General features: G+C 55.1%; 120 protein-coding genes and 2 pseudogenes (1 of these 122 running past the window's edge). 43 read left to right on the top strand and 79 right to left on the bottom strand.

The genetic code is table 11. From position 1 onward, the window contains the following. Positions 1-827, bottom strand: the 5' portion of a protein-coding gene (gene ydcS / locus RTM13_RS02625) for a putative ABC transporter substrate-binding protein YdcS (RefSeq protein ID WP_312209863.1). The gene continues 316 nt to the left of window position 1, outside the view; only the first 827 of its 1,143 coding nucleotides appear in the window; it begins with the start codon at positions 825-827; its stop codon lies beyond the left edge, outside the window. Positions 828-1,007: 180 nt separating this feature from the next. Further along, a complete protein-coding gene (locus RTM13_RS02620) occupies positions 1,008-2,417 on the bottom strand; it encodes a PLP-dependent aminotransferase family protein (RefSeq protein WP_312209861.1) in 1,410 nt (469 codons plus the stop codon). A gap of 177 nt (positions 2,418-2,594) precedes the next feature. Here RTM13_RS02620 and RTM13_RS02615 point away from each other — a divergent pair, with 177 nt between their 5' ends. The 3 genes from RTM13_RS02615 to RTM13_RS02605 are packed head-to-tail and all read left to right on the top strand — an operon-like array spanning position 2,595 to position 5,136. Continuing rightward, on the top strand, positions 2,595-3,995 hold the full coding sequence (locus RTM13_RS02615; protein WP_312209860.1) for a cytochrome ubiquinol oxidase subunit I: 1,401 nt from the start codon (positions 2,595-2,597) through the stop codon (positions 3,993-3,995). Beyond that, positions 3,995-5,005, top strand: coding sequence for a cytochrome d ubiquinol oxidase subunit II (gene cydB, locus RTM13_RS02610; protein WP_312209858.1), 1,011 nt, complete (start codon positions 3,995-3,997; stop codon positions 5,003-5,005). The genes RTM13_RS02615 and cydB overlap by 1 nt, the downstream gene beginning before the upstream one ends. Next, complete coding sequence (locus RTM13_RS02605; protein WP_103820197.1) at positions 5,005-5,136, top strand: DUF2474 domain-containing protein; 132 nt, start codon at positions 5,005-5,007, stop codon at positions 5,134-5,136. Before cydB ends, RTM13_RS02605 begins: the two co-directional genes overlap by 1 nt. A 91-nt stretch (positions 5,137-5,227) precedes the next feature. On the opposite strand, the gene RTM13_RS02600 is transcribed toward RTM13_RS02605, so the two are convergent. Then, positions 5,228-7,192: a U32 family peptidase gene (locus RTM13_RS02600; RefSeq protein WP_312209856.1), complete on the bottom strand. Its 1,965-nt coding sequence runs from the start codon at positions 7,190-7,192 to the stop codon at positions 5,228-5,230. 203 nt (positions 7,193-7,395) lie between these two features. Beyond that, positions 7,396-7,968 carry an XRE family transcriptional regulator gene (locus RTM13_RS02595; RefSeq protein ID WP_312209855.1) on the bottom strand — a complete coding sequence of 191 codons (573 nt, stop codon included), beginning with the start codon at positions 7,966-7,968 and terminating at the stop codon, positions 7,396-7,398. A 92-nt stretch (positions 7,969-8,060) separates the two neighbouring features. Between RTM13_RS02595 and RTM13_RS02590 the strand changes: the two genes are divergently transcribed. Continuing rightward, the gene (locus RTM13_RS02590; RefSeq protein ID WP_312209854.1) at positions 8,061-9,233 is read left to right on the top strand and encodes a benzoate/H(+) symporter BenE family transporter; all 1,173 of its coding nucleotides are present in this window, start codon (positions 8,061-8,063) and stop codon (positions 9,231-9,233) included. On the opposite strand, the gene RTM13_RS02585 is transcribed toward RTM13_RS02590, so the two are convergent. Then, complete coding sequence (locus tag RTM13_RS02585; RefSeq protein ID WP_312209852.1) at positions 9,207-10,079, bottom strand: AraC family transcriptional regulator; 873 nt, start codon at positions 10,077-10,079, stop codon at positions 9,207-9,209. The two genes, RTM13_RS02590 and RTM13_RS02585, sit on opposite strands and share 27 nt — an antisense overlap. A gap of 178 nt (positions 10,080-10,257) precedes the next feature. On the opposite strand from RTM13_RS02585, the gene RTM13_RS02580 reads away from it, so the two are divergent. Continuing rightward, the gene (locus tag RTM13_RS02580; RefSeq protein ID WP_312209850.1) at positions 10,258-11,166 is read left to right on the top strand and encodes a DMT family transporter; all 909 of its coding nucleotides are present in this window, start codon (positions 10,258-10,260) and stop codon (positions 11,164-11,166) included. 41 nt (positions 11,167-11,207) lie between these two features. On the opposite strand, the gene RTM13_RS02575 is transcribed toward RTM13_RS02580, so the two are convergent. Both RTM13_RS02575 and RTM13_RS02570 read right to left on the bottom strand, forming a co-directional pair. Beyond that, positions 11,208-11,876, bottom strand: a complete 669-nt coding sequence (locus RTM13_RS02575; RefSeq protein ID WP_312209848.1) for a DUF3313 domain-containing protein — start codon at positions 11,874-11,876, stop codon at positions 11,208-11,210. A gap of 135 nt (positions 11,877-12,011) precedes the next feature. Next, a complete protein-coding gene (locus tag RTM13_RS02570; protein WP_312209846.1) occupies positions 12,012-13,607 on the bottom strand; it encodes an ABC transporter substrate-binding protein in 1,596 nt (531 codons plus the stop codon). A gap of 126 nt (positions 13,608-13,733) precedes the next feature. Between RTM13_RS02570 and pepT the strand changes: the two genes are divergently transcribed. Continuing rightward, positions 13,734-14,963 carry a peptidase T gene (gene pepT, locus RTM13_RS02565; protein ID WP_312209844.1) on the top strand — a complete coding sequence of 410 codons (1,230 nt, stop codon included), beginning with the start codon at positions 13,734-13,736 and terminating at the stop codon, positions 14,961-14,963. Here the strand turns inward: pepT and tehB are convergent. Then, a complete protein-coding gene (gene tehB / locus RTM13_RS02560) occupies positions 14,960-15,556 on the bottom strand; it encodes a tellurite resistance methyltransferase TehB (protein ID WP_312209842.1) in 597 nt (198 codons plus the stop codon). The two genes, pepT and tehB, sit on opposite strands and share 4 nt — an antisense overlap. Before the next feature lie 127 nt (positions 15,557-15,683). Here tehB and ydcK point away from each other — a divergent pair, with 127 nt between their 5' ends. Further along, on the top strand, positions 15,684-16,664 hold the full coding sequence (ydcK, locus tag RTM13_RS02555; RefSeq protein WP_312209840.1) for a YdcK family protein: 981 nt from the start codon (positions 15,684-15,686) through the stop codon (positions 16,662-16,664). Here the strand turns inward: ydcK and rimL are convergent. Further along, complete coding sequence (gene rimL / locus RTM13_RS02550) at positions 16,661-17,209, bottom strand: 50S ribosomal protein L7/L12-serine acetyltransferase (RefSeq protein ID WP_312209839.1); 549 nt, start codon at positions 17,207-17,209, stop codon at positions 16,661-16,663. The genes ydcK and rimL overlap by 4 nt on opposite strands. 272 nt (positions 17,210-17,481) lie before the next feature. On the opposite strand from rimL, the gene RTM13_RS02545 reads away from it, so the two are divergent. From RTM13_RS02545 to RTM13_RS02535, 3 genes are read left to right on the top strand one after another with little or no spacing between them, the layout of a single operon-like run. Beyond that, a complete protein-coding gene (locus RTM13_RS02545) occupies positions 17,482-18,894 on the top strand; it encodes a T6SS effector BTH_I2691 family protein (protein ID WP_312209837.1) in 1,413 nt (470 codons plus the stop codon). A 39-nt stretch (positions 18,895-18,933) separates the two neighbouring features. After that, positions 18,934-20,301, top strand: coding sequence for a hypothetical protein (locus RTM13_RS02540; protein WP_312209835.1), 1,368 nt, complete (start codon positions 18,934-18,936; stop codon positions 20,299-20,301). Positions 20,302-20,318: 17 nt separating this feature from the next. Continuing rightward, the gene (locus RTM13_RS02535) at positions 20,319-21,449 is read left to right on the top strand and encodes a putative type VI secretion system effector (protein ID WP_312209833.1); all 1,131 of its coding nucleotides are present in this window, start codon (positions 20,319-20,321) and stop codon (positions 21,447-21,449) included. A gap of 101 nt (positions 21,450-21,550) precedes the next feature. Here RTM13_RS02535 and RTM13_RS02530 read toward each other — a convergent pair whose 3' ends face one another. Together RTM13_RS02530 and RTM13_RS02525 are read right to left on the bottom strand one after the other, a co-directional pair. Continuing rightward, positions 21,551-23,206 carry a glucan biosynthesis protein gene (locus RTM13_RS02530; protein ID WP_312209832.1) on the bottom strand — a complete coding sequence of 552 codons (1,656 nt, stop codon included), beginning with the start codon at positions 23,204-23,206 and terminating at the stop codon, positions 21,551-21,553. 112 nt (positions 23,207-23,318) lie between these two features. After that, on the bottom strand, positions 23,319-24,662 hold the full coding sequence (locus RTM13_RS02525) for a VOC family protein (RefSeq protein ID WP_312209830.1): 1,344 nt from the start codon (positions 24,660-24,662) through the stop codon (positions 23,319-23,321). A 251-nt stretch (positions 24,663-24,913) separates the two neighbouring features. Here RTM13_RS02525 and RTM13_RS02520 point away from each other — a divergent pair, with 251 nt between their 5' ends. The 3 genes from RTM13_RS02520 to RTM13_RS02510 all read left to right on the top strand — a co-directional run bounded on the left by RTM13_RS02520 (position 24,914) and on the right by RTM13_RS02510 (position 30,866). Continuing rightward, entirely contained in the window at positions 24,914-25,837 is a 924-nt protein-coding gene (locus RTM13_RS02520) for a LysR substrate-binding domain-containing protein (protein ID WP_312209828.1), read from the top strand. 124 nt (positions 25,838-25,961) lie between these two features. Continuing rightward, the gene (locus RTM13_RS02515) at positions 25,962-28,253 is read left to right on the top strand and encodes an FdhF/YdeP family oxidoreductase (protein ID WP_312209826.1); all 2,292 of its coding nucleotides are present in this window, start codon (positions 25,962-25,964) and stop codon (positions 28,251-28,253) included. 249 nt (positions 28,254-28,502) lie between these two features. Continuing rightward, positions 28,503-30,866: a glucose/quinate/shikimate family membrane-bound PQQ-dependent dehydrogenase gene (locus RTM13_RS02510; RefSeq protein ID WP_312209824.1), complete on the top strand. Its 2,364-nt coding sequence runs from the start codon at positions 28,503-28,505 to the stop codon at positions 30,864-30,866. Between the two features lie 44 nt (positions 30,867-30,910). Here RTM13_RS02510 and RTM13_RS02505 read toward each other — a convergent pair whose 3' ends face one another. The 3 genes from RTM13_RS02505 to RTM13_RS02495 form a co-directional block, all read right to left on the bottom strand. Further along, entirely contained in the window at positions 30,911-32,599 is a 1,689-nt protein-coding gene (locus RTM13_RS02505) for a methyl-accepting chemotaxis protein (RefSeq protein ID WP_312209822.1), read from the bottom strand. A 153-nt stretch (positions 32,600-32,752) separates the two neighbouring features. Then, complete coding sequence (locus tag RTM13_RS02500) at positions 32,753-33,871, bottom strand: S-(hydroxymethyl)glutathione dehydrogenase/class III alcohol dehydrogenase (protein ID WP_042390891.1); 1,119 nt, start codon at positions 33,869-33,871, stop codon at positions 32,753-32,755. 31 nt (positions 33,872-33,902) lie between these two features. Next, positions 33,903-34,178, bottom strand: coding sequence for a metal/formaldehyde-sensitive transcriptional repressor (locus RTM13_RS02495; protein ID WP_072015216.1), 276 nt, complete (start codon positions 34,176-34,178; stop codon positions 33,903-33,905). A 568-nt stretch (positions 34,179-34,746) separates the two neighbouring features. On the opposite strand from RTM13_RS02495, the gene RTM13_RS02490 reads away from it, so the two are divergent. Together RTM13_RS02490 and RTM13_RS02485 are read left to right on the top strand one after the other, a co-directional pair. Then, positions 34,747-35,148, top strand: coding sequence for a hypothetical protein (locus RTM13_RS02490; RefSeq protein ID WP_312209819.1), 402 nt, complete (start codon positions 34,747-34,749; stop codon positions 35,146-35,148). A 143-nt stretch (positions 35,149-35,291) separates the two neighbouring features. Continuing rightward, complete coding sequence (locus RTM13_RS02485; RefSeq protein WP_312209817.1) at positions 35,292-36,062, top strand: serine protease; 771 nt, start codon at positions 35,292-35,294, stop codon at positions 36,060-36,062. A 297-nt stretch (positions 36,063-36,359) separates the two neighbouring features. On the opposite strand, the gene RTM13_RS02480 is transcribed toward RTM13_RS02485, so the two are convergent. The 6 genes from RTM13_RS02480 to RTM13_RS02455 all read right to left on the bottom strand — a co-directional run bounded on the left by RTM13_RS02480 (position 36,360) and on the right by RTM13_RS02455 (position 44,296). Continuing rightward, positions 36,360-37,610 carry a phage tail protein gene (locus RTM13_RS02480; RefSeq protein ID WP_312209815.1) on the bottom strand — a complete coding sequence of 417 codons (1,251 nt, stop codon included), beginning with the start codon at positions 37,608-37,610 and terminating at the stop codon, positions 36,360-36,362. A 68-nt stretch (positions 37,611-37,678) separates the two neighbouring features. Beyond that, positions 37,679-38,647: a hypothetical protein gene (locus tag RTM13_RS02475; RefSeq protein WP_312209813.1), complete on the bottom strand. Its 969-nt coding sequence runs from the start codon at positions 38,645-38,647 to the stop codon at positions 37,679-37,681. Beyond that, complete coding sequence (locus RTM13_RS02470) at positions 38,647-42,387, bottom strand: DUF1983 domain-containing protein (protein ID WP_312209811.1); 3,741 nt, start codon at positions 42,385-42,387, stop codon at positions 38,647-38,649. The genes RTM13_RS02475 and RTM13_RS02470 overlap by 1 nt, the downstream gene beginning before the upstream one ends. A 9-nt stretch (positions 42,388-42,396) precedes the next feature. Beyond that, positions 42,397-42,930 (bottom strand): tail assembly protein, encoded by a 534-nt coding sequence (locus tag RTM13_RS02465; protein ID WP_312209809.1) that lies wholly within the window; start codon positions 42,928-42,930, stop codon positions 42,397-42,399. Next, positions 42,873-43,592 (bottom strand): C40 family peptidase, encoded by a 720-nt coding sequence (locus RTM13_RS02460; protein WP_312209807.1) that lies wholly within the window; start codon positions 43,590-43,592, stop codon positions 42,873-42,875. The genes RTM13_RS02465 and RTM13_RS02460 overlap by 58 nt, the downstream gene beginning before the upstream one ends. Continuing rightward, positions 43,592-44,296: a phage minor tail protein L gene (locus RTM13_RS02455; RefSeq protein ID WP_312209805.1), complete on the bottom strand. Its 705-nt coding sequence runs from the start codon at positions 44,294-44,296 to the stop codon at positions 43,592-43,594. The genes RTM13_RS02460 and RTM13_RS02455 overlap by 1 nt, the downstream gene beginning before the upstream one ends. A gap of 112 nt (positions 44,297-44,408) precedes the next feature. Here RTM13_RS02455 and RTM13_RS02450 point away from each other — a divergent pair, with 112 nt between their 5' ends. Beyond that, a complete protein-coding gene (locus RTM13_RS02450) occupies positions 44,409-44,585 on the top strand; it encodes an ATP-NAD kinase (RefSeq protein ID WP_312209804.1) in 177 nt (58 codons plus the stop codon). On the opposite strand, the gene RTM13_RS02445 is transcribed toward RTM13_RS02450, so the two are convergent. Together RTM13_RS02445 and RTM13_RS02440 are read right to left on the bottom strand one after the other, a co-directional pair. Next, a complete protein-coding gene (locus RTM13_RS02445; protein WP_312209802.1) occupies positions 44,582-44,749 on the bottom strand; it encodes a hypothetical protein in 168 nt (55 codons plus the stop codon). The two genes, RTM13_RS02450 and RTM13_RS02445, sit on opposite strands and share 4 nt — an antisense overlap. A gap of 10 nt (positions 44,750-44,759) precedes the next feature. Then, positions 44,760-45,107 (bottom strand): phage tail protein, encoded by a 348-nt coding sequence (locus RTM13_RS02440; protein WP_312209800.1) that lies wholly within the window; start codon positions 45,105-45,107, stop codon positions 44,760-44,762. Positions 45,108-45,192: 85 nt separating this feature from the next. Between RTM13_RS02440 and RTM13_RS02435 the strand changes: the two genes are divergently transcribed. Continuing rightward, positions 45,193-45,420 carry a hypothetical protein gene (locus tag RTM13_RS02435; RefSeq protein ID WP_312209799.1) on the top strand — a complete coding sequence of 76 codons (228 nt, stop codon included), beginning with the start codon at positions 45,193-45,195 and terminating at the stop codon, positions 45,418-45,420. A 27-nt stretch (positions 45,421-45,447) separates the two neighbouring features. On the opposite strand, the gene RTM13_RS02430 is transcribed toward RTM13_RS02435, so the two are convergent. The 25 genes from RTM13_RS02430 to RTM13_RS02310 all read right to left on the bottom strand — a co-directional run bounded on the left by RTM13_RS02430 (position 45,448) and on the right by RTM13_RS02310 (position 63,701). After that, positions 45,448-48,645, bottom strand: coding sequence for a tape measure protein (locus RTM13_RS02430; RefSeq protein WP_312209798.1), 3,198 nt, complete (start codon positions 48,643-48,645; stop codon positions 45,448-45,450). 64 nt (positions 48,646-48,709) lie between these two features. After that, positions 48,710-49,000, bottom strand: coding sequence for a hypothetical protein (locus tag RTM13_RS02425; RefSeq protein ID WP_312209797.1), 291 nt, complete (start codon positions 48,998-49,000; stop codon positions 48,710-48,712). Positions 49,001-49,138: 138 nt separating this feature from the next. After that, positions 49,139-49,495, bottom strand: a complete 357-nt coding sequence (locus RTM13_RS02420) for a hypothetical protein (protein ID WP_312209795.1) — start codon at positions 49,493-49,495, stop codon at positions 49,139-49,141. Positions 49,496-49,610: 115 nt separating this feature from the next. After that, on the bottom strand, positions 49,611-50,261 hold the full coding sequence (locus RTM13_RS02415) for a DUF6246 family protein (protein WP_312209793.1): 651 nt from the start codon (positions 50,259-50,261) through the stop codon (positions 49,611-49,613). A 29-nt stretch (positions 50,262-50,290) separates the two neighbouring features. Continuing rightward, positions 50,291-51,025: a phage tail tube protein gene (locus RTM13_RS02410; RefSeq protein ID WP_409456022.1), complete on the bottom strand. Its 735-nt coding sequence runs from the start codon at positions 51,023-51,025 to the stop codon at positions 50,291-50,293. Between the two features lie 14 nt (positions 51,026-51,039). Continuing rightward, entirely contained in the window at positions 51,040-51,426 is a 387-nt protein-coding gene (locus RTM13_RS02405; RefSeq protein ID WP_312209789.1) for a hypothetical protein, read from the bottom strand. Beyond that, positions 51,423-51,818, bottom strand: a complete 396-nt coding sequence (locus tag RTM13_RS02400; protein ID WP_312210126.1) for a hypothetical protein — start codon at positions 51,816-51,818, stop codon at positions 51,423-51,425. The genes RTM13_RS02405 and RTM13_RS02400 overlap by 4 nt, the downstream gene beginning before the upstream one ends. A gap of 7 nt (positions 51,819-51,825) precedes the next feature. Beyond that, positions 51,826-52,191, bottom strand: a complete 366-nt coding sequence (locus tag RTM13_RS02395) for a hypothetical protein (RefSeq protein ID WP_312209788.1) — start codon at positions 52,189-52,191, stop codon at positions 51,826-51,828. Then, positions 52,188-52,361, bottom strand: coding sequence for a hypothetical protein (locus RTM13_RS02390; protein WP_312209786.1), 174 nt, complete (start codon positions 52,359-52,361; stop codon positions 52,188-52,190). The genes RTM13_RS02395 and RTM13_RS02390 overlap by 4 nt, the downstream gene beginning before the upstream one ends. Further along, entirely contained in the window at positions 52,361-52,765 is a 405-nt protein-coding gene (locus RTM13_RS02385) for a hypothetical protein (protein WP_312209785.1), read from the bottom strand. Before RTM13_RS02385 ends, RTM13_RS02390 begins: the two co-directional genes overlap by 1 nt. A gap of 65 nt (positions 52,766-52,830) precedes the next feature. After that, positions 52,831-53,133 carry a hypothetical protein gene (locus tag RTM13_RS02380; protein ID WP_312209783.1) on the bottom strand — a complete coding sequence of 101 codons (303 nt, stop codon included), beginning with the start codon at positions 53,131-53,133 and terminating at the stop codon, positions 52,831-52,833. A 9-nt stretch (positions 53,134-53,142) separates the two neighbouring features. Further along, on the bottom strand, positions 53,143-54,246 hold the full coding sequence (locus RTM13_RS02375; RefSeq protein ID WP_312209782.1) for a major capsid protein: 1,104 nt from the start codon (positions 54,244-54,246) through the stop codon (positions 53,143-53,145). Positions 54,247-54,263: 17 nt separating this feature from the next. Then, positions 54,264-54,719 carry a hypothetical protein gene (locus tag RTM13_RS02370; RefSeq protein ID WP_312209779.1) on the bottom strand — a complete coding sequence of 152 codons (456 nt, stop codon included), beginning with the start codon at positions 54,717-54,719 and terminating at the stop codon, positions 54,264-54,266. Positions 54,720-54,764: 45 nt separating this feature from the next. Beyond that, positions 54,765-56,033: a hypothetical protein gene (locus tag RTM13_RS02365; protein ID WP_312209778.1), complete on the bottom strand. Its 1,269-nt coding sequence runs from the start codon at positions 56,031-56,033 to the stop codon at positions 54,765-54,767. A 15-nt stretch (positions 56,034-56,048) separates the two neighbouring features. Then, a complete protein-coding gene (locus RTM13_RS02360; protein ID WP_409456021.1) occupies positions 56,049-57,014 on the bottom strand; it encodes a phage minor head protein in 966 nt (321 codons plus the stop codon). After that, entirely contained in the window at positions 56,962-58,320 is a 1,359-nt protein-coding gene (locus RTM13_RS02355) for an anti-CBASS protein Acb1 family protein (protein WP_312209776.1), read from the bottom strand. Before RTM13_RS02355 ends, RTM13_RS02360 begins: the two co-directional genes overlap by 53 nt. A gap of 70 nt (positions 58,321-58,390) precedes the next feature. Next, positions 58,391-58,564, bottom strand: coding sequence for a GnsA/GnsB family addiction module toxin (locus tag RTM13_RS02350; RefSeq protein WP_312210123.1), 174 nt, complete (start codon positions 58,562-58,564; stop codon positions 58,391-58,393). Between the two features lie 86 nt (positions 58,565-58,650). Beyond that, positions 58,651-60,135, bottom strand: coding sequence for a DNA-packaging protein (locus RTM13_RS02345; RefSeq protein WP_312209774.1), 1,485 nt, complete (start codon positions 60,133-60,135; stop codon positions 58,651-58,653). Next, on the bottom strand, positions 60,122-60,601 hold the full coding sequence (locus RTM13_RS02340; RefSeq protein ID WP_312209773.1) for a DUF2280 domain-containing protein: 480 nt from the start codon (positions 60,599-60,601) through the stop codon (positions 60,122-60,124). The genes RTM13_RS02345 and RTM13_RS02340 overlap by 14 nt, the downstream gene beginning before the upstream one ends. A gap of 31 nt (positions 60,602-60,632) precedes the next feature. Continuing rightward, positions 60,633-61,277 (bottom strand): putative metallopeptidase, encoded by a 645-nt coding sequence (locus RTM13_RS02335; protein WP_312209771.1) that lies wholly within the window; start codon positions 61,275-61,277, stop codon positions 60,633-60,635. Next, positions 61,255-61,551, bottom strand: a complete 297-nt coding sequence (locus RTM13_RS02330; RefSeq protein ID WP_312209769.1) for a hypothetical protein — start codon at positions 61,549-61,551, stop codon at positions 61,255-61,257. Before RTM13_RS02330 ends, RTM13_RS02335 begins: the two co-directional genes overlap by 23 nt. Before the next feature lie 484 nt (positions 61,552-62,035). Beyond that, on the bottom strand, positions 62,036-62,269 hold the full coding sequence (locus RTM13_RS02325; protein WP_312209767.1) for a hypothetical protein: 234 nt from the start codon (positions 62,267-62,269) through the stop codon (positions 62,036-62,038). 342 nt (positions 62,270-62,611) lie between these two features. Next, the gene (locus tag RTM13_RS02320; protein ID WP_312209766.1) at positions 62,612-62,977 is read right to left on the bottom strand and encodes a hypothetical protein; all 366 of its coding nucleotides are present in this window, start codon (positions 62,975-62,977) and stop codon (positions 62,612-62,614) included. After that, the gene (locus RTM13_RS02315; protein WP_312210122.1) at positions 62,967-63,464 is read right to left on the bottom strand and encodes a lysozyme; all 498 of its coding nucleotides are present in this window, start codon (positions 63,462-63,464) and stop codon (positions 62,967-62,969) included. The genes RTM13_RS02320 and RTM13_RS02315 overlap by 11 nt, the downstream gene beginning before the upstream one ends. Positions 63,465-63,470: 6 nt before the next feature. Further along, on the bottom strand, positions 63,471-63,701 hold the full coding sequence (locus RTM13_RS02310) for a class II holin family protein (RefSeq protein WP_312209764.1): 231 nt from the start codon (positions 63,699-63,701) through the stop codon (positions 63,471-63,473). Positions 63,702-63,882: 181 nt separating this feature from the next. On the opposite strand from RTM13_RS02310, the gene RTM13_RS02305 reads away from it, so the two are divergent. After that, on the top strand, positions 63,883-64,080 hold the full coding sequence (locus RTM13_RS02305) for a hypothetical protein (RefSeq protein ID WP_312209762.1): 198 nt from the start codon (positions 63,883-63,885) through the stop codon (positions 64,078-64,080). A gap of 64 nt (positions 64,081-64,144) precedes the next feature. Here the strand turns inward: RTM13_RS02305 and RTM13_RS02300 are convergent, their stop codons facing one another. The 10 genes from RTM13_RS02300 to RTM13_RS02255 form a co-directional block, all read right to left on the bottom strand. Further along, positions 64,145-64,297 (bottom strand): DUF3927 family protein, encoded by a 153-nt coding sequence (locus tag RTM13_RS02300; RefSeq protein WP_312209760.1) that lies wholly within the window; start codon positions 64,295-64,297, stop codon positions 64,145-64,147. After that, positions 64,297-64,725 carry a tellurite resistance TerB family protein gene (locus RTM13_RS02295; protein WP_268107250.1) on the bottom strand — a complete coding sequence of 143 codons (429 nt, stop codon included), beginning with the start codon at positions 64,723-64,725 and terminating at the stop codon, positions 64,297-64,299. Before RTM13_RS02295 ends, RTM13_RS02300 begins: the two co-directional genes overlap by 1 nt. A gap of 532 nt (positions 64,726-65,257) precedes the next feature. Continuing rightward, the gene (locus tag RTM13_RS02290; RefSeq protein ID WP_312209757.1) at positions 65,258-66,073 is read right to left on the bottom strand and encodes an antitermination protein; all 816 of its coding nucleotides are present in this window, start codon (positions 66,071-66,073) and stop codon (positions 65,258-65,260) included. Continuing rightward, the gene (locus tag RTM13_RS02285; RefSeq protein WP_042395704.1) at positions 66,070-66,210 is read right to left on the bottom strand and encodes a YlcG family protein; all 141 of its coding nucleotides are present in this window, start codon (positions 66,208-66,210) and stop codon (positions 66,070-66,072) included. Before RTM13_RS02285 ends, RTM13_RS02290 begins: the two co-directional genes overlap by 4 nt. Then, a complete protein-coding gene (locus tag RTM13_RS02280; RefSeq protein ID WP_312209754.1) occupies positions 66,207-66,812 on the bottom strand; it encodes a recombination protein NinG in 606 nt (201 codons plus the stop codon). Before RTM13_RS02280 ends, RTM13_RS02285 begins: the two co-directional genes overlap by 4 nt. A 2-nt stretch (positions 66,813-66,814) precedes the next feature. Beyond that, positions 66,815-67,015, bottom strand: a complete 201-nt coding sequence (locus RTM13_RS02275) for a hypothetical protein (RefSeq protein ID WP_312209753.1) — start codon at positions 67,013-67,015, stop codon at positions 66,815-66,817. A 4-nt stretch (positions 67,016-67,019) separates the two neighbouring features. Continuing rightward, positions 67,020-67,619: a DUF1367 family protein gene (locus RTM13_RS02270; protein WP_312209752.1), complete on the bottom strand. Its 600-nt coding sequence runs from the start codon at positions 67,617-67,619 to the stop codon at positions 67,020-67,022. A 633-nt stretch (positions 67,620-68,252) separates the two neighbouring features. Beyond that, positions 68,253-68,678 carry a glutaredoxin-dependent arsenate reductase gene (arsC, locus tag RTM13_RS02265; RefSeq protein WP_312209751.1) on the bottom strand — a complete coding sequence of 142 codons (426 nt, stop codon included), beginning with the start codon at positions 68,676-68,678 and terminating at the stop codon, positions 68,253-68,255. A 12-nt stretch (positions 68,679-68,690) separates the two neighbouring features. Beyond that, positions 68,691-69,980 carry an arsenic transporter gene (locus RTM13_RS02260; RefSeq protein ID WP_312209749.1) on the bottom strand — a complete coding sequence of 430 codons (1,290 nt, stop codon included), beginning with the start codon at positions 69,978-69,980 and terminating at the stop codon, positions 68,691-68,693. Positions 69,981-70,024: 44 nt separating this feature from the next. Continuing rightward, on the bottom strand, positions 70,025-70,345 hold the full coding sequence (locus RTM13_RS02255; RefSeq protein ID WP_312209747.1) for a metalloregulator ArsR/SmtB family transcription factor: 321 nt from the start codon (positions 70,343-70,345) through the stop codon (positions 70,025-70,027). 85 nt (positions 70,346-70,430) lie between these two features. Between RTM13_RS02255 and arsH the strand changes: the two genes are divergently transcribed. Beyond that, positions 70,431-71,129 (top strand): arsenical resistance protein ArsH, encoded by a 699-nt coding sequence (arsH, locus tag RTM13_RS02250; RefSeq protein ID WP_312209746.1) that lies wholly within the window; start codon positions 70,431-70,433, stop codon positions 71,127-71,129. A gap of 5 nt (positions 71,130-71,134) precedes the next feature. Here the strand turns inward: arsH and RTM13_RS02245 are convergent, their stop codons facing one another. The 8 genes from RTM13_RS02245 to RTM13_RS02210 all read right to left on the bottom strand — a co-directional run bounded on the left by RTM13_RS02245 (position 71,135) and on the right by RTM13_RS02210 (position 75,322). Continuing rightward, a complete protein-coding gene (locus tag RTM13_RS02245; RefSeq protein WP_312210140.1) occupies positions 71,135-71,281 on the bottom strand; it encodes a hypothetical protein in 147 nt (48 codons plus the stop codon). Further along, positions 71,281-71,778, bottom strand: a complete 498-nt coding sequence (locus tag RTM13_RS02240; RefSeq protein WP_312209744.1) for a hypothetical protein — start codon at positions 71,776-71,778, stop codon at positions 71,281-71,283. Before RTM13_RS02240 ends, RTM13_RS02245 begins: the two co-directional genes overlap by 1 nt. Next, the gene (locus RTM13_RS02235; protein ID WP_312209742.1) at positions 71,775-72,089 is read right to left on the bottom strand and encodes a hypothetical protein; all 315 of its coding nucleotides are present in this window, start codon (positions 72,087-72,089) and stop codon (positions 71,775-71,777) included. Before RTM13_RS02235 ends, RTM13_RS02240 begins: the two co-directional genes overlap by 4 nt. Further along, positions 72,079-72,774: a hypothetical protein gene (locus RTM13_RS02230; protein WP_312209740.1), complete on the bottom strand. Its 696-nt coding sequence runs from the start codon at positions 72,772-72,774 to the stop codon at positions 72,079-72,081. Before RTM13_RS02230 ends, RTM13_RS02235 begins: the two co-directional genes overlap by 11 nt. 18 nt (positions 72,775-72,792) lie before the next feature. After that, positions 72,793-73,545 carry an ATP-binding protein gene (locus tag RTM13_RS02225; RefSeq protein ID WP_312209737.1) on the bottom strand — a complete coding sequence of 251 codons (753 nt, stop codon included), beginning with the start codon at positions 73,543-73,545 and terminating at the stop codon, positions 72,793-72,795. Between the two features lie 2 nt (positions 73,546-73,547). Beyond that, positions 73,548-74,462, bottom strand: coding sequence for a replication protein (locus RTM13_RS02220; RefSeq protein WP_312209735.1), 915 nt, complete (start codon positions 74,460-74,462; stop codon positions 73,548-73,550). Between the two features lie 84 nt (positions 74,463-74,546). Beyond that, positions 74,547-75,089 (bottom strand): toxin YdaT domain-containing protein, encoded by a 543-nt coding sequence (locus tag RTM13_RS02215; protein WP_312209733.1) that lies wholly within the window; start codon positions 75,087-75,089, stop codon positions 74,547-74,549. 11 nt (positions 75,090-75,100) lie between these two features. Further along, a complete protein-coding gene (locus tag RTM13_RS02210) occupies positions 75,101-75,322 on the bottom strand; it encodes a hypothetical protein (protein WP_312209731.1) in 222 nt (73 codons plus the stop codon). Between the two features lie 120 nt (positions 75,323-75,442). On the opposite strand from RTM13_RS02210, the gene RTM13_RS02205 reads away from it, so the two are divergent. The 10 genes and pseudogenes from RTM13_RS02205 to RTM13_RS02160 all read left to right on the top strand — a co-directional run bounded on the left by RTM13_RS02205 (position 75,443) and on the right by RTM13_RS02160 (position 83,642). Continuing rightward, complete coding sequence (locus RTM13_RS02205; RefSeq protein WP_312209730.1) at positions 75,443-75,856, top strand: helix-turn-helix domain-containing protein; 414 nt, start codon at positions 75,443-75,445, stop codon at positions 75,854-75,856. A 190-nt stretch (positions 75,857-76,046) separates the two neighbouring features. Further along, on the top strand, positions 76,047-76,247 hold the full coding sequence (locus RTM13_RS02200; protein ID WP_312210139.1) for a hypothetical protein: 201 nt from the start codon (positions 76,047-76,049) through the stop codon (positions 76,245-76,247). Next, positions 76,247-76,435: a DUF1482 family protein gene (locus RTM13_RS02195; RefSeq protein ID WP_312209728.1), complete on the top strand. Its 189-nt coding sequence runs from the start codon at positions 76,247-76,249 to the stop codon at positions 76,433-76,435. The genes RTM13_RS02200 and RTM13_RS02195 overlap by 1 nt, the downstream gene beginning before the upstream one ends. Before the next feature lie 138 nt (positions 76,436-76,573). Continuing rightward, on the top strand, positions 76,574-79,861 hold the full coding sequence (locus tag RTM13_RS02190) for a RecE family exodeoxyribonuclease (RefSeq protein WP_312209726.1): 3,288 nt from the start codon (positions 76,574-76,576) through the stop codon (positions 79,859-79,861). After that, a pseudogene (locus RTM13_RS02185) lies at positions 79,824-80,982 on the top strand (RecT family recombinase). The gene RTM13_RS02190 and the pseudogene RTM13_RS02185 overlap by 38 nt, the downstream one beginning before the upstream one ends. Positions 80,983-81,016: 34 nt before the next feature. Next, a complete protein-coding gene (locus tag RTM13_RS02180) occupies positions 81,017-81,193 on the top strand; it encodes a hypothetical protein (protein WP_312209725.1) in 177 nt (58 codons plus the stop codon). Continuing rightward, positions 81,190-81,432: a DUF4060 family protein gene (locus tag RTM13_RS02175; protein WP_312209724.1), complete on the top strand. Its 243-nt coding sequence runs from the start codon at positions 81,190-81,192 to the stop codon at positions 81,430-81,432. Before RTM13_RS02180 ends, RTM13_RS02175 begins: the two co-directional genes overlap by 4 nt. A 64-nt stretch (positions 81,433-81,496) precedes the next feature. Further along, positions 81,497-81,709 carry an excisionase family protein gene (gene xisR, locus RTM13_RS02170; RefSeq protein WP_312209722.1) on the top strand — a complete coding sequence of 71 codons (213 nt, stop codon included), beginning with the start codon at positions 81,497-81,499 and terminating at the stop codon, positions 81,707-81,709. After that, positions 81,709-82,983, top strand: a complete 1,275-nt coding sequence (locus RTM13_RS02165) for a site-specific integrase (protein WP_312209721.1) — start codon at positions 81,709-81,711, stop codon at positions 82,981-82,983. The genes xisR and RTM13_RS02165 overlap by 1 nt, the downstream gene beginning before the upstream one ends. Before the next feature lie 176 nt (positions 82,984-83,159). Continuing rightward, positions 83,160-83,642, top strand: a complete 483-nt coding sequence (locus tag RTM13_RS02160; RefSeq protein WP_312210120.1) for a glutathione peroxidase — start codon at positions 83,160-83,162, stop codon at positions 83,640-83,642. Positions 83,643-83,754: 112 nt separating this feature from the next. Here RTM13_RS02160 and RTM13_RS02155 read toward each other — a convergent pair whose 3' ends face one another. Next, the gene (locus RTM13_RS02155; protein WP_312209720.1) at positions 83,755-83,988 is read right to left on the bottom strand and encodes a hypothetical protein; all 234 of its coding nucleotides are present in this window, start codon (positions 83,986-83,988) and stop codon (positions 83,755-83,757) included. A 198-nt stretch (positions 83,989-84,186) separates the two neighbouring features. Between RTM13_RS02155 and RTM13_RS02150 the strand changes: the two genes are divergently transcribed. Next, positions 84,187-84,465, top strand: coding sequence for a hypothetical protein (locus tag RTM13_RS02150; RefSeq protein WP_312209719.1), 279 nt, complete (start codon positions 84,187-84,189; stop codon positions 84,463-84,465). 90 nt (positions 84,466-84,555) lie between these two features. Next, on the top strand, positions 84,556-85,002 hold the full coding sequence (locus RTM13_RS02145) for a hypothetical protein (protein WP_312209718.1): 447 nt from the start codon (positions 84,556-84,558) through the stop codon (positions 85,000-85,002). A 12-nt stretch (positions 85,003-85,014) separates the two neighbouring features. Here RTM13_RS02145 and RTM13_RS02140 read toward each other — a convergent pair whose 3' ends face one another. Further along, positions 85,015-85,923: a LysR family transcriptional regulator gene (locus tag RTM13_RS02140; RefSeq protein WP_312209717.1), complete on the bottom strand. Its 909-nt coding sequence runs from the start codon at positions 85,921-85,923 to the stop codon at positions 85,015-85,017. 126 nt (positions 85,924-86,049) lie between these two features. Between RTM13_RS02140 and RTM13_RS02135 the strand changes: the two are divergent. The 3 genes and pseudogenes from RTM13_RS02135 to RTM13_RS02125 all read left to right on the top strand — a co-directional run bounded on the left by RTM13_RS02135 (position 86,050) and on the right by RTM13_RS02125 (position 89,736). Beyond that, a pseudogene (locus RTM13_RS02135) lies at positions 86,050-87,367 on the top strand (MFS transporter). Positions 87,368-87,385: 18 nt separating this feature from the next. After that, on the top strand, positions 87,386-88,474 hold the full coding sequence (locus RTM13_RS02130; RefSeq protein WP_312209716.1) for a tartrate dehydrogenase: 1,089 nt from the start codon (positions 87,386-87,388) through the stop codon (positions 88,472-88,474). Between the two features lie 2 nt (positions 88,475-88,476). Then, a complete protein-coding gene (locus RTM13_RS02125) occupies positions 88,477-89,736 on the top strand; it encodes a glycerate kinase (protein WP_312209714.1) in 1,260 nt (419 codons plus the stop codon). A 55-nt stretch (positions 89,737-89,791) separates the two neighbouring features. Here the strand turns inward: RTM13_RS02125 and RTM13_RS02120 are convergent, their stop codons facing one another. The 4 genes from RTM13_RS02120 to RTM13_RS02105 all read right to left on the bottom strand — a co-directional run bounded on the left by RTM13_RS02120 (position 89,792) and on the right by RTM13_RS02105 (position 94,936). Next, a complete protein-coding gene (locus RTM13_RS02120; RefSeq protein ID WP_312209712.1) occupies positions 89,792-90,751 on the bottom strand; it encodes an aminoimidazole riboside kinase in 960 nt (319 codons plus the stop codon). A 26-nt stretch (positions 90,752-90,777) separates the two neighbouring features. Continuing rightward, entirely contained in the window at positions 90,778-92,121 is a 1,344-nt protein-coding gene (locus RTM13_RS02115) for a carbohydrate porin (RefSeq protein ID WP_312209710.1), read from the bottom strand. Positions 92,122-92,242: 121 nt separating this feature from the next. Further along, positions 92,243-93,676, bottom strand: coding sequence for a glycoside hydrolase family 32 protein (locus tag RTM13_RS02110; RefSeq protein ID WP_312209709.1), 1,434 nt, complete (start codon positions 93,674-93,676; stop codon positions 92,243-92,245). Positions 93,677-93,694: 18 nt separating this feature from the next. Next, complete coding sequence (locus tag RTM13_RS02105; protein ID WP_312209707.1) at positions 93,695-94,936, bottom strand: MFS transporter; 1,242 nt, start codon at positions 94,934-94,936, stop codon at positions 93,695-93,697. A gap of 244 nt (positions 94,937-95,180) precedes the next feature. On the opposite strand from RTM13_RS02105, the gene RTM13_RS02100 reads away from it, so the two are divergent. After that, positions 95,181-96,176 (top strand): LacI family DNA-binding transcriptional regulator, encoded by a 996-nt coding sequence (locus tag RTM13_RS02100; protein ID WP_312209705.1) that lies wholly within the window; start codon positions 95,181-95,183, stop codon positions 96,174-96,176. 45 nt (positions 96,177-96,221) lie between these two features. Here RTM13_RS02100 and RTM13_RS02095 read toward each other — a convergent pair whose 3' ends face one another. Next, a complete protein-coding gene (locus RTM13_RS02095; RefSeq protein ID WP_312209703.1) occupies positions 96,222-97,430 on the bottom strand; it encodes an aldose 1-epimerase family protein in 1,209 nt (402 codons plus the stop codon). Between the two features lie 842 nt (positions 97,431-98,272). Between RTM13_RS02095 and RTM13_RS02090 the strand changes: the two genes are divergently transcribed. Then, entirely contained in the window at positions 98,273-98,638 is a 366-nt protein-coding gene (locus tag RTM13_RS02090) for an anti-adapter protein iraM (RefSeq protein ID WP_312209702.1), read from the top strand. Positions 98,639-98,702: 64 nt separating this feature from the next. On the opposite strand, the gene RTM13_RS02085 is transcribed toward RTM13_RS02090, so the two are convergent. After that, the gene (locus RTM13_RS02085) at positions 98,703-99,116 is read right to left on the bottom strand and encodes a hypothetical protein (protein WP_312209700.1); all 414 of its coding nucleotides are present in this window, start codon (positions 99,114-99,116) and stop codon (positions 98,703-98,705) included. A gap of 323 nt (positions 99,117-99,439) precedes the next feature. On the opposite strand from RTM13_RS02085, the gene RTM13_RS02080 reads away from it, so the two are divergent. Next, on the top strand, positions 99,440-99,700 hold the full coding sequence (locus tag RTM13_RS02080) for a hypothetical protein (protein ID WP_312209698.1): 261 nt from the start codon (positions 99,440-99,442) through the stop codon (positions 99,698-99,700). Positions 99,701-99,762: 62 nt separating this feature from the next. Here RTM13_RS02080 and RTM13_RS02075 read toward each other — a convergent pair whose 3' ends face one another. Continuing rightward, positions 99,763-100,089, bottom strand: coding sequence for a four-helix bundle copper-binding protein (locus RTM13_RS02075; protein WP_312209696.1), 327 nt, complete (start codon positions 100,087-100,089; stop codon positions 99,763-99,765). Positions 100,090-100,223: 134 nt separating this feature from the next. Further along, the gene (locus RTM13_RS02070; RefSeq protein ID WP_312209694.1) at positions 100,224-100,478 is read right to left on the bottom strand and encodes an energy transducer TonB; all 255 of its coding nucleotides are present in this window, start codon (positions 100,476-100,478) and stop codon (positions 100,224-100,226) included. A 238-nt stretch (positions 100,479-100,716) separates the two neighbouring features. On the opposite strand from RTM13_RS02070, the gene RTM13_RS02065 reads away from it, so the two are divergent. Beyond that, the gene (locus tag RTM13_RS02065; RefSeq protein ID WP_312209692.1) at positions 100,717-100,872 is read left to right on the top strand and encodes a hypothetical protein; all 156 of its coding nucleotides are present in this window, start codon (positions 100,717-100,719) and stop codon (positions 100,870-100,872) included. A 106-nt stretch (positions 100,873-100,978) separates the two neighbouring features. Further along, positions 100,979-101,188, top strand: coding sequence for a hypothetical protein (locus tag RTM13_RS02060; protein ID WP_103820154.1), 210 nt, complete (start codon positions 100,979-100,981; stop codon positions 101,186-101,188). A gap of 58 nt (positions 101,189-101,246) precedes the next feature. Here RTM13_RS02060 and RTM13_RS02055 read toward each other — a convergent pair whose 3' ends face one another. Then, positions 101,247-101,513: a DUF1272 domain-containing protein gene (locus RTM13_RS02055; protein ID WP_312209691.1), complete on the bottom strand. Its 267-nt coding sequence runs from the start codon at positions 101,511-101,513 to the stop codon at positions 101,247-101,249. A 137-nt stretch (positions 101,514-101,650) separates the two neighbouring features. Here RTM13_RS02055 and RTM13_RS02050 point away from each other — a divergent pair, with 137 nt between their 5' ends. Further along, positions 101,651-102,322 (top strand): SOS response-associated peptidase, encoded by a 672-nt coding sequence (locus RTM13_RS02050; protein WP_312209689.1) that lies wholly within the window; start codon positions 101,651-101,653, stop codon positions 102,320-102,322. A 21-nt stretch (positions 102,323-102,343) separates the two neighbouring features. Here the strand turns inward: RTM13_RS02050 and cybB are convergent, their stop codons facing one another. The 3 genes from cybB to RTM13_RS02035 all read right to left on the bottom strand — a co-directional run bounded on the left by cybB (position 102,344) and on the right by RTM13_RS02035 (position 105,339). After that, on the bottom strand, positions 102,344-102,874 hold the full coding sequence (cybB, locus tag RTM13_RS02045) for a cytochrome b561 (RefSeq protein WP_312209688.1): 531 nt from the start codon (positions 102,872-102,874) through the stop codon (positions 102,344-102,346). A gap of 85 nt (positions 102,875-102,959) precedes the next feature. Further along, positions 102,960-104,399: an aldehyde dehydrogenase gene (gene aldA / locus RTM13_RS02040; RefSeq protein WP_312209687.1), complete on the bottom strand. Its 1,440-nt coding sequence runs from the start codon at positions 104,397-104,399 to the stop codon at positions 102,960-102,962. 136 nt (positions 104,400-104,535) lie between these two features. Beyond that, positions 104,536-105,339, bottom strand: coding sequence for a YdcF family protein (locus RTM13_RS02035; protein WP_312209685.1), 804 nt, complete (start codon positions 105,337-105,339; stop codon positions 104,536-104,538). A gap of 159 nt (positions 105,340-105,498) precedes the next feature. Between RTM13_RS02035 and RTM13_RS02030 the strand changes: the two genes are divergently transcribed. The 3 genes from RTM13_RS02030 to RTM13_RS02020 are packed head-to-tail and all read left to right on the top strand — an operon-like array spanning position 105,499 to position 109,667. Beyond that, a complete protein-coding gene (locus RTM13_RS02030; RefSeq protein WP_312209684.1) occupies positions 105,499-107,163 on the top strand; it encodes an MFS transporter in 1,665 nt (554 codons plus the stop codon). Between the two features lie 45 nt (positions 107,164-107,208). Then, the gene (locus RTM13_RS02025) at positions 107,209-108,288 is read left to right on the top strand and encodes an HlyD family secretion protein (RefSeq protein WP_312209683.1); all 1,080 of its coding nucleotides are present in this window, start codon (positions 107,209-107,211) and stop codon (positions 108,286-108,288) included. Then, positions 108,285-109,667, top strand: coding sequence for an efflux transporter outer membrane subunit (locus RTM13_RS02020; protein WP_312209681.1), 1,383 nt, complete (start codon positions 108,285-108,287; stop codon positions 109,665-109,667). The genes RTM13_RS02025 and RTM13_RS02020 overlap by 4 nt, the downstream gene beginning before the upstream one ends. Positions 109,668-109,773 lie beyond the last annotated feature (106 nt).

The raw sequence follows: 109,773 nt of genomic DNA, 5'->3' as shown, positions 1-109,773 counted from the left end.
TTCGGGAAAACCGTGGCGATGGGCTGGCCCTCGGCCTTAAGCGCGTTGGCCTGATAAGGCCAGGCGCTGGAGGCCACTACGCCCTCATTTTTGAAATCGCTCATCTGCACGGTGGTATCGTGCCAGTAGCGGTGGATCAGCCCGTGCTGCTCCCGCAGTACCTTCAGCACCGCCTGATACTGCTCCTCGGTGAGCTGATAGGGATCGCTGATGCCCAGCTGCGGCTGGGTGGCCTTCACAAACAGCGCGGCATCGGCAATATAGATCGGGCCGTCGTAGGCCTGGACGCGGCCCTGGTTGCTCTTGCCGTCCGGCAGGTTCTGCTTAGCGAAGATCACCGCCCAGCTGTCCGGCGGCGTAGGGAAGGTTTTGCTGTTATACATCAGCAGGTTAGGCCCCCACTGATAGGGCGTGCCGTAGACTTTGCCGCCGACGTTAAACCAGTCGCCCTTCGCCACGCGCGGGTCAACGTTTTTCCAGTTGGGGATCAGGGCGGTATTGATGGGCTGGACGCGTTTGCCCATGATCAGCCGCAGGGAGGCGTCGCCGGAGGCGGTAACCAGGTCATAGCCGCCCTTCGCCATCAGGCTCACCATCTCGTCCGAGGTGGCGGCGGTCTTCACGTTCACCTGGCAGCCAGAGGCTTTTTCGAACTCGCTAACCCAGTCGTACTGCTTATCGGTCTGGCCGCGTTCGATGTATCCCGGCCAGGCGATGATATCAAGACGCCCCTCTCCTTTACCGACTTCCGTTGGCTCGGCTGCCTGCGCGGTGACGATTGTCATACCGAGCGCGTACAGCGTGCTGCGAGCAAATGTTTTACTCATAAGCCATTACTCCTGTCGCAATCAAATGTGCGGCAGCCGTGCCGTAAAAATATCTCCCACAGTAAAGGTAGACGGCGTGTTGCGGCCCCACATAGGGCGCAAAAGAAATTTGCTTAGGTTGTGACAGATAACGCACTCCACCATCTTCTGGAGCAGAGACAACAGGTTAATGCCGGTGCGTCAGGCCATCGCCTGGCGGATTAACAACCCCAGCGTTTTAGCTGCCTGCTCCTCCCGCTCGCCCCACGCCCATGAGGTGTTAAAGCGGAAGAACGGTGTCCAGGTGTTGGAGGTTGAGAACATTTTTCCCGGCGCAATACTGATATGGTGCGCCAGGGCCTGCTCGCTCAGCTGTCCGGCATCCAGCGGCGTGGGCAGCTCAAGCCAAAGAAAGTAGCCGCTGTCGCTGGGGTGGATCTTCACCTCAGTTGGGAGATGGCGCAGCAGCGCCTGTCTGGCCTGCTGTTTACGCTCCGCCAGGGTGCGGCGCAGCCGACGCAGGTGGGCGTCGTAGCGTTTGGTAGAGAGATAGTCCACCAGCGCCAGCTGCATCGGCGAGCTGGTCGAGAGGGTGCTCATCAGCTGCAACTGCTGGATGCGGCGGGCGTGTTTCCCGGCAGCTACCCAGCCGATGCGAAATCCGGCAACCAGACACTTTGAGAATGAGGAGCAGTGGAGGGTCATCTCTTGCGTATCCCACGCTTTGGCCGGAAGCGGTTTTTCACGGCCAAAATAGAGCTCGCTGTAGACGTCGTCCTCAATCAGGGTGACGTTGTGCTCTGCCAGCAGGGCCACCAGCCGCGCCTTTTTCTCATTGCTCAGGGTAAAGCCTAGCGGGTTCTGACTGTTAGTCATCAGCCAGCAGGCCTTCACCGGATAGTCGTTCAGCGCCAGGGCCAGCGCGTCGAGATCGATCCCCTCTTCAACGTCGGTAGCCACCGCCAGCGCCTTCAGCTTCAGGCGCTCCAGCGCCTGTAACGCGCCGTAAAAGCAGGGGTTCTCGACGATCACCCAGTCGCCAGGCTCGGTCACCGCCTGCAGGCTGAGGTTGAGCGCCTCCAGCGCACCGGCGGTGATCACCACCTCATCGGGGGAGACGTTCATCCCCTGCTGGGCATAGCGGCGGGCGATAGCGTGGCGCAGATCGGCGTTGCCCGGCGGCAGGTTCTCAATCACGCTCATAGCGTTAGCGGTTTTGCTGACGTTGGCGAGGGAGCGGTTAAGCTGCTGGAGCGGAAACAGGCGTGGATCGGGAAACGCCGAGCCAAAGGGCAGTACCGAGGCGTCGCAGCTCGCCTGCAATACCTCAAAGATATAGGTATTGATATCCACAGCCTCGTCCTGCATCACCTGCGCGGGGGGCCCGGGTGGCTTTTGGGAGGGCGGCGATGCGACATAGTAGCCGGACTGCGGCCTGGCGATAATGCGGCCCTGGCTCTCCAGCATCTGGTAGGCGTGGCTGACGGTCATAAAGCTGACGTGGCTGATAGTGACCTGCTCGCGCAGCGACGGCAGCCGATCGCCAGGTTGCCAGACGCCAAGATTAATCTGGTCAATGATCTGCTGCGCCAGCCGCTGATATTTTTTCATTACTCGATCCCGTTAATCCATCCTGACCCCATTCTATAACAGACAGCGTGAGATGACGTTAATGGTTTAACAAAGCGAAACTGTTATGCTTTTAAGTTCGGGCGCTGTTTCTGCCCGCATTCATTGACATCGCCTATACTTTCGCTGACATAACTTAAATTATGCGCGGAGTCCTGCATGTTTGATCTAGACGCGTTTCATCTGGCGCGAATCCAGTTCGCCTTTACCGTCTCATTCCATATTTTATTTCCTGCTATCACTATCGGGCTGGCCAGCTATTTGGCGGTGCTTGAGGCTCTCTGGCTCAAGACGCAAAATCAGGTCTGGCGCACGCTCTATCTCTTCTGGGTGAAAATTTTCGCCGTTAACTTTGGGATGGGCGTCGTCTCGGGTCTGGTGATGGCCTATCAGTTCGGTACTAACTGGAGCGGCTTCTCGGAATTTGCCGGGAGCATTACCGGGCCGTTGCTCACCTATGAGGTGCTGACGGCCTTCTTCCTCGAGGCTGGCTTCCTTGGCGTCATGCTGTTCGGCTGGAACAAAGTCGGGCCCGGCCTGCACTTTTTCTCTACCTGCATGGTGGCCCTCGGTACGCTGATGTCTACCTTCTGGATCCTTGCCTCCAACAGCTGGATGCACACCCCGCAGGGGCATGAGATTGTCAATGGCCAGGTGATCCCGGTTGACTGGTTCAAGGTCATCTTTAACCCGTCATTCCCCTACCGCCTGCTGCATATGTCTATCGCGGCGTTCCTGAGCAGCGCGCTGTTTGTGGGTGCCTCCGGTGCCTGGCATCTTCTTAAAGGCAACAATACCCCCGCCATCCGCAGGATGTTCTCTATGGCATTGTGGATGGCGCTGGTGGTGGCTCCGATCCAGGCCGTAGTGGGCGATATGCATGGCCTGAATACCCTGGAGCATCAGCCAGCGAAGATTGCCGCCATCGAAGGCCACTGGGAGAACCCGCCCGGTGAGCCGACCCCGCTGCTGCTGTTTGGCTGGCCGGATATGGAGCAGGAGCGCACCCGCTACGGGCTGGAGATCCCGGCGCTGGGCAGCCTGATCCTGACACACAGCCTGGATAAACAGGTTCCGGCCCTCAAGTCGTTCCCGAAAGAGGATCGCCCTAACTCCACCATTGTCTTCTGGTCGTTCCGCATAATGGTGGCGATGGGCCTGCTAATGATCCTGCTGGGCGTGGTCGGGCTGTGGCTGCGTTATAAAGGGCGTCTCTATACCTCGCGTCCGTTTCATCACTTCGCCCTGTGGATGGGACCTGCCGGGCTGATTGCTCTGCTGGCGGGCTGGGTGACTACCGAGGTGGGACGCCAGCCGTGGGTGGTTTATGGCCAACTGCGCACCATTGATGCCGTCTCGCAGCACAGTACCTTGCAGATGAGTCTGACCCTGCTGGGATTCTTTGTGGTCTACTCCGCCGTCTTTGGCGTGGGATATGTCTATATCGGCAGGCTGATCAAGCACGGTCCGCAGCCTGAAGATCGTCACCCGACAGAGGGCCGTCCGGCGCGTCCGCTCTCTGCGGCCGGAGAGTCGTTAGAGACAGAGGAGAACAAGTAATGGGTATCGATCTGTCAGTTATCTGGTTTGTGATAATCGTCTTCGCCACGCTGATGTATATCGTGATGGACGGCTTCGATCTTGGGATCGGTATTCTGTTTCCCCTCATTCGCAACGGTGAAGATCGTGACGTGATGGTAAACAGCGTTGCGCCGGTCTGGGATGGTAACGAAACCTGGCTGGTAATGGGTGGCGCAGGGCTGTTTGGCGCGTTCCCGCTGGCCTACGCGGTCATTGCCGACGCGCTGACTATTCCGCTGACCATCATGCTGGCCGGACTGATCTTCCGCGGGGTAGCGTTTGAGTTTCGCTTCAAAGCGACTCCGGCGCACCGTCCGTTCTGGGACAAGTCGTTTATTTTCGGATCGATTGTCGCCACCTTTGCCCAGGGCGTGGTGGTCGGCGCGGTATTAAACGGCTTTGAGGTGACTGGTCGCCGTTTTAGCGGTGGCGCGCTTGACTGGCTCACGGCGTTTAACCTCTTCTGCGGCTTAGGGCTGACCATTGCCTACGCCCTGCTCGGTGCAACCTGGATGGTAATGAAGAGCGGCGGGCCGCTACAGGAGAAGATGCGACACAGCGCGAAACAGCTGCTGCTGGCACTGCTGGTGACTATAGGCGTGATCAGCCTCTGGACGCCCCTGACCCACCAGGGGATCGCCGATCGCTGGTTCAGCATGCCGAACCTCTTCTTCTTCCTGCCGGTGCCGCTGCTGGTGCTCCTTTTCAGCTTCTGGCAGTGGCGCAGCCTGAGCAACGTACATCATCATACGTTACCGTTTATCCTCACCCTCGGGCTGGTATTCCTTGGCTTTAGCGGCCTCGGGATCAGCATCTGGCCGAATATCATCCCGCCCAGTATCTCCCTGTGGGATGCCGCCTCCCCGCCGCAAAGTCAGGGCTTTATGCTGGTGGGCGCGCTGCTGATTATTCCGCTGATTCTGGTCTATACCGCGTGGAGCTACTACGTATTCCGCGGCAAAGTTCAGCCTGGGGAGGGATATCACTGATGGCGGCACCGCGTTTTGTAAAGCGTCTGTTCTGGCTAATTGCTATCTGGGTCGCCAGCGTACTGGCGCTCACTGCGGTCAGCATGGCGTTTCGCCTGCTGATGTCGGCGGCAGGCTTTAAATCGCACTAACCGTTCTGCCCGGCGGCGCGTCGCTTGCCGGGCCTACAAGCTGGTACGATATGTAGGCCGGGTAAGCGCAGCGCCACCCGGCGTGTCGGGTTTATGGTTTAGCGCGTTTTGGCATGGTCTTCATCAGCTCATCCGGGCTGATGGAGGCCACAACGCTACCCGGTTGGGGCATCTTGAGGATGTGATTTTTCATTTTGCCAATCACGTGCATCTCGCAGGGACGGCAGTCAAACTTCAGGGTCAGCACTTCGTCGCCGTGTACCAGCTGCATCGGCGTCGCCTTCCAGCTCTTAATCGAGCCTTTGGCCTGCTTCGGACAGAGATTAAAGGCAAAGCGCAGGCAGTGCTTAGTGATCATCACCGGAACGTCGCCCTTCTCCTCATGCGCCTCATAGGCGGCATCAATCAGCTGCACGCCATAGCGGTGATAGAAAGTACGCGCCTTCTCGTTGTAAACGTTAGCCAGGAACGAGAGATGGGTATCCGGGTAGACCGGGGCTGGCGTCGCCACGGCTTTGCGGCTGCCACGCGGGTAGTTTGCCAGACGGGCGCTATCGAGCATCTCCACGGCCTCACGGCGCAGTTGGTTCAGCTGGCTGGCGGGGACAAACAGTGCCCCCGGCAGATTGACGCGAATATCGCGCGCATAATAGATAGTCTGCCCCAGCTTGCCCAGGCCATCTTGCAGCTGGCTAAGCGCCTTTTCGGCGTTGGTGGCCTCAGCAAACTCACCCTCCAGCGTATGGGTAATGCTCACCCCCTCCTCGCTGGTCATCGTCAGGATCAGCTGCTCCTGCCAGCCGCCCAGTTCGATATCCACGCCGACACGACGCTCGCTGGAGGTTTTGGTCAACGCCTGCTGCCAGTTGTGGTCGAGGTTACGGTTCAGGGGGTGATTCGGGCGCACCTTGTAGAGATCGGCAGGCATCTCGTTCGGCCATACGCGATAGCGGTTTTCCCCGGTTTTTTCCACCGTATTAGCGCGGAAGCCGACAATCTCACGCTTAATCAACACGTTTAATCCATCACCATTGGCTAAGGACTCGCTGGCGTCAACGTCGAGGTAATCTTTACCTACCTTCAGCACTTCACCCACCGGCAGGCCGATAAACTTAGGTGAATCAAACGCGCCGATGTCGATCTTACGGGCATTAACGAAGTAGTCGGTGCTGCCGCGATGGAACGTTTTGTCCGTCGATGGGATAAAGAAGTGCTCGGTGCGCCCCGCCGACGAGCGCGCCAGATCGCCCCGCTCTTCAATAATGGCGTCCAGCATCTGCCGGTAGTGAGCGGTGATGTTTTTCACATAACTCATGTCTTTGTAGCGCCCCTCAATCTTAAAGGAGCGCACTCCGGCGTCGATCAGCGCCCCAAGATTGGCGGTCTGATCGTTGTCTTTCATCGACAGCAGATGCTTCTCAAACGATACCACCCGGCCCTGATCGTCTTTCAGGGTATAGGGAAGACGGCAGGCCTGGGAGCAGTCGCCCCGGTTAGCGCTGCGCCCGGTCTGGGCGTGAGAAATGTTGCACTGCCCGGAGTAGGCCACGCACAGCGCGCCGTGGATAAAGAACTCAATGGTGGCGTCGGTGCTCTCATGAATAGCACGGATCTGCTGTAAATTGAGTTCCCGGGCCAGAACAATCTGCGAGAAACCGACGTCGGAGAGGAACTTCGCCTTCTCGACGCTACGGATGTCACACTGGGTGCTGGCGTGCAGCTCGATAGGCGGAATATCCAGCTCCAGCACGCCCATATCCTGTACAATCAGCGCATCGACGCCGGTCTCATAGAGATCGGTGATCAGGCGCTGGGCCGGCTCAAGCTCATCATCATGCAGAATGGTATTCAGGGTGATAAAGATTTTTGCCCCATAGCGATGGGCAAACGGCACCAGCTCGGCGATATCGCGTAGGCTGTTGCTGGCGTTGTGGCGTGCACCAAAGCCAGGGCCACCGATATAGACAGCATCGGCCCCGTGCAGGATAGCTTCGCGGGCGATGGCGGTGTCGCGGGCCGGGCTTAACAGTTCAAGATGATGAGTGGGCAGGCGCATACTGTCGTTATTATCCATGATCAACTAAATGGCCGCTATTGTAGTGAGAAGCTGGCCCGGACGAAAACATTTTCGCTATGCCTGCGACGCCCTTAATACATTAATTAGCAATGCATTGAAATAATGCGCATTTCTCCCGGCACGCCGAAGGGGGTACAGTGGCTGCGTATTCCGGACATTCCTCGTCATGTGTGCGTTATTGTTTATTCGTCGTCGTGTTTAGCCGCAGGCTCGCCTGCGGCTTTTTCTTTTGGATAGTGGATTAGAGAATGAAAATGGGTCGTCTGGCCGCTGCTGTTGCGGTAGGCATGGGTTTTATCCCCGGCAAATCTGACCCCGTTTCCCGCCTGTAGCGTCTGCCACTCGCCGTCAATCTGCATCTCCAGCGTGCCGGAAATCACCACTACGTGCTCAATGACGCCGCGTTCGTGCGGGGTGGACTCGCTGAACGCGCCGGGGGCAAGCGTTACCGAGAAGTGATCGAAATGTAGCTCGTTATCCCAGGGAAAGACCGGCGTAATGGTCATCGCCTGCTGGTCGGGATCGTAGGCCTGCGGTGTGCTGGCGTCCGTCGCGGTGATAAAGGTAGAGAGCGGGACGTTAAGCCCGGTAGCGATTTTCCACAGCGTGGCCACCGTGGGGCTGGATTCATTGCGCTCGATCTGGCCGAGCATCGCTTTAGAGACGCCGGTTTCTGTAGCGAGTCGTGACAGACTCCAGCCCCGCGTCTGGCGCAGCGTTTTCAGTGTGGCTGACAGATACTGTGGCAGATCCATACTCCCTTCTCCCTTGTAGCGTGAATGGCGCATTGTGCGTTATAACGCACAATGCTATGTTTACCTACCAAAACAGTGTACACGGAGTCGTTATGCCCCTGCGTCCCTTCCCTTTTTCCACTCTGCTGGCGGGCTTTGTAGCGGTGCTGGTGGGCTATGCCAGTTCGGCAGCCATTATCTGGCAGGCCGCACGCGTCGCCGGAGCCAGCAACGTGCAAATCGCCGGCTGGATGACGGCGCTGGGGCTGGCAATGGGGATCAGCACCCTCGTATTGAGCCTGCGCTACCGGGTACCGGTGCTTACCGCCTGGTCAACGCCAGGCGCAGCACTGCTCGCCACCAGCCTGGAGGGAGCCACCCTTAACGAGGCCGTCGGCGTTTTCATCTTTGCCAACGCCCTGATCCTGCTCTGTGGCCTTACCGGCCTGTTTGCCCGCCTGATGAAGATTGTGCCGCATTCGCTGGCGGCGGCGATGCTGGCCGGTATCTTACTGCGTTTTGGGTTACAGACCTTTATTAATTTGAAAAGTGATTTCATTTTATGTTTCAGCATGTTGCTGGCGTGGCTGATCTGCAAAGCGCTGGCTCCGCGCTATGCCATCATTGCTACCCTAATCGCAGGGGGAATAGTGGCATGGCTGGGAGGTGACGTTGTCACTTCCTCGCTGCATTTTTCTGTAGTGATGCCCGAAATGATTACCCCCCATTTCACCCTGACCACCTTAATCAGCGTTGGGCTGCCTTTCTTCCTGGCGACGATGGCCTCACAAAATGCCCCTGGCTTCGCCACGATGCAGGCCGCGGGCTACCACGTTCCCGCCTCGCCGCTAATGATCTTTACTGGCGGACTGGCGCTGCTCGGCAGCGTGTTTGGCGTCTACTCAGTCTGTATCGCCGCCATCACCGCAGCTATTTGTCAAAGCCCGGATGCGCACCCGGATCCGGATAAACGCTGGCAGGCCTCCGCCGCCGCAGGTTTTTTCTATCTGCTGGCAGGCGTCTTTGGCGGCTCGATAAGCGGACTGATGGCCGCCCTGCCGCTGAGCTGGATCCAGACCCTGGCAGGCCTGGCGCTGCTGGGCACGATTGGCGGCAGCCTGCATCAGGCGCTGTGGAACGAGCACGAGCGCGATGCCGCCGTGGTGACCTTTCTCGTTACCGCCAGCGGCGTGACGCTGCTGGGCATCGGCTCAGCATTCTGGGGACTACTGGTGGGTGGGCTCTGTTTTGCCGTGCTGTCAGGCATGCGCCGCACGCATCTGTGACGGTGTAACGCCAAACACGCTTTTGAATCGGTTGCTGAAGTGGCTGGCGGAGCTGAATCCGCACCCGAACGCAATCTCGGTCAGAGGAAGTGCCGTATGGCATACCCTATCCCGGGCCTGGTGCATCCGCCGCTGCATCACGTACTGATGCGGTGCCAGACCGGATGAGTGACGAAACATGCGGGCAAAATGGTATTCGCTCAAGGACGCCTGGCTGGCAAGATCGGCGAGCGTCAGCGGCTGGGCAAGATTGGCGTCAATATACTCCAGCACATTGCGCAGCACCGAGGGAGCCAGCCCGCCGGTAACGTTGGGTACCCGCCACTGCACGCTGCTATAGCGCTGAATGATATGGGTCAGCAGCAGCGTTGACGCCGTGCTTAGGGTGAGCTGGTTAGCCTGCTGCTGCCAGTCGCAGTCAAGCAAGAACTGGCGATAGAGGGCGGTTATCTGCGCGTCCTGACCAAATGTCTTCTCATCCAGGGTCAGGGAGGCCGGGCTGCGATCCCAGATCTGCTCCCCCACGCTGCGCAGGTGCGCATCGGTGCAGTAGAGATGTACGAAGGAGAGATCGTCGCGAATATCCCAACTCGATTCGCTCTCTTTCGGCAGAAGACAAAACCGATCTGGCCCGCCGCCGTTCTGCCAGCCGCTGCGGGTCTTGTGATAGCTCTCATAGCCATCAGCAACGTAGAGGCTCAGGGTGTGGTGATCGCAGTACTGGGTGATCCGGTCGCGCTTGTTGGACCAGGCGGCCAGCTGCATACCGTTATTTAGCGCAACGGAATTATGCAGCACCGCGCTGTGCCTGCGAAGGTTTTCAAAAGCACCGTAGGAATCCGCCATAGTCACATTAACAAGTGATTAACCAGACCCTTAGTGTATGAAGAGTGCCGCACGGATGAAAGCGTTACGACACCCGCCGGCAAAAAAACCGCAAGATTTTGCAAGTCCACCGCAATCTGCTGCAAGCGATGTTGCCCGTCACGATAAACAATAGCGTTTTCAGTAACGGAGTAGCGCGATGAATGCATTAATGTACGGTCTGGTGGTGGTGATTTGGGGAACAACGTGGATTGCGATCCATCTGCAACAGGGGCCGGTCTCCGCGCCAGTCTCCATCTTCTGGCGCTTTGCGCTGGCGACTGCAATCATGATGCTGACTCTGCTGGCGCTTAAGCGACTGCGGGCGCTGACGCTCAGGGACCACCTGATGTGTATGGTGCAGGGCGGCTGCGTTTTCGGCTTTAACTTCCTCTGTTTTTACACCGCAGCAGCGTGGATCAATACCGGCCTGGAGTCGGTTATCTTCTCCATGGCGGTGCTGTTTAATGCGGTAAACAGCTTTATCTTCTTTGGTCAGCGCCCTCCGGCTCGCTTCTTTCTGGCCGCCGCGCTGGGTCTGACCGGCATCGTCGCCCTCTTCTGGCAGGATCTGCTGGCGAAGGAGCTGAACCTTAACCTGCTGCTGGGCATTGGCCTCTCGGCGCTGGGCACTCTGGGCTTCTCTCTGGGCAATATGATCAGCCTGCGCCACCAGCGTAAAGGCCTGGAGACGATGACCACTAACGGCTGGGCAATGCTCTACGGCACGCTGATTATGGGCTTCATCGCCCTGGTGCGTGGAGACAGCTTTGTCCCCGAGTGGACGGTGAGCTATCTGGGGGCGCTGGTCTACCTGTCCGTGTTTGGCTCGGTCATTGCCTTTGGGGTCTATTTCTCGCTGGTGGGTCGTATCGGGGCAAGCAATGCCGCTTACAGTACCCTGCTCTTTCCGCTGGTAGCATTAACGCTTTCAACCCTGTTCGAGGGATACCGCTGGGAGAGCAATGCCGTGGTGGGCCTGGTGCTGATTCTGGTGGGCAATATGGTGATGTTTACCCGTCCTGAAAATCTGCTGCGGGTATGGCAGTGGCGTCAGCGCTCTGCCTGAGGGGAAAGAGAAGCGCCATCGTCATGATGGCGCTTTGAAGATTACGGTTTTTTAACCTGGAACAGCGCCGCGTCGCTGGCCATATCGTCAACCACCTGTTTCAGGGTGTCGACGGTGAGCGGCGTATTCTGGTTGTTGAGATCCTTGCCTTCGCCTTTACGCACCACTTTGATCACCGGTTTGTTGGTGGCAGCGTCAATCAGCTCACCCTCAAAGTAGAGCGCGGTATCCATGGTCCGGTGGCCAGTGGCGGCCTGGGTGCCCGCTACCACCATCGCAATCGGGATCACCTCATAGAATTGCAGTCCCTGTTTGCTGGAGTCGACGCCGGTGATCGCCCCACGGAAGATCAGGCTGCGCGGGCCAGGTGTGGCCACCAGCGGTTTGCGCTGGGCAGCGGCAGCTTTCAGCTTAGTATTGGTGTAGGTCAGCAGGCCGTTAAGGGTATCCTGGCCGATCTGAGTGGTAGGTCTGGGCGTTGGATAGTAGACAACAGGGTTATAGACAATGCTGTCATACTTGCTGTCATCAAACGACGGGTCAACCCAGCGCAGTACCGGTTTACCCGAGGCAGAGGTCGCCTGTTGCAAATTTGAATAGTCTTTTAAAAAACCTGAATACTTTTCCGGCTGTGTAACTTTTGACGCACAACCTGTCAGTGCCAGCAGCCCCGACAGTACCGCGACCTGAATCAATGAGTGAGTACGCATGTATTTATTCCTGGAATTATGACTATGCATACGGAGTTATAGCAAAACTCAGTTACGGTTGTTGTGACTAAAAGAGTGCTGGATCACCCTTTTACGAAAAAATCATGCCTGCGTATTACCGCAGGCATGGAATGATTATTTTTTCAAATCGACCTGATAAAAAATATGTTTGCCAAAGGGATCGATCTCATATCCCACTACCTCTTTGCGCACCGGCTCGAAAATCGTCGAGTGGGCGATCATCACGGCGGGCATCTGGTCATGCATCATCTGCTGCGCCTGCTTATAGAGGGCGGTACGCTGGGATTGATCGGTAATGGCTTTCGCCTCGGCAATCAGCTTATCAAACGGCTGATTGCACCACTTAGCCGAGTTGGAGCCGCCGTCCGCCGACTGGCAGGTAAAGAGCGGGCCGAAGAAGTTATCCGGATCGCCAGTGGCGGTGGTCCAGCCCATCAGCGCCGCCTGGTGTTCGCCACCCTTCACACGCTTGAGGTACTCGCCCCACTCATAGGTGACAACCTTCGCCTGCACGCCAATCTTCGCCCAGTCGGCCTGGATCATCTCCGCCATGCGCTTCGCGTTCGGGTTATAGGGACGCTGCACCGGCATCGCCCACAGGTCGATGCTCAAGCCGTTGGCAAAGCCCGCCTCGGCCAGTAACGCTTTGGCCTGCTCCGGGTTGTAGTCGTAATCTTTCAGGTCGCCGTCGGCGCTCCAGACGCCTGGCGGCAGCAGGTTTTTCGCCGCCGTACCGGTGCCCTGGAAGACCGCGTCGATAATCGCTGGCTTGTTAATCGCCATCGCCAGCGCCTGCCGTACCTTAACGTTATCCGTCGGCGCTTTCTGCGTGTTGAGGGCAAGGAATCCGGTATTCAGCCCGGCCTTGCTCATCAGATTGATATTGGGATTCTCACGCATCCGCGGCAGATCCGCCGGGTTCGGGAAGGCCATCACCTGACACTCGTTCTTCTCCAGCTTGGCATAGCGTACCGAGGCGTCTGGCGTGATGCTGAATACCAACCGGTCCAGCTTGGCCTTGCCCTGCCAGTACTCCGGGAAGGCGGTAAAGAGGATGCGCGAATCCTTCTGGTACTGCGCCAGCCGGAACGGGCCGGTGCCGACAGGGTCCATATCAACGCGCGTCGGCGTGCCCGCCTTCAGCATGGCATCGCCATACTCAGCCGAGAGGATCGAGGCGAAATACCACGCCAGATCGGCCACAAATGGCGCTTCCGGGTGCGCAAGGGTAAAGCGCACGGTGTGATCATCGATCTTATCGATGCTGGTGATCAGCTTGCCAAACTCCAGGCTCTCAAAGTTGGAGTAGTTGCCGTTAGAGACGTTGTGATAGGGATGATTCGGATCTTTCTGCCGCATAAACGAGAAGATAACGTCATCGGCGTTGAAGTCCCGCGTCGGGGTAAAGTATTTATTGCTCTGGAACTTTACTCCCTTGCGCAGATGGAAGGTGTAGGTTTTACCATCTTCGCTAACGTCCCAGCTCTCGGCCAGGCTCGGCTCCAGCTCTGTGGTGCCGACCTTGAACTCCACCAGCCGATTGTAGACCGGTACGGCGCTGGCATCGACGCTGGTTCCCGAGGTATAGAGCTGAGGGTTAAAGTTTTCAGGCGATCCTTCCGAACAGTAAACCAGCGTCTTCGCTGCCACGGTAGAACTGACCGTGAGCGCGGCCAACGCCAGTGCAAGTGTTGTGGGTTTGCTTATCATCTTTATCCTGTCGTTTATCCGGCTATCTTAGCGTGCTATCAATTAGTGCTTGTTGTTTGCCTGTTAATACATAACATTAAAGTCACACCGTAAGCACCTGATAAAACAAATAAAGAAGGATCCACTATGTCATCGCCACTCGCCAGACAATTAACCCAACGCTTTTTTAACTACCTCGCCATCACCAGCCAGAGCGATGCCGCCGCTACCACGCTGCCCACCACAGCAGGCCAGTATGAGATGGCCCGCGTCCTCGCCGACGAGCTAAAAACGCTGGGATTAGAAGAGATTGTGATCGACGAGCATGCTACCGTTACGGCGGTTAAAAAAGGCAACGTGCCGGGCGCACCGCGCGTCGGTTTTATCACCCATATCGATACCGTAGACGTCGGCTTGTCGCCGGATATTCATCCACAGATCCTGCAGTTTACCGGCACAGATCTCTGTCTGAACGCCCAGCAGGATATCTGGCTGCGCACCGCCGAGCATCCGGAAATCCAGGCCTACCCGGGCGAGGAGATTATCTTCAGCGACGGCACCAGCGTGCTGGGCGCAGACAACAAGGCGGCGGTGACGGTGGTCATGACCCTGCTGGAGAACCTGACCGCGGAACATCAACATGGCGATATCGTGGTGGCCTTTGTACCGGATGAAGAGGTTGGCCTGCGCGGGGCGAAGGCACTGGATCTTGCGCGCTTTGACGTCGAGTTTGCGTGGACCATCGACTGCTGCGAGCTGGGGGAGATTGTCTACGAGAACTTTAACGCTGCCCAGGCGAAAATCCGTTTTACCGGCGTGACGGCGCACCCGATGTCGGCCAAGGGCGTACTGGTGAACCCCCTGCTGATGGCAACGGACTACATCAGCCATTTCGATCGCCAGCAGACGCCGGAGCATACCGCAGGTCGCGAGGGCTACACCTGGTTCAACGGTATGGAGGCGGTACAGGGCCACGCCGTGCTCAGCGCCAGCATCCGCGATTTTGATAAAGCAGGTTTCGAGCAACGCAAGCAGCAGATTGGCGAGGTGGCGCAGCGTATCGCCGCGCAGCACCCCACCGCGAAGGTAGAGTATGAGATTGAGGACGTCTACAGCAACATCAGTAACGCTGTCGGGGAGGATCGCCGCGCCATCGACCTGATGTTTGAGGCGATGGAGTCCCTGGGCATCACGCCGAAGCCAACCCCGATGCGCGGCGGCACCGACGGCGCGGCGCTCTCGGCAAAGGGGCTGCTAACCCCGAACTTCTTCACCGGCGCGCACAACTTCCACTCGCGCTTTGAGTTCCTGCCGCTGAAATCCTTCGAGGCGTCCTATAACGTCGCCCTTCAGCTCTGTCTGCTGGCGGCTCGCTAAGCGGGTTTGCGGGCCAGCAGCGTGGCAAAGCGCAGCTTGATGCGGTTGCCATTGGCGTCGGTGCGGTGTAGCTCACCGACGTCTTCATTGTATTTCACCACTTCCCAGCCGCTGTAGTACTCCGCCAGCTCTCCGGCCTTAAAGGCAAATGGGAAGCCGACCGTGCAGGGAAAATCCTCGGTATCCATCGCGGCAACAATCAGGTTATAGCCCCCCGGCACGGTGGTACGCTGCATATTGGCAATCAGGCCAGGGATGGTCTGCGCCTCAAGGAACATCATCACCACGGTGGAGAGAATAAAGTCATACTCTCCTTCAAAAGTCAGCGCGTTGAGATCGACAGTAGCTATCTCAAGGTTTTCCAGCCCCTCAGCCTCTTTGATACGCTCGATATTGGCGATGCTCAGCGGGTTTTTGTCCCACGCCGTGACACTGTAACCATTTGCGGCAAGGTAGAGGCTATTGCGACCGTTTCCGCAGCCGAGATCGAGCGTTTTGCCCGGCGGAACCAGCGCCGTCGTAGCCAGCACCTCAGAATGGGTACGAGTCAGACCATATTTTTCAGTGAAGTAGTTCTCATCAACCAGGGCCATGGGACATCCTTACTAAGAGGAAAAAATTGAAATGATATTTTAAATGCATTTTATGGAAATTCCTTTGCAATAGCCAGAGCGACAAAGTTTGCTACGTTTAACAGAGGCCATTCGCGGAAAACCAATAATGAACAAGTATCGCCTGAGCGATGCCAGCCGCTCATTCAGCTATCAGGATAATGGTGAGAAGAAGTACGTTACCCTGCGCCAGATCGTCGCCCTTAAAGATTTTCACGATATCCGGGCCGGCACGCTGGGCGGCTGGGTAGAAAATGAGCAGGTGCTGAGCCAGCAGGGTAGCTGCTGGATCTACGATGAGAACAGCATGGTGTTTGGCGGCAGCCGGATACGCGACAGCGCGCGCATCAGCCAGCCCTGCACCATCTATGACGGCGTGGAGATAAGCGACAATGCCTGGGTGGACGGATCGGATATCTGCCGGGGTGCCCGTCTCAGCGGCAACGTGCTGGTGCAGCGGTCGCGGGTCAGCGGCGAATGTGTGCTGAGTGACGACGCCCGGATCCTCAACGGCAGCGAGATTATTGCCGCCCGCGGGCTCACCCTTGATAACGATGCCACCCTGCGCATCTACGACCGGGCCACGGTTAACCACTCTCGCATCCTGCACCAGGCGCAGATTTACGGCGATGCCATCGTCAACTACGCCTTTGTCGAGCATCGGGCTGAAGTGTTTGACTTTGCGCTGCTGGAGGGCAACGAGGAGAATGACGTCTGGGTCTGCGACTGCGCCAAGGTCTACGATCGCGCTCGTATTGTGGCTGGCCGTGGCGAGGATGCCATACCCACCCTACGCTACAGCGCGCAGGTGGCGGAGAATGCAGTCGTGGAAGGCAACTGCGTGCTTAAGCACCACGTGCGGGTCGGTGGCGAGGCGCGGCTCAGCGGCGGGCCGCTAGTGCTGGACGACTTTGTTCTCGTTTATGGGAGGGCGCAGCTCAGCGGTAATCTGCTGATCGAGGCGCATATTGAGATTGGCGGCGACGCGGCGGTGATTGCTTTCGAAGAGGAGTATATTCATCTGCGCGGTCCGAAGGTGATGAGCGGCGCGGAGCGTATCACCCGCACGCCGCTGCTGGGATCGCACTAGCCGTCGATAATCCGCGCGTAGAGGTTTTGATCGTCATAGCGCCCGTTAAGGAACTCCGCCTCTTTCAGGCAGCCCTCAAGCACAAAACCGCTGCGCTGGGCCACCCGGTTGCTGGCGGCGTTATCCACCCGGCACTTGATCACAAAGCGCCGGATTTCACCGCTGCGGGCGTAGTGCTGAATAAACGCCTCCAGCGACTGGGAAAGGATGCCCTGCCCCTGATGCGCCTCATCCAGCCAGTAGCCGATATAGGCGGTCTTGTTCAGAGGTTCGATGGCATTGAACGACAGCACGCCTACAATGGTATCCTGCTGCATGATCAGGAACATTTTGGCGTAGCCACGCTGATGCAGCATCATGTTACTCTGGGCGTTCTTCAGCGAGTCCTCTTCGCTGGCGACATACTGGGGCCAGTTCAGCGACTGCTGGAGCCACTCCCGGTTCTTCACCACCAGCTGGTGCAACTCGCTGACGAAGCGCTCATTGATAGCGCACAGCTTCAGCGCGTCGTTAACGGGAATGATCTCATCCGTGCTGGTCTGCATGATTAACTCCTAAAATTTCCTCGTTTAGGAAAACATATTTCCGCTTCGAAACATATTCTAATCTTCATCTCCCCCTTTTATTTGTAGGGTTCAAGACTAAACAGCTGCGTTTTATCTCTCTCATAATGCCAAATACCCGCATTCAACAAACAAAATGTTACGCATTTTTGATTGTAGACCCACCAGGCGGCAGCCCAAAATTTAACCATAACCATATTCTTGGTGAGGGTTATGGTAATACACAACGAAATTTACTTTTCAAAGGAATGAATATGCCAAATCAAACCTGCACCATCTGCCAGAAAACCGGACCGGTGCTGATGCCGCTGCGCTACGCCATCGTCCCGGACACTATTACCCAACAGTTACCTGCCTGGGCCACACCGCAGACTGCGTTTCCGGCGCTCAGCGGCTATCACTACGCCCTGCGTACCGTGCGCCAGGGGTTTATCTACGTGTTCTATAACACGGGCGCGTTACCGGAAAATGCCGGATTTGACTGGGAATGCTGGAGCATGGCGGAAAACGGTGACCTTTATTACCATGGAACAACCGGGCTTGGCGCACAGCCGGTGTTTAACCCGCTGCCGTGCGGAAGACCTGTTCATAAGGCTACCAGCCTGGAGCATATGGCGCTCAGCGAAAAGGCGCTGAAATACGACACCTGGGTGGCGTTTTCCCATGCGCCCTGGGAGGCCGAAGCGCTGGATTTATACACCCGCGATGCTGATGCCCGTGCGAAGCGGATGCAGAACATCACGCCCGCCGAGTGGAACAGCCACATCCTGGCCCAGGAGAACGGGCTGGTGCAGGCGAGCGAAGCGGCGCTGAATACGGTGCTGGATTACCAGACCACGCCGCCCATCCTGCTGCGCGATGAAGAGCGACCGACTTACCGGGTGAGTTCGTTCATTGACGGTCAGTACGGCTTTTATCAGGAGAGCGTGAACCCGCACACCACTTTCCATGCATGGAGCCGTCAGCGTGCCGGGCGGGCTGAACGCTCCATGCAGGCGATGCACTCCCGCTGCCAGGCGAGTTCCGGCAAAGCCATATCGCCGCTGATGCTGGCGCTACAGGACCCTGTGGGCATCACCCATGAGCTGGCCCACTGGGGCGACAGTCTGGCGCTGGCGCATCAGTGCTATCTGGATGAGCTGAGCGTGGAGTTTGCGACCTGGCGCAACATTAACGGCGTGAAGAGTCAGGTGAAGCAGATGACCACCGCGCAGCAGGCTGAATATGCAAAAGCGCACGGTGAAGATGATTTACAGCTGCTGTACCGCACGATGGGCGGAACGTACAGCCGCGGGCAGATTAAGCACTTTTATAACGAGGGAAATGCCTGGGCCAGAAATCAGGGCATTGCTTACGACTGGAGCACTTACACCGCAAAGCTGGTCCCGGGAAAACTGGCGCAGTTCACGGATGCCTACGACAGGCTGTGTAAGGAGCTGGATAAACAGACCCGTGCCCTGACGGGGCTACGTATCGACTGGCTGCGGGACAGCCGCTTTATCACCTGCATTCAGGATCACAACAGCAGCCGGGTGGAAGATAACCTCTACTACCGGGAAATCGTCGGCTACGCCGTGGCATCGCTGAATATAGTGCCTGCGGGCCGCCAGCTGATACAAACCTGGATCAACGCTTACAGCACCAAAGACAAAACCAACCTCTTCTAGCGCAGCCTCTTCTTTAACGATCCGGCATTGATGCGGGAGATGTCACCCGTACTGGATGAAATGAACAAGCTGGCAGCAAAGAAAGACCTGCCCGTAAGGGAATCGGACAAACCGGCGATCCTCACTACGGTTAACAGCTTTATGTCAGCGTTTGGCAAATTTGGCGAATCCTGCGACCGGGCGCTGGAGGTGCTGGAACAACAATCTAATAGCGCTAATCAATCGCTGGTGCGGCGTATTCTGGCGTGGGCCGATCGTCGGCTGACGACGTTTGCCAGCGAAGTCTTTAATAAAACCGTGATGGGCAGGAATCTCGATACCGCAAATGAGCTGTTCTACAAATGGCTGTTTGCCAGAGATGCGGGAGTCGAGGAGAAACAGATCCAGGCGTTGCTCAGCAGCCAGATGGATATAGGGCCGCAGGGAGCGACGAAGTTCAGAAGAGAGATGATTGATAAATATATTAATAATCCAAACGGCACTCTGCGTGAAACGATCAGCAATAAATACGCTCATGAATTTCAAAAAATGCTCCGTTCTCCCAAAGGGCGGCGTCATATCGAGGTATCACGCATCAAGCTGCTGGGCGCATTCCTTAATATGTGGGAATTTTCAAACCAGTCAGAAGAAGCGCTGAAAGGCGAAGGCTCCGCCAGCGGCTTTATGTCTGCGGCGCTGTTTACGGCCAGCGCCGGTATCCAGGTTGCCCTGCCCGGTCTGGACATTATGGCAAAGGTCAGCCAGAGCGGAGCAGCCAGCCTTATCGGCAATATGCCGCCACAGGGGGCAAAATTATCGACATGGAAGCTACGGGCAAACTGTTGTGGCAGTTTTGCGGCTGCGCTGGCGGTGGTATCGGATTTGGGGGAGTTGCTGGAAAGTTTTGATAAGCAGGGGGAGGCTCGCTGGAAAGCAGTGTGGCTGACTGGAGCTAAAGTTGCCTCAGATGGTGCGTTTGCGATTCAGAGCAGTGAAGGTTTGCTTGAGTTATTAGGAAAACGGGGAGCTATGGCTGCGCTGACTCAGATTGTTGAAAAAAAATCTCTTTCTCTTGGTTCCAGGTTTTTATTCAGTACTGTATTACGTGGAATTGGAATATTAGCCAGCTGGGAAGTCATGATTTTGATTGCCATAGCCCCCGTTATTATTGCGATTTTCACCGATAACGATCTCCAGGACTGGTGTGAAAAATGCGTCTTTGGCAGTTCATCAGATATAGAAAATCCGCGCGATATGACGGCTAAAGGTAGGACGCAGGTCTGCCAGGAGCAGGAAGAACAACTGGTCAAAGCCTTACATGAAACATTTGGCCTGCCGCTGACGGAAAAATTGCAGCGGGAAGAGGACGAAAAAAAGCTGAAACAACTGAAGGCTGAAGTTCAGGCCTGGCAGCAGATTCATAATTAGGCATAAAGGGCTAAGCGATGACCACACCTTCAGCAGAAGCATTACGCCGGTTTAAACGGGTTGATCTGGAGGAAATTCTGGAGGATGCCCAACAGCGTCTTAGCCGGGAACCGGAAGAGACGTTACAGCAGTGGCGGGATAATATTTTCAGAGAAACCAGGGGATATAGTGATCTGAAAATCCTGAAATCCTATATGGAGAGCAGTTCTTCCCGACTGATTGATAATTTGAAATCCCATGAGGAGTATCTGGCTTCAAATCGGGAGGAGGAATTCAGTGAAAAAGGGATCTTTTATCACAACAGCTATATTGATGATGAAAGTCTTGAGCTTGTTTTTATGGCGAGCGAAATCGACAAATTCCCGCCAATGCCCGTCCTTCCGCCACCGGAACCACTGATAAAAATCAGCGGTGTGATTGAAGAGGTTGAGTTTATCAAGGCCAGAGCCTGGTTTGACGCACAGGCTTATATGACAACCAACGACTTGCAGGCATTTAAAGCGCAACTGGACAGCAAAGGGATGGTGGGAGCTATGCTTACGAACTCATTTTCTGGCAGCGCCGTAAACAACTCCGTATCGTTGCATAAAGTGAATTGTCTTTACACCAAGGGAAAAATCAACGGTAAAATTTTTTCAGGCTGGTTTGGAATGACCAATATCTGCCCCGGTGATTACGTGGAAATGGCGGTGATGCCAAGTAGTGAGGAGTATCTGACATACGCAATTGCGAATCCTGAACAACGAACGCTCTCGCTTACGCCAAAATGTCATTCAAATGGTTGGCTATATTCTCTTCCTATGTCTTTCGTTGGTTCTTTCGGTGTGTTGTTTATCCCTTCTCTTCTGATAGCCCTTTGTGCTGGCATGTCATGGTTACCCTGGTCAATATTTTGGTATGTACTGCTGTCGACGGCATTTGGAATATCTATTTATCGCAATACCAAAAAAGAGCATGGCGTACATTTTGTACTATATCGCCGTATCGCTATAGCCCTAGAGTTGCCGGGAGGCGATAAGTATGACCTTGGAAAGGTGAGCAGGAAAAAGAAAAAAGAAAATGCCTGGATACCACGAAAAGAGGGGGAAATCCCTATGCCACAGGACCAGTGGAATGAATACGCATATGAATATTTTTATTACTACTGAAGCTAACAGCTACCGGTAAGGGACTACGCGATTTGACCTCACCCCCACTATTTCACGCTTACACCCCTCCCCCCTTTTAACCGAGCGGAGGGGTATTTAACCTAGCGCATCACGCGGTCATCAACGTAGGTCCGTTTGTCCGGTGCAGGCGGGAAGTACTGATAGAGCCATGTTTCGCTCACCGCCTCGCCCTGGCAGCGCAGGAACATGCGCATCTCTACCGGATCGGTGGAGTCGTTGGTGGGATACCAGTCGAACTGAATGCGGTAGCCGTCGAACGGCTCCACGTAGAGGATCTCAACCTGCTTCGCCTCGCCGTTTGAAAGAGTGATCACTGGCTCAATGCCTCGTGGTGCGGCCTCTTTGATGTTGCCTCCGGCAAAGTCGATAGCGAAACGACGGGCCCACACCTGCGGATAGTGCTCACCGGGCGCCCATCCTTCCGGGAAGCCGCCCATACCGGTACGGGTTGCCAGCACGCGGGCCAGCGGTGAGCGTACCGGCGGCTGCGCGCTCCAGTAAAGGCGATACTGAAAAGCAAGCTTGTCCCCGGCCTTGACCGGTTTTTCCGGCTGCCAGAAGCAGACGATGTTATCCAGCGTCTCACCAGTGGTGGGGATCTCCATCAGGTTGACGCTTCCCTTGCCCCAGCTGTTACGCGGCTCGACCCACAGGCTTGGGCGCTTGTTGTACCAGCCCATCACGTCCTGATAGTGGGAGAAATCGCGATCCAATTGCAGCAGGCCAAAGCCCTTCGGGTTGCTATCTTCAAAGGCATTAAACTGTAGCTTCTGCGGGTTATTGAGCGGGCGGCAGATCCACTCCCCGTTGCCCCGCCACATCGCCAGCCGATCGGAGTCGTGGATCTGTGGGTGGATGGTATCGCACATGCGCCGCTCGTTGTTGCCGCAGCTGAACATGCTGGTCATCGGCGAGATCCCGAGCTGCTTGATCTCCTTACGGGCGTACAGGTGGTTATCCACCTCCATGATCACCTGGTCCTGCTCGCAGTGGATCACGAACTTATATGCGCCGGTCAGGCTCGGGCTGTCCAGCAGTGCATAGACGGTGAAGGAGGTATCCGACGGCTTAGCCGTTTCAAACCAGAACGAGGTGAAGTCCGGAAACTCCTCCGGGGTGTCGGTAAAGGTGTCGACCGCTACCCCGCGTGCGGAGAGACCGTACTGATAGGTGCTGTCGACGGCGCGGAAGTAGCTAGCGCCCAGGAACGAGACGATATCCCGACGGGCCAGCTCCGGCTTCTTAAAGACGCGGAAACCGGCGAAGCCGAGATCGCTCTGCCCCTCCAGCTGTTTGGTATCAACACCGGCGTCGTGGTAGTTAAACAGCTCCGGGCGGAAGTGGATCTCACGGGCCTGGTGGGTGCCCGAATCCAACGAGAACATGCGTACCCGGCGGCGGAAACCCATCCCCACGTGGAAGAACTGCACGTCAAGCTGGCGTCCCTCAACGTTGTTCCATAGCGACTGCTTTGCATCGTACTGAATGCTGTTGTAGGCCTGCGGCGTCAGGGTAGCCAGCGTCTCGGGCAGCGCACGCGGCGCGCCGCCCCACGGAGTTTGCGCCAGATCGTGTGCCGTCGCCTGCAAGCTGGAGAAATCAAAACGATGGCTCTGGCCATCGGCGATGCCGGGTTCCGCTGCAAAGGCAGCGCGGGAAAAGAGCGAGGCGAGACCTGATGTCCCGCTCGCAGCGGCCAGTATCATAGAAGATTTTAAAAAACGTCTGCGGTTCATGCCTGAGAAAACGTCCTTTTGGTCGTGTGTAAGCGCTCCGCCCGCAAGCGAAACAGCGGCAATAAAAGCACGCCCACTCTAGACAATATCGCCCAGGAATCCAATGAGAGTTTTACACCAATCCGCAGCGTCGCAGGCTGCGCACCTCCGCCGCCTGGTAGAGGGCGAACTCGTCCAGCACGGGACTTCCCAGCGCCTGCTCAAACGCCTCACGGCTGGCATTGCCATGCTGGCGCTGCTGGGTCTCGTTACCGAGATTAGACTGGAAAATGCCCGCCGCGCTGACCGGAAGAAAATCTTCATAGGTGATGGGCTGCGCGACCACCCAGCCACGCTCGATCAACGGCTGCGGATCGTCCCCCGGCCCAAAGGCATGGCGATGGCCCTCCCCGGTGGGCGTCAGGCGGTAGCGGAAATAGGCCAGCCCCTGGCGGCGCAGCAGCAGCTCGCTGTCGGGAAAGGCTTTGAACTTCTCCTGCAGGTGATGCTGGTGGGTCAGATTATCTTTTCCGGTTCCCGCCTCGGCCAGCAGCCGATCGTAAAGCGCCCGTCCTTTCGGCGTCAGGGCCACGCCCCGCTGCTCGATCTCGCCAAAGCGCGCGCTATGCGTTCCCCGGTGCGCCCCGGCAAACAGCACCGGCTCCTCCAGCGCCTTGAAGCTGGTCTGGCGCAGCAGGAGCGGAACCTCCCGCCGCGGCGGCCCTTCAATAAGGATTTTTGGCTCGATACCGTACTCCGGCATCAGGGCCTGCACCTGGTCGATATCCAACGTGCGTGGCGTCAGGTGGTTGATGTGGCAGCCAGGAAAGCATACCACATCGGCAATCAGCCGATGCTCGGCATGCAGGGCATGGTAGGTGTCGTAGTCAACAGTGGCATGCTGGTGCCAGCGAAAGGTCTCCAGCGCCTGCTGGACAAACTCGTGCGCCTGAGCAGCGGTAAATCCGCCCTGCTTCTCAAAACAATCCAGCAGCTCAAGGCAGCGCGGGGTAAAAATCGATCGTTTGGCCAGGATCGCTTTGGCGCGCTGGCGCAGCGACTCGCTCTCAATCAGCTCGGGCCGCAGGAGCGAGGTGAAGACGCGAAACGGGTTGCGGCACAGCGCCTCATCATCAACCGGACGAAAGGCGGTGGAGTGCACCGGCACCCCCGCCTCGGAGAGATCGTAGTAACCCACCGGCTGCATGCCCATAACGGCGAAGATACGCCGCAGGGTGGATAGCTCCAGCGGCGTACCCACGCGGATAGCGCCGTGGCGCTCAACGTTGAGGCGCGCCAGCTCGTCAGCGTTAGCGAGTTTCTCATGTAGCTTAGGGTTATTTTCAAGCACCGCCAGATTGACATCAGCAACCAGCTCTAACAGCGTGCCGTACTGGGGAACTTCCTGCTGGTACATGGCCGACATGGCCTGTGAAAATTCTTCCCGGATCTCATCAGCCGTGATGGTATACGCCATAATCTCATTTCTCCCCTTCATCTACCTGGAGTGTAGAGAAGGTCCTCACCCGGCGCGGGAAATAATTACAAAATGTGATCAGGGCAAAGAGTGTAAATCTAAGTTACATAACAAATAATTATACATACATTAAGCAGAAAGCCGCAGATGGCTGGGGAAAGCGGTTAAATGTTAATAATATTTTGCTAGCAAGTTATCAAATTTAGATAACTTTTCTTGTCAGCGATTGCGCTCTGTTTTTAACATTGGCTATGGAAAAAAATGGCCTTTTCAGTCAGCGCATTCGCTTGCGCCACTTACATACCTTTGTCGCCGTCGCTCAACAGGGAACGCTGGGGCGTGCGGCTGAAACGCTTAACCTTAGTCAGCCTGCGCTGTCGAAAACCCTTAACGAGCTGGAGCAGCTGACCGGCACCCGGCTGTTCGATCGTGGGCGGATGGGCGCACACCTGACCGTGGTGGGCGAACAGTTCCTGACCCATGCGGTGCGGGTGCTGGACGCGCTGAATACTGCCGGTCAGGCGCTCTACCATAAAGAGGGCGTGAACAGTGACGTGGTGCGCGTCGGTGCGCTGCCTACCGCCGCGCTGGGTATTATGCCCCCAGCGATTGGCGAATTTCATCGCCACCTGCCGCACATTACGCTTCAGGTGGCCACGATGAACAATCCCATGCTGTTGGCTGGGTTGAAGACCGGCGAGCTGGATATCGGTATCGGCCGCATGTCGGACCCGGAGATGATGAGCGGCCTGAACTACGAGCTGCTGTTTCTGGAATCCCTGAAGCTGGTGGTTCATCCTAATCACCCTCTGCTCAAGGATACGGTGACGCTCAGCCGGGTGATGGAGTGGCCGGTCGTCGTCGCCCCGCAGGGCACCGCGCCGCGCCAGCATACCGAGGCGCTGCTCTCCAGTCAGGGTTGCACGCTCCCCTCCGGCTGCATCGAAACCCTGTCGGCCTCCCTCTCCCGCCAGCTTACCGTCGAGTACAACTACGTCTGGTTTGTTCCTTCTGGGGCGGTAAAGGACGATCTCAAACAGGGAGCGCTAACGGCTTTGCCGATCCCGGCCCAGGGGGCGGGCGAGCCGATCGGCATCATTACCCGTATCGATGCCCCGCTCTCAACGGGGGCGCAAACCCTCCTGGGTGCCATCCGGAAATCGATGCCGTTTTAACGCAGCGTGCGCTTAAGCGCTCTTCCGGCGGCCGTTGTTGCGCAAATGGTAAACATAACGTTAATTGTGTGATAAAACCGCGTTATTGATTATGGGTGCAGCAACCCACCGTCTGGAAGCGTTCATGAAATTTAAATCTGCCATCAAGCCTTACCACGCCGCTGCCGGCGGGCTTGGCTCTCTGGAAGCGACTACCCGCTTCGTCATCGACAGCAAAAATGCCCTGAAGAATATGCGCAACCTGTTGCGCATGAACAAGGCCCGGGGCTTTGACTGTCCCGGCTGTGCCTGGGGCGACGACAACAAAAGCACCTTCAGCTTCTGCGAAAACGGGGCCAAGGCCGTGACCTGGGAGGCGACCCGCCGCCAGGTAGACGCCGACTTCTTTGCCAAACACACCGTTAACGCCCTTAACCAGCAGTCGGACTATTTCCTCGAGTACCAGGGACGCCTGACGGAGCCGCTGAGCTATAACCCCTCAACCGATCGCTATGAGCCGATTAGCTGGAACGCCGTCTGGGCTATGATTGCGCAACATATTCAGGCGATGGATAACCCCGACCAGATGGAGCTCTACACCTCCGGGCGTGCCAGCAACGAAGCAGCCTATATTTATCAGCTATTTGGCCGCATGGTTGGGACCAATAATTTTCCCGACTGCTCTAACATGTGCCATGAGGCCAGCGGTGCCGGGCTGAAGCGCAGTATTGGAGTGGGCAAAGGCACAATCCACCTGAATGATTTTGACCTGGCCGACGCAATCTTTGTCTTTGGTCAGAACCCAGGTACCAACCATCCCCGCATGCTCCACAGCCTGCGCCACGCCGCCGATCGCGGTGCCAGCATCGTGACGTTTAATACCCTGCGCGAGCGTGGGTTGGAACGGTTTGCCGATCCGCAGAAGCCGCTGGAGGTGATCACCCCAATGGCGGGCACTATCAGCTCCTCTTACTATCAGCCTAACCTTGGCGGCGATATGGCAGCGGTGCGCGGCATAGCGAAAGCGCTACTGGAGACGCAGCGCCAGCGGCAGGCTGACGGCCAGCCCGGTATTTTCGACGAGGCGTTCATTGCGGAGCATACCCAGGGCCTTGAGGCATGGTTTGCGCAAATCGATGCAACTCCGTGGGCAACGTTGGTTGAGCAGTCTGGCCTGACGGAGCAGCAGCTGCGCGAAGCGGCGGGCATCTGGCAGAGCGCTGAGCGGGTGATCTGCACCTGGGCGATGGGGATTACCCAGCACAAACACTCTCTCGATACCGTACGGGAGATTACCAACCTGCAGCTGCTCGGCGGCCATCTCGGTAAACCCGGCGCGGGACTTTGTCCGGTGCGCGGCCACAGCAACGTGCAGGGTAACCGCACGGTGGGAATTGATGAAAAACCCCCTGCCGCGCTGCTGGATAGCCTCGCCCGTCACTTTAACTTCGAGCCACCGCGCAGGCCGGGCCACCACACCGTTGATGCCATCAATGCTATGCTACGGGACGAGGTTAAGGTGCTGATCGCCCTCGGTGGCAACCTGGCCGCTGCCGCGCCGGATACGCCGCGCACCTGCGAAGCGCTGCGCCGCTGCGGGCTGACGGTCTACATCAGCACCAAGCTCAACCGTAGCCATCTGATGCCGGGTAAAGCCTCGCTGATCCTGCCGACGCTGGGACGCACGGAAGAGGATATGCAGGCCAGCGGTCGGCAGTTTATTACCGTGGAAGACTCCTTCAGCATGGTCCACGCTTCCGAAGGGATCGGCAAACCGCTGGCGGACACCCAGCGTTCAGAGACGGCGATTATCGCCAATATCGCCCACGCTACACTCGGTGATGCCGCCGTTAACTGGCTGGCGCTGGCGAATGACTATAGCCTGATCCGCGATCATATCGCTGCCACCCTCCCCGGCTTCGCCGACTTCAACGCCCGCTGCGATCTGCCGGGTGGATTCTGGCTGGGCAACGCCGCCGCCGCGCTGACGTTTAATACGCCATCCGGCAAGGCGGAGTTTAGCGCCGCGCCGCTGCCGGTTTCCGTGCGCGAGGACGCGCCGTTTATTCTGCAAACCCTGCGCTCTCACGATCAGTACAATACCACCATCTACGGTCTGGACGACCGCTACCGTGGCGTTTACGGCCAGCGTGAAGTGCTGTTTATGCATGCCGACGATATCAAGGCGCTGGGTTTACAGGATGGCGATCGGGTGGATATCACCACCGAAGCCGATGACGGCATTGTACGTCAGGTGAAAGATTTCAAGCTGGTGGCCTATGCCATCCCACGCGGCAACCTTGCGGCCTACTACCCGGAGACAAACCCGCTGGTTCCGCTCTCCCGCATTGGCGAAGGGACAGGCACTCCGACCTCAAAATCGATCCCGGTCCGCGTGACCAGGGCCCAGGCCGAGCCAACGCTGCGCATCGCTTAACCCCTAATTTCCTCTCCTGACGCCCGTCTTTGTGACGGGCTTTTTGTTTGCCGCCCACAAAACGTGCGAAATTATTTTTTAACAATTGCGTAAAACAATTTAACAGATCTATCATGTCGCACAATTCACCATATGGTTCATAAAATTTTATTATGGTGAAGAACTGAACCCATTTTACAAGGCAAAACCTGTTCAAATTACCTTTTTGGTTCACGTGCGTGAGCCAGGGAGGTCTTTTAGGAGAGTGACATGGCAACTGGCAACACGCCGCGCGGGATCGGTCGTATCCTGAAGTGGCTTCTGGTCGGGCTGATGATCATCATCGGTCTGGCTATTGGTATTCCCGGCATCAAACTCGTCTCGCTGGGAGGTAGTTTCTACTTCCTGGTGATGGGCGTAGTGATGCTGATCTCTGCACTGTTAATCATCAAAAACCGCACCAGCGGCATCGTGCTCTACGCACTGGCGTTTATCGCCTCGGCCATTTGGGCCGTCAGCGACGCAGGCTGGGATTTCTGGCCGCTCTTCTCGCGGCTCTTTACCTTCGGCGTGCTGGCTTTCCTCGCCGCCCTGCTCTGGCCGTTCCTGACCGCTTCAGAGAACAAAAAGCCTGCCTTTGGCGTGGCGGCCGTAATTGCCCTCGCGCTGCTGGTCAGCGCGGGCTGGATGTTTAAGCCGCAGACGCTGGTCACCGCCAACGAAGAGGTGCCGGTGCAGCCGGTGGCGAAAGGTAGCCAACAGACCGACTGGAAGCACTGGGGTAATACCACCCACGGCGACCGCTTTGCTGCCCTCGATCAGATTAACAAGCAGAACGTGAACCAGCTGGAAGTGGCGTGGGTAGCGCACACCGGCGATATCCCGCAGAGCAACGGCTCTGGCGCGGAGGATCAGAACACGCCGCTGCAGATCGGCGACACCCTGTTCGTCTGTACGCCGTACAGCAAGGTGCTGGCGCTGGACGTTGACTCCGGGAAAGAGAAGTGGCGCTATGACAGCAAAGCCACTGCGCCAAACTGGCAGCGCTGCCGTGGCCTCGGCTATTACGAAGATGCTCAGGCCGCGGCCGTTCCTGCTGCGCAGCCTGCTGCCTGTCCGCGTCGTCTCTTCCTGCCAACTACCGATGCGCGCCTGATTGCGATCAATGCCGATAACGGCCAGCCGTGCGCGGACTTTGGCGACAACGGCTCGGTCGATCTCAGCGTCGGCATGGGTGAAGTGAAGCCTGGCTACTATCAGCAGACCTCCACGCCGCTGGTAGCCGGTAACGTCGTCGTTGTCGGTGGCCGCGTGGCGGATAACTACTCCACGGGCGAACCGCCGGGCGTGGTGCGTGCCTATGACGTGCATACCGGCAAACTGGCGTGGGCGTGGGATCCGGGTAACCCGGCGATCACCGGCCTGCCGCCGGAAGGTCAGACCTACACCCGTGGGACGCCTAACGTCTGGTCAGCGATGTCTTATGACGCCAAATTGAACCTGGTCTATCTGCCAACCGGCAACGCCACCCCGGACTTCTTCGCCGGAGAGCGTACCGCGCTGGATGACAAGTACAGCTCATCCATTGTGGCCGTCGACGCCACCACCGGTCAGGTGCGCTGGCACTACCAGACCACCCACCACGATCTGTGGGACTTTGACCTGCCCGCGCAGCCGCTGCTCTACGATCTGCCCGATGGCAAAGGCGGCACGACGCCGGTGCTGGTTCAGACCAGCAAGCAGGGCATGATCTTCATGCTCAACCGTGAAACCGGCGAGCCGGTGGCGAAGGTTGAAGAGCGTCCGGTTCCGGCTGGCAACGTGGAGGGCGAGCGTTACTCTCCGACCCAGCCTTACTCCGTTGGCATGCCGATGATTGGCAACCAGACGCTGACTGAATCGGATATGTGGGGCGCCACCCCTATCGACCTGCTGATCTGCCGTATCGAATTTAAAGCGATGCGTCATGAAGGCGTCTTCACCCCGCCGGGCCTCGACCGCTCCCTGCAGTTCCCGGGATCGCTTGGTGGCATGAACTGGGGCAGCGTCTCGGTCGATCCGAATAACGGCCTGATGTTTGTTAACGATATGCGTCTGGGCCTGGCAAACTACATGGTGCCGCGTGCGAAGGTAGCGAAAAACGCCAGCGGCATCGAGATGGGGATCGTACCGATGGAGGGGACACCGTATGGCGCGATGCGCGAGCGCTTCCTCTCTCCGTTGGGTATTCCGTGCCAGAAGCCGCCGTTTGGTACCATGTCCGCAGTGGATCTGAAGTCCGGCAAGCTGGTGTGGCAGGTTCCGGTGGGTACGGTACAGGATACCGGCCCGCTGGGGATCCGCATGCACATGCCGATTCCGATCGGTATGCCGACCCTGGGCGCGTCCCTCTCGACCCAGTCCGGCCTGCTTTTCTTTGCCGGTACCCAGGATTTTTATCTGCGCGCGTTTGATACCGCGACGGGGAACGAGATCTGGAAGGCGCGTCTGCCGGTAGGCAGCCAGTCCGGTCCGATGACCTACGTGTCACCGAAAACCGGTAAGCAGTATATTGTGATCAACGCAGGGGGCGCACGTCAGTCTCCGGATCGCGGGGATTACATCATTGCCTACGCGCTGCCTGACAGCAAGTAAGCGATAAAAAAGGGGGGCCTCGCGGCCCCCAAAGGTTGGTGAAATCAGAACGTTTCCCAGTTATCGCCGCTGGCCAGTGCCGGACGCGATGGCGTAAAGGACTTAGTCGTTGAGGGTTTCTCTTCCCGCGCCTGGCTGCCGTGCTTGAGCCGGAAGGTGCCTACCGCCTCGGTCAGACGTGCCGCCTGCTCTTCCAGCGATGCCGCCGCCGCTGAGGCCTCCTCCACCAGCGAGGCGTTTTGCTGAGTCACGTTATCCATTTCGGTGATGGCCTGGCTAACCTGTTCAATGCCGCGACTCTGCTCGTCAGACGCTGCGGCAATCTCCTGCATGATATCTGTGACGCGTTTTACCGCAGCAACGATATCACCCATCGTATCCCCTGCGGCAACCACTTCCCCGGAACCACGCTCAATCAGCGTGACCGATTCGCTGATTAGCCCCTCAATCTCTTTTGCTGCCTGGGCGCTGCGGCTGGCAAGCGTACGTACCTCGCTGGCGACTACCGCAAAGCCACGACCCTGTTCGCCTGCGCGAGCCGCTTCTACCGCCGCGTTCAGCGCCAGAATATTGGTCTGGAAGGCGATGCTGTTAATCACGGCAGTAATTTCAGAGATCTTCTTCGAGCTGGCGGAGATGTTGCCCATGGTCTGCACGACGCCGGAGACAATCTGCCCGCCTTTGGTCGCTTTGCCGGAAGCATCCCCGGCCAGCTTGCTGGCATGGTGGGCGTTGTCGGCGTTCTGCTTCACGGTAGCGGTCAGCTGCTCCATACTGGCAGCGGTCTCTTCGATGGCTGCCGCCTGCTGTTCGGTGCGCGACGAGAGATCGGTATTACCTGCGGAAATTTCGCTGGTTCCGCGATAGATCTCCTCTGCGCCCTGGCGCACCATGCCCACGGTTTTCACCAGCGAGTGCTGCATTTTTTGCAGGTCGCGGCTCAGAATACCGATTTCGCTGCGTCCTGTAGGCTCGTCGGCATGGGTCAGATCGCCCGAGGCAATCAGCTCGATGCGATGCGCAGCGCGCTGCAGCGGGTTAATCACAATGCGGCGCAGCACAACGAAGGTAATAAGGGTTAAGATCAGCGCCAGCACAAACGCGCCGGCCATAAACATCAGGCCAAGCTGCGCACGCTGGTGTGCCAGTTCGCTGAGTTTGTTGGCCCGCTCGGTACGGATCTGAATCGCTTTCAGCAGCACCTCGTTATACGCGGTATCCAGCCCTCTGGCCTGCTCATTTTCATGGTTGATGATCGCCTCAAACATGCCGTTTTTGGCGTACTTCAGCATCGGCTGTAACCCAGCGATGTAGGCATCAAACCGCGCCTTGAGATCGCCATCCAGCGCCTCATCGGCTGGCGTTTTCACGCTGCGGTTCATGTAGGCGTTGAAGCCCTCCTGCGACTGACCAATACGCTTCTCCGCCTCGGCGATGTTGAGCTTCATGTCATCCATCTCCGCAATGCGGCTGGCCGCCCCGGCATGGATCATATTGATACGGGAGGTGCGCAGGTGGTTAGAGCTGTTGGAGAGCCCCATTCGAATCTGAATCTCTTCAGTGACGTCCTGTTGGTCGCGATCGGCCTGCATCAGGAAGTAGCCTGCCAGCCCCGCACTGAGGGCGAACAGCAGAAGAATACCGCCGAGGATGGCGGAGAAAAGGGGTACTAAGCGGATATGATGTAAAAAGCCAACTGTCTGCGGTTTGTGCATCGCTGCTGTTTTATCCATGGCTATCGACTCTCTTATTGTAAGATGCGTAATTACACGCCTGTCAGATAGTCATCGGCAGACATAAGATTTATCTTATGTCTAAAAGCGCCAACTCGGTCACAGATTCGCATATTAAAAATGCTGCCGACGGCTAAACCGCCGGCAGGGGGATCAGTTATCGCCGAAATGGATAACGGTACGGATAGATTTGCCTTCGTGCATCAGGTCAAAGGCTTCGTTGATCTGATCCAGTGGCAGACGATGGGTAATGAACGGATCGAGGTCAATTTTGCCAACCATCGCATCTTCAACCATGCCTGGCAGCTGAGTACGACCCTTCACGCCGCCAAAGGCGGAGCCGCGCCAGACACGCCCGGTGACCAGTTGGAACGGACGGGTACGGATCTCCTGGCCTGCGCCAGCCACGCCGATGATCACGCTCTCGCCCCAGCCTTTGTGGCAGCACTCCAGCGCCGCACGCATGACGTTAACGTTGCCGATACACTCGAAGCTGAACTCAACCCCGCCGTCGGTCAGCTCAACAATCACATCCTGAACCGGCTTATCGTAGTCGTTCGGGTTGATAAAGTCGGTTGCGCCCATCTCGCCCGCCAGCTTGAACTTCTCTGGATTGGTATCGACGGCGATGATGCGTCCGGCCTTCGCCTGAACCGCACCCTGGATCACCGCCAGACCGATACCACCGAGGCCGAAGACTGCAACATTATCACCCTCTTTTACCTTCGCCGTGTTGTGCACCGCGCCGATGCCGGTGGTGACGCCGCAGCCCAGCAGACATACCTTATCCAGCGGTGCCTGCGGGTTGACCTTCGCCAGCGAGATCTCCGCACAGACGGTGTATTCGCTGAAGGTGCTGGTGCCCATGTAGTGGTAGATCGGCTCGCCGTTGTAGGAGAAACGGGTAGTCCCGTCTGGCATCAGACCTTTGCCCTGGGTAGCGCGAACGGCCTGGCAGAGGTTAGTCTTGCCGGATTTACAGAACTTACACTCGCCGCACTCGGCGGTGTAGAGAGGAATGACGTGGTCGCCAGGTTGCAGACTGGTTACGCCCTCGCCCACTTCCACCACCACGCCGCCGCCTTCATGGCCGAGCACCGCCGGGAAGACGCCTTCCGGATCGTCCCCGGAGAGGGTAAACGCATCGGTATGGCAGACGCCGGTGTGGGTGATCTTAACCAGCACCTCACCTTTCTTCGGTGGCGCTACGTCGATTTCAACAATTTTCAGTGGTTGACCTGGGCCAAAAGCAACAGCCGCACGTGATTTCATAAACTCTCTTCCCTTATGTGAACAGTAGTATTTATTTTAGATAAGAGCGCAGAAGATGGCCGACTTCTGCCATTCTGACTGCCCGCTGATCCGGCGTCGTCTCGCCGCTGACCAGCTCATCTTTGAGGTGAATTTCGACCATCTCGCCCATCAGGCCGTTAGCAGCCCCGCGCACGGCGGCGATCTGCTGCAGAATGGCAATGCAGGGTTCGCCAGACTCCAGCGCCCGCTCCAGAGCGTCGACCTGGCCACGAATACGGCGAACACGGGTAAGGATGCGCTTTTTATCTTCGGGTGAGTGTGGCATACGCCCTCCTATACTGTAGGGGGGTATAGTAACAACTTTCCTATCTTCTTGTAAAATTTATAATTTATTTTATATCATAGAGTTACATATTCGCACTATAGGACATATGGGGACATATACAGCCTTTTTAACGCCCCCAAATCTGCCCCCAGATGACGTTTTGCCCCTAAAACGCCCCCAATACGCCCCCAAAATCCCTGCTAATTAGCTCGTACGATAGGCAGATCTGACCAACGCATTGTGTAGCGTGGCGAGAGTATTTATCATTTTTATCTACCTGCTCGGCATCGAGCTAAGTTTCCTGTCAGCATTGATTTACTGGGATATAAAATGGACTTCCACCCCAGGCAGGAATAGACTGGCATTTTCTCAAGCACAAAAAGTTGATGCTAGTTGGGTTTCCACCCAAAAGGGAGTAAGGTAAGCCCCCTATGCAACCAGCAGTAATATAAACTTTTTCAAACAATTTATTGTGCTTTTTTTCAACTAACCTTAGAATCCCCCTCGGTAAAGTAAAAACTCAACTCTACATAAAATTTAATTTCGGTTAATATATTAAGGTGTATTCATGCGATACAATAAAATAAAAATTGAGGCACATTCTCAGTCTATTAATAAGGTCGTCACTCGATTCGAAGACGAGTTTAATGTTAATGCCCAAGGTGAAAAACCTACTGATAAATTAGAGAGCCTAATTCATCTCCTAAAAATAAAAAATTCAAATAATGCAGAAGACATTGATGCATTAGTAATTCAAGCATTTTCAATTGGAGTGCAGTCGGGATTTGATCGTGCGTTAGATAGATTCAAAGATGGGAAAATTACATCAAGAAAGATGCCTAATGAAGATCAATGGAGATTATCCTCTTATTCTCAAAGGTATCAAATTACAGTAGACTTACCTTCTGCAAAGAATGAGGAAATAAAAACAACCGTTTACTTATATTTATCTGATAGTGGGTTTGAATAAGTCATGCAACTTAAAATTCATTTGCGGTAATAAACTAAATGAATGCGAATTGTTTGTTAACTCTTTTAGCATCCAATTTGAATGTGTGATGAAATGATTTTCTTATTATAATAAAAACACCCAAAATTAACAGGAGTTACTTTATGCTATTACAAACTTTCATTTGCCCATTAGTTATGTATACCATGGATGCTAAAGGAACACCGAAGCTTGGGCAACTAATAGGTACTGTTTTTTTTATAAATGAAAATGGCGTTTTCCTTACTGCCAGGCATGTTATTGATAGTGCACTAAACCTTTCAAAAGAAAATGAAATGAATATCGGTGTAGTTGTTAAAGGTTTAGGTGTTGCATATAAAGATTCGTTTATTGCACCTGTGATTAGCTATGACTTTTATAATGATAATGTGGACATTAGCATTGGTAGGGTAGCTCATAAAACTCCTACCGAATTATTCTTTACCAAAAACAAAACCAATGAAGTCTTTAGGGATGTTATAACGTTCGGATATCCAATAGATGCTGTTTATGACAATGTTTTTTATGAGGATAGAGGTTTAAAAGGATACATACAAAGAGAGATTAAAGCAGACAGAGACAGTGGGTTGGGAAATAGTAACTGTGATAGCTATGAGGTGAATTTTGTAGTATCCAGAGGCATGAGTGGTAGTCCACTGATAAAAGTTAATCGCAATGGAGAATTTATTGTCATAGGCATCTGCACAGGCTTTAACAAGTCGCACACTATTGATTATGAACGAAGAGAAGTTAATGACAATGGCGACACATTCATAGAGTCAGTGCAAAAGGTAATCGAGTATACACGCGCACCAATTATTCATACTTTTTTAGAATGGCAACCAAAAATGCTTAACGGAAAAAGCCTTTTTGAATGCTGCCAATTTAAATTTTAATCAAATGAATTAGCTCAAAACCGAATTGACATTTAGAAACCCTATAGCTTCAGCTGAAACAACTGAAGCTATATATGAAAAAGCGATTGTGACAAGTTGCGGAATCGCTAATTCCGAAACTTTACTAAAGCCCAACAATCTCAGGCTAGAGCAACAATCCACCCAGTTAAACTCGACCACTTTATTTCTTCAAAACCTTCGTATGCGAAAGATTACTGAAGTGTGAATACATAAAATATATTGAATTAGCTGACAAAGTCGCAACAATTACCACCGGTAATTACACAAAGCATCTCATTAATGGTTGGGAATTATTGCAGCTTCTGCTGCCAAGTATTTCCGGTTATACACGGAATTTTCAGGCATCTCTACGCGTACAGATAAAAACTGGCCCGCCGGGATATCGATCGGATCGCCGCTGGCATAGCCCTCCCGCTCATTACGCGCAAACTCTGGCGCATCCGGATGCGTGCGGTGATACGTTTTGACCAGCACAGAGCCGTCCGCACGGACTTTGTAATCTATCCAGATAAGCGGCTGCTTGTTCCGATCAGTGGGGATCTCAAAGCCGCCATCCGGACCGCCCCAGGCAGCATCTGAGTTCAGCCCCATACAGCCATCAATAAGGTAGACGCCCTCCGTCTGGCGCGTGACCGTTACACCTTCCGACTCTTCGTTTACGTCAAATTGCCCGCCTCCGAAAAGCTTCACGACGGGTGAAGACAGTTTTATAAACCCGTTTGCGTCGGCTGTGACTGTTTTACCGATCGCGCAGATTTTAAACGCGTCGGTTAAAGTGCCGTTAATCTTCCCCTGAAAATATGGCGTGCCGCTTGTATCTCCGATCCAACGACTGCCATATGCAGTATTGGACTCAAGGGTGGCGTTAATAATGGTCCCCTGCCCTGTACCAGGGAATGAGGTCGTTTGTTGATAAGTGCCAAGGATACCTGACAGAGTGTTATAGTCGAACACAGAAGATATGCGTATCGCACTCCAATATATGGAGGCCCCTTGCTGCATTACGTTACCCTGGCCCTGCCCGGCATCTAATCTAGCCGCAGAACCTAGCCCCAGATTTTTGCGGGCACCCTCCGCTGTCGGCGCGCCGGTACCGCCAAGAGACACTGGCACCGTTCCGGTCGAATCTTTCTGGACCACGGACTGCAGGCCTGGCACAGTGACGGGTTTACCATTGATAGTGATCGTCACAATGCCGCTGGACTGCACTATGTCAGCAAACCCGCCCATGTAGCGCTGATACATGCCGAACGTCTCAGCAATATCCAGCGCCAGGCCGTCAACGCTAAGTGAATCGCTGAGCAGGATCGCGTAGCGGGTGCCTGCCGGGATTGCCGGGTTAACCGCAGGCGACACAGCCAGCTGCGTGGCGCTGGTCACGCCCGTGATCTGGAATGCCTGCGGCGGGCTGGTCAGTGCGATAACAGTGCAGCCGTTGCGGATCAGCGTGCCCGCTGCTGTGAAATTAGTGCCGGTACCGGTAAGCGTGTTGCCGCTGCCGGCGATCGTGCCAGTGGTGTAAATCATGTTTTCTCCGGGCAATAAAAAACCCGCTCGCGGCGGGTTCTGTGTGGAATATGGGTTGTTCAGGCGTGTTAAACCAGCCCGAGCGCATAGGGGTAATACTGATCGTAGATACTGCAGTCGATAAGGCCCACCCTGCCACTGATGGCCCACGGTTTAAACGCAGCGGCCTCACTGGAAGAGATTATGCGGCTGGAATAGACCACCGCTGAGGACGCCTTCCAGACGCCATTTGAAATACCCGCGCTGGAACAGTTCATGTTCAGGTAGCCGCCATATTGTGGGTTCGATGGGTCCTGGGGAATATAAATCCCGGAGGTGATGCCGGGAGTGACTGCCATTGGGGATCCCGAAGTTGCATCCCCAGCCAAAAGTTGCATATTCAGCGGCAGGCAGTTGCTGTGCCATACCATAGCGCCGTCCCGGTAAACGAAAAAGCCGTGCTTCGGGATGTTGACCAGGTAGTTTGAGAAGATGTACATCCGGCAGCCCGTTTGCGTCATGCCGCCCGTCTGCACAAACGAGAATCCGTAATTGCCCCCCGCATTGTACTGCTGGTAAAAGGAGGTCGGCATCCTTGCATCGCCGTCGCGCGCCCGGATAAATGTCACGATACTCTGACCCAACGGGATTGATGAGGCGATATTCTGGCTACCCGGCGGAACATCAATCACGCTTACCAGACAGAACGGCACAAAATCCGGCGCTAATTTTACCGTCTTGTTCCCGTTGGCATCATATGAGTACAACGAGTGCCCGAAATAACTGCTGTCGGTACCAGTATTTGGCGTGGCCAGCACGACCAGCCGGATCGGCGTGGCAACGTTCCACGAAACAGTATTCCCTGAAATATTAACCTGATACGGATTAGTTGTCGGCATTACCTGCACCACCGACTCAATAATCAACGACGCCTGATAGGTGCATCCCGCAGGATAGCTTTTGCTGCCCGTGCCGGAAATATCCAGAACATCCATCACGTAGTTAACAGCCATCGAGTTGATGGCATCAAAGCTGGTTCCAGCGATAAATGTCTGCATTACAGTCTCTGCCCCATAACCGCAGCCACGCGTCCGTACTGGTCATACGAAATGATCCGGTTATTGGTAATAACCAGCCTGCCCTGGCCCGCTACCCCGCCGTTTATCTCGATAGTCCCGTTTTTATCAATCCTCCATCCCAGCGTGCCGACAACATAGTTCGATGACTGAATGTATGCGCCGATTTTGGCGTTGGTTATCGTGCCGTCCTGGATGAACGAGTCCCGGATGAACGTCTGTCCGTTCTGGATAACAAACGGCAACGTTACCTCGCCACCGGCCTGGGTCATTACAGCAAACCGATCTGCAAGGAAAATAACCTGCGACTGCATCCCACTGGGGCTGTTTTGCACGCCGATCCCCATGCCCGCGGCGTAGAGCTGCCCGTTGCTGTCAACACCGACCTTGATGTTGTACATCGCGTTGATGTTGCCGCTGAGGTCAGCAGTAGCCTGGGCGTTCTGCGTGATCGCCGCCGTCTGCCCGTTCAGGGTCACCGTCATCGAGTTGATTTTCTGCGCCGAGACTGACGAGAAATCAGCCAGCGTTCTGGCCAGGTCGGTGACGTTAGACGTTCCGCCGCCTGCCGCTGCGTCCAGCGTTTTCAGCGACTCACTGACGGCACGGCTGGCATCGGCCATCACGTTGTCAACGCGCGTAATCCCGGCTTTATTATCGCCGTACTGAACGCTCAGGCGCTGCTGCAGGTTGACGTTCGCCAGAGTGCTCTGAATCAACGCGATTGCCGTGTTCTGTACGCCACCGTTGGCAGTATCCGTTTTGCCGGTGATCTCTTCGAACCGTGAGGCAGTGGAACTGTCCAGCGTCGTGACCACCTGATCCAGCTGCGTGATCGCCGCGGTGTTCTGCGCGCTTTTCTCTGCTGCAGCATCGGCTTTATCAGATGCGGTTTTCGTGGCCGCCGTCAGCTGATTCACCGCCGTGGCCCGCGCCTCCTCTTCGGTGGTCAGCGCCTGTCTCACCTCGGTAATGCCCGCTGCGTTAGCCTCGGTTTCCGCATCCAGGCGGGTAACGTCGGTAACACGCGCCTCCGTTTCAGTGGCGATCACTTCACGCAGCTGCTCAAACTGAGCCGAGTTAGCGCCCTGCTGAGCAGACTGCCGGAACGTCACTTCGGCGATGGCCAGCGCGTTCTGGATAACGCCCTCGGCGGTTTCCCGGGTTGCACCGACGGCCACCGCCAGCTGATCTGCATTATCTGCAATAGCTGCAGCCATGTCGGCGATGGTCTGGTTGCTGTTTACGGCATTCTCGATCAGGTCCTTGAAGAGTTCAGTCTCCGCAATCTGATCCAGGATAGCGTCGGTAATATCGCTGAAATCATCGGTTGGTTTACCGGACGCCTCAACAAAATCAGACACGCCAAAGGCGTTGCGGGTGCGGACGTAAACGTAATAGATATGGTCGAACTTCAGCTGCTGGATGGTCCACTGATACCCCCGGCCAAGAAACTGCGTGCTGTTTTCGATATCGACAGTTGGCGGTATCGGCGTTTCCCCGGCGTACCAGAACTCGAAGGAGGTATCCGTAGTGGCAGTGACCGACATAACCGGTACCAGCGTCGCCTGCAGCGGTCCCGGGATCCACTGAACCGAATTAGGCGGGCGCGGCGCGCCGATAATCAGGCTAACCTGCATCTCGGCCCCCTTCATCCCGTTCTCATTGCGTCCACGCACACCCAGTGTGTAGCTCCCGGCATTCAGGCCGTAAAATTCGTAGCGAAACTGGTCGGTTTCGTACTGCACGACGACCGCGGCAGCCTCGTTATAAACGCAGAGCTCAAACACCAACTTTTTGGTGGTGGTGGCCGTTTCCCACGTGGCGGTAACCTGCACGGTCTCGCTGTTGGTATTCAGGATGCGCAGGTTTTCAATGTTCGGTACCCGGTACCCGTTCAGGGTGTCATTCGGGATATCAAACACTGCACCATCGTCAACAATGGCCTGTTTGTTCGGGTCATGCTGCCCAGCGGTGATACTGTAAACGGAGTTGTTCTCCGTCTCGGCGATGCTCAGGATTCGGAATAACCGGACCGATACCTCGCTGGTAGAGATCGCAAAAACGGTGCCGTCACGTACCCAGGCGGGTGCATTGCGCAGGATGATATTGCGCCCGGCGACGTCGGCGATCTCATGCCTGCCCATTTTCCCGGTGCGATCCATAATCGACATGCTGTTGCCCGGCGATACCAGCTCAGAAACGTCGGCATCAACGGTGATCACTTTCCCTGAATGGGCCATGATGCGGCCGCCCAGACGGGTTCCGGCATAATCATTGTCCATGATCTCAACAATATCGCCGGGTGTGAACCCAATGGCGTCTCGCGCCATCTGGAATGTTAAGCGACTGCTCTCACGCTTTGCCGTTTCCAGCAACCACTTCCCGGCGCGCCATGCCTGCCCACGAGAAGTACAGCCAAACGCCTCCAGCGTGGTTTCGTTATAGATGCCCCGGGCGATCTCGTCATCGTCGGAAACATACTCCTTCACCTGCTCCCAGCCGTTATCCGGATCAGTCCATGACACCACCACGGCATTGTATTTTTCGGCACGCTTAACAGAGCTGCGGGTAAATTTACCGTCAACCACACTGGCGTTGGTGATGGTGGCGATCGGATCCTGCGGCGCGTCCAGCATGACCGTCAGCCGCATGCCGTCCCACAGCGCAATGCCCCGGAACATGCCCGCAATTTTATCCAGCAGCTCACGCGCGCTGATTTGCTCGGTCACATAGGCGTTAAGCGTCAGGCGCGGTTCCAGCCCGCCGTAGCCGTCGTTTACCAGCTGGTCGCAATACTGCGACAGGACGTACAGCATGCCGTCATCAACATCGATATAACCAGCACGTCGGGCCAGGCCAAAACGCTCATTTTTCACCAGCTCTCGAAAAAGCCAGGCGGGGTTATTGGTCCAAGCCTTTTTGAAGCCGCCCAGCCACAGCCCGGAATAGGTGCGGGTAACCGGATCGTAATTATCCGGTACATCGACAATCAGCCCGCGCAGATGATAGGTGCGGTTCGGTGTGTCAGTGTACTGGTCACGGTCGATTACGGCCCCGACCATAGCCGAAAACGGGTACGACAGGTTGTCGTCAGTGATTTCGGTGTAGCTGTTCCAGATGGTACCGTTCGCCAGCAGATCGCTGACGCTGTCCGGGGTAATGCGGCGGACACGGATATCGAACGGTTTGATATCCGGGGCATCGATGGTGTGCGCCTCCAGATATTCGCCGGAGATCTTGCCGGTGATGCTTACTGTTTTCTGAATTTCCCACGCACCGTTAGCCGTGCGGGTTTCAATCACCAGGGTAACAGTGCTGTTTTGCTGGTTCCCCTTGGTGTCCTGCTGCACCAGCCCGGTAACACCGATATTCAGGCGCACGCGGGTCACGTCGGAATCGCTGACGGTACGCACCAGCGGCGTATCAAACGTTACATCCGCATTAACGATGGTTGATGCCTGGACTGCAGCGAAGCCATTAATCGGGCTCTGAAACTCTGAGCCAGGCCGCCAGGCAACGCTGATTCCGGGAATGCTGATATTACCGCGGGCATCGGTAACCGGCGTCTTGTTCAGCATAAACGAGGACAGATGCTCCTGATCCACCGGGCCGTAAATCGGCCCCTCGCTGATGAGGTCAAGCACCTGGTAAAACTGTTTGGATTTGAGGTTATCGTCGAGGAGTTTGGGGGTGCTGGCTTTGCCGCCGCCTGAAGACATAACGCCACCTTAGCTAATAGATTCTGTCCAGTCCTGGTTGTTCGACGTATCGATGCCGAGGGATACCACGTTGGGGGCCACCACCATTTCGCCCAGCAGAAGCGCGACCGGATGCCCCTGGCCAACACGGCTCTCGGTGCTGGTGAATGAGTTGTTGGTGATGGTGTTGTTTTCCGCTGCCTCGGCTGAGGTTTTGGTTTTCATGTTGCGGGACATGTACAACGAGTAGGCAACCGAGGCGACCGACATCGTGATGGCTACGATGGCAACAATGGTGCCGGTTTCCAGCCCTGCTCCCTGCACAACCGGGACAAACGTTATGGTGGCTCCGCTGTCCAGCTGGCGGTCCATGTGTAAGCGCGCGTTATCATCGTCCAGCTCATCGCCATCAACGCGGATCTGCACAGGCGACGCCAGAAAAGCTTTCTTGAAGGCGCGATCCTGTGCCAGCAGAAGGCGCAGCCCCTGCGCAGGCGTATCGACGGCTAATTCGATTTCACTGAAATGTCGGCGTAAATGCCCGCTAAATTTAAATCGGAGCATCGTTCGTGCCTCCAGATAGAATGGGTTTGCCTCATAAAGGCCAGGCGGTAATCCTCGCGTCTGCTGAGGTGCCCGGCGCAGTCGTGATGAAGCACCCTGCCGCCTTCAAGCAGGATCATAGCGTGGCAGGGGTCAGCGCCCGGGAATGGCTGGCGGATGATCACATCGCCGGGCTGCGCATCGCTGGCGGGAACCGGGTGGAAGCCATTGGCTGCCATATTTTTGATGTAGAGGTTTTCCCCACGCAGCCACCAGCCATCTGTCCGCTCAAAGTCCGGCAGATCCACACCAGCCAGGTGATAGGCGTCGCGAAAAAGCGTGTAGCAGTCTGTGACGCCATGCTGAAACCGGCGGCCCAGCAGATGCGGTACCGGGCGAAACTTACGTAGCGCGCCGTTGCACGCCAGCCACCAGGGCAGACCTGTCACAACCTGTGCCTGGCGGTCAGCGCCGGACAGTACCGGGGAGTTCATCGGGTGTGAGTGAAATATGGCGGTCACCTCGCCCTCTTTCTCCGCCGCAAGCCAGTCGTCATCGCTGATCCGGAAATGGCTCTCCGGGCTGGGATGAATGTTGCGACAGGGGAAAAGCCGGGTGCCATCAATGATCAGGCCGCACACCTCATCCTGCGACGAGGCCGCATAATTGATTAATTCCTGCATCAGGACACCTTCTGGGAGCCAGGGAAGCTGCTGATTGGCATCGGCTCGGGACGTGGGTAACGGAAGCGGCAGCCGGAGCGGCGGTGTGAGCACTTATCTTTTGCCGGATTGGTGGTGGGGTTATCACGCTCATCTGCAACCGGTGGGCCGTCATAGTTACACCCGGTGCCGCGGTACTGCCACTGGCACACGTCGGCCAGGATGGTGCGCGCCGGGATAATAGCGTTATCGCAGTCCACGGGCGTCGCCAGCTCATACGTCACCTGTTCGAACGTCTCTTCGGTCATTCCTTCTACGACGTAGCGCGAGACCGCCTCCATTGTCGGGTTTGCGTCCGGGTTGCCGTTCGGGAAGTTCACCGCATCCAGGTATTTAACCGGCACCTGCCGGCGGGTGACCACAACGCCGTAGAGATCATTAAAATCATGGTTGATGCCGTAGATCAGCCCGGAAATATTCGCGACCGCCATTGTTGGCCGGGCATAAGTGCCCTCGTTCTTATATTCGAACCCCTCCACGGCGATCGGGTACGCCAGGTAAGCCAGGCCGCGCCAGATGACGTCCCCGAAATAACCGTTCGTGCCGGAATGGAAGCGCAGAACGTCGCCACCGAATGGCTGCAGGTCAACCTCAAAGAGATCGATAAACGCGCCGACTCCGGCATCAACGCTGTCGATAATTAGCTCTGGTGGAATGTCGCGCACGAAAATCTCCCATAAAAAAAGCCACCCGGAGGTGGCTACTGATCGTTTATCAGGATTTTCAATAAAGTGAAGTAAGGTTAGGCTGAACTTTCGACTATAAAAGGAGGTTCAGATGTCCGGACTTGTAAACCCGAAAGACTCACCCGAAGAATCAGCTTATGCGCTATTAATTGAATTAGTCAGGGCTCAGAGAGTGCCTGTTTATTCAGGCGGGGATATTTCTAACCTGTTGTCGATGTATAGCCAGGCGGTACAACACTTTAAGAAAGAAGATGAAGGCAAAAGCTAGCTTTCATCAAACAATTTAAGAAAGCTTTTACGAACGGATTCGGCAACGGCTATCGCCTTCTCCGTTCGTTTATCTTCGTTCCATGTCAGTATGCCCTCGAGTTCGCGAGAAAGAGTTTTAGAAGCCTCCTCAATCACGCGCTCAGGTAATTCAAAAAATTTCATAGCTTTTTCCTTATCGTGGTACCTGTTCAAATGTGGCCGTCAGTTCATACAGCGGCCCGTTTTTAACCATGCCCCAGGAGCGGCAGACAAACAGCGCCTGCACTCCTGTATCGGATGGCGTCCAGTAGAAGGACTCGACCGCCATACGCGCCTGCAGGAAAGCTTCAGCCTCCTTTGCCGCGTTAGCCCTGCATGGCCCGCCTACACCGCGAAACACCAGGCTGTATTTCGCCATCAGCGGATTTATGCCCTTAACCTGTCGCTGCTCGTACCCATCCCCCAGCTTAACAACGGCTACGTTCGGTGTGCGATCAACGCTGTAGCTCCGCTGCGGCGTCCATGTGAATGTTTGTGGCATGAGTCACTCCAAGATTGTAAATTTTGAAAATTGCTTCAATTTATAAATTGACCTGCAATTTTGCAGTCGTAACTCAAGAGGCTTTATGGAAAAGAAATTACCTACAGAGTTAGAAGTAATGGCTCAGAGCAGTCTGCTCTCCTATATCATCTCTGTATTAAGTGATGAGCAAAAACAGAGGCTTGAACAATTGGCAAAATCCAGACCGATTGAGGTTCCAGCCGAAGGTGCAACCCCAGAGCTAATGGATTACATGAGCGGAATGCAAGATTATATTCGCGATATCATTAAGCTGGGTTTGGGACAGAAGTAATGGGGAAATGGCGGAATCCCTCCGCCATTATCTTCCTTTCCGTAGTAGCCCGTTGGGTCGCTGCTCATTGCTTATTGCTCGTAAAGCTGCGCTATACGCAATCTTATCAAACTGTTTTAGCGTTGCCGGATCTTGAGGACTTCCCTCAAAGTGATAATGGTTAACCTGCTGTACAGTTACGTTACTTCCGCCACCAGCCTTATCGGCCGGAATAACCTTCCCTGACTGGTTAGGAATGAACACCTGCTGACCGCCAGCCGTCTGGAATATCTCAGACTCACCGTTTTCATTTATTCGGTAGGCATTACCAGCAGAGACGTTGCCACCGTAACGACGGCCTCCGCTATAAGATATCCCGCTGATTGCACTTACCATCTGCCCACCAGCTGCTACGGCCTGAGCGATAGCAGGAATATTTTCAGGCCAGGGCAAAGCCATTGCGTTACCTATCGCGGTTTGCATGTTCAAAGCAGCCTGCGCTACAGCAAAGCCTTTGCTGACTGCAAACATAGCCTGATATGCCGCGCTAGACTTACCAGCTGCTTGCCCTATCGCATCTGCGACTGCATCGAGAGAATCTGACGTAGCACCAAGTAATTGGCTTAGATTTTGTTGGTAAACGCGTTGCTCATTTACAGCAATAGCCATTCTTTGGTTGGCCGCTTGTTGCTGTATGGCAGTTTTGGCATCTTCATAAAGCTGCGTGTTTTGCTTATCGATCTCCTGATATTTGGCTAGTGCTGCCAGTCTCTGCTGTTCTTGGAGATTAATCTGAGCCAGCGGATCCTCAGCAATGCCAGTAATCGCATCAGGCATAACCTTCGCCGCTGCAATTTCCTGTTCTGCGTATTTTTTACCCTGCTCTGCCTGCTGGCGCTGCTTAACAGCATTAGCAGCGTCCCATTCAGCAGCAGCATATTTCCTTACTTCCTCAATTTCCCCAGCTGTAGCGCTTTTATTAAGCGACTGCTCCGCCCTCAGCATTGCCTGTTCGCGGGACAAGTCCTGAGTTGCCCCGGCAGCGGTCTCTGCGCGCTGCTTGTAATCAGCAATTTTTTGAGCATTAGCTTCCATCTGAGTAGCTGCGCTTTTTCCCTGCTGCTCACTCTGCTGCTGCGCTTTGCGTCGTGCCTCCTCAGCTTCCTGCAGATCGTAATTCTCTGCAGCCAGACGTTCAGCAGACGCGATCTGGTTAGGGTTGTCAGTAACCTTAGACGCCGCCATTCTGGCTTTTGCTACTGCTCGCTGGCGTTCATCCTGTATTTTCAAAAGCTCGTTCTGCTCTTCAAGGTTCAGGATTACTTTATCGCCATCGGCAGTTGGGGGGGCGATCTGCAATGATTTGGGATTGAAGTTCTGACCAGCTTGATTGGCCCGGTTGATTTCATCGGCTGTTTTGCCAAAGGCTCTGGCCACAGCCCCTTGCACCTGCTCAAGAGTGGAGCCTTTCTCTATAAGGCGATCATGTACGCCCATTGAGGAGAGCATATTATTATTGAGAGTGGACTCCATATCGTTTCGGGCTTGCGTTGTTCGTGCCAGCTTATCTTCAATGTCAGCGCGATCTCGTTCTTTTTGATTAATTTCGTCAGTAAGTTTTGCAGCATTTTTAAGAAGACCATTCCCCTGCTCAGCAGTCGTGTTGTACCCGCTCCCTTTTTCTATATAGTCATCGCGTTTAGCCGTGAGATCTTCAATCTCCTTTTTTAAATCAGCAACTGCAGCCCCCTGGCCTCTCATGGCAACGCTAGCATCAGCAATAGCGCCACGAAGCTGAGTGTTGCTCATTGTCTTCATAGAACTATTGAGCTTGTCCAGCCCGTCAGCGAAAGCAACTGCCTCTTCCTTCGCCTGCTTGGCAGTTTGCCACCAATAAAGCAGTGCGGATGCGGCAATCATTGCTACACCCGCTGGGCCGCCGATCAGTGAAAGAGCGCCACGAGCAAGGCCAAATCCCACCGATGCAGCGCGTGCCGCAGCCGCAGCTCTGGCAGAAGCTGCAGCCTGGGCGGTTTCTGCTTCCACCAGCGCTAGCGAAGCAGCCCGGGCGCGGGATTTCGCTGCGCTAAGGTTTTCCAGTGCCGTCATTTCGGCGTTACTTCCACGCGCGACATTCAGCTCAGCCTGAGCCAGCGCAACGGCTGAGAATGCCGCTTCTTTATCAGCAAGGGTTTTTCTTTGCGCTGCGTTAGCCGCAATAAGCAGCGACTGGGCAGACTGGTTCTCTGCCGCTGTCTGCTGACGGGTAGCAGCAATTGATTGCAGCTTCCCGCTGAGAGCATCCTTCAACGATCCGGCGTAACGTCCAGCCATTACCAGGGCGAAAGCTTTGGCAGCGAGTGTTGCGCTGTCGATGTAGCCCGACATAGCCTCGGAGTTCTCAGAGAAACTGAGGATCGTATCGGCGGCGGTAATGATGCTGTTGGTGAAGCCCTGAATCACTCCGGTCTGCCCTTCGACTGCCACCAGCATAGCGGTAACGGCGGTCCGCATCCTGACGCTGGCATCGACCAGATTATTAGACATGCCAGCAGCTGCAGCTGTGTTTGCATCGAGTGATTGTTTCAGACCTTCGGTAAGATCCGAAGCTGTAAGCTTACCTGAAGCTCCAAGGGCGCGGATTGCTGCTGCTGATTTACCACTGGCTGCTGCAATATCGTTAATGACTGTCGGAATGGCAGTGGTGATGGATTCCCACTGGTCGGCAGATACGGTGCCGGTGTTTATCGCTTTGGTGAAGGCACTAATAGCAGAATCAGCACGCTCGGCAGACGCGGCGTTCTTCACGAACGCGTAAGACATGGAGTCCTGAACGTCGATCGCCTGTTCGGTGGAGTACCCCATGCTGCGCAGTCCGTCAGCACTGCGGATATAAAGCTCCTGGGCCTCTGCCAGCGATCGATAAGTGCCGTTAGCAGTATTAAGCAGGCGCTTCTGTACGCGCTCGAACTCATCCTGGCTGGAGGTCGCCATCTGAACACGTTCGGCCATCTCCTGGTAGCTTTGCACCATGCGGGCCATTTCACGCAGTGCAGAAACCGCGATCAACGCTTTGAGGGCAGATGCCAGCTTGCTAAGCCCGGTATTCAGCCCGTCGGCAGCATCATCCGCTCTCTCAAAGCCGCGCTCCATGTTATTGGTGATGGTTTCTACCTGCTTATCAGCCTGTAACAGCGCGTGTGTATCGGCTTTGATCTCGTAATAAATGCCGCCTACGTTTTCCATTTACTTTCTCCAGCCAATAAAAAACCCCGCCGGGGCGAGGTTTGATGTGAGTTCACTATATTTACTACGAAGACTCATTCTTTTTTTGAATATAATCTTGAATATTCCGCGCATTGACACATGACGGTTTCGTTGCAGAATTGCCGCCTGATTCATCAAGTTTGTCACATAGCGCAGCAATATCTCCATTATTTTTCACCATGAGCATTAGCTGAGATGCTAACTTGCTACAGTCACTGGAATGAGGGTTGTCTTTACATATCGAAAAGATAACGCGTTCATATCCTGCTGCATCCATTTCTGCCGCCGCCATTGCCCCGGAGGCAAAGCCTAAAACGAGCGGAGCAACCAACATTATACTTTTCAATTTTTTATCCCCATCAGTAAAAGACGAGACTAATCCTATCAGGTGAGTGCGTCAGCGCAACGTGATGGATGATTTTTTGATTTCAGGTGAGGGATACAAAAAAGCCACCCTGAGGTGGCTTAATTATCAGTTAGCGTTTTCGCAACCCGGCTGGCCACGATCAATAACTTCAGTACCTTCAACGATGAAACCAAACTTACCGACCAGGAAAGAATGGTTAAACTGAGTTACTACAACGTCTGATAACGCAACTGAGCAGCGGTTTCTTTCGATTGCTCTGTCAATGGCAGTTTTCACGTTAGGGATCCCAAGCGGGAAGAGCACTACTGGAGCGGAGTCCTCTGCTTTAACGCGAGCGCCTTTGACAAAATTATTCGAGTTAAGATTATAGTTTTTGGTACTCGCTACGGTTAAATCAGCTACGCGAGAACTACATCCTGCCAACATCATCACTACTGCGGCTAAAGCCAATGCCTTTTTCATTTTATGTTTCCTTTGATTGCAATCAGAAACATCTTAACATCACTTCCCTGCTATTGACGGCCTACCAAAGTTAGTAGAAGTGCTTAGTTCAGTTTGAATTTTAGACGGATGTAAACTAATGGGAATTCCTTTGCCTGTCGATTTCAACCATCTTGTCAGCCCAGTCCATGACCTCATCATAGGCCTCTTCCGTCGGGATCTTGTCCTTTTCTTGCGTTGGAAACTTGGCGTTCATTGCGGCGCGGAAACTGGTCATTGTCATGTTCCAGGCGTCCGCCTCGCTCATGCCGAGGTGAGCAACAGCAGTGTAGACGAATGACCGGGCATCAAATTTATTAGAGTATTCATTATTTCGGCCCTTTAGTTGCTCCGGCGGCTGATCGCCCATGACGCCGTGGCGGATCAGATGCCTCGCCAGCTCTATGACGTCGTGAACTGCCAGCCGGCCGGGTCGATACGACAGTTTGCCTTTTGCGGTAATGATGTACACACCTATTAGCTGGCTGATGTTCTCTGTGCAGCAGGCGGTAACCACCCGGGCCGCTGCCGCTGCCATTTCTGCAAAGCAGCGTGCCAGCACGTCGCGCATAATAGCCGGCTCGCTAATGCGGTGCGTCGGGTAGTGCCCGGCGTGCACGGTGACGAATAGCCTGACGATCTCCTCCGGCGCGCCGATCCGCGACATCGCCAGAAAAGAGGGGTTGAGGAATATCTCGCGGCCACCAGCGCGGATCACCGCCTGGCCGATATCAGTGATGACCTGCATAAAACCTCAAGGGGGCCGAAGCCCCGTAATTAAGCAGTGACTACGACGTTCGCGAAACCAGACGATACGCTGCTGGCCGTTGGGGATGATACGACGCAGGCGTAAGTGCCATCGTCTGCCGCAGTCACACTAGCTTTGGTGTACGTTGCTGACGTCGCCCCGCCGATATCCTGACCGTCCCGCTGCCACTGATAGCTCAAAGTAGAACTGCCGCTGGTGGTGGCCGCCACGGTCAGTGTCAGCGTGTCGCCCTCTTCGAGCGTGCGGCTCTGTGGCTGGGTCGTGATAGTGATGGTATCGCCCACGTCGCGCACATCGACATTGCCCGCGCTGGAGGCTTCCAGCGACCAGGTAGCGACATCATCGTGGGGCGCTTCGTCCTGCCAGCTCGTGACAAGGAACGGCCCTTCGGTGATATCCAGCGGGGAGATGATCTTCAGCCAGACATACGGCTGGTTGCTGGTTTCCGCTGACGGGCTGTAGACGTGGCGCTTTATGGCCCGCTGGCCGTAGATCGCCTCCTTGCGGCTCACGCCGTCACCTGAGAACGACACGTTCTTATAGGTGGTGACGTTCTCCTGGGTAAACGCCGCGCTCTGGTCGCCCGTTGCGTCGGCAGTCTCCCACTCCACGCCCGTGGTTTTGCCGCGCATCATACCGAGGCGCTTGTACTGGTTCGCTGCTGGCTGAACCTCAGGGCAGCCGATCGCGTAATAAACGGCGACAGCGAGCCCTGTGAAAGCACCTGATTCACATCCGGCCATAAGTTTTTACTCCGTTACTGGGAAATGATGGTTCTGAAGTTGATTTCGAAGGCCACACGGCCCTCTTCGGTTCTGAAGGCGGGAATGCCGCCGACTGGCTGCATCAGGATGATGCATTCGGTCTGATGCTCCAGGCTCATGGCCCGGCGGATGGCATCAGCATTATTTTCCACGGCATCGACACCGGGATCGTTCTGGCCGGCCAGCAGGATGATGCGGAAATAGTCGCGGGAGACCGCCTCCTCGTCACTTCCTCCGCCGTTCTGCTGAATGATGAGGTAGCGCTCGTTCTGTGAATCCGGCCGTTCAGAAAAAAAGCGCTTCTGCACGCGATAGCCCGTATCGAAACCATGCTGCTGGAGCCAGGCGCGCAGGGCGTCATACACCTCGTTGCGGGTCATAGCTTGTACCCTCGCCGTATGGTGGCCCGGATATCGTTTATTCCGTCACGCTCGAAGCCTTTACGCAGGAAGTCGGGCTCGCCGTTCGGATCCCAGTAGTTGCCGTTGCCGTTCGCGCGCGGCTGCCCTTTAAGCGTGCCTGGTGCTGCGTTGACCAGGGCTGCATAGCTGGCAGTAAAGCCAACACGCCCGGTCATGCCGCCGGGGATGGGGCGTAACTCACGAAACTGGCTGTTCACTAGAGTGGAGGTATCCATCGGCGTTATCTGTGCTGAATAACCCATCCCGACTATCATCACCTCGGTGATCACCCGCTCTGTCACCGGCCCGGCAACCTGACCAAGCAGTTTCTTGGCGTTCATTTGTACGCGCTTAATGCCTTTTACGGGCATAGTCACCTCATGTCATGATTTGGTAGTCAGGGTCTTCGCCGAAAAAGCTCATATCATCGCTGCGCACGGCAACAATTTTGTAAGCAAATGCCTTAAGCGGATCTGGCTGACTCCTGGTATCACCATGCGCGATATAATCATCGCGCTGCGGCAGGCGCATCAGCACACCGTTCAGCTTCGACTCGGTATAGATAGTCTGCTGACAGACGAACTCTTTCCCGCTGTCGTCCGTCACGGTTTTAGCCTCGGATTCCCATGTACTCGCTATAAGGTAGGGTTCACCATACTGATAGCTGTTGCTCCAGTCGTCATAACCGTTAAGTGGATAAACAGTGCAGAGGTTGGTGTAGACCCATTCTGATGTGGCGCTCAAGGCTCCTCCCAGCGGATGATTTCCGGGTTTGTGGCGGCGATCTCACGGCAAAAGATGAACCACTCGCCGTTGCTTTTGACGTAGCCGGTCACCCTCCTGCCGCTGTCAGTCAGCACCCAGACTTTCGTAAACGGCTCTGGCAGACGCTGCTTTACGGATATCAGGGCCATCAGCGGCCCCCGTTGCTCATGCATCCGCCCTTGCCGATCCAGATGCCGCCGAACGCAGGTGCAGCAGTCGGATCGGGCGGGATTAGCGCCGTCGCGCAGCCGTGTTTATCCAGCCCGCGCAGCAGGTTCAGCGCGCCTTTCCAGCGATCGGAAAAAGACTGGTAGCGGAACGACCGTGAAGCGCCGTTTGGCGCGGTCTGGCTGGAAAGATATTTATCACCCTGCCCCAGCCCCATCAGCGCCAGCAGATAAAGCTGGATAAGCATCGCTGTGGCGGCCGGATAATGCAGGCTCAGGCACGTTTCGATGCCGTTTACCTGCTCCACCAGCGCCGCCAGCAAGAAATCAGGCAGGGTAATCCCCTGACCGCTTAGGTACTGCTGCGCCTGTTCGGGATTTACCATGGCTGACTCCTGAAATAAGAAGCCCCGCCGGAGCGGGGCATAAAAAACCGCCTGCGCGGCGGCTGTTATTCAGCTGGGAAGAGTGTTTCGAGCTCGCCTTCCGGCAGCAGCTCAGACAGCTTTTCAGCGCCCAGGGTGCCTTTGAACTCGATACCCAGTTCCTTCAGGCGATCGGCGATAATCTCCTTACGGGATTTGCCGTCATTGCCATTGTTGCCCGCGCCGGGCGTTGCCGGGTTGAGCGTGCCACCAGCATCGCCACGCATCAGCCGGACGTTTGGTTTCAACGCCGGGTGAAGGCTTTCAAACTCCACCACATCACCAACCGTCACGCCGTGCCAGGGGCGAATTACTTCGTACTTAGCCATGAATTCTCCTTAGCCCAGGTTCGCGCCGTAAAGCACACCGGAGTGGCCTTCGTCGTCACGTTTGATCTGCAGACCTTCCGCAGACATGATCTGGAAGTTGTAGTTGCTCTGCGGCAGTGGACGCGGCAGCGGAATGACACCGACGGCCATACCAACCAGCGGCGCAACCACATCCTGACGGCGCTCGTAGGCGAGGAACTCGTTACCCTTGAGCGCGTAGGTCATGCGGATATCTTTCACCGGCATAAACTTGCGGATGGCATCCAGAACGGAACCGCTCACGATGGCATTAGCGCCGTTACCGACCTCAATCGTGTACGGCCTGGACAGGTTCGCCATGATTTCCGAGCTCAGCCACAGGACATCATAGGCGGTGACCTGGTTCGCCTGGGCAGTCAGCCCGAACGGGCCAGCAGGACCAAAGAATGCCAGCGCCTGCGCCGGAGTACAGGTGGTGAGATCGATGTTTACGCCACCAGCGCCGGAGCCGAGATTAATTTTCGCGGTGTTGCGGTGGTTACGCAGCCCCTGAGACTGGTAATTCTGCACCTTGATGCTGGCGTTACCGTCCAGGTAGCCCTTAACGCGACGCTTATGGAACTTGCGCATCTTGGCTGCCTGCGAATCCAGCGCGATATCGATACCAACCGTGTTCAGACCAGCAGCAAGACGCCAGTTCACGCCATAACCGGCGGTATAAACCGGCACAGGGTCACCGTCGCTGTCGTAGTCGGTGTGATCGAAGGAGTACGGCGGCTGACCATCCAGGCTGACCTGCACATCATCAGCAATATCGCCGACAACGGTGTACAGCTTCGCGGTTTTGCCGATGTTCAGGACCTGCATAACGCTCATCAGGTCGTTAACGATCTCCATACCGACCTGCTGATCGCGCAACTGAATAACCTGACGATCGATTTCAGCCCAGAACTCACGCCCCAGACCATCACCCGCCAGGGCATTGGCCGCCAGCGTTTCGACATCCATTACGCCGCGGTACTGATTGACCATAAGCCGATGAGAGGTATCCCAGATATTGCGCTGGGACCAGAGGGAGTTCCAGTGCTGGTGCAGGCGACGGTTAGTCGCCAGGGTTTCACGGGAAAAATACATGTGCGTGTGTCCTTAAATTATGCGCCAGCGGCTGCGGCTGCAGTGCCGACACGCATACGAACGCGGATGAAATCGGTAGCGCCTGCCGCAATGGTGGCTTCGTCCTGGCTGTAGCCGACCACCGCATCGGTGTCGTCGGTGGCCAGCGTAAACTGGCCAGCAGCACCAAGCTTGATCGGGCTGTCTTTTTTGTACGCGCCGGGCACGCAAAGCAGAGCCAGCTCGCGCCCTTCTTCCACGTAGTTGCCCACGGCGGAATCGCCTTCCGGAATAGCGTCACGAATGCCCAGACCCTGATGGTAAGCGCAGTCGATAATGTAGAGGCGTCCGGTCAGCGCAGTAGCCTGCGCAAACTCCTCTTCGCCATTGATGATTGCCGCGGTGCCCGGCAACAGGGCAGAAGCAGTGGTACGGGTTTCAGTCCTGAAGAGCGACTGCCCGTCGATATTTACGCGACGATAGCGGGATGCCATGCGCGATCTCCTTTAAAGTTAGTTGCGGGCCGGTTAAGCAGGAAGTTAAGCCGGGAAGTAAGTGGACGGATCCGGAGCGCCGGTTTCGGCAGGCATCTGCGCCGAGTTACCCGCCAGTGGCGCGGCAGTGCCCAGCTTGCTGAACATCTCTTTCAGTGCCGGACCTGACAGGGCATTAGCCACAAGCTCACCGTGTACCGCCTGCACAGCGTCACGCATCGTTTTTTCTTCAGCGTGGGAATTAGCAGTGAGGGTTTCGGCAAGCTGCTGGTGGTTGGTCTGAAGGGCTGTGATTTGCTCGGTTACAGGCTTCAGCGCATCGGCTAAATTAGCGGCCAGGCCCTTGCCGATCTCAGTAATCAGCTCTTGTTTTTCTTCATTGGTTAAAGGCATGTCGCCCTCCGTTTGGTGGTTGGTTGCAGGCTGGTCCTGCGGAGTGAAAAGAGATTTAACTTTGTTGGCTACGACGGTTACCCAGGACTCCTGGCGGGCTACCGGCGTTCCGGTGTCGTCGAAGGTGATCTTCCCGCCCTCTGACGTGTAGCTGAACACCTGGGCATTGCCCCCGTTGCGGATGATGACCACCTGACTGTCGGTGAAGTCGGCCACCCAGGCGTATTCGTTCTCGCCGGGCGCAAACCTGGCCTTAGCCGCACGGTCGAGGCGCTGCTCGCGCTCCCGGTATGATTCACCCACCAGCGCGCCGGAGTTCGCTTTTAACGGCGTGGCAAGGTCTGCGTTGACCATCAGGCCAACGCCCTTCTCCGGTCCCGCTGCGGGTAGCTCGTGAAGCAGGATGGCGTCGTGGTCGATGGCATGGATTTTCACCACCCACTTCGCGCCCTGGTCCTGCAGGTCTTTGGGTGCCGGGGTGCGCTCACGAAAAACGGCGACGCTGGACCAGATCGGATCGGTTGTTTCGCCTTTCTCGATGGCCTCAATACGCTGCAGCAGCTCAACGCCGCCAGGGGACTCCATGGCTTTGTTAACGTCGATCCATTTTTCCGCATAAACGCGGTTGCCCTGCAGGCTGACGTTGCGGTTCCACGCGCCAATAAAGCCCACGTTCAGCCCCTCAGGAGAGAATGCAGAGACGAACTGACCATCCACCATCGGATGCCCCAGCGGAGCCAGTGTGCCTTCCAGGGTCCGGTAGTTCGCGCTGATCTCCGCCTCCGGATAGAACTCTTCGTTCATGATGACGTTGGCAGGCAGGGTATAACTCGGGATCACCACGTGCTCACGGTCGTTGTAGGTTTCGCGGCGAATGGCTTTGTTATCGACCTTATGGTTGATATGAATCTGAGTTGGCATGCTGATTTCTCGCTGTTATGCGGCATGGTGGTGACCGCAGCCGCAATGTAGGTGGTTGGCGACAAGCCCGGCTTTCTGAGCCTTCTCCAGCCGCTTCTTCGCCATGTCGATGACATTCGGGTTTAGCGGTTTGCCGTCGGCATCCACCAGCACCGCTACCTGCGTGCATTTGCAGTTAATGGCGTTACCGTCAACGCTGTACCAGTCCCGCACCTCTTCGGTGGTGTAAAGGTGGGCGTGACGTAGCGCGTGCTTGCGGCGTGTCGTCGGGCTGAGTGCGGAGAGGTGCATCTGCCGCGTCATGATGCCGTACTGGGCCTCGGCCTCATCCGACTCATCCCAGCGGGCGCGACGCAGCGCCGTGGTTATTTCGGTCCGGGCGATACGCTTTGCGCGCCCGATTTCCATCCCGGTCTGCTCAGTAAGTCGCTTGGCAATATCACGGGGGTTTTGCCCTCGGCCCATGCCGTCGGTAAGGATCCGCGCCATGTCCGACTTCGTCCGCGCGCTGAGGTTTTTCATCTCCTCAAATACACGGGTGCGCACCAGCAGCAACCGGCGCTGATAGGGTTCGCTCAGCAGCAGTTGCTGGAGATTCTCCCGCCCGGCGGCGTACACCGCTGACTGCTGCGACAGACTGGCGAACTCCTGCGCCGTGCCGCGCTGGTACGCGTGATTAACGTAATCGCGCCAGAACCAGAAATTCGTTTCGTTACCGCCATAGAGGATCTCATCCACCAGCGCGGAGGCGTTCTCCAGCAGCATGGACAGAAGCGAGGTATCAAGGTCGAAGGTGTAGCGAAGGTTTACTGCTGGTGATGCGGGTATGCGGTCGAGGATGCCATGGTAGGCTTTTGCGATACGCTTGATCCGCCTTGAGAACTCATTCATAGCGCCGCGTTCGAGGCGGTCTGCCCCCGTCGGGTCGCTAAGATTTCCGGGCAGAATCGGAGGTTTTATCCTCTTCGTCTTCTTCTTCATCATCATCCTCTCCCAGCGGTTCAGGTGATCCCTCATACCCGGCGGCCACGCGGATTTCCTCGCCCGTAAACGGCTGCTCACCACTGGCTACAGAAGCGCTGTTGATCTCGGCCATGAGTTTGGCGGATGCCAGCTTCTCAGCGCCGGAGCTGGCGTTCAGGTCATCCCAGATAACCGTTTTCTGTGGTACCGCGTCGAGAATGCCCAGCAGCACCAGCTTGTCGCACAGGTCCTCAATATCAAACGACAGATCGCCGCGCCGGGACTGGCAGCGCCCATTGAAGTAGCGCTGGTCCTCAGTACTGGCCCGCTCGCCCGTCTGCATGCCCACAAGGATTTTCGTCGGGATATCCAGCGCGGCGGCTGCCGTCTGGAGGTTAACGTTGTAAGTTGGCCCGGGGTCGGCGACAGACGACACCAGCGGCGTCACCGTTGCGCCCTGGGTGGTCAGCAGCGCATCGTTACCGCGGTTAACCTCAACAGCAGCTTCGTTGAACTTCTCCTGCAGCTCATTGACATCGACGTTGTACATCGAGGCCAGATTGCTGAAGTCGATCTCTTTATCGAAGTTGATATTCAGCTGGCGCGCTGCGTTCTTCAGGAAGGATTCGCCGCTGCCGCCCTCCACTTTCTCCAGGCTGACGAAAGCGTTATAGGCTGGTTCCAGAAAGCCGATTGCGTCCGCTGAATAGTCGCCGAGGATAAAAACACGATCAGGGTGCACATCCACGCGCCGGGTACTGCCGTTCGGCAGACGTTCAACGTATTGCCACATCTTCGGCTGCCCGTAAGTGCGGGAGTTCAGCCCGGTGTCCCATACAGAAGGCACCAGTGCGCCAGCCCAGGCAACAGTGATCTTTTCAAGTCCTTTGCCTTTGATGGCGGGCTTATTCCAGTCCAGATTGTCGCGAATGTGCAGCAGGATGCCGGAGTACCGGCCCACCAGCCGCCGCAAATCAGCTTCAGCGAAGGTGCGCCAGAAGCGATGGGTAAAGACGGCTTTCGCCTTGCTCTCCCATGCAGTTACCTTGCGCGTCTCGTCAGTCTTTTCGCCCTCGATGATCTCCGGATTGCTGAGCCAGCAGGTGCTGGTAATTTTGCGCACCGCGCCATGGGCGATGCCGCCGCGCCGGTAAAGGCTGTAGAGGTCATCGAAAGTCAGATCCTCTTTGAAGCCATACTCGCACCACGCCGTGCTGCGCTTTGCATCCAGCCCCATCGTTGGGTTAGCCGCCAGCATACGGGCGCGCGCAAGGCTGGCATCGGCCAACGCATGGTTGACGGCCAGTTGAAGGTTATTGTTCATGTCGGGGTCCGTTTGGTGGGGTTAAGGCAATAAAAAAGGCCGCCGAAGCGACCTTTTTTCACAGTGTGATTCAGATAAGCTTAATTTTCACTTCATAACCTTCAAGACCAGTCATAGTTTCATTAGGGATAAACTCTATCTCAGAAACCTCCTTCCCTGACTTTTTACGTATTTCAGCAATTTTCTTTGAAATGAGAGCAGCTATATCCGCTTCGGCCTTTTGCTTTTGATCTTCGATGTTCATCATAACCTCTTAAGATTTATCTAAGCTTCAGTAAGATAGTCGTCTTACGAATGCTACATCTGCACATAACTAATTATAAATTATGGTTATCGTCCTTGCAGACGTTTGGGAATCATCATGCCTATCGGCTGAGCGCCGCCGAGTTCGGTGAGTGCATAAACCGCCGCATCGAGACGGTCAGGCGACTTTTTGGCAGTGGCTGGCACGTACTCCATCAGCTGATTTTCCAGCACATAGAGATTACCGTTGTGCGCAACGCGGCCCTGCTCATAAAGCGCAGATATCGGTTCAGCGCGGGCGTATTTCCCCTTACTGGCATGAACACGGATAATGCGACCTTTGTACCCGGCATTACGCAGCGTTTCCTCGGCCATATCGCCGCCCTGGTTCGTTTCGATAACGATCGCATCGGCCTCATGCTCTTCGTAAGCCCACATGGCCTTTTTGGCCCAGCCAGCCGGTGAATACTTGCCGCTATAGTCCCCATCAACAGAGAACTGCTTTTTATCACCAGAACCATACGCACTGGCCGCCACAATGCCGGATTCGTCGCTTTCATCGCTGTTAGTTGCCTGCGGGTCGACGGCCACTACAGAGCGAACCTTGTCGAAACGGATTTGCAGGTCGCGGGCGGCGCTGATCATCGCCTCATTCCACAACGCACCTTCCGCATTGAAACGCCGCGGCTTCTGCATGTACTGCGCCTCAGCGGTGCGCCGGTGCGAAAACAGGGAAACGCGGTGTGTCTCGTTGTGCTTGAACGGCCAGAGCCAGCCATCAGGCAGCCCGTGGTCAATCGGGATAGCGTGGGTGTTCTCCGGGTACTGCGCCAGGTAGGACTGGCTGTTGTCGATAAGCACCGGAAGATTAAGGTGATGCCACTTTTCGCCAGAACCGCCACGCAGCAGATAGCCGCTCAGATCGTGATAGTGAATGCGCTGCATAATGACAATCATCGGCGTCGTCTCGATCGCCAGTCGTGATTTGATTGTCTCGTTAAAGCGGTTGTTGACGCCGTCGCGGACGATCTCGGAGTAAGCGTCGTCCGGTTTTACCGGGTCATCGATAATCAGCGCTCCCTGCCAGCCGGGTTCCATGTGCCCGGCGCGGAAGCCGGTAACCTGTCCGGCTGCTGACGATGCATACACGCCGCCGCCAAACTCGTTCCACCACATAGCCTTGCTGTCAGCATCATCGCGCAGCGACATAGGCCACATGGCCTGATAGGCCTGCGATTTGATCATGCCGCGCGCGGTCGATGAGTTAAGCAGCGCCAGCTGGTGGGAGTACGACAGGTGCATGAACCGGGCGCGCTGGTTGAGCGCCAGCCCGCGCCCCATCATGTTGATGGTTGCCAGCTCGGTTTTTGTGTACCCAGGCGGGACGTTAATAATCAGACGCTGAATTTCGCCATCTATCACCCTGTCCAGCGTCTGCTGGATCGCCTGGTGATGTGGCGCGACGATCATCTTTCCGCCGGTGCGCTGCTTAAAGAAGTAGCGCGCGTAATATAATCCATCCTCCACGCATTCAACGCGGCGGGCGAATAGCTTTTGCTCAGCAGTCGTCATCCTCCAGCATCTCCCGCCGCGCAGCTTTGTATTCGTCTTTGCTCATGGTGACTTTCTCGATAGGGCCTCCATTCGGCCCGGAATGCTCAAACTTATGCTTATTGGTGTAGGCGTCGCCCACTTCTTTGGCAGCCTGCTCGATGAGCTGGGATGCCAGCGCAAAGTTCTTCATCGCCTCTGTTTTGGTGGCCATACGATCCAGCGCGCGCAGCCGGTAAGCTTTGTTGGCGATCGGGATATCAGAGATTTCGTTCTGGAAGCGGTCACGGGTGGCGTGAAACAGCTCAACCCATTTTTTTGCCAGTGCCTTGCCGCTGACCTTTGTCGGGTCATGAGATTCGACCTGCTGTCGGGTGACATGTAGGCCGAATTCCTTCTGGACGGACTCAACTACCTGAGAAGGGGTATCGAAGCACGCAACAGCTTGAATGATGAAGGCCTTCACATCAGGTTTCAGTGCAGCCATAAATCACCACTCGTCCTATACAGTCCAATAATTACGCCAGCTTGAGCAGGCACGTTCCGCATGCCCTGGCGATATCCAGATGGGCAACCTCAGCAGGGTTGTTCGCAGCGTCCACCAGCTGCTGCACATCACGGCTGGCACCGTAGCGCCGGACAACGCCGACAAACTCTTCCACGTCGTGACCGCGCAGCTTCAGTTTCGGCTGGCCTTCCCGCGTGAACTTCGGCGCGCCAAACTCATCTGTCTCCTGGGCAATGTGGTACAGCTCATGCTCCACCAGCGCGCAGAACTCCAGATCTGAGCACTGAGCGCAGTAGTCTGCCGCCAGGGTAATGATGAAGTCAGGTATACGCCCGAACCATTCATACATCTGTTGCTCCATACGGGCTTTTTGCCACCCTCCGGCACGCATCATTACCTCTTCCGCCTGGCCCAGTACGGCTCGCCCCTTCTTATCAAAGGCATTCGACGCCCATAGGAAGCACAAATCGGCCTCCAGCAGTTGGGCATGGTCAGGGTTATACAGGTTGCCGTCTTCGCTGAGGATTTCGGCATGCAGCCATTCTTGAACGCCTTCGGCAGGCATGATGCGGATGTACGGTTTGTAGTCAGGGTTCTCTACGAACAGATGAGGCGGATATGGGCGTGAATCTTCAGCCTTCGTTGCCTTCTTCATGGCTGGCCTCGTCCTGCTTATCGGCGTTCTCTGCCGTTTGCTGTTCTGCGGGTTCTTCAGTCTGCTCGGCTGCTGGCTGTTCTGGCGACATAGTTTCTGCCACCAGCGCAAAATGGAATCGTTTGACGTCGCTCGGCGGGAAATACATCCAGTCGCCATTCTCCATGGATAGCGCGACAAAGCCGTTGATCAGCTCAGGCTGCCGCCGAGCCATTCGCCCGGTGAACTCTTCCCGGTCCTGTGTTGTTACAGTGATTTGATAGGTTTCGCTCATGGGTTTGCCTTTAGTTGAATGGCTCGGTTTCGCAGCGCTTCACAGCGCGGCTAAACCTGTTGCACTGACGAGAGAACATCATCAGGCGCGCTTCTCTCGTTTAGCCAGAAACGAGAAAAGGCCGCGATACACTCGCGGCCTTTGTTTAAAACTACCAATGTCTTAAGTTCTGATAATCAGGAGCCACCCGGAATTATCAGCCCCTAAGCAGGCAGTTAGCTCTGACACTCTGGTGTTGGCTGACAGTATCAGAGCTGAAACGAGTGTAGAGACCTTTCAGAATTCCACATGCTAAATATGGATTGCGGTCCGGTTATGTTGTTGAGTGTAACTTTCTAGTGCATAAACCCTACATCATTAGATTATTATGCTGCCAATAAATGCAGTATCTTATTTTTTTGTCGAAACGGCGCGTTGAAGAAGAATAAATTAATGAAAATTATCCGCTAGCTTTCGAGCGCAAGAAAGTGCCTGAAGGCTGTCATTATTCCTTCATTATCGCAGGCGTGATGACACAGTCTTCAAACTGGTAATCGCCATACTCAGTGCGCAGCTCTGCATCCACTTCATCAAAGATTCGGTCATAAAGCTGGCGCGTCGGCTCGTTCTCGAGCGCCCGCACTAAGTGGATGCCCCTGCCTTCCGGGACGGCGGCAGTCGAGAACCGGAACGTAAGTTGCCACACCAACACTTTGTTCAAATCCAAAGGCTGTTTCATATCCCCTCCGCTGCAATAAGCTGCGGTCAGAATAGGTCATTAGATCGGCAATGAGTACAGCACTGGGGTCAGATTTTGAGCGCTGGCACATTTTGATTATCTGTCAAAAAACTTTCCGACTAATTTTCAGTGCAAAAATACTTAAAATCTGCACACTTAATAGCGTAACGATTGTGCATTTGCACACCCTCAGAAACATTTCGGGTTTCCCGTTTCTGAGGGTTTTTTTATTTCACTGCTTTATACCATGCCTGCCAGCGATACTTGTCCAGTCGCAGCTGGCGCAGGCATTGTGCTGTCTCGATGTCCGCCTGCAGGTCTTCGTCACTGTCTGCACCTGCATCACTTGCCCTGCACGGCTCCTGCATCAAATCCGCTGATGGAGTTGGCAGCGTCGATGGCACGCTGGCGCAGCTGCACAGCAGTATCGTCAAACTGGCACACAGTACGATTCGGATCCTGGACATATTTCACCACGTCGCGGGTTATGGTTCGGTAGATGATCCGGCCTTCGTCACTGGCCTGCGCGGCCTTCTGCTCGACTGGCTGAATCGCCTTCTCGGCTTTGGCTTTCTTACTGGCGGCCTGTGCGTTGATGTGGTCAGCGTGGGCGTACCAGCCATTCCGGTAACGTAGCTCGCCATAGGCAATAGAAAGCAGCATCACCACGAGAGCGATCAGCAGAACTGTTCGAAGGCTAAAGGTCATGTTTGCTCTCCGCCAGGCACAAGCTGCGCTCCATCTCGCGTCGGTTCTGAAGGCCTTTCCATTTCATACCACCAGCGTAAACCCAGCGTCGCATCTCTTCGCACGCTCCGGCGTGATCGCCTTTGTTAAGCTTGCGCAGCAGCGTGGACTTGGAGAACGCGTCAGAGCCAACGTTAAAAACGAAGCTGTAGAGCGCGGCGCGTTGATACTCGTTCAGCGGGGCTTTGACCAGACTATCAACCGTCTTCTTGGCTGGCTGGAGGTCTTTCCACAGCAGGTTGTCACACTCGCGATCGGTGTAGGTCTTCCCTTTCACGATATCCCGGCCCGTGTGACCATCGCAGACGGTCCACACCCCGGCGACGTCTTTATAGGCCACGTACTTACGGCCTTCGACGCCATCCTGCCCACCGAGGAACAGGGAGGCGATCAGCATTGCACCGCCACCCGCGGCGGCGATGAGTTTGTTACGCAGGCTGCTGGTCATTGGCATTTAATCTTCTCCGACTTTGACAGCGGGGCCGTACTTCTCCAGCGCTTTTACCTGGGCGTTCGTTACCTTGCGCTTGAAGTACCAGTTAACCAGCCCGGTTATGATGATCCCGGCAATACCTGCCAGTACACCAATCGCGCTCCACTCATCGGGGCTGAACTTTGTCAGAATTCCGTTCACGATGGTGCCGCCAGAGGTGCCGAGGGCGACGCCGGTTACAAGTTTGCTCATATGGGACATATCTCTCACCTCCGATGGGTCGGGGTGCTGTGAGTAGTAAAAAGGGTGTCAGGCATGAGAATTCACGCCTGCTCTTCTGATTTTCAAAGGAATACAGAGATTTATTTCGCGATAATCCTGTCAATACAGTAGGAATAGGGTCATGATGCCTTTTTCTCATACTGGAAGTGACATGAGTGATGAAGACTGGATTATCGGGAGAGCTGTCATTGACATCTTCCAGTCAGCCCCGGAGCAGGAAATAAGCAAAGAATTGCTTACCAAATTTCTCACCGACAAATATGTTGCTGTTTACGAGAGTAGCGCCGAGGTGGACGAAATCTTGCTTTATGAATCAGCATTAAAAAGGGTAATAGATTCTTCAAATTAAACAGCGCCGTAACCAAAAAATAGCACTCTGTAAAAGGCGCCCAATGGACGCCTCTGGAAGAGTGTTATTTCGTTTTCTTGAGCAGCGGCCAGAGCAGCGCTACCGCGCCAGCCACCAGCACGCCGTCAGCCAGGATCGACATCAACTTGCTGGTAAAGTCGATGGCGATCACCAGAAACAGCAGCACGCCGGCAGCAGCCCAGCGAAGCTTAGCCATTACAGATGGTTTTCCAGACGCAGGCCGAGAGCGTTAGCGATCTCTTCCAGCACCTTGCGCTCTTCCGGCTCCACTTCACCGTCCGCCTCAGCAATGGCTACCGCCACGTCGAGAACGTCCTCGGCTTCGCGGGTATCGTGCTTAACGTCTTCAATCTCACGCAGCGCCGCGCGGCGGCCAATCTTGAAGTTAGTGTCCAGCTGGCCGACGATCGTTGCGCTGATGGCGTTGATTTCAGAGGTGAACGCCGCCAGCGATGGCTGGTTGCGCAGCACCTGTTCAATCTTCGCCTTCTCTGACGCTTCACACTCGCCGTCAGCGTATGCCACCAGGTAAGCAGCGTTTACCACCGCCTGGGCCAGATCGCGCTTTTCGAACTTCTTGATGTCGCTTACTGCCTTACGTGCTTTTTTACCGAAACCGAACATAGTGACTTTCCTTTTAGGGGGTGAGCCAGCGCTCAGGATGGTCAGTCCACAGAGACGGTCACACCGACCATCACTCTGGCTCACCTCTGAAAGGCTCTGTGGTTAAAGCGCCGAGCGTGGCGCGGGTATGAAAAAGGCCCGCGTATGCGAGCCTCTGTAAATTCTTTGCCACTGCCCGGAGTGGCCACGCTCATGCCCTTGAGGTGCTGTCGCTTCATCGCCGCTAATAACCGGTGCGCGTCTGGCGGTCGCGCTGCTTTACCGGAGCTAGTTTTAATCTATGAACCCTGACCCATCACTACACAGGCTCGCTCGATGGCGACTCGGGGCAGCATCATGACTGCTGCACTGCCTTGCGGCTGCGGTCTACCCGTTTAGATCTGCATTTTCTGACCCTCCAGAAACGACAAAGCCCCACGGGGTTAACCGCAGGGCTTAAACGAAGGCAGTAACCCATCGTTAGGAAGAAATTAACACAGATTCGGGAAAAGTAAATAGCCCACGATAAAATTGCAGGCTATTTTAATGAGCTCTACCTTGTTATTCGCTTAAGCTGCTGTTCGGCCCAGGCCTCTTCAATGTCGAACTTAGTAATGAGCTGGTCGTAGAAAGGCTTGACCGATTTCTTCCAGGTGTCGAGTGTGATGGCATCAGTAATCTGGCAAACAGCCGCGTATGCCTCAGTAGATGGGATCCGCTCATAGCCACGCCCACTGCAGCGCTTGCAGTCCGTCAGAACTGGTACGCCCTGATCTTCAGTGAGTTCCTGATTAACGGCTTTACCGCGCCCCCGGCAATCATTACAGGCGCAGCTGACAACCTTTTTCCCCTTACAGGTCGGACATAGTACCCGGGCCACTTCCCGCACCTGGCGCTTAACCTCGAAATCACTCGGCGACTGTTTAAGGTCTTTGGCCCACTGTGGGAGCCTCATGGTGTAGTGCGATTTCATCGTGAAAACGTCAGCCTCAATGAACCCTTCCCCATTGCAGCAATCACACTGCTTCACGCTGGCGGCACTGCGCGAATAGTCCTCAAAGGCAAAGATAGCCAGCTGGCGCATCACCAACGGTTTGATCCCGGCGTCCAGCTTGCGCAGCGCAGCCACCTTGTCGCATTTGGTCAGCGCGTACTCGGCCAGCAGCGCGATAGCCCTCTCCCGGTCGTTATGGCTGATCCCCATTTTGCCCAGGAAGGCGCTGTAGCCCATCGCGGCGCGTTCCTGCGTCATGCCCATAGCAGCCATGATATCCGTGCCGGTGAGCGAGTCTGAGCCAGTGGCGCGCGGGGAGTCGCTGATCATCGTCGATTTGGCGAAGTGGTATTTCACGGTGTTTTCAAGGTTCATGCCCTGGTCCCTGCCATCTGGTAAATACGAATAAAGTTACGAAGAATGCGGTAATCCACCAGCACGGAACCCGGGCGGCGGTAGATGCGGAGCCGCTGCCAGCGCATGCGGAGTGATTCGATAAATTCAGGCTTCACGCAGCCTCCTGCTGTTTCAGTTCTTTGAGTTTTGCGCGGTACTCATCGCGGATCCGGATGTGGTCGTCGCGCTTCCATTTCGGTAGTTCATGTGGCCCCATCAGCGCATCAAAGCGGGCCTGGCCAATTTTGGCGATCAGCGCTGGGCGGTATGCGGTCAGGTTGCCGGAAAGGTGGTTATTACAGGGGGCGCACTGGCGATGGCAGTTGTCTTCGTTAAAGCGCAGCTCCGGATTCGCACCAGTGGTGCGAAAATGCCCGGCGTGATACTGCCCGTCATGGTGGCGGCCGCAGCTGATGCATGGAAGATGACGATCACGGTATCGGATGAACTCATTGAATGCCTGCTGGGCTTGTTTGACGAAGTGACTTAGTGGCTTAACAGCCTGGCGGCGTTCGGCATCCAGTGCCCGCTGCTTTTTGGCCTCTTCGCGCTGGCGCTGCTTCTCAGCCCGCATAGCCTCGGCACGTTTCTTTGCGGTCTGCTCTTTGGCTATGACGGTGGCGCACTCGTAGCAGCAGACCACCTGACCATCGCGCGCCGGGTGGAACCACTGGCGGCACTCTTTGTTTGCGCACTTACGGCGGGGTTTCTTTGCCATGCTCAACCCCACGCCTTGCTTTGCCATACCCGGCTCGGGCGCGGCGGATGATTGCCCTCCGGCAGCAGGGCGCTGACGGTCCATGTGATGAGATCGGCATTCAGGCTGCGCTCGACTTTAACCCCGCGGCGTCGGTATTGCTCCAGCAGCTCTTCTGCCTGCGCCGTCGTGCAGTCGGTGTGATAGAACCAGGTCTCTTTCATAGACTCAGCCCCCGAAGTGCATGAGCTGTGCGGCGGCGTTCTCGGCCTCGCGCTGGTCCCGGAATGCTCGGGACAATATCCAGCGCCACAGGACATCGAGCGCGGCCTTGTAGAGCTGCTGAAACTCGGGCTCGTCCATACTGGCGAACGCAATGCTTCTGGGGTGTTTACGAAGGGTGCCGTCAGGCAGCTGGATTGCGTCATAGTGTCCAGCCTCAACGATCACCCATGACCGATAAGCGTCAAACGATTTGCAGATGCTAATGCTACCGGAACGGCGATCAGCAATGCGAGCCAGATACTGCTCAGCGGCATCCAGCAGCGCGCCTTCGCTGCCACCGTATGAAGCCAGAAATTTGGCATAGCCGGTTACCAGCCTACGCTCGTTCGAGGAGATCGCCCCGCCGGTAGGCTCCCAGTATTCGAAGCCGAGATTCAGCAGAGCGAAGAAACGACGGTGGAAGGCCGGGTTACGCAGCTGGCGGAAGTCCGCCTCGAGTACCGCGCCCAGCTTACATTTTGATTGCAGAAAATCACTGGTCTCCGGCGTAGCGGGGATCAGGATTCCTGAGGACTGCTTGATGAGTTGTAACTGCTGCGCCATGGTGTTCTCCGTGGCGCATCGTGGTCAGGTTACCGGTTGTTCAGGCCGGTGTATCATTATGCTATTCAGGCACTAAAAAGGTCAATTGCAGGCTGATAACTCTCTCACGATCTCGATAAGCACTTCTCGCGATGTCACGCGTTCATCCGCAAGGAGATGTTTATGGCCAACCTCTGAGCCATTGTTGGAGAGTAGTACGCGATCCCCGGGTCTGAGATGAAACGAGCATACCGCTGTACCATCGGACCGGACCACCCGGTATAAATACTCCCCCCCATCAGGACACATCTCAGCCACAAAAACCCCCTTCTTTGCTATCAACAAATACGTCCTCCCGGCGGGGAGAAATCGTCCTCATAGAACCAAAATATCAAATCACGCAAATTTCCTAATAGGTTCGCCGGAAGAAAAATAAAAACTCTACTGGAGTGCTTCAACCACACATCGAATACTGTATAAATAAACAGTACACGCAATAATGTTAATGATCAACTTGTTAAACGTTTTAAGAGCCATGTGACGACTTCCTATTCCCTCTGTAACCTATTGAATAAAAAAGCCACAACGTGTGTGGCTTGCTTTCAGTTAAGTCAGCAGCAGCATAAGAAGGATGCCGGATCTGCATAAATTTTATCACTTCACACGATGACCGGATTCATCAACCACCTTCTCACCATCTTCTTTAATGAACGATCCTTTCTGTTGTTCAGGCAGTATATCCAGCACCATTTCCGACGGGCGGCAAAGGCGGGTTCCCAGGGGCGTGACTACAATCGGGCGATTAATCAGGATCGGACTCTGTAGCATGAACTCAACCAGCTGGCTGTCAGTGAACCTGTCTTCTGCAAGGCCGAGATCTTCATAAGGTTCTACATTTTTTCGAATAAGATCCCTCACAGTTATGCCCATATCCGAAATGAGCTTCAGTAACTCCTCACGCGACGGCGGTGTTTCAAGGTACAGAATAACGGTAGGTTCAACACCGCTATTCCGGATCATCTCCAGCGTATTACGGGAGGTGCCACAGGCCGGATTATGATAAATGGTAATATTGCTCATATCAGTATCTCACTACAGTGTGAAAGAGAGACGTAACGCCAGCGCTGCAAGCGTCACAAACAGAACCGGCACAGTCATGATGATGCCTGTCCGGAAATAGTACCCCCATGTAACGGTCATGTTTTTCTTTGCAAGTACATGGAGCCAGAGGAGTGTTGCCAGGCTACCAATCGGGGTAATTTTTGGCCCCAAATCGCATCCGATAATGTTGGCGTAAATCATTGCTTCTTTAATAACACCTGATGCCGTACTGCCATCAATTGAAAGCGCGCCAATGAGTACGGTAGGCATATTGTTCATTATGGATGACAGGAATGCTGTGATGAAACCTGTTCCCAATGTAGTAACCCATAAGCCCTGTTCAGCGAGTACATTCAGCACACCGGACAGGTATTCCGTCAGTCCTGCATTCCTCAACCCGTATACCACCAGGTACATTCCTAGTGAGAAAATCACGATTTGCCAGGGCGCTCCACGCAACACTTTTCCGGTATTAATCGCATGTCCTTTTTTTGCCACAGCGAACAAAATTAACGCACCTGCTGCTGCGATTGCGCTGACAGGGATCCCCAAAGGTTCAAGCACGAAAAACCCGGCAAGAAGGAGCAGGAGCACAATCCAGCCTGTTCTGAATGTCGCCAAATCTTTAATGGCGCGGGCTGGCTCCTGTAGTTTCGACAGGTCATATACCGGTGGGATGTCCCTACGGAAAAAGAGATGCAGCATGACCAGCGTTGCCACAATGGCGGCAATATCGACCGGGACCATAACCGAGGCATATTCTGCAAATCCCATCTTAAAGAAGTCTGCCGAGACAATATTCACCAGGTTCGAGACTATTAGCGGGAGGCTGGCAGTATCAGCGATAAAGCCAGCAGCCATAACAAATGCCAACGTTGCCTGCTTGCTGAATCCCAGCGCCAGCAACATGGCGATAACTATGGGTGTCAAGATCAGCGCAGCACCGTCGTTAGCGAACAGGGCAGCTACAGCCGCACCGAGAAGCACAATGTAAGTAAAAAGCAGTCGTCCACGCCCATTGCCCCAACGGGACACATGAAGGGCTGCCCACTCGAAAAAGCCAGACTCATCCAGCAGGAGGCTGATGATAATCACAGCAATAAACGTCGCTGTTGCATTCCACACGATATCCCATACTACCGGGATATCGTTGACATGGATCACACCACTGACCAGCGCCAGAACTGCACCTATGCTGGCGCTCCATCCAATACTCAACCCTTTAGGCTGCCAGATCACCAGAACCAGCGTAAACAGAAAAATCACACCTGCCACTAACATCGCTTACTCCATCACATATGATTTGCTACATGCATCCTATTTACTTAACACGTGCCTGGTATTGCCGATTTTAACCTGTCGCGGGTTTCATCCCGCAGGCAGTTCCAGGTGTCATCAATAATGGTCGCCGCCCAGGCTGGCATATGAGGAGACAAGCGATAGTGAACCCACTTCCCCTCCCTTCTGTCAGAAACAAGGCCATATTCCCTGAGTATCGCCATATGCCGCGAAATCTTGGGTTGCGACTCACCCATTGCTGCGCAGATGTCACATACACATAACTCTCCCGACTCCCTCAGCAGCATCACAATAGACAGCCTTGTTTCATCGGAAAGCGTTTTGAAAAGCAGAACCGGATGTAGCATTTTTATCTCCGATAGCGTTTAATTACACATATGGTAAATCATATATGTAATTATTTAAACAACCTTCAAAGCTGAGGAATGTACTGTGGAGAATTTTCCTGCACTCGACCCCGCGTATTTTGACAGGCACATCGCAGAGCATTTTCAGGCTCAGAACGCACCTCGCATACTGGTTTTATACGGCTCGGTACGCCAGCGCTCCTATAGCCGCTTTGCTGCTGAAGAAGCCGGCCGACTTCTGACGCAGATGGGCGCGGAAGTGAAGATATTTAATCCGTCAGGCCTGCCTCTTCCTGATGATGCTTCTGAGACCCACCCTAAGGTGGTGGAACTGCGTGAACTGGTTAGATGGTGCGACGGGATGGTCTGGAGCTCACCAGAACGCCATGGTGCAATGAGTTCGGTTATGAAAGCTCAGATTGACTGGATCCCACTAAGTGAAGGCGCTCTCAGGCCATCACAGGGCAAAACGCTTGCTATTATGCAAGTGTGCGGAGGTTCGCAGTCATTTAATGCCGTCAATCAGATGCGGATCCTTGGTCGCTGGATGCGTATGTTCACAATTCCTAACCAGTCATCAGTCCCAAAGGCCTGGCAGGAGTTTGATGAGGATGGGCGCATGAAGCCATCCCCTTGGTATGACCGAATTGTTGATGTCACCGAAGAGCTTTTCAAAATCACACTGATTTTAAAAAACCAGACAGAGTATCTTGCCGATCGCTACAGCGAGAGAAAAGAAAACCATAGTGAACTTTCAGCGCGTGTTAACCAGGCAAAAATCTGACCCTTCTAGCGCGCCGGGAGATCCCCGGCGCGTTCAACCTGTGCGTAAACCAATCCAACTTCGGCAGGCCACACAGTTTCCGGCACGTCCACTAACAGCAGGCGCTCCAGCTCTATGATGCGGCTGGTGGCGTATTGTAAGAGCGGATCCATCACACTTCCTCGCCCGGCGCAGCGGCAAGCATGGCCTGATATCTGGCTTTGAGTGCTCGTTCCGTCCACCCTTCAACGAGGCACATTTCGGCTAACATTTCGGGTGTAGGTTCAAGCGGTACAAGCTTCCATCCTTCTGGTTTATCTTGCGCTTTTAGCTCGTTAACCGCTGCCTCAGTCGCTGGCTGCCACAATACCTCCAGTGCGTCAAACAGCAGCGCAGAGGCCGGGTTCAGCGATTTTTCCACTGGCTTAATGCCGCTGGCGCTGTACTGCCAGACCAGCTGGCCGATGATCTCGGCGCGGGCCACGTTGTCCGCCGTCAGCGCATCACGCTGTTTGACCGTTTCACGCAGCGCAGCCGTGGTGCAGTCCAGCCGTTCGGCCAGGCGAGACATCATTTTGGCGATGTCGATGATCGGCGTGTCGCTGCTCAGCGCCTTAGCAAACTCATGGCCCACCGCGATTAGCTCTTTGTTGTTCAGTGATTCACTCATGCCCGTGCACTCCCAAAAATTTTATGAAGTTCGTAGCCCTGCCAGTTCTGGCGGCAAACGTCCGCCACCGATGGTGCTGCTGATGCTGCTGGTTTTGGCCGCTTGATGTTCGCCTCCCCGCCAGGCAGCAGCGTAAAGACCGGGTGATGCGGCTCGCCTGTGCGGATAACTACCGACCTGCGGATCAGGTGCAGCAGCATGTTGTGGGCTTTTTTGCAGTCGCACCCCAGCAGTGCCTGTACCTGACGCGGTGTGACGGTCTGGTTTACCCGGAGGTAACCAACTATTGCCCAGAGTGATTTACTGGCCATCGTTTGCCTCCTGATCCACCAGCTGCTGAACGAGGTCTTTGTGGCGGCTGATAACACGTGCTGCATCGCGCAGTCTGGTCAGCTGCTCCAGCTTGTTCCTGGTACGGCGAATTTCGCGGGAGATCGCACTGACTGTCGGGATCTGCTGTCCGGTGGCGCGTCGTTCAGTAAACGCCGGGATCTCACTGACGAACTGATCCAAGGGTTTATCAGCATCCGGTACCGCCGGTACCTCAGGTGCCGGAACAGGTTCCTCCAGCATCACGGGCAGTGACCACGTCACGCCTTTGCCCTGCCCGTTCTTGGCAACAATGCCCTGCCGCGCCAGTGAGACCATCACCGACGTCATGCCGCGTGCGTTCCGTCTGACAGCCGCGGCGAGAGCAACGGTGGTCATCGCACCATTCTGCTCCAGCAGCTGCTGAATATGCGCCGGGTCAACCGGCTCAGGTTCTTCGCCCTGCAGTAACGGTTTCGGTTTTGCTGCCGGTGCTGGCCTGGCTACTGGCTGCTGGTCTTTCAGCTTTCCGACGAACCAGCCGCCATCGGCAAAGTCACAGAGGCCCTGCTCGCGCTGCTCGCGGAGCATTTTCAGAGCCTCCACAGGCTCAATGTCCAGCCGGGATGCCACGTCGCGGTATGAAGCCCGGCCCATTTGTTCCAGTGCCTGGATTACGGTTTCCATAGGTATGCCTTCCGAAGGTTATTTAACAGGACGCAGATGCGATACGTTTTTGCGATAACTCGCCCAGCCGAAATTGACCCAGATGCCACCGTCCATCTGAAGGCGATCCATGACGCGTGCGCCCAGGGTGGTAACGAGTTCCCCGTGATTCAGGTTGGTGAGGATGCCGACCGGACGCATGGACGAAAGCCGGCGGTCGATTACCTGGTTGATAATTACCTTTTCGCCGCTGGAGCCACGCTGAATACCGACTTCGTCCAGTATCAGGAGATCGACGTTGCAGAGGTCGTTAAGCAACGAAGCTTCGGACTGGCCATCGTCATAGCACTCGCGAACCCGTAGCATCAGGTCAGGTATGGTCACCACCAGAACGGAGTGGCCAGCGGCCAGCAGGTGGTTGCCAATTGCTGCCGCAAGATGGTTCTTTCCGGTACCCGGCGCGCCGCTGAACACGAAGCTAGCGAACCCGCTGCCGCCAAAGTTCTGGGCGTAGCTTTTCGCCAGGCTGTACGCCTGACGCTGCTCCGGGCATGACACTTCGTAGTTTGCAAACGAGCAGCTGCGGTGCAGGGCCTGGATGCCGGCTCGACCAAAAATCTTCTCTGAGCGGGCACGCTGGTTCATCCTGTCGATTTCCTCGGAGCGCTTACGGCCCTCGGATTCCTGCCATGCCTGCCACTCCTGGGCATTGCGAAATTTCGGCTGTACGTTAGCCGGAATGATTTTTTTCAGGCGCTCAAGGGCGCTGCCAGTGCCAATAATATTTTTCACGCTTACCCCCTGAACCCGTCTGGAATGGTTTTTTCTGGCTCAGAAACTTGATTCACATCCCGGCCCGTCTTGCGACCACTGAGGCTGAATTTTGGTTTGAACAAACCCTGGTACCCGTTAGCGATGCTGGCGTTGATTACGTCCACCGGATCGTGCCCCTCGTCCAGGCACTGCTTCAGCAGGCTGAAAGCCTTGGTGACGGTCAACTCAGTTTTGATAGGCTTACCAGACTGGCGGCGATACACGACCCACTCATTCCAGGTGGTCGCATTCAGCCACTCAGGAACCGGGATGCTGAGCGGATCAAACTTCACTTTCCCCCCTGGGGGACTATAGGGGGTTAGATCTGTATTTATATTTGTCTTTGGAAGAATGTCTTTGGTGTTCCCTGTTTTCGGGGATCCATTTCCCTGTTTTTGGGGATGGTTATCCCTGTTTTCAGGGATGGCTGATGGGGTAAAAACGCTATCCCCGTTTTCAGGGATGGTGATAACCCACGTGACAGATTCAGCAGCCGGGAAAGCTACCGGGCACTTCGTACAATTCGGCTTGGTATAGGCCCATTTATCCAGGTGGGTATTGATCCCGATGTATCTGGTTTGTCCGATGCGGCGAAGGATAATGATGTTCCGGTAAGCGAGGCTCAGCACGGCTTCAGAGACATGCTTCACCTTCAGCGTCGTTTTGTCTGCGATAAGGCTGTTGGCGATCCGGTCTGATTTTTTCGACCAGCCATACGTCAGACGAACAATAGCGTTCAGCACCCGGAACTCACGACCCGATAACTCGACGATACATAAGGCATCCTGGATCTGATTGGCTAAACGCAAATAGCCCTTATCCAGATCAGCCATGCGGCTCTCCTGTTGCGCCTGTTCTGGCGCAGGAAATTTGTAAATTTCAGCGGTATTTGACATACTGTTCTCCGCAATTACCCCTAGTTTTTGCACCCGAAAGCCGTTGCTGTTCCACCAGCGCGGCTTTCACCATTTTTAGGCCCGTCATACTGCCCCCAACATCGTCGTTACCATCGCCATAAGCGGCCCAGCCAGCTCAGGCTCAAGTCGGAACATCGACACGATCCCCTCGCTCATCTCCTTCAGTTTCTGATGCCTAGGTGCATCCAGCAGCACCGCGCGCTTTGCCTCGCCCACCTCCTTCTCGGCATGCGCCAGGCGCGTTAGCTTGCAGTCACCGCCCACCAGCGAACCGCGATGCTCAAGCGGCAGAACGGCCAGAATGGCGGGGGTCAGCTGGCGAATCCGATCCCGGCAGTCGTCGGTATCGAAACGATTATCGAGCCAGCGGAAAAGTTTCTGCCGGGCGCGGCTGATATCTTCCGGAAACTCGATACCCTCCCCGCCGCAGCTGCGCCACTGATCCACGATATGAGCAGCTACAGCATCCTGCCCCGCTGCCGCTGCCCAGGCGCGAACGGCGTCGCGAATTTCACTGTGGCTAGGCAAGTCATCAGTGGCTTGAGAGCGATTTATCATCGCTGCCTGCAAAAACGGGTTACTCTGCTGATATGTAAGTGTTTGCATAGTCAGTACTCCTACTTTGGTAAACCATCAGTGGGATTTGGGTAGGCTTCTGGATCGATTTCATGCGGCGTTACACGCCAGTTGAGGATCCGACACAGTGGCAAGATTCGACCATGCGGGATTTTTCCCTTCCGTAACCACTTACCCACGGCTTGGGATGAAATGCCGAAACATTCGCCAATACCTACTTGCGTCATATGGCTGCTGATTTTCTCTTTGAGTTGGTTGTCCATTGATTACCCTGATTGTTCGTTTTAGGTGTTTGGAGAATAGCACTTAAAACTTTTGGTTCCAACAAAAATCAAACCAATAGTTCTGATGAACTATAAAACCATTGGTTGTAAAATAAAAATATGAACAAAACACCTCACCCTGTATTTGCGAAAAGAATCCATCAAGTGATGGAGGAAAACGGCTGGAGCATGGCGGACCTTGCCAGACGCGTAATGCTTTCCCATACGTCAGTGCGTAAATGGGCGAATGGCGCAGCAGCTGCAAGTGGCGAGCGACTTAAGAGACTATCTGCAGTTACAGGAAGGCCTGAATATTGGTTCTTTATGGAACCGGGATGTGAAGGCGATAATGGTGAAGAGCTTCCCGCAGTGCCTCGCGTTCTCGACGAGCGAGAAGAAACGCTATTATCACTGTTCAATCAGTTGCCAGAAGCCGAGAAGCTTAGATTGATCATTCATACAAGAGGCGTGGTGAAAGAAATGGATCTGCTTAAGAACGATGTCTTTGACATAATGAATGACCTGAAGAAATAGCGCCTTCAAACCAGTTCAACACTAGGGCACCCTTTGAGGTGTCCTTTTTTTCGCCCCCAAATAGAACTATTGGTTCCATTATCGCTTTACATGTCGAACTTTTGGTTGTAGTCTTCATTCCATCGACAACAAGCGCAGCGTTGTCAGGTTAAACAAACGTTCTGACGCCGGGAAAGACCGGGAGGATGAGATGGCAACTACCAAGGCAGTACCAAACAGCGGGAAGGCAGTTCCAATGCGCAACAGCCGCACCGGCGCAGCTTGGCTCGTCTCGTTTAATCATATTGAAGGCATGTACTGGCACGAGCCGCAGGGCAACCTGCGTCATATCCGCCAGCCGTTCGCCGCCCCCAGCATTCAACCGCATCTGGTACCTGCGGGGACGCACTGATGAATACGTTATTTGCGTTAGTGCTGACCGTGGGTATGACCAACGGCGATTTTCAGGATGTGGTGCTGGGTGTGTATGAAGACCAGCGCCAGTGTGAAGCGGCAGCTGTTGAGCAGCATGTTGCGGGCGAGTGTTTCGAAGTGGAACGCATTGTCCGTAACGGCGAACAACCAGCCGTGACCCTGTAACGAAAAAACCCGCCGAAGCGGGCTATCCCTCCGGTGCCACCGACCAAAGTACACCGGAAAACAACTTAAAAACCAAAGTTCACCCAATGGGCGCTATCTCTGGCCCGGGGATCTTACATCCAAAAAAGAGGATCCGACATGGAATTTTTTCATCTGCTTAAAGCCAGTCAGAAGTCTGGCAAGAAGGATGCAGTGATTTGGTTCACTGCGAAAAGTGCAGCGCGCGCCAATCTCCAGCTCGATGTTGCGCTGGAAGAAGCCGGCATTGAAGAAACCGGCCGCGGTAAAGATTACGCAAAACCGATCCGCACCGATTTTCCGGTGGTTAACGACCTGCCGGAAGAAGGCACCGTGGATTACACCTGGTGCGATCGCTATACCCTCGGCGACGATGGACGCACGTGGAGCCCGATCCAGGGCGTGAATACTCAGGATGAGCATGCCGATAACATGGACGATTCCGGGCAGGACGACGGATGGACATCTATCCGCGAGCTCTCCTTGCCTCAGCAGATTGCTGCCGCGTGGATGTTTGACCAGCAGCACATTGACCGTCAGCAACTGAACGAAGTCATAGAAGCGGTACAGACTGATAACAGCGAAACCTTAAGCATTGTTGTTGCAGCGCTAACTGATCCGGCGGTAGTAAATCTTACTGGAGGGGTAACGGCGGGGGTCATTCGTGCAATCCGTCAGGTATGGCCAGAAGACTATCGCGACAACATGACTGCAGATCTGGTGAGTCAGCTTGCCTGCGTGTACGCGACGTCTTCTGAGGATGGAAGAGCTAATATCGTGCAGTCGTGGATTGAAACCCAGCAGGCCCCTGCGGGAGAAACGGGTGCCACCGACACCGGTATAACCACTCATCAGAACTATAGCTACGATCAGCGCGTACTGGGCATCTGGCTGTTTGGCTTATTTAGCGAGCTGAGTGCCGAACAGAAAGCCGAGATCACACGTATCAGCCTGGACATGGACGCAACCTATCCGCAGAACGTGCTACTGGCCTGCCGTAATCATGATCTGCGCCAGCTACAGCATGTGTTTCCTGAAACCCTGGCGGACCTGTTTACTGATGTCCAGTCTGTCTGGCCAGTCGAAGGCCAGGCACCGCAACTGGCCCAGCTTGTCTCGTTCTTTAAAGAGTGGATCGACGCACATAACAGCAATTCATCTATCACTGCCCCGGGAAAAAAAATTGACCGTGATGGTGTCACTGCCAAGTGGCTTAAGAAAGCAGGTAAGACATCTATCCAGCGCACTGACACTGGTACCAATGCTGGCGGCGGTAATGCTACTGATCGCAATCCGGATCTGAAACACACGATCGACACTCTCGATATTGAAATCGCGGCTGCCCTGCTGCCGATGGATTACAACATCTACGAGATCCCCGGTGGCGTGCTGCGCCGTGCGAAAGAAATCATCGCCAACAAAGAAGAGCCCTGGAGCTCGTGGAGTGCCCAGCTGCGCAAGACGCCGGGCATTCTGGACTTTTCACGTGCTGCTGTTTTCGTCCTGATCCGCAATGCGCCTGAAGGCATCCATAACGAGACTCCAAAGCTAATTAGCTACATTGCGCAGAACGGCAAAGAAGTCGCGTTTATCCCAGATACAGGGAACGACGACAGCGAAGCGCGCTGGCAGGCTGTTGAATCGCTGCTGATCACCCCTGCTGCTGCGCCAGCTGAAGAGAATACCACCGCCGGTGAAACGACCCAGCCCGAAGTTAAGAGCCTGGGCGGCGGCATGTTCTCCATCGATGGCCTGCTGGGTGAAAATGCAAACCCGGTCATCAAAACCCCCTCAAATGAAGTCGCAAAACAGGAAGTGGAGACCACCAACGATGTGCAGATGGAAGAGACTGACCCGAGCAAAGTCGAAGCTGGTGATGCGGTACCAGCGGTCGAAGGCGCTGATGCAGCTGCTGCGCAAGCAAATAGCGTAAGCCCGGCGGATATTCTCGCCGCTGCCGCTCCGGAACTGGCGAGCAACGTTGCCGCCGATCTGGACCAGATTATCGAACCTCTGAACCAGGCTGAGCCGGAATTACCTCAAACCGAACCAGAAACGCCAGTAATCGAACCAGAAGCGGACATTCCCGAGCCAGAGGCTGCCGCGCAACAGTGGCCAGCCTATTTTGAGCCGGGCCGTTATGAGGGGCTACCGAACGACGTTTACCACGCCGCGAACGGCATCAGCAGCACCATGGTAAAAGACGCCAGGGTTAGCCTGATGTACTTCAACGCCCGCCACGTCACTAAGACCATAGCTCGCGAACGTTCCAAAGTCCTGGATATGGGCAACCTGGTGCATGCGCTGGCGCTGCAGCCGGAGACACTGGCCGCCGAGTTCAGCATCGAGCCGGAGATCCCGGAAGGTGCGCTCACCACCACGGCGACGATCCGCGCCTGCATCGACGAGTACAACGCAAGTCTGCCGCCGCAGCTGAGCGCTGACGATATCAAAGCGCTGCTGGAGGCGTATAACGCCACGCTGCCCGCGCCGCTGCCGCTGGGCGGTGACAAAGAAGCAATTGGCCTCGCTTATGTCGGCCTGCCTGCCGAATTTAAGCGGATTGTTGGTGACGATAAAAACTTTACCGCCACGGCGATGAAAGCATGCATCAAAGAGTACAACGCCACCCTGCCCGCGCCGGTGAAAACTACCGGCAGCCGCGATGCGCTCCTCGAGCAGCTGGCGATCGTCAATCCTGACCTGATTGCCCAGGAGGCACAGAAGCCCGCACCGCTGAAAGTGTCCGGCACCAAAGCCGACATGATTCAGGCGCTCAAGGCAGTACGCCCGGAAGCCGTTTTCGCCGACGAGCTGCTGGACGCCTGGCGCGAGAACCCGGAAGGCAAGGTGCTGGTGACCCGCCAGCAGCTGACGACCGCGCAGGCCATCCAGAAAGCGCTGCTGGCGCACCCGACCTCCGGCATGCTGCTGACGCACCCGAGCCGCGCTGTAGAGACCAGCTATTTCGGCATTGACGAAGAGACAGGTCTGGAAATCCGCGTGCGCCCTGACCTCGAGATCGAGCTGGACGGCGTCCGCATCGGTGCCGACCTCAAAACTATCAGCATGTGGGATGTGAAAGCAGATGCGCTGAAAGCCCGACTCCGCCGTGAAATCCGGATCCGTGATTATCACCTGAGCGCGGCCATGTACTGCGAAACCGCAGCGCTGGATCAGTTCTTCTGGATTTTCGTCAACAAAGACGAGAACTACCACTGGATCGCCATTATCGAGGCATCAACCGAGCTGCTGGAGCTGGGCATGCTGGAATACCGTAAAACCATGCGTGCTATCGCTACCGGTTTCGACACTGGAGAGTGGCCAGCTCCGATCACCGACGATTACACCGATGAACTTGACGACTTCGATCTGCGCCGCCTTGAAGCGCTGCGCGACCAGGCATAAGGGGAATGACCATGGAAAATACGAACATCATCACAGCAGAACAGCAGGCACCGAACACCATTTCTGCCAGCAACGCTATTTTCAACGTGCAGGCGCTTAGCCAGCTTACTGCCTTTGCCAACCTGATGGCTGACTCTCAGGTTACCGTACCGGCTCATCTGGCAGGAAAGCCCGCCGATTGCATGGCGATCGTCATGCAGGCGATGCAGTGGGGCATGAACCCATACGCGGTGGCGCAAAAAACTCACCTGGTCAATGGCCAGCTGGGTTATGAAGCGCAGCTTGTTAATGCCGTAATTACCAGTTCAAGCGCCATTCATGGCCGATTCCATTATCGCTACGGCGGTGACTGGGAACGTTGCACCAGAACTAAAGAAGTTAGCCGCGAGAAAACCGGTAAGAATGGCAAATACACCTCCATCGAGCGCGTTCGCGACTGGACTGATGAAGATGAAGTTGGGCTGTACATTCAGGTCGGAGCCATTCTTCGTGGCGAAAGTGAAATCACCTGGGACAAGCCTCTTTACCTGTCTCAGGTGGTTACCCGCAATTCGCCTCTGTGGGTTTCAAAACCAGACCAGCAAATAGCTTATCTTGGGGTGAAGTACTGGGCGCGGCTCTACTGCCCACATGTGATCCTCGGCGTTTACACGCCTGATGAGCTGGAGCAGCGCACAGAGCGTGAAATCAATCCTGCACCAGCACAGCGCGTGAGCCTTGCTGATATCAAAGGTGACAGCGTAACTACTCACAGTGCGCAGGAATCTTCCGCCAACATCGATGCTATGGCGGATGAATTCCGGGATCGCATTGAAGCTGCTCAGGACGTGGATGGTGCTAAAGCTCTGCGTGCCGACATCGAAACCGCTAAAGCGACGCTAGGATCCGCCCTGTTCACTGAACTGAAAAACAAAGCCGTTAAGCGCTATTACCTGGTTGATGCCCGTAACAAGGTGGAGGCGGCGATCAACTCCCTGCCTCAGCCCGGCGAACCAGATGCTGCTGAGCAGTTCGCCAAAGCCGAGCAGGCACTTGCGGCGGCGAAGCGCCACCTTGGCGACGAGCTGTATGACCAGTTCGCCGTTACCCTGGACGATATGAAGCCGGAATACGTGGCCTGAGGGAGGCGGGAGGGGCAACCCTCCCGGTAACGAGATGAGCGAGAAACAAACCCGCTGGAGCGTTGAGGAACTGCGCCTACTGCAGACGCACAACAACCAGCAAATCGCAGAGCTGACCGGCCGCCCGTTGGTTGAAGTAGAGGATCGCCGACTGCTGGCGAATATCGAGCGGAATTGCTGGGATGTGTTTGATCCGGAGTGTGCCGAATGAGACTGATTAACCGTAGCAAGAAAGAATCGCCGTTGGCGCGCCGGGCTTGCGATGCGGCGCTGGCCCGTCATGTTGAACGGTTCGGCGATTACGCCAGCCGGGCCAGCAGCAGCGAATACACGGTGCTGGTGGACGGAATGAAGGTAAAGGTCGAAGTCCAAAACCGCAGCGCCAGCTATGTGGCCACGGCGATCACCGGCGCACGGCGGCTGCGCCGCCTGGCCGGCCGGATGTCTTGATATCGAAATATCATCAACGCGCGATCAGCATAGTTATACTCGTGCTGATCGCCAGGTACTTCATATGGCACAAGTTATTTTTAATGAAGAGTGGATTGTGGCGTCTAAACTGACCGAAAAAACAGGTCTCAGCGAGCGCCAGATTAAGGCGTTCCGCCAGGGCGCATGGATTGAAGGCATTCATTTCAAGCGCGTCTCCCTGTCCGGTATGGAAACCCAGCGAGGCATTATCTGGTACAACTACCCGCGGATTAACCAGTTAGTACAGGAGTCGTAATGTCATACCCAACGGGCGTTGAACTGCATAACGGGAAAATCCGTATCACCTTTCTTTACCGTGGCTCCCGCTGTCGGGAGGTCCTTAAAGGCTGGGCCATTAATGCCTCGAACATAAAGAAAGCCGGTAATCTGCGCGCTGTGATCGTCAGTGAAATCCAGCTTGGCCTGTTTGATTATGCGGCGCGGTTTCCCGACTCCAGGGCTCTTCAGAAATTCTCATCCACTCGCGTAGCGTATACCTGGGGTGAGCTGGTCGAACTCTGGCTCAATGCTAAAGAAGAAGACATTTCAAAAAACACAATGGCCCGCGTTAAAGCGCAGCTTAAAACCATTAACCGGATTATCGGAGAAATGACCCTGATTGCTGATATCACCCACAGCGATCTGATGAATTACCGGAAAGAGCTGCTGCGCGGCGAAACGTTCTATGCGCCCGGCAATAAGCGCCAGAAAACCGGGCGGAGCGTAAACACGGTTAACGATTATATATCGTTGACCTGTCAGATCCTGCGGTATGCGCACCGCAGTAAATTCATCACCGATAAGCCGTTTGAGTACATTCCTAAGCTGCATAAGGATCGCACAAAGCCCGATCCACTTTATCGTGAGGAGTATGCCAGGCTCATCCTGTCAAACAGTGGCCAGGACCGCAACCTGTGGCAGTTCGCTATTAATACGGGCCTGCGCCACGGGGAACTGGCGGCGCTGGCATGGGATGATATCGACTTTGAGGCAGGCACAGCCCACGTCAAAAGAAACCTGACAAAACAGGGCAACTTCGTCCCGCCAAAAACTCTGGCCGGAGATCGGGTGCTGCCCCTGCTCGCCCCTGCACTGGATGCGTTACGCGCGCAGTATGCAATTACGGGCGAGCTGGCGGAGACGACCATCGTTCAGCATTTCAGAGAATACGGCAGCTCCGAAGAGCAACAGCACAGATTCGTTTTCCTGCCGGGCCTGAAGAAGCAAAAGCCAGGGAAGTATTTTACCTGTGATTCGATCAGCGATCGGTGGGATGCAGCAGTAAAGAAAGCCGGTATCCGCCGGAGAACGCCATACCAGACGCGACACACCTTCGCATGCTGGGCACTTTCTGCCGGTGCTAACCCGTCATTTATTGCAAGCCAGCTTGGCCATGAAGACGCACAGATGGTTTACAGGGTATATTCGGCGTGGCTTAAAGAGTTCAGCGGGGATCAGGTGAGCATGCTTAACGATAAATACGGTGTCACCCCCATTACGCCCCCAAAGACGGCAAATAAGGATAATTAATCTTTTAATTCAGGCGGTTAGGCGAAATACCTTATACTGTAGGGGGGTATAGTAGCAGGATCTCTATCTTGCTGTAAAATTTATGTTTGAATAGGTGTGAGTGGGTAGCAACATGGTGTGTTAATCAATAGCGGTCAATGTTAACGTATAAACTATTCTGCTCTGAGGATTTCGTCATGACCATCTTTCATCAACTTACTGCCACCAGTCTGCGTGGCGAGTCTATCTCGATGGCCGACTACGCGGGTAAGCTGGTGCTGGTGGTGAATACCGCCAGCCATTGTGGCTTTACGCCGCAGTATGCGGGTCTTGAAGCGCTCTACAAGAAGTATGCCTCCAGGGGACTCGTGGTGTTGGGTTTCCCCTGCAACCAGTTTGGTTCTCAGGAACCTGGCGGCCCTGATGAAATCGCGCAGACCTGCCACATCAACTACGGTGTAAGCTTCCCGATGTTTGAGAAAGTAGAGGTTAACGGTGCCGCTACCCACCCGGTCTTTCGTTACCTGAAAGACGAATTGCCCGGCGTGCTGGGTGGACGGATCAAGTGGAACTTCACTAAATTCCTGATCGGACGTGATGGCAAACCGCTCAAGCGTTTTGCACCGTTTACCACGCCAGAGAAAATGGAAAGCTTAATCCTTGCCGCACTTGAACGCTAAGTGTTGCTGTAATTTTAATGGTCTACTTTTTGAAAACTACCAATGAGCTCGTTAGCGCCACCATGCGCTTTGCTTGTGCTTCGAGGGCCACTCATTAAACAGCATATTGGCTTCAATTATCGGCAGTCATTTTTTTGTGCAACAGCCACTCCTCCCAGACATTCTCCGGGTCGATATCAAGGTAACCTCTTTCTCTCACCATATCCCTGGCGGTCTCAATCGGCACTCGAATCGCAGTGGCGGAGTCTCGTATTGATTCAACTTCTTCGCGTGTTAGTTCCCTTCCCGCTTCTTTCTCTTTGGCGACAAGCACTACAACTAACGCAGGGATGAACACAATCGTCATTTTTTATTAGCCTCTGCGAGATCAACGTCCACTTTAGCGTGCACTTTATGGCTTTTAACTGCTGTGTTGCAGTCACTCATTAACCGGACGTCAAACTAATCATAAAAAGGAGTGTATAGTAGCAAAATCTCTACTTTGCTATAAAATTTATGTTGGATTTGATATTAGCGGCTTAAGAGATAAGCAAGGAGGCTCAATATGCACATCAGTACCAAGGTTAAAATTGCGACACTTATCTATCTCATGGCGGCCTGTGCCATTGCGCTACCCGCTCTTGCTCTGTTCCTGGATCTGGTGATAAACGGAAGCATTATTGATATATGGCAAGGTGCATACTCCTTTACAGATCTCCTTAGCTTTCGTAAAACGCTTTTCTTGAACTTTGCCGGACTCGGTGCGGTCCTTGGCTTTGTCTACTGGCTCTTTTTCTTCAGGAAATACAGGCACCACGATCCACTGGATAAATATTTCAAGTAACTGCTCATCGTGTGTGCAGTTGCCTGGTCAATGTTGACAGCGCTGTAATCATCTGTGAGTATTAACCTGAGCTAACAAAGGAGAAAGTATATGCAGGAAGCAATCAATGTCCTACTCATGATTCTGCCCATCCTTACGCTTTTTATTCTTATAAAGCTTTTCACCCGCACTCTTCGCCAGCCAAAACGGATCATTTCAGAAGAGAATGGAATGAAAAAAATATCATCCAACCCTTCGTATTTTGGCGGATCGTCCAGGGCAGAATACTATTATGACGACTCTTTTTTGTATGAGATCAAAAACAACGCCACTCATAAAGTTGAACTGTCTAAAATAATTGCGGTTAAACCAGGCTATACAACAATAAACAATAGACGCAAGTGGACCGTCATATATCTTAACGATGGTGAGAAGAGACAACTGCAATTCTATCATAATCTAACCCTGTTTAATCAGAACTTTGCTGGCTTCTTGGCAACGGTAGCGCAAAAAAACCCTGATGCAGAAGTAAAAAAATTATCTTTTTTTAATATGTAAGCCCCTAAAGCTTTATAACCCACGAGTCAGCTCCTCGCTGTTTTCAGCAAGAATATCCAGCATGGCTTTAACATAAGCACCGGTATTTCCCTGATGCCACATCACGCTTAGCGGCAGACCCTTGATATTTTCTATTGGTTTAAGAGGAAGGTACTTTACGCCGTCAGCGTTCATGTTTTTATACGATGCGGGTACCAGCGCGACGCCCAACCCTGCTGCGACGAAGCTCAGGATGGTCTGTTTTTCCTCTGCATACTGAGCGATAACCGGCAAACAGCCCCCGGATTTAAAGATATCCATCGTCAGATCGTGGCTGTGCGGTCGGGTGCGTCTCTCCGGGACAATGACCGGCTCATTGCGAAAATCTTCGACGCTCACCCTGTCATAATCCACCAGCCGATGCTGGGCAGGCACGGCCAGCACGCAGGTTTCATAGGCGATAAAGCGGGTGGTCAGGATGACATCAACCTGCTCCGGTGGACGAACAAAAACCAGGTCGAGCCAGCCGGACGCCAGACGCGGAATAAGGCTGGATGACTTGTCTTCGATAATATGAATATCCGCCTCGGGAAATTGCCTGACAAAAAGATTAAGCAGATTCGGCAATAGCCCTCTGGCTGCGCTGTCAATTGCCCCAATCCTCAGCGACTTTTTCTGCGAAACATTGCTTTTAAGAAAACGCTGCCGCAGTGCATCAAATTCGCTCAGCACCCTCTTCGCTTCAGTCAGGAATTCAGCACCTTCCGGCGTCAGGTAAACGTTTCGAGTAGAGCGATTCAGCAGACGTGTACCTAAATCCTCCTCCAGCAATTTGATAAAACGGCTGAGTGACGCAGGCATCATTTCAAGCTTTCGGGCAGCGCGGCCAAAGTGAAGCTCATCACCTAACACCACAAAGCAACGCAGTTGATTTATATCCATTTTTTCACCAAACGCGAATTATACAAATTATTTATATAAACCCTTGCCGATGATAAAGCCAGTTAAAAAAGCATACTGAGTTCATTACAAAATGATAACAACCCTACAACCGTGGAGCACTCTGTTATGAACAACGACCTCGAAAAAAAGGGTTATGCGCAAGGTTACCCTGCGCATTATTCCCTTCATCATGCTGCTGTATTTCATCGCGTTTCTCGACCGGGTCAATATTGGTTTTGCTGCCCTGACGATGAACGAGGATCTGGGCTTTTCGCCGACGGTATTCGGCCTGGGCGCAGGCATATTTTTTCTGGGCTACTTTCTCTTCGAGGTTCCATCAAACTTAATCTTGCATAAGGTCGGGGCCCGCATCTGGATCGCCCGGGTGATGATTACCTGGGGACTGGTCTCCGCCTGTATGGCCTTCGTGCAGGGCACGACCAGTTTCTACGTTTTGCGTTTCCTGCTCGGCGTAGCCGAAGCCGGTTTCTTCCCTGGCATCATTCTTTACCTTAGCTACTGGTTCCCGGCAACAAAACGCGCCCAGGTTACCGCCATTTTTATGGCCGCAGCGCCCCTTTCCACCGCCCTGGGATCGCCTATCTCCGCCATGTTACTGGAGATGAACGGCCTGTTGGGTTACGCCGGCTGGCAATGGATGTTCATGCTGGAAGCGATCCCGGCCGTGCTGTTTGGCATCGTCGTCCTGTTTTATCTCACTGACCGTCCCGCCAAAGCGAAATGGCTGACGGAGGAGGAGCGGACCTGGCTGCAAAATACGATGCAGGCTGAAGAGCAGGCCCGGGCCGTTGGGCAGAGCCACAGCAGCGCCTGGCGCGGGCTGGCGGACAAACGGGTTCTGGCCCTGGCGCTGGTCTACTTTGGCACCTCAGCCGGTCTCTACACGCTGGGTATCTGGGCGCCGCAAATTATTCATAGCTTTGGTGCCTCATCCCTGGAGATTGGCTTCCTTAATGCCTGCCCGGCCGTTGTCGGCGTTCTCGGTATGATCCTCTGGGCCCGCCATTCAGACCGGACAAACGAGCGCAGCTGGCACGTTATTGCCGCCTGCCTGCTGGCCGCAGCCGGACTGATCTATGCCGGTAGCGTCAGCACTCTGCTTACCGTGATTATCGCTTTGACGCTGGTTACCGTGGGCATCAGCGCCTCGAAACCACCGCTCTGGAGTATGCCGACGCTGTTCCTGAGCGGCCCGGCAGCCGCAGCCGGCATCGCCACCATCAACTCTATTGGTAACCTCGGGGGATTTGTCGGGCCGATGATGATCGGCGTCATCCGTCAGCAAACCGGCAGCTATACCGGGGGACTCTATTTTGTTGCAGGCCTGTTGGTCCTGTCAGCGCTAATTGTCCTGATTCTGGCTGGAAAAGCGAAAAAGCCCCAGGCCTCAGAAATTCCTCATCCGCATATTCATACTCATTAATCGATACGGAGAACAACCATGCGTAACTACTCTATCGCCGCTATTCCTGCCGACGGCATCGGCCCTGAAGTGATCTCTGCTGGCATCGAAGTGCTTCACGCCCTGTCCCGTCAGGATCCAGAGCTGAAGTTTACTATTGAAACCTTCGATTGGGGTTCCGATTACTACAAGCGACACGGCGTCATGATGCCGGAAACGGGTCTGCAAACGCTCAAAAAATTCGATGCTATCTATTTTGGCGCGGTCGGCGCGCCGGATGTACCCGATCACATTACGCTGTGGGGTCTGCGACTGCCGATTTGCCAGGGATTTGACCAGTACGCGAACGTGCGTCCAACTAAAATCCTGCCGGGCGTGACGTCGCCGCTGCGTAACCGCGGGCCTGGCGATCTCGACTGGGTTATCGTCCGTGAAAACTCAGAGGGCGAATACTCCGGCAACGGTGGCCGCGCGCACAGAGGTCTGCCGGAAGAGGTTGGGACCGAAGTGGCGATCTTTACCCGCGTCGGGGTGACACGCATCATGCGTTACGCCTTTAAGCTGGCCCAGTCACGTCCGCGTAAGTTGCTGACGGTGGTGACCAAATCCAATGCCCAGCGTCACGGCATGGTGATGTGGGATGAAATTGCTGCCGAAGTGGCACAGGAGTTTCCAGATGTACAGTGGGACAAAATGCTGGTTGATGCGATGACGCACCGCATGACACTGCATCCGCAGAGCCTTGATACCATTGTCGCCACCAACCTGCACGCCGATATTTTATCGGACCTGGCTGGCGCGCTGGCAGGTAGCCTCGGCGTGGCTCCGACGGCAAACATCGATCCCGAGCGGCGTTTTCCTTCTATGTTTGAACCTATTCACGGCTCAGCCTTTGATATCACCGGCAAGGGCATCGCGAACCCGATTGCCACTTTCTGGACTGCCGTGCAGATGCTGGAACACCTTGGTGAACGAGAGGCCGCCGCGCTGATCATGGAGGGGATTGAGTATGTCTGCACGAATGGGATCCTGACGCCTGATGTGGGCGGCACGGCAAAAACCGCTGATGTTACCCGCGCGGTGGTGCAGTTTATCGAATCCCGGGCCACCGTTGCTGAGAGTGCGTAAAGATGAACAATGAGCAGGCTGCAGAGATTTTGCACGATGTGTTTAAGCATGCTGTTGATAGCGCCCGCCCTGGGCCTGTCATCCCACCCGCCCTGCCGCAGAAGCCTAAAGGCCGCTGTATTGTGGTGGGGGCCGGTAAAGCGTCTGCCGCCATGGCAGCGGCGGTGGATGCAGCCTGGCCAGATGTAGAGGTCAGCGGCGTTGTGGTCACGCGTTACGGCCATGCCGTACCTGCGGGACGTATCCGGGTTCTGGAAGCGTCCCATCCGGTCTCGGATGCCATGAGTGAAACAGCAGCGATGCTGATTGTGGAGTCCCTGCGCGGGCTGACAGCAGACGATCTGGTGCTGGCGCTAATGTCCGGCGGCGGTTCAGCTCTGATGGCGCTGCCCGCGCCGGGCCTTACGCTTGCGGATAAACAGGCCATTACGCGCGCCCTGTTGCACAGCGGGGCTAATATCAGGGAGATGAACCTTGTACGGCGGCATCTGTCGGCAGTCAAAGGCGGCAAGCTGGCCGCGATGGCGCAGCCGGCGCGTGTCGTCTCGCTGATTATCAGCGATGTCCCGGGCGATAATCCATCGGATGTCGCCTCCGGCCCAACGGTGGCTGACAGTACCACGCCGGGGGATGCCCTGAAGGTACTTGAACGCTACGGTATTGCGATATCCGAGCCGGTACGTGATGTACTGAGCAAGCCACGTCCACCCTCGGCCAGAATGTTGAATGGCGAGGTTAGCCTGATAGCTACTCCGGCAATGGCGTTAAAAGCGGCAGCCGAGGCGGCGCGGGGCCATGGCATTACGCCGCTAATCCTCGGCGATGCCATCGAAGGGGAAAGTCGTGAAGCGGCAATCGTCATGGCGGGTATCGCCAAATCAGTGAAGCAACATGGCCAACCGCTGGGCGCGCCTGCCCTGCTGCTTTCCGGTGGGGAAACCACGGTAACGGTGCGTAACGGCCGCGCCGGTAAAGGGGGACGGAACACGGAGTTTCTCCTCAGCCTCGCCTGTGCGCTACAGGGCGAAAGCGGGATTTGGGCGGTAGCGGGCGACAGCGATGGCATCGACGGTACGGAAGATGCCGCGGGCGCCCTCATCCACCCCGATACGCTGTCACGCGGCAGGCTAAAGGGCCTTAACGCAGCGAGTTATCTGGATGAGCATGACAGCTACAGCTATTTTCATGCGCTTGATGATTTACTGCTTACTGGCCCGACGCTCACTAACGTCAATGATATCCGGGCAATATTAGTTGCTTAACCTCTCTGCTCTCCCGGTAGCCTGGGAGAGCATTATCAAGACGGTTATTTCTGGTCTACAGGCAGTGAATCTCTCCTATATCAAACGCCAACTCCGGTGCTGCTTCCCTGAACGCCGTCACCCCCTGCGCATCGGGCAGCGCGGCTAACGCCCCTTTCGCCGTGGTTGCCAGCGCGCCGCAGGCGCTGGCCTGGGTCACCGCCTGTTTGAGCTGTGTCAGCTCATCCAGCGGATTGCCCTGGGCCAGACTTGCCAGTAACCCTGCCATAAAAGCGTCACCCGCTCCGGTGGTATCCAGACTTTTAACTCTGAACGCGCTAACCTTCATCAGCCGATCCTGCCATAACACAATCGCCCCGTCAGATCCGCACGTCACCACCTTCAGGCGTGACGGATAGCCGCGTAAAATCTCCAGTGCCTTTTCATGTTGCGTGGTGCCCGCTAACCAATACAGCTCCTCCTGCGAAAGCTTAAGAACATCGGCCTGTTGGGCAAAATGACGCACGGTGTCAGCCATTTCCTGCGCATCTGGCCACATCTGCGGACGAAGATTAATATCAAAACTTAGCAGGCCACCGCGATGCTTAATATGGCTGATAGCACGCACCAGCGTTTCGCGACATGTCGTTGCAACCAGCGCCAGCGAGCAAAAATGCAGAATGTCGTTACCAAATGCCGGGAGAGTATCTGCTGTTAAGAATTGGTCGGCTGAGGGATCGACCAGAAAGGTAAAGCTGCGATCGCCTTCGTCCCCGAGCGACACCAGCACCGTGCTGGTCCGGTGGTGCGTATCAAACTGCATAGGCTGCGTATCAACGCCCTCTTCTGCCAGAGTATCTCTTAAAAAATGGCCGAAGGGATCGTCGCCCGTTCTGCCGATAAACCCGCACTCGCACCCCAGGCGTGTGGTCCCGACCGCGACATTGACCGGCGCACCGCCTGCACAGGCGGTATACTGCATCTCCCCCTGCGGCAGCAAATCAACTACCGCGTCGCCTAATGCCCAGATTTTCATACACTCCCCTTAACGTAAATCAATAATCAGAACAGATATTTAAAGCGGGCACGCACGCCGTAGCGTTCGTCGTTGCTGCCGGTTTGTGCAGCCGAAGAGTCCAGCCAGGAGGCGTACGCTCCGAGGTAAATATTGAAATTTGGCATATCCATAATGTTCGGGAGCTGCCATGAGGTATGGATAGTGTGAATGTCGTAGCGACCCGGAGCGAGGATCGCACAGTCGCTATCGCAGTCCGCGCTGACGCCTGCCATATTGAACTGGTCAATTTTGTTGTGGGCATAGATATAGCCCAGCTCGACGCGGTGCCATAGGGCATTGATACCGGCGCTGAAGTCTTTCTCGTCTGTCGCATCAAGGTAAGCCGTGCTCAGGTTCACCACCGCGCCGTTCTCCGCATCGGTTCTGAGCGTGTTCCATGTCATGGTCATACCGTAACCGGTGCGGCTGGATTGATCCTGGAAGCGCCCATTCTCCTGCTGATAGCCGTAGGCGTTATTCACCAGATTGCTCTCCAGCGCGGCCGCGACTGACCATGGGCCAGACTGCCATGCGGCCACCGGACGCACATAGACTACGTTTTTACGGTTATCCAGCGCGTTGCCGTGGTAGTTCTGATCGACGAACAGTGAGCTGCCGTCCTCAACCAGCGTATTAACCTCGAAATACCAGTTATCCAGTTTTTTGCTAAGCAGGAAATTGCCGCCGCTGTTGCTGCGTCCTCGCCCCTCTTTCATCATGTAGATATAGCCGTAACCGTCGCTATAGAGATCGTTGGCGGTATTACCGGAATACTCAATAAAAGTATCCTGATTCAGCGGAAACATATCCCAGGCTTCGAAGCGACCGATTTTAATTTTCCAGTCATCCTGCTGGCCGAAGAAAAAAGCCGCGTCGTCGAGGTTCATTTTACCGTTCATATCCGCCAGCGGCTGCACGCTGAAACCGGCATATTTGCCGTCAGCCCCTTTTCGAATACCATCAAAGCCCAGCAAAATACGCCCGTTAATATCCCAGCGCTCTTTTTCACCTGGGGTCCAGTTTTTATTGGCGCTGGTTTTGAGTGATGTCAGCCCGCCGGTTCGGCTGGCTCCATCCATATTAAATTCGACGTCGCCATAGAATTTTAACTCGTCAGTAGCATTAACCTGTAGTGTGGGTTTTGCCGGTTCGGTGGGGGCTGCCGTGCGGGGTGTCTCCTGCTGCTTCAGGGCGCGGATCTCTGCTTCCGCGCTGGCGGCACGCGCTTCGGTGGCTTTCAGTCTATTTTCCATTTGCACCAGCCGCTCTTCCAGAGAAAGGCTACCCTGTGCACACACCACGCCGCTAAATACAGACGTCAACATACATCCGACCCAGATTATTTTCATCGGAAAACCTTTTTTATTATTCAGTAACCAGTTGTTAATTATGTAGGGGTATAGTCCGGCGATAACGACAAAAATAACCCGCCCATCGCCGGGGACGGGTTATTGATCATGCCTGGTTTATTTATTCAAGCTGCCATGCTCCGCCATCGGACAGTGCTGCCCTGCCGCTCCAGGCAAATAAACATAATTTACGCTGCCCGGCATCGGGATATATACGACTGCTGAGGCACGCCTCGCCATCATTGACAAAGACTTCAACGGACGAGCTGTCGATAAACAGACGCAGAGTGAGAACGCGATCGAGGGTTACCGGCACGCTACGCGTCCCGCATAAACCGTGCTGCGGATAGTGACGCTCCAGCACCAGGCGCTGCATCTGGGCATCGACGTAGATCCGCAGGCCATTCCCCAGACTCAGGCCGTACTGCTCGGCAGTGCTCTCCGCGCCTTTCCAGTTCAGCACCACCTCCATCGCCTCAGCGTTTTCCGCTACGCTAATCTGCTGATTATTGAGCGTGCTGACCGGCCAGGGGTACCAGCCCTGACGCAGGCTTTCCACCTCTTTTGCCGGGCGCATTTGCAGACAATTGTCCGCACTAAGGCTCAGCTCGCGCGGCAGAGACAGCATGCCAGCCCAGCCGTCCTGCTGCTCCGGCAGCGGCGACTCCCACATATCCAACCAGCCAATCACAATGCGTCGCCCGTCCGGTGTCAGGAAACTCTGCGGGGCGTAAAAGTCATGCCCACGATCCAGCTCGACAAATTCACCACTGCGGACAAACGGCTGGCCGGGCTGCCAGTCGCCCAGCAGATAGCCACTCTGGAACAGGTTACGGTTTTTGAAACCGTGCGCGTCCATGCCCTGCGGGGAAAACATCAGCACGCGCTTGTCGCCAAGAGTGAAGAAGTCCGGGCACTCCCACATAAAGCCCATCCCGGCCTCGGCCTCATCAAGCACGCCCTCTTCCTGCCACTGGCGCAGATCCGCTGAGCGATAGAGACGCACCTGCCCGATCTCACCCAGACGCGCACCGACGACCATGTACCAGCTCTCTCCTTCGCGCCAGACCTTGGGATCGCGGAAGTGATGCACGCCCGGCGGCGTATCCACCACAATGCCCTGACGCTCGAAGTGAATGCCGTCGCGGCTGGTGGCCAGGCACTGCACCTGATAGAGATTATCGTCGTTATCACTATCGCCGTGGAATTTATGCCCGGTGTAGATCAGCGCCAGCGTGTCGCCGTCTACTACCGCCGAGCCGGAAAAGCAGCCGTCTTTGTCTTCCGGTCCTTCCGGGGCGATCGCCACCGGCAAATGCTCCCAGTGGACCAGGTCCTGACTGCGCGCATGTCCCCAGTGCATCGGCCCCCATTGGGTGGAGTACGGATGATGCTGATAGAAGGCGTGATACCAGCCATCGAACCATACCAGTCCGTTGGGATCGTTCATCCAGCCCGCTCTGGCGGCCAGATGATAGCGCGGATACCAGCGCAGGTTGAGCGCATCGCGCTTTACCTTAAGTTCCTGTTCAGCGTCAGCAATTGAGTAGGTCATTGTCTTCACTCTTTTCAGTCAGATAGCGGAAAATTGGGGTGCCTGCGGATCCACCGAAGCATTGCCGGATCGCAGTAAAAACATGGAGATAAAGGTAATACCGAACACCAGCATGCCCATAAATAGATAGGATTCAGCGAAGCCATATTTTTCGTAGCTGTAGCCCGCCAACGGCGACAGCACCGAGGCGATCACCGAGCTGGTGCAGGCGAAGCCCACCAGATAGAGGGTGGATGACAGACGTTTATCGAAATTCAGGCTGTTGTACTTAAAGATCGCCACCAGCAGCACCGGCAGCTCGACGGCATGAAGCAGTTTGGTAATGGAGATCAGCAGCGGCCCCTCCACCAGCCCGGAGGCTATCATGCGCATCGCCATCACCATGCCGGCGAAGATCAGGCCATTTTTAGCGCCAACACGATTCACCAGCCACGGGGCGCAAAACATCCCCGCAGCTTCAAGAAACACCTGAAACGAATTCAGGTAGCCGTACATCGCATTGCCTTCCTGCGGGGTGGCAAACTGCGAGGAGAAATAGACCGGAAACTGTTGGTCGTAAACGCCGTAGATACAGGTGCCGACGACGAAGAAGACCAGCGCCCAGAAGCGCGGCAGGGTCAGCAGACGCAGCGCGTCCTGGAGCGTCACTTTGCCCCCCGCCACTGCTTCCTGCATAGCATGGGGGGCAGAAGAGACCCGCAGCCGTGCCAGCAGCAGCAGAAACACCAGCCCGGAGCAGCTGGCGACCGCGAAGTTCAGCTTCGGATCGATGTTAAACAGCAGCCCGGCAAAAAACGTCGCCACCGCCCAGCCCAGCGATCCCCACATTCTCGCTTTGCCGAATTCAAACTGACTCTGACGCGCCACGCGCTCGGTGTAGGACTCCAGCACGCCGATACCGCCGTTAAAGGTCAGGCCAATAAAGATGCCGCCAAACACGCTGCCAAGCAGAATGTTGATCTTCAGCAGATACCCAAACAGCAGATACGCCGGGCCGGAGAGGATCAGCATCGCCGTGAGATACCACAGCAGATGTTTTCGCAGACCGAGCTTATCCTGAATAAAGCCGTAACAGATCTGCGCGAACAGTGCAGAGACTGACAGCACCGCGAAAATAATCCCCGTATCCCCTGCTTTCAGCCCGACCTCCTGATGCAGCCAGATGGAAAGTAACGAACCTGAGGAGGACCAGGTAACAAAAAAGAAGAACAGCAAGGCGCTGAGTAACGGGTAACTGTGAGAATGATGGGCTTTCATCATGGCGATCTCATGTTGGAGTAATGATCTAATGGTAACGTTAACAAAAGACAGTCCTCACGCCATTTAGCTGAGATTCATGATGTTAATCACAAAAGTTAACGTTAACATACTAAGAATGAGATCGTGGTCAAGATTTTTAGCTAATAGCCTGCGTCACGCGGGTGACAGAATAGCGTATGATCCTTTTACATCAGCAACTTAGTTATACTGCCTTAAGCAACACGGTAATTACGGAGTGAAATAGATGGCTTCCCTGAAAGATGTGGCAAAACTGGCAAACGTATCGCTGATGACCGTGTCACGTGCGCTGAATAACCCGGAGCGGCTAAAACCTGAAACCCTGGCGCGTGTTCAGTTGGCCATTCAGCAAACTAACTACGTGCCGGATTTGTCAGCCAAGAAGATCCGTGGTGCCCACGCCTCGCCGAGTACCATTGGCGTGCTGGCGCTGGATACCGTGACGACCCCCTTCTCGGTGGAGATCACGCTCTCTATCGAAGAGACCGCCCGCGCCCACGGCTGGAACAGTTTTGTGGTCAACATGTTCTCCGACGACAGCCCGGAAACCATGGTCGATCTGCTGCTCTCTCACCGCCCGGACGGCATTATCTTTACCACTATGGGCCTACGTCAGGTTCCGCTGCCCGCTAAGCTGCTGACCCTGCCCTGCGTGCTGGCAAACTGTGAAAGCCTGCACCAGCCGGTGGCGAGCTATATCCCGAATGACGAACAGGGCCAGTACACCGCGGTCAAGGCGCTGCTGGCCGCAGGTTATCGCCGCCCGCTCTGCATGCATTTACCCGCAAAGCATCTGGCGACCATACGCCGCCGTCAGGGGCTGGAGCGCGCGTGCCGCGAAGCCAATATCGATCCCGATACGCTCGACCATGTTTATATGGAATTTGGCGATGAGCACTACCGCGATATGCCCGCCCAGCTGCTGGCGCATATCCGTCAGGGCAAGCCGCAGTTCGACTCCGTGATCTGCGGTAACGATCGCATTGCTTTTATGGTGTACCAGACGCTGCTGGCGCAGGGATTACGCATCCCGCAGGACATCGCGGTGCTGGGCTACGACAATATGGTGGGCATTGGCGATCTGTTCTTTCCGCCGCTGTCGACGGTACAGCTGCCGCACTATGATATTGGCCGCCTGAGCGCGTTGCATATCATCAATCAGGAAACGCACAGCAATACCATTCGCGTTGAAAGTCCGCTGCTGCTGCGTGAGTCACTTTAAAAGCACGCCCCCGATGGCGCTGACCGGGAGCGCGCCACAGGCTGTTTACTCCTTCGCTATTGGCGTGGCGTTCTCGTCGATTTTTGTCTCGCCCTGAATAGCAGCAATCTTCTTCTCAACGTCCGTTACCTGCTCGCTGCTGTGCAGTAAGGTATAGGTCAGATCAAACTGCGTGCTGGCACCCGGTTGCAATTGCTTCACGCGCTTCTGCTCGCGTTCAATGGTTACCGGATAGGCATAGTTGGTACCTGGCTCTATTCCGGTGACATAGCCTTGCTTAACGGTATCGGTATTTTTCCATAACGTCAGCACCGGCAGCTGGCGAGTGTCGAACTGGATGGAAGCCCCCTTGTCGCCCGCCTTGTTCACCACTGCCGCCAGGGTCTGATGATCCTCCCCGGCGAGCGGCTGGATATTGAACACCATCTCATCGAAGCCTTTGGTCGGGCCGGCATAGGTCTGCCACGTCTTCAAGCCCTCTTTGGCATAGTCGTTAAACGGGCTGATGCTGGACATCGGTGCAAGGAAACGCGCACCCTCTTCGAGGATCGGCATGCCGAAGTTACTGTGGTAGATAATTTGGTAATCATGCGGATAGTCAGCGTGATTTGTCAGCACATCATGCAGGCTAAAGCTATTGCTGCCGGGCACATAGCGCAGCTCGGTCATGGTCTGCAAATCAGCCTTCTTGGAGGTGCTCTCTTTGACCAGGCCACGAATGCGGATCTCATGTGGGGCGGCATCAGCCACTTCAACCTCGACCTGTGAGGCTGGCGTATTCCCCGCTTTACCATGCAGCGTATAGATTTGTCCATCAGCGGTAACTGGATGCCCGGTCCACTCATAGCCACAGCGCACCATCATTTCATTGAAACCTTCCAGCCAGCCCAGTCCATTGCGGCTTTCCAGATTGATAAAGGCCGGATTGACCACCTCTTTCACCGGCGAATCCCAGCCCATTTTTGAGCCGAAGCCCTCAATGCGCAGCAGGTTCATCCCGCGGGTTGGACTCAGGGTGATAGTAAGCCCCTCCTGACTGGTGATAATGAGGATTTTACTCCCTTCTTGCTTACCACCGTGCAGCACTTTTTGCTCGATGCTGAACGGTTTGTTTTTAATGTTCAGCTGATCGCTGGAAATCTTCCAGTTTCCATTATCTATGCCTTGTTCAGCGCTGGTCAGCACCCAGGTTTTTGCGGCTACCTGACCGGAAACTACGAGTGCAAGTACCGTTAAAGCCAGTTTGATTTTCATTATCCGTCCTTTTTGCTGAATCGATTAGTACATGTAGTTGGGAAATCTACTGATTAGCAGGTTAAAGAAATGTGACGAGGTTCACCGGACGAAAAAAGTCGCTTTTTTAGCGGGAAAATTGTGGTTCATATCGCATTAAAAACGGAGATATTCAACCTTGTTACATGAAAAATGCGAGGTTTAAAGGATTTAGCTTTAACGTTTCAGCGAGTGAATACAGCCGTAGTGAGATGAGAAAACGTGAACCTGCCAGACGCAACATCCAACAATAACGTTAGATATTGTAAAGAATACAATAGAAAAGTTTCTGCAATATGCCCCAAGCACTGTAGCAGCCAAACTGAGCTGCAATATCGCTAATCAGCCAATTAGCTCACCATCGCAGCGACGATTTTCTCAGTGCCCATATAATTTCGCTGATACATTATCTCCACTCGTTATTATTATGCCGATCGTAATGGCGATAATGCCTGTAGCAGTACGATGCTCATTAAATGTATGTCATCTAATCCTTTTCTCATACGTTCTAAGCATAGTGGAGCGTTTATCAACCTTCGGCAATGCCTCGTAATGATGTCTGGACAGTCAAACCTCACCCTTTGACGATCGTGTCGATACTATATTTTCTCCTAAAATTGTTTTACATCAAAAATTGCCGTGATGTTTTGTAAACCTCTATAAAACAAAGCGAATTTTTTGAAAGAACTTCAAAAAATAAGAAAAAGCTTTGACTCCCTAAGTCAAACTGCTACATTTTTAGTTACATGGAGTGACTATTTGTTTTTTTTGCGGAGTGCATATACTTTCATTTTCGCAACTCTGTTCTGCTTACAGGAGATAATATGGAATGGAAAATCATTGACTCGCTGGTCAGCGCTACTACAGGAACCTTCTTTGCAGCAGCATCCTCGCCTCGTAATCTAAATTTGATATTATGGTACCAAAGTGATTTTTTCTTACGTTCAGGACACTGTCTTTCAACAAGCAGTATTGGGATCGTCATTAATGGTCAGTTCAGAAAGTTTACTATCCTTCATACCTTTCCCTTCACTACTGAAACATGGACCGATTTAATTGAAAAAACAGGTTGCCCTGGAAATGCACCCAATTTTAATGGTTCCTGTTTAAATATAACCTCCTGTCAATTTGATCAGTGCCCATATGGAATCAAAAAATATAATTCTGATGGTAAGAAATTTTCACTTTAATATGTATGACCTCAAAATAAAAAACCCACCATAAGGTGGGTTTGGTTAATCAATGGCTCAGGCTTTAACGACCCGCGGGATAAAGTCCATAGTCGCCATTATTTGCGTATCCAATACGAAACGTCAGGGTACTACCTGCATCGACATCGGCAGACTGGGTGCTTATACCTCCCCCGCAGAAATCTTTCGGCAAGGTGCTAATGACATAGTCGCCAGGCGAAGGATAGACGATCACCTCCTGGGACGTGTCTAAATCAGCTACGGGTTTACCATTGAGATACACCCGGCTTAAGCATGTATTACCCGTAAAGCTTCCATCTCGTTTGATGACAACCGCACCACTATCCCTTTTTTTTACCAGCAGCTGTGGCGCGAGAATTTGCTTCTGCGGCGCGATCTTTGCCAGTTGGTTAGACCCAGATTGAGAGGTACAGCCTACAAGTCCAACAACCACTGCCACTACAAGCATTTTTTTCATTTGTTAGCAGCCTCATGTTTTAAATTAATGACCTCATTGTGATGTGTGGTTACGCGCGATAGAGACTTACCCTCTTATAGTCAGCAAGGCTTTATCCCATACGATGCGTATTATTCAAGCTTCGCTCTTGCGAGGCTCGGCACCGATAATAAAAAAGCCGCGTTGAGGCGGCTATCATGCTTTTAAGTTAGTGCTGATACACACTATCGCCTGTTTGTTGAAACTAAAGTGCCTGGCGACAAAGCCACGCATTGCAGAAGGCCTTATACCTGTTAAGTTTAAAGAGTCACCCTCTGAACATCCCTTTGCGTGCGGGAGGTAATATGATCCATGCCAATAGCTTAACCGTAACCCACAAAAAAGAGTCCTCTCACCATGAGCAGACTGGCTATGTCTTTAAGAGTGAAAAAGGAAAATTTATCTTTGGCCTGCTCACCGGCTATGGTGAACTCAACGTGGGCGATGTACTCAAGCATGATACAGGCGACGCCTGGACCACGCCCGATGGTTCGGAGCTAGATTTTGGTAAGGATTTGCTCGAAACGACCGAAGTGGAAGCTCTCAAACGGCTTGATAAGTGTTAATTTTCAAGATGATCCTGAATGGCATTCACTATATGAATGCCATTTCGGGACGATTTTTCACATCACGCGGTCATTTGCAGACAGGCGTCAGCACAACGACGGCATGTTTCAGCGCAGGCTTTGCAATGGTCGTGTTCATGTTTAGCGCACTCTTCAGCACAGGCTTTACATATGTCTGCGCAGAGTCTGCATAGTTGCTTTGAATAGTCGCTACCCAGACTCATAAACTGAGCGGCGAGACGACAGATTGCGGCGCACTGCATATCCAGTTTGATGCACTCTCTCATCATATCTACGTCAGGTTCTTTCAGGCAGGAGGCGGCGCAGTAGTCGCAGGTAGCAGCACATCTTAGACAGGCTTCAATACAGCTTTGATAATCTTTATGCATACATACGCTCCGGTTTGAGTTAAGTGGAGTATTTAAGTCTGCATAGAAACTGCATTAGATCCAGTTTTCATCTCATATTCTTAAAAGTTATTAAACTGCGCTTTGTAAGCACAGGGCATGTTTTTTATTAAAATTCAAGGGGCTACCACCAACGCAGGTTTTGCCGCCTTCATATAGACTGTCATAGACAAATTTTTGGCTGGCTTATTCTGTTCGAAGCGCCACTTTGCTACTGCACGAATAACCGCGTCGTCAAAGAGATGATCTGGTGAGGACTGGGTTATTCTCATTTGACTAACTTTGCCCTGCGCATCAACGTCGTATCGAAAGCGAACGACGCCAGATATTCCATTTTTAGACGCATAGATAGGGTAAGCAGGCTTTTCCATGCTAATCGGCTTGGGCGCATTGATATTCTTTCCAGCGGGGTTGGAGCAAGCAGACATGATCAAAGCCACTATTACGATTAAAACTTTATACAACCTAAACCTCTCGCCAGAAAAGTTAATCTTGTTGTTAATTAAAGCAAAATCCTGGCCTGACGACTACCTACTCTTTATTAGAGTACTATGAGAGTTAAAACATAGGTAATCTGGACACTTGTTTGAAAACCAGATAAAAGCCGACATGAACACATTCACTATTATCGCTATTCCCTTTTTCATCACAGCCATGATCTTTCTTATTCTGGCGGCGCGGCAGAAACAATCAGTATGGCTCATCGTTGGTGGCGTCTTCATGTGCTCATCAATGGTGAATGCGGTGATTGGCATGACCCTTTGAAGCGATCCAGCCCGAAGTGAGATTAAAATTTTCTGGTTTGTGACGCAAAAATAGACAGCTCCAGTACACTTAAGGGCGTTATGCAATCCATGAGAGGAGACGTCTGATGGCCACAGCTAAAGCGTACGATCTTGATCAGGCATACGAGCTGTTAAACTCCGGTAAACACCGGGAAGTCGAGCTGGATTTCGATATTGATACCGATGCTTTTTTCCAGATTGCCGATGAGTATGGCGATAAGGGTGCAGAGATAAAGCGGTCTAATAACCATTTCGTTATCAAGTTAGAACCTTTATCTATCCCCTCTTTAAATTAGCCTTGTACCTTCATACAGCAGGCGCAGCATCGGCCTGCTGTAGTTAACTCCACCAGAGTTAAACCCTTCCAGAGTTATCCCTACCAGCGTCAGCGCAGCCTTGAGGTTTGAACACTCGCATTGTCGAGGCAGGGTTATTGATTAGCTTCTCTGCTGGTCGACGCGGCCGTCTAATAAGCTCACCGCCGCAGTTTGGGCAGCGCAACGCCATCTTTTCTGCGCAGCTGGCGCAAAACGTACACTCGAATGAGCAGATTAGCGCCTCTGCAGAATCCGGTAGCAGATCGGTATTACAGCACTCGCAGTTCGGTCTCAGTTCCAGCATAGGGCGATCCTCAATGGTGATAGAGTGAAGTGTAGGCCGGGTAAGGCGGAGCCACCCTGGCATGATAGCCATTTATATACCAGCCGCTGTCATCGCGCATCCCCTCTATACTTTCTGTAACGAAACAGGAGGCTCCTATGTGCGGACGATTTGCCCAGGCGCAGGCGCGCGAAGAGTATTTGACGCTTTTTGCTGGCGAAGCTGAGCGCGATATCCCTTTCGACCCCGAACCCATCGGGCGTTACAACGTAGCGCCCGGAACAAAAGTTCTGTTGCTTAGCGAGCGTGACGACAGGCTGGCGCTGGATCCGGTTCATTGGGGCTATGCGCCGGGCTGGTGGGACAAACCTGCGTTAATCAACGCTCGCGTCGAGACTGCCGCCACCAGCAGAATGTTCAAGCCGCTATGGCAGCACGGTCGCGCTGTCTGCTTTGCCGACGGCTGGTTTGAGTGGAAAAAAGAGGGCGATAAAAAACAACCTTACTTTATTTACCGCAGCGACGGGCAGCCGATCCTGATGGCGGCTATCGGCAGTGCGCCGTTTGAACGCGGCGACGAAAACGAAGGCTTTCTGATTGTTACGGCCGCGGCGGATAAAGGTCTGGTTGATATCCACGATCGGCGGCCGCTGGTGCTGACGCCAGAGGCCGCCCGGGAGTGGATGCGGCAGGAAGTCAGCGGTAAAGAGGCGGAGGATATCGCCAAACACGGCGCGGTGCCAGCGGAGATGTTCACCTGGCACCCGGTCACGCGCGCGGTAGGGAATATCAAAAATCAGGGGCCGGAGATGGTCGAGCCGCTAGAGTAATATCTGGCCCCGGTACAGCACTTAGCGCCGTTTGCCTGGCATCATGCGCCGCAGCGTATCGTCTTTCCAGACGTAGTGATGTGCCAGCGCGGCGGCGGCGTGCAGGCCAATCACGTAGTAGCCCAGCGTTGCCAGGGTGACGTGCCAGCTTTTCAGAGTATCCACCAGATCGAAGTTTGCTTCGCTGGCGTGGGGCATCATGATGCCGAAGGCAAACCAGTTGTTTCCACGGTTCCACATCATCAGCAGGCCGATAATTGGCAGGGCGATAAACAGAATGTAAATGACCAGATGACCGAGATGCGCCAGACCGGTCATCATCGCTTTTGGTTTGGGCGTAATCAGCGGCGAGGGATATTTCAGGCGCACCAGCAGACGCGCCACCATCAGCACCAGAATGGAGATCCCACAGGAGACATGAACCATATTGATCAGCGGACGGTCGCTACGGGGGAAAAATCCGCGAAACTCCATCGCGCAGTAGGCCACTACCACCAGCAAAAATACCAGCCAGTGAATGGTTATTTGTAACCCGGAATATTTGCTGCGCATTAGATTTTCCTTATCTAAAACAGTAAAAAAGCAAACATACCGGGCTTTGATTAAAACTGCATTAATTATTCTCTGACCGAATCATTTAGGATTGCAGATAGACCACCTGGGTTTGCAGATATTCGTTGAGGCCATGGCGTCCGTCGGCCCCGCCGATGCCGGATTTACGCCAGCCAGCATGGAATCCCTGCATCGCCTCAAAGTTCTCACGGTTGACGTAGGTTTCGCCGAACTTCAACCCCTTGATCGCTTTCATCGCGGTATTGAGGTTTTGCGTATAGATCGAGGAGGTCAGACCGTAGTCGCTGTCGTTAGCCATCGCCAGCGCCTCTTCCAGGGTATCAAAGACCACCACAGGCAGTACCGGGCCGAAGGTCTCCTCATGCATGATGGTCATATCCTGACGTACGTCCAGCAGCAGCGTCGGCGGATAGAAATAGCCGCTGCCCTCTACCGCTTTCCCACCGAGAGCAATCTTCGCCCCCTGCTCTACGGCACCGGCCACCTTCTGCTCGACGCGAGCCAGCGCGGCGGCGTTGATCAGCGGCCCCATAGCAATGTCGTTGCGGGCGGCAGGATCGCCATATTCGACGGCGTTCATCGCCTCACCCAGACGGTTAACGAAGCGATCGTAGATGCCCTTCTGCACATAGACGCGCTCGGCGCAGTTACAGACCTGCCCGGTATTGATTACCCGTGAGTCGACAATGGCTTTCACCGCCAGCTCCAGATCGGCATCGTCCATCACGATAGCAGGCGCTTTACCCCCCAGCTCCAGGCATACTTTAGTGATGTTTTTTGCCGCCGCCGCCATGATCTTCTCTCCAGCGCCGACGCTGCCGGTCATGCTGACCATCGCCACTTTCGGGTTACCCGCCAGCTCCTGACCCACGGTCTCCCCGCGTCCGAGCACCAGGTTAAACACCCCACGCGGCAGGCCGATGCTGTCGACGATTTTGGCAAAGGCGATGGCGTTGTTAGGGGTAAACTCGCTCGGCTTAATGACAATGGTATTGCCGGTCACCAGTGCCGGAGCCAGCTTACGGGCGATCAGGAAGAACGGGAAGTTCCATGGCAGGATGCCGGTAGTCACGCCCAGCGCACGCTTGAAGACCAGAATGTTCTCTCCGGGGCGGTCGCTCTGTAAGATCTCACCTTCGTAGCGGCGCGCCCACTCGGCCATATACTCAATATAATCAGCGGTAAAGGCGACCTCGACCTCAGCAAGCTGCTGAATTTTGCCGCCCTCTTCAACAATCAGGGCGCTAATTTCACTGGCTTGCTCGCGGATCCCCGCTGCAATTTTCCGTAGCCACCCGGCGCGTTCGATGGCTGGCAGCGCCTCCCATGCAGGCTGGGCGCGAGCGGCGGCGTCGATGGCCTTACGAGCATCTTCCGCCGTACCGTCAGGAATGCGTGAAATCAGCGCTTCGGTAGCCGGGTTGACGACGTCAATCCAGGCCTCGCCCTGCCAGGTGACAAACTGACCATCAATATACATCGGGTGCTGTACGGGTGCTGTCATGTCCTGCTCCTGTAATGGGATTGTTTTTAACAAGTAAATCTGTTGTTAAAAATTTACAGGCGTCGCGGATAATTCACAGAGCAACAGGCGGAATTTGTGAGTGATCTCATAATAAACAGCATGCTACATCAGCCATTTATATTAGCGCCCGTGCTCGCAGGGTTGGCATCAGCGTCTCGTCCGCCTGCATAACCTGCCACGCACGGATTATCTCATCAGGCATATCGACGTGAGCAATGAAACCGCGTCCGTTAGGGCCGTAGCCCCGATCATCATCGCGCAGCCGCGCCAGCTCGCCTGGGATCAGCGACAGATAGCGATCGATTGGCCATAGCCCTTCTCTCTTGGGCAGAAAGGTCAGGCCATGGCTGCCGTTATCAAGCTCCGGTGAAAAGCCGGGATAGCTTACGCACCGCACCTCATGGTTAACCTCCTCCAACACGCGGGCAAAGGTCGCCATCGTCCGGCGCTGCATAGTGGGGTCCTGCACGATAACCAGCGTTTTCACAGGTAGGCTACGCTCGCGGAGCAGCGCCCATGAGAAACGGGCATTTTCGCCGCAGTTAGTAGAGCGCTCCTCCAGGATCAATTTATCTGCCGGAATTTTACAGAACTGGCGAGCAATATCACCAATAATCGCCGCCTCAGTGCGTCCGGTAGTGCGCACCTTGTTATAGCGCGAGTGGCGTGCAATGGCGGCGTAGAGGAACGGCGTGGAGTGCCCAATGCCGCCGCTGACGATCAGCGGTAATCCGGAGGATGCAGCCAGCTCACAGGCAGCGTCGATGGTGGGGATCACAGCATTACCGGCCAGAACAATGCAGCCAGCCTGTGCCGGCAGCGGCTTACCTTCAAACTCATTCTGCGCCAGCCAGTGCCCCAGCACGTTAACCGCCGTCAGCGTTTTTTCTGGCAGAAGCGGAAAGCGGGTCATAAACATTGTCACCTCCTACAGGATATATCCCAGCAGGTTAACAAAGCCTTAGGTAAAGAAAAGGCGATCTCTCCTAATCGCTGATTTCGCTTTATTCATTAATTTGATAAATAATCAGAACTATTAGTACACTCACCAATACAGAATGCTTAATGTTAACAATCTATGGATGACCGACAGCTGACGAAACGCGACCCCTATGCACCCCGTGAATGGGCGGCGCATGAAAAACCGATGCTGCTGGGGTCCCCCTCAACGCCGCTGCACCCTGTTCCTAAACGTATTGCCTATGGCATCGTAGGCCTGCTGGTGTGCCTGACCGGCGCGCTGGGCAATGCCATGGTGTCCGCCAACCTGCAAAATCTGCAGGGAACCTTTGCCGCCTGGTCGACGGAGATCGCCTGGCTACCGGCGGTCTATGTGATGACCAACGTCTCGATAAACCTGCTGTTAGTGAAGTTCCGCCAGCAGTATGGCCTGCGCGCCTTTACCGAAGGGTTTCTGGTGCTCTACGTTCTGGTGACCTTTTTTCACCTCTTCGTCAACGATCTCAGTTCGGCGATAATGGTGCGGGCTGCGCATGGCATGGTGGCGGCGGCCCTCAGCTCGCTGGGGATCTACTATCAGATTCAGGCCTGGCCCGCCCGCCATCGTCTCAAGGCGTTAACCATCGGCATTACCGGCTCGTCGCTGGCGATCCCGATGGCGAGACTCTTCTCTACCGAGCTGCTGCAAACCGACGAGTGGCGCGGGCTTTACCTGTTTGAGCTGGGGCTGGCGCTGGTCTCCCTTGCCTGCGTGGTCATGCTTAAGCTGCCGCCGGGCGATCGCAAAAAAGTGTTTGAGAAGAAGGACTTTATCACCTTCATTCTGTTTGCCCCCGGCATGGCCCTGCTCTGTGCCGTGCTGTCGCTGGGACGTCTGGAGTGGTGGTTCGAAACGCCCTGGCTCGGCTGGGCGCTGGCAGGAGCGCTGGTGCTGATCGTGAGCGCTATCGTTTTTGAGCACAACCGCAGCAATCCGCTGCTCAATACCCGCTGGCTCTCCAGCGGCAGCATCGTGCGGCTGGGTCTGATCATGGTGCTGATCCGCATCGTGCTGGCAGAGCAGAACAGCGGTGCCATCGGCTGGTTGCAGTATATCGGCTTGCAAAATGAACAGATGACCTATCTGGCCTGGTCGATTTTCGCAGGCATCGTCTGCGGCATCGTCGCCAGCTGCCTGACCATCAAGCCCCAGCGTCTGGCCTGGCCGATTGTCACCTCGCTGGCGGTGATGATCGTTGCCTCCCTGCTCGACAGCCAGTCGACAAGCCTGACCCGTCCCGATCAGTTCATGGTGAGCCAGTTCCTGCTGGGCTTTGGCAGCGCCTTCTTCCTTGCCCCGGCAATGCTGGCGGGCATTGGTAGCGTAGTCACCGAGCCGCGTAACCTGGTCAGCTTCTCGGTGCTGTTTGGCATGAGCCAGAACCTCGGCGGCCTGCTTGGCTCGGCGGTGCTGGGCACCTTTCAGGTCTGGCGGGAGAAGTATCACTCCAGCCTGCTGGCGGATCAGCTCACCACGCTGGATCCGCTGGTGACCGAACGCCTTCAGCTCTACACCCAGCAGTATCAGAACCTGATCGGCGACAGCACCTTACTTAGCGCCCAGGCCGTTGCCCAGCTGCAAAACGTCAGTTCTATCGAAGCGAATATTCTCGCTTACAACGATACTTACATGCTGACCGCCACCATTGCCGCCGCCACGCTGCTGTGGATCTTCTGGCGGCTGCTGCGGCTGCGTATTACCGCCCGTCTGGCCCTAAAGAAAGCAGTGAATACCCCGAAATAGCGTTGGAAGAGTATTGATGAAAGCAGTGTTACAACAGGAGTGGTTATGAGTCAGCAGGATGCCGCTAAAGAGCAGGCACATACCCGTAGCAATCTGCGGGTGGTTTCGATATTTGCCGCCGCCGCCATTGGCATCGTAGGCGTGCTGGTGATCCTCTACGCCTGGCAGCTACCGCCGTTTACCCGCCATACCCAGTTTACCGATAACGCCTACGTGCGCGGTCAGACGACCTTTATCAGCCCCCAGGTCAACGGCTATATTACTGAGGTGAAGGTCCAGGACTTTGCCGTAGTGAAGCGCGGCGATCTGCTGGTGCAGATTGACGATCGCATCTACAACCAGCGGGTGCATCAGGCCGAGGCCCAGCTGGCGATGAAGGTAGCAGCGCTCAATAATAACCTTCAACAGCGCAAAAGTGCCGAGGCGGTAATTAAGCGTAACGAAGCGGCGCTGCAAAATGCTCAGGCGCAAAACCAGAAGTCGCAGGCGGATCTACGCCGGGTGAAAAATCTAACGGCAGATGGTTCCCTGTCGATTCGTGAGCGCGATGCAGCGCTGGCGAGCGCGGCGCAGGGCAATGCTGATATTGCGCAGGCCCGGGCCACCCTTGAGACGTCCCGCCAGGATCTGCAAACGGTTATCGTCAATCGTGCGGCACTGCAGGCCGACGTGGAGAACGCTCAGGCGGCGCTGGAGCTGGCGCAGATCGATCTGCAAAACACCCGCATCGTCGCTCCGCGCGACGGACAGCTGGGCCAGATGGCCGTGCGGCTCGGTGCCTACGTGACGGCTGGCACGCACCTCACCTCGCTGGTTCCCTCCCAGCGCTGGGTTATTGCTAACCTGAAAGAGACGCAGCTCGCCAATGTTCACACCGGTCTACCTGTACGCTTTACCGTGGATGCGCTGAACAACCAGGCTTTCTCTGGTCGCGTGGAATCCATCTCGCCCGCCACCGGGGTTGAATTCAGCGCCATTTCGCCGGATAACGCCACCGGCAACTTTGTGAAGATTGCCCAGCGTATTCCGGTTCGCATTGCGGTAGAGGGCAACGCGGAGCAGATCGCGCGTCTGCGCCCCGGCATGTCGGTGCAGGTGCATATTGATACCCGGGAGGCGAAATGAGACCGTTTCGCCCCGCGCTGCTGACGCTCTGCGTTGCTCTTGCGGCCTGTCAGTCGGTTGATGTTCAGCCCGCGAAGCCCAGCCTGACTATCCCCGCCCAGTGGCGTAGCAGCGTAGGACCAGCCAGCCAGGCCGAGGCGGTCTGGTGGCGCAGCTTCCACGATAGCCTGCTCAACCAGTACGTGGATCAGGCGCTGCGCTATAACAGCGATATTCTTATTGCCCGCGAGCGGGTGAATGAGTACCAGGCGCGAGTTTACGCCGCTGAGGGCAGCCTGTTCCCGACCCTGGATGCAGGCCTCAGCGGCACGCGAGCGCGGGCGCAGTCTGCGGCGACGGGTCTGCCGGTCTACAGCACCCTCTATCGGGGTAACCTCTCTGCTAGCTACGATGTGGATCTGTGGGGGGCTAACCGCAGCACGGCCAGAGCCGCTCAGGCCTCGCTGGAGGCGCAGCGGGCCGCCGCCGCGGCAGCGAACCTGACCGTGGCGTCGTCGGTAGCCACCGGCTACGTCACGTTACTTTCGCTCGATGAGCAGCTGCGCGTCACCCAGTCAACGCTGAAGGCGCGAGAAGAGGCTTTCACCCTGGCACAGCGCCAGTATGAGGCGGGCTACAGCTCGCGCCTGGAGCTGATGCAGTCAGACTCCGAGCTGCGTGCTACCCGGGCGCAGATCCCCCAGCTCCAGCATCAGATTACCGAGCAGGAGAACGCCCTGAGCGTGCTGATTGGCGATAACCCTGGCGGCATCCGGCGCAGCGACGAGTTTGATAAATTGACGCCGCTGCGCATTCCCGGTCAGCTCCCCTCCTCGCTACTTAATCGCCGCCCGGATATCGTTCAGGCCCAGCGGGAGTTGATCGCCGCCGACGCCAGCCTCGCCGTTTCACAGGCACAGCTGCTGCCATCTCTTAACCTGACGGCGGGGGGATCGGTTCAGGATGATACGCTCGCGGGGCTACTCAATAATCCGCTGCGGCTGTGGAGCGTGGGCGGCAGTATTCTTGCCCCGCTGCTCAACCGCCAGGCGCTGAATGCGCAGGTGGATGTGTCCCAGTCCCAGCGCAATCAGGCGCTCTATAGCTATGAGCGTACGGTGCGCAACGCCTTTAAAGAGGTAAACGATAGCCTCGACGCCATCGCACGCCTGCAGGAGCAGCTGGTCGAGCTTCAGGGGCAAGTAGAGGTGGCGGACGAGACGCTGCGCATCGCGCAAAACCGTTACCAGAATGGCTACTCCTCATACCTGGACGTGCTGGACGCTCAGCGCACCCTCTTCTCTACCCAGCTAAACGTGGTGCAAGTGAAGAACAGCGTGCTGCTGGCGCAGATCGATCTCTATCGGGCATTGGGCGGCGGTTGGGCAGGTCAATCCTGACCCTCTGCTCTATCGCCGCACCTGAAACGGGATTAACGCCCGGCGGCGGCGGGCCTTGCCGGGCCTACACGGTATGCAGGCTCCGTAGGCCCGGTAAGCGCAGCGC

The sequence above is a fragment of the Pseudescherichia sp. genome, assembly GCF_031979925.1.
In the GTDB taxonomy this organism is placed as follows: Bacteria; Pseudomonadota; Gammaproteobacteria; order Enterobacterales; family Enterobacteriaceae; genus Pseudescherichia.
Note: the sequence above shows the minus strand (reverse complement) of the source record. Positions and strands in the feature narration are given on the sequence as shown.

Excerpts from the sequence above, each read along its gene's own strand:
- RTM13_RS02410 (WP_409456022.1), bottom strand. The coding sequence starts at position 51,025 with ATGGCCGGATGTGAATCAGGTGCTTTCACAGGGCTCGCTGTCGCCGTT.
- RTM13_RS02350 (WP_312210123.1), bottom strand. The coding sequence starts at position 58,564 with ATGAACATCGAAGATCAAAAGCAAAAGGCCGAAGCGGATATAGCTGCT.
- RTM13_RS02255 (WP_312209747.1), bottom strand. The coding sequence starts at position 70,345 with ATGCTACATCCGGTTCTGCTTTTCAAAACGCTTTCCGATGAAACAAGG.
- RTM13_RS02120 (WP_312209712.1), bottom strand. The coding sequence starts at position 90,751 with ATGAAAATCTGGGCATTAGGCGACGCGGTAGTTGATTTGCTGCCGCAG.
- RTM13_RS02270 (WP_312209752.1), bottom strand. The coding sequence starts at position 67,619 with ATGGCGCAGCAGTTACAACTCATCAAGCAGTCCTCAGGAATCCTGATC.
- RTM13_RS02535 (WP_312209833.1), top strand. The coding sequence starts at position 20,319 with ATGACCACACCTTCAGCAGAAGCATTACGCCGGTTTAAACGGGTTGAT.
- RTM13_RS02075 (WP_312209696.1), bottom strand. The coding sequence starts at position 100,089 with ATGCATAAAGATTATCAAAGCTGTATTGAAGCCTGTCTAAGATGTGCT.
- RTM13_RS02480 (WP_312209815.1), bottom strand. The coding sequence starts at position 37,610 with ATGATTTACACCACTGGCACGATCGCCGGCAGCGGCAACACGCTTACC.
- RTM13_RS02330 (WP_312209769.1), bottom strand. The coding sequence starts at position 61,551 with ATGAGCGAAACCTATCAAATCACTGTAACAACACAGGACCGGGAAGAG.
- RTM13_RS02400 (WP_312210126.1), bottom strand. The coding sequence starts at position 51,818 with ATGCCCGTAAAAGGCATTAAGCGCGTACAAATGAACGCCAAGAAACTG.
- RTM13_RS02460 (WP_312209807.1), bottom strand. The coding sequence starts at position 43,592 with ATGCAGGAATTAATCAATTATGCGGCCTCGTCGCAGGATGAGGTGTGC.
- rimL (WP_312209839.1), bottom strand. The coding sequence starts at position 17,209 with ATGCAGACCAGCACGGATGAGATCATTCCCGTTAACGACGCGCTGAAG.
- RTM13_RS02425 (WP_312209797.1), bottom strand. The coding sequence starts at position 49,000 with ATGTTGGTTGCTCCGCTCGTTTTAGGCTTTGCCTCCGGGGCAATGGCG.
- RTM13_RS02310 (WP_312209764.1), bottom strand. The coding sequence starts at position 63,701 with ATGAGCAAACTTGTAACCGGCGTCGCCCTCGGCACCTCTGGCGGCACC.
- RTM13_RS02580 (WP_312209850.1), top strand. The coding sequence starts at position 10,258 with ATGAATGCATTAATGTACGGTCTGGTGGTGGTGATTTGGGGAACAACG.
- RTM13_RS02495 (WP_072015216.1), bottom strand. The coding sequence starts at position 34,178 with ATGCCACACTCACCCGAAGATAAAAAGCGCATCCTTACCCGTGTTCGC.
- RTM13_RS02035 (WP_312209685.1), bottom strand. The coding sequence starts at position 105,339 with ATGTTTATGACCCGCTTTCCGCTTCTGCCAGAAAAAACGCTGACGGCG.
- arsC (WP_312209751.1), bottom strand. The coding sequence starts at position 68,678 with ATGAGCAATATTACCATTTATCATAATCCGGCCTGTGGCACCTCCCGT.
- RTM13_RS02370 (WP_312209779.1), bottom strand. The coding sequence starts at position 54,719 with ATGGCATCCCGCTATCGTCGCGTAAATATCGACGGGCAGTCGCTCTTC.
- RTM13_RS02415 (WP_312209793.1), bottom strand. The coding sequence starts at position 50,261 with ATGCAGGTCATCACTGATATCGGCCAGGCGGTGATCCGCGCTGGTGGC.
- RTM13_RS02300 (WP_312209760.1), bottom strand. The coding sequence starts at position 64,297 with ATGGCTAAGCTTCGCTGGGCTGCTGCCGGCGTGCTGCTGTTTCTGGTG.
- RTM13_RS02475 (WP_312209813.1), bottom strand. The coding sequence starts at position 38,647 with ATGCAGACATTTATCGCTGGAACCAGCTTTGATGCCATCAACTCGATG.
- RTM13_RS02485 (WP_312209817.1), top strand. The coding sequence starts at position 35,292 with ATGCTATTACAAACTTTCATTTGCCCATTAGTTATGTATACCATGGAT.
- ydcK (WP_312209840.1), top strand. The coding sequence starts at position 15,684 with ATGAACAAGTATCGCCTGAGCGATGCCAGCCGCTCATTCAGCTATCAG.
- RTM13_RS02055 (WP_312209691.1), bottom strand. The coding sequence starts at position 101,513 with ATGCTGGAACTGAGACCGAACTGCGAGTGCTGTAATACCGATCTGCTA.
- RTM13_RS02220 (WP_312209735.1), bottom strand. The coding sequence starts at position 74,462 with ATGTCAAATACCGCTGAAATTTACAAATTTCCTGCGCCAGAACAGGCG.
- RTM13_RS02360 (WP_409456021.1), bottom strand. The coding sequence starts at position 57,014 with ATGAAGAAGAAGACGAAGAGGATAAAACCTCCGATTCTGCCCGGAAAT.
- RTM13_RS02240 (WP_312209744.1), bottom strand. The coding sequence starts at position 71,778 with ATGAGTGAATCACTGAACAACAAAGAGCTAATCGCGGTGGGCCATGAG.
- RTM13_RS02515 (WP_312209826.1), top strand. The coding sequence starts at position 25,962 with ATGAAATTTAAATCTGCCATCAAGCCTTACCACGCCGCTGCCGGCGGG.
- RTM13_RS02590 (WP_312209854.1), top strand. The coding sequence starts at position 8,061 with ATGCCCCTGCGTCCCTTCCCTTTTTCCACTCTGCTGGCGGGCTTTGTA.
- RTM13_RS02020 (WP_312209681.1), top strand. The coding sequence starts at position 108,285 with ATGAGACCGTTTCGCCCCGCGCTGCTGACGCTCTGCGTTGCTCTTGCG.
- RTM13_RS02305 (WP_312209762.1), top strand. The coding sequence starts at position 63,883 with ATGAGTGATGAAGACTGGATTATCGGGAGAGCTGTCATTGACATCTTC.
- RTM13_RS02340 (WP_312209773.1), bottom strand. The coding sequence starts at position 60,601 with ATGGCTGCACTGAAACCTGATGTGAAGGCCTTCATCATTCAAGCTGTT.
- RTM13_RS02175 (WP_312209724.1), top strand. The coding sequence starts at position 81,190 with ATGAGACTGATTAACCGTAGCAAGAAAGAATCGCCGTTGGCGCGCCGG.
- RTM13_RS02275 (WP_312209753.1), bottom strand. The coding sequence starts at position 67,015 with ATGAAAGAGACCTGGTTCTATCACACCGACTGCACGACGGCGCAGGCA.
- RTM13_RS02150 (WP_312209719.1), top strand. The coding sequence starts at position 84,187 with ATGCACATCAGTACCAAGGTTAAAATTGCGACACTTATCTATCTCATG.
- RTM13_RS02450 (WP_312209804.1), top strand. The coding sequence starts at position 44,409 with ATGTCCGGACTTGTAAACCCGAAAGACTCACCCGAAGAATCAGCTTAT.
- RTM13_RS02385 (WP_312209785.1), bottom strand. The coding sequence starts at position 52,765 with ATGGTAAATCCCGAACAGGCGCAGCAGTACCTAAGCGGTCAGGGGATT.
- RTM13_RS02445 (WP_312209802.1), bottom strand. The coding sequence starts at position 44,749 with ATGAAATTTTTTGAATTACCTGAGCGCGTGATTGAGGAGGCTTCTAAA.
- RTM13_RS02530 (WP_312209832.1), bottom strand. The coding sequence starts at position 23,206 with ATGAACCGCAGACGTTTTTTAAAATCTTCTATGATACTGGCCGCTGCG.
- RTM13_RS02325 (WP_312209767.1), bottom strand. The coding sequence starts at position 62,269 with ATGAAACAGCCTTTGGATTTGAACAAAGTGTTGGTGTGGCAACTTACG.
- RTM13_RS02090 (WP_312209702.1), top strand. The coding sequence starts at position 98,273 with ATGGAATGGAAAATCATTGACTCGCTGGTCAGCGCTACTACAGGAACC.
- RTM13_RS02115 (WP_312209710.1), bottom strand. The coding sequence starts at position 92,121 with ATGAAAATAATCTGGGTCGGATGTATGTTGACGTCTGTATTTAGCGGC.
- RTM13_RS02320 (WP_312209766.1), bottom strand. The coding sequence starts at position 62,977 with ATGACCTTTAGCCTTCGAACAGTTCTGCTGATCGCTCTCGTGGTGATG.
- RTM13_RS02245 (WP_312210140.1), bottom strand. The coding sequence starts at position 71,281 with ATGGATCCGCTCTTACAATACGCCACCAGCCGCATCATAGAGCTGGAG.
- RTM13_RS02440 (WP_312209800.1), bottom strand. The coding sequence starts at position 45,107 with ATGCCACAAACATTCACATGGACGCCGCAGCGGAGCTACAGCGTTGAT.
- RTM13_RS02065 (WP_312209692.1), top strand. The coding sequence starts at position 100,717 with ATGAACACATTCACTATTATCGCTATTCCCTTTTTCATCACAGCCATG.
- RTM13_RS02405 (WP_312209789.1), bottom strand. The coding sequence starts at position 51,426 with ATGACCCGCAACGAGGTGTATGACGCCCTGCGCGCCTGGCTCCAGCAG.
- RTM13_RS02100 (WP_312209705.1), top strand. The coding sequence starts at position 95,181 with ATGGCTTCCCTGAAAGATGTGGCAAAACTGGCAAACGTATCGCTGATG.
- RTM13_RS02060 (WP_103820154.1), top strand. The coding sequence starts at position 100,979 with ATGGCCACAGCTAAAGCGTACGATCTTGATCAGGCATACGAGCTGTTA.
- xisR (WP_312209722.1), top strand. The coding sequence starts at position 81,497 with ATGGCACAAGTTATTTTTAATGAAGAGTGGATTGTGGCGTCTAAACTG.
- aldA (WP_312209687.1), bottom strand. The coding sequence starts at position 104,399 with ATGACAGCACCCGTACAGCACCCGATGTATATTGATGGTCAGTTTGTC.
- RTM13_RS02030 (WP_312209684.1), top strand. The coding sequence starts at position 105,499 with ATGGATGACCGACAGCTGACGAAACGCGACCCCTATGCACCCCGTGAA.
- RTM13_RS02500 (WP_042390891.1), bottom strand. The coding sequence starts at position 33,871 with ATGAAATCACGTGCGGCTGTTGCTTTTGGCCCAGGTCAACCACTGAAA.
- RTM13_RS02200 (WP_312210139.1), top strand. The coding sequence starts at position 76,047 with ATGGCAACTACCAAGGCAGTACCAAACAGCGGGAAGGCAGTTCCAATG.
- RTM13_RS02215 (WP_312209733.1), bottom strand. The coding sequence starts at position 75,089 with ATGCAAACACTTACATATCAGCAGAGTAACCCGTTTTTGCAGGCAGCG.
- RTM13_RS02575 (WP_312209848.1), bottom strand. The coding sequence starts at position 11,876 with ATGCGTACTCACTCATTGATTCAGGTCGCGGTACTGTCGGGGCTGCTG.
- RTM13_RS02615 (WP_312209860.1), top strand. The coding sequence starts at position 2,595 with ATGTTTGATCTAGACGCGTTTCATCTGGCGCGAATCCAGTTCGCCTTT.
- RTM13_RS02210 (WP_312209731.1), bottom strand. The coding sequence starts at position 75,322 with ATGGACAACCAACTCAAAGAGAAAATCAGCAGCCATATGACGCAAGTA.
- RTM13_RS02365 (WP_312209778.1), bottom strand. The coding sequence starts at position 56,033 with ATGCCAACTCAGATTCATATCAACCATAAGGTCGATAACAAAGCCATT.
- cybB (WP_312209688.1), bottom strand. The coding sequence starts at position 102,874 with ATGCGCAGCAAATATTCCGGGTTACAAATAACCATTCACTGGCTGGTA.
- RTM13_RS02025 (WP_312209683.1), top strand. The coding sequence starts at position 107,209 with ATGAGTCAGCAGGATGCCGCTAAAGAGCAGGCACATACCCGTAGCAAT.
- RTM13_RS02125 (WP_312209714.1), top strand. The coding sequence starts at position 88,477 with ATGAACAATGAGCAGGCTGCAGAGATTTTGCACGATGTGTTTAAGCAT.
- RTM13_RS02435 (WP_312209799.1), top strand. The coding sequence starts at position 45,193 with ATGGAAAAGAAATTACCTACAGAGTTAGAAGTAATGGCTCAGAGCAGT.
- RTM13_RS02390 (WP_312209786.1), bottom strand. The coding sequence starts at position 52,361 with ATGGCCCTGATATCCGTAAAGCAGCGTCTGCCAGAGCCGTTTACGAAA.
- RTM13_RS02195 (WP_312209728.1), top strand. The coding sequence starts at position 76,247 with ATGAATACGTTATTTGCGTTAGTGCTGACCGTGGGTATGACCAACGGC.
- pepT (WP_312209844.1), top strand. The coding sequence starts at position 13,734 with ATGTCATCGCCACTCGCCAGACAATTAACCCAACGCTTTTTTAACTAC.
- RTM13_RS02280 (WP_312209754.1), bottom strand. The coding sequence starts at position 66,812 with ATGGCAAAGAAACCCCGCCGTAAGTGCGCAAACAAAGAGTGCCGCCAG.
- RTM13_RS02315 (WP_312210122.1), bottom strand. The coding sequence starts at position 63,464 with ATGACCAGCAGCCTGCGTAACAAACTCATCGCCGCCGCGGGTGGCGGT.
- RTM13_RS02165 (WP_312209721.1), top strand. The coding sequence starts at position 81,709 with ATGTCATACCCAACGGGCGTTGAACTGCATAACGGGAAAATCCGTATC.
- RTM13_RS02380 (WP_312209783.1), bottom strand. The coding sequence starts at position 53,133 with ATGGCTAAGTACGAAGTAATTCGCCCCTGGCACGGCGTGACGGTTGGT.
- RTM13_RS02375 (WP_312209782.1), bottom strand. The coding sequence starts at position 54,246 with ATGTATTTTTCCCGTGAAACCCTGGCGACTAACCGTCGCCTGCACCAG.
- RTM13_RS02605 (WP_103820197.1), top strand. The coding sequence starts at position 5,005 with ATGGCGGCACCGCGTTTTGTAAAGCGTCTGTTCTGGCTAATTGCTATC.
- RTM13_RS02420 (WP_312209795.1), bottom strand. The coding sequence starts at position 49,495 with ATGAAAAAGGCATTGGCTTTAGCCGCAGTAGTGATGATGTTGGCAGGA.
- RTM13_RS02355 (WP_312209776.1), bottom strand. The coding sequence starts at position 58,320 with ATGAACAATAACCTTCAACTGGCCGTCAACCATGCGTTGGCCGATGCC.
- RTM13_RS02490 (WP_312209819.1), top strand. The coding sequence starts at position 34,747 with ATGCGATACAATAAAATAAAAATTGAGGCACATTCTCAGTCTATTAAT.
- cydB (WP_312209858.1), top strand. The coding sequence starts at position 3,995 with ATGGGTATCGATCTGTCAGTTATCTGGTTTGTGATAATCGTCTTCGCC.
- RTM13_RS02235 (WP_312209742.1), bottom strand. The coding sequence starts at position 72,089 with ATGGCCAGTAAATCACTCTGGGCAATAGTTGGTTACCTCCGGGTAAAC.
- RTM13_RS02600 (WP_312209856.1), bottom strand. The coding sequence starts at position 7,192 with ATGCGCCTGCCCACTCATCATCTTGAACTGTTAAGCCCGGCCCGCGAC.
- RTM13_RS02290 (WP_312209757.1), bottom strand. The coding sequence starts at position 66,073 with ATGAACCTTGAAAACACCGTGAAATACCACTTCGCCAAATCGACGATG.
- RTM13_RS02140 (WP_312209717.1), bottom strand. The coding sequence starts at position 85,923 with ATGGATATAAATCAACTGCGTTGCTTTGTGGTGTTAGGTGATGAGCTT.
- RTM13_RS02470 (WP_312209811.1), bottom strand. The coding sequence starts at position 42,387 with ATGTCTTCAGGCGGCGGCAAAGCCAGCACCCCCAAACTCCTCGACGAT.
- RTM13_RS02620 (WP_312209861.1), bottom strand. The coding sequence starts at position 2,417 with ATGAAAAAATATCAGCGGCTGGCGCAGCAGATCATTGACCAGATTAAT.
- RTM13_RS02430 (WP_312209798.1), bottom strand. The coding sequence starts at position 48,645 with ATGGAAAACGTAGGCGGCATTTATTACGAGATCAAAGCCGATACACAC.
- RTM13_RS02295 (WP_268107250.1), bottom strand. The coding sequence starts at position 64,725 with ATGTTCGGTTTCGGTAAAAAAGCACGTAAGGCAGTAAGCGACATCAAG.
- RTM13_RS02465 (WP_312209809.1), bottom strand. The coding sequence starts at position 42,930 with ATGCTCCGATTTAAATTTAGCGGGCATTTACGCCGACATTTCAGTGAA.
- RTM13_RS02585 (WP_312209852.1), bottom strand. The coding sequence starts at position 10,079 with ATGGCGGATTCCTACGGTGCTTTTGAAAACCTTCGCAGGCACAGCGCG.
- RTM13_RS02545 (WP_312209837.1), top strand. The coding sequence starts at position 17,482 with ATGCCAAATCAAACCTGCACCATCTGCCAGAAAACCGGACCGGTGCTG.
- RTM13_RS02230 (WP_312209740.1), bottom strand. The coding sequence starts at position 72,774 with ATGGAAACCGTAATCCAGGCACTGGAACAAATGGGCCGGGCTTCATAC.
- RTM13_RS02505 (WP_312209822.1), bottom strand. The coding sequence starts at position 32,599 with ATGGATAAAACAGCAGCGATGCACAAACCGCAGACAGTTGGCTTTTTA.
- RTM13_RS02570 (WP_312209846.1), bottom strand. The coding sequence starts at position 13,607 with ATGATAAGCAAACCCACAACACTTGCACTGGCGTTGGCCGCGCTCACG.
- RTM13_RS02155 (WP_312209720.1), bottom strand. The coding sequence starts at position 83,988 with ATGACGATTGTGTTCATCCCTGCGTTAGTTGTAGTGCTTGTCGCCAAA.
- RTM13_RS02260 (WP_312209749.1), bottom strand. The coding sequence starts at position 69,980 with ATGTTAGTGGCAGGTGTGATTTTTCTGTTTACGCTGGTTCTGGTGATC.
- RTM13_RS02345 (WP_312209774.1), bottom strand. The coding sequence starts at position 60,135 with ATGACGACTGCTGAGCAAAAGCTATTCGCCCGCCGCGTTGAATGCGTG.
- RTM13_RS02085 (WP_312209700.1), bottom strand. The coding sequence starts at position 99,116 with ATGAAAAAAATGCTTGTAGTGGCAGTGGTTGTTGGACTTGTAGGCTGT.
- RTM13_RS02190 (WP_312209726.1), top strand. The coding sequence starts at position 76,574 with ATGGAATTTTTTCATCTGCTTAAAGCCAGTCAGAAGTCTGGCAAGAAG.
- RTM13_RS02110 (WP_312209709.1), bottom strand. The coding sequence starts at position 93,676 with ATGACCTACTCAATTGCTGACGCTGAACAGGAACTTAAGGTAAAGCGC.
- RTM13_RS02510 (WP_312209824.1), top strand. The coding sequence starts at position 28,503 with ATGGCAACTGGCAACACGCCGCGCGGGATCGGTCGTATCCTGAAGTGG.
- RTM13_RS02105 (WP_312209707.1), bottom strand. The coding sequence starts at position 94,936 with ATGATGAAAGCCCATCATTCTCACAGTTACCCGTTACTCAGCGCCTTG.
- RTM13_RS02080 (WP_312209698.1), top strand. The coding sequence starts at position 99,440 with ATGATCCATGCCAATAGCTTAACCGTAACCCACAAAAAAGAGTCCTCT.
- RTM13_RS02595 (WP_312209855.1), bottom strand. The coding sequence starts at position 7,968 with ATGGATCTGCCACAGTATCTGTCAGCCACACTGAAAACGCTGCGCCAG.
- RTM13_RS02050 (WP_312209689.1), top strand. The coding sequence starts at position 101,651 with ATGTGCGGACGATTTGCCCAGGCGCAGGCGCGCGAAGAGTATTTGACG.
- RTM13_RS02145 (WP_312209718.1), top strand. The coding sequence starts at position 84,556 with ATGCAGGAAGCAATCAATGTCCTACTCATGATTCTGCCCATCCTTACG.
- RTM13_RS02095 (WP_312209703.1), bottom strand. The coding sequence starts at position 97,430 with ATGAAAATCAAACTGGCTTTAACGGTACTTGCACTCGTAGTTTCCGGT.
- RTM13_RS02070 (WP_312209694.1), bottom strand. The coding sequence starts at position 100,478 with ATGGAAAAGCCTGCTTACCCTATCTATGCGTCTAAAAATGGAATATCT.
- RTM13_RS02540 (WP_312209835.1), top strand. The coding sequence starts at position 18,934 with ATGTCACCCGTACTGGATGAAATGAACAAGCTGGCAGCAAAGAAAGAC.
- RTM13_RS02180 (WP_312209725.1), top strand. The coding sequence starts at position 81,017 with ATGAGCGAGAAACAAACCCGCTGGAGCGTTGAGGAACTGCGCCTACTG.
- RTM13_RS02520 (WP_312209828.1), top strand. The coding sequence starts at position 24,914 with ATGGAAAAAAATGGCCTTTTCAGTCAGCGCATTCGCTTGCGCCACTTA.
- RTM13_RS02335 (WP_312209771.1), bottom strand. The coding sequence starts at position 61,277 with ATGAAGAAGGCAACGAAGGCTGAAGATTCACGCCCATATCCGCCTCAT.
- RTM13_RS02525 (WP_312209830.1), bottom strand. The coding sequence starts at position 24,662 with ATGGCGTATACCATCACGGCTGATGAGATCCGGGAAGAATTTTCACAG.
- tehB (WP_312209842.1), bottom strand. The coding sequence starts at position 15,556 with ATGGCCCTGGTTGATGAGAACTACTTCACTGAAAAATATGGTCTGACT.
- RTM13_RS02130 (WP_312209716.1), top strand. The coding sequence starts at position 87,386 with ATGCGTAACTACTCTATCGCCGCTATTCCTGCCGACGGCATCGGCCCT.
- RTM13_RS02205 (WP_312209730.1), top strand. The coding sequence starts at position 75,443 with ATGAACAAAACACCTCACCCTGTATTTGCGAAAAGAATCCATCAAGTG.
- RTM13_RS02160 (WP_312210120.1), top strand. The coding sequence starts at position 83,160 with ATGACCATCTTTCATCAACTTACTGCCACCAGTCTGCGTGGCGAGTCT.